The sequence below is a fragment of the Rhizobium oryziradicis genome (assembly GCF_001939045.1).
GTDB lineage: Bacteria > Pseudomonadota > Alphaproteobacteria > Rhizobiales > Rhizobiaceae > Allorhizobium > Allorhizobium oryziradicis.
Window position 1 is genome coordinate 516,233 of the sequence record NZ_MKIM01000028.1, and the last position, 115,343, is coordinate 631,575.

Below are 115,343 nucleotides of genomic sequence, written 5' to 3' on the forward strand. Positions count from 1 at the left end.
CGAATCCTTGTGCTCGAACGCACGGGCTTTCAGAGCGGCCAGCACGCGGTCCATATCGGCCAGCAGCAGGTCGGCGGCGCGAACCAGCTGAATGTTCAGTGTGGTGTCCAGCACGTCGGAAGAGGTCATGCCCTGATGCACGAAGCGGCTGTCTGGGCCAATGAACTCGGCGAGGTGCGTCAGGAAGGCAATCACGTCATGCTTGGTGACCGCTTCAATCTCGTCAATCCGGGCCACGTTAAATTCCGCAGCGCCGCCCTTTTCCCAGATGGTTTTTGCGGCTTCTTTTGGAATCACGCCCAGCTCGGCCAGCGCGTCGCAAGCATGGGCTTCGATCTCAAACCAGATACGGAATTTGGTTTCGGGAGACCAGATAGCGACCATCTCTGGCCGGGAATAGCGCGGGATCATGAATTTGCCTTCTTATCTTGCGGTGAATGCCGTGGAACTAGCAAAGGTCGTCGGCATTCTCAACGGTTTGGAAGCAGGTGCGACCTGCCATGCGAATGTCATTCAGGGCTTGATGGGCACGGCCAGCCAGCGCCCATCCGAGCCTTGGGTTGATGGGTTCAGCACCAGCACCAGCGCAATCTGCACCACAGCACCGCCGGGAATTTGGTAGGTCACAACACCACCAAGCCGGTAGCCGGTGGGACAGCGGCGGCTGGCAGGCACATGGCCGTCTTCATAGACAACCTTATCCTGCTTGGCTCCGTTAATTTCGGTCATACGCAGGCGAAAACCCTTGATGGTCGGCACCTGATCTTTGCAGGCTGCGGGCGCGCCTTCATCCAGCTCTTCAAGCTTCAACGTATATGGCTGGCCAACCGCGGGCTGCACCTTATGCAGCCGATAGCTGAGGGTGTGGCCATCAACACCAACCTGGCTGATTGGGTTAAACGCTACGATCTCACCAGGATGATTGAGCAGGTCGCGCTGCTGGATGATTTTGGTCACCTGATTGAGGCTTTTTTGCCGCGTGCTTGCAAGACCAGCCTTGTCGTCGTCAGCGCGAATACGCACCGGCGTATCCGGCAGGAAGGTGTTATTGGTCAGATCAATGGCATAAATATTGGAATAGGCTATGTTCGACCCATCCTGAATGCCATATTCCTCAAATGCAAACACACTGCCGTCGCTTGAAAAACCTATAGGGTTTACACTGGCGATATCGCCAGCAAATGCGGGCAGGGCAGCAAATGAGACAATGGCAACGAGCGTGCCGCGAAGCCAAGAGATATTCAAGCCCGGCCTCCTTCAGCGGCAACCCGCAATGCTGATACTGTCTTTTTATAATCGTCCACACCGTCACCTTTGTAAATCGCCGATCCAGCGACAAGCACATTTGCACCGGCTTTTGTCACAATCGGGGCAGTCTCGACAGTTATGCCGCCATCAACCTCAAGTGCGATAGGGCGCGGACCAATCAAAGCATTGGCCTGGCGGATTTTATCGGCGGCAAAGGGAATGAAACTCTGGCCACCAAAACCGGGGTTCACACTCATGATCAGGATCAGATCAACGTCGTCAATCAGATTTTCCAACATGGATACCGGCGTTGCCGGATTGAGCGAAACACCGGCCTTCTTGCCAAGCGCGCGGATGGATTGCAGTGAGCGGTGCAGATGCGGACCTGCTTCGGCATGCACAGTAATGTAGTCGCAGCCCGCATCGGCAAAGGCGGGCAGAAAGGGATCGGCGGGTGCAATCATCAGATGGCAATCAAACACCGCCTTGGTGTGCGGGCGAAGTGCTTTGATGACGGCGGGGCCAAACGAGATATTGGGCACAAAATGCCCATCCATCACATCGAGATGAATCCAGTCTGCGCCAGCCTCGACAACATCACTCACTTCTTGTCCAAGTTTGGCAAAATTGGCCGCAAGGATTGAAGGGGCGATGAGCAGCGGGCGGGTCATATGTGCAATACTCCGAAACGGCAGAACCTGTTGCCGCTGCATAGCATTCCCGTATCCGTGCGACAACTGATTGCGCAGAAGTTTGATCGCTTTGTGTTGCGCTTTCGCAGCTATAATTGCTTGGTTGGACAGGCCGCTTTGAGCACGCTAAAACCGGCATCTGGAGCAGGACAGGGGAGAAGACATGAAAAGACTTGTTGTGATCACCGGCGGTAGCACCGGCATAGGGCGGCAATTGGTGAAAGCCTTTGCAAAGAGCGGTGATCGAGTGGCCTTCAGCTATGTTGGAGACAATGGGTTTGCGCAAAGCCTGATAACTGAACTGGAGGTTTCAGGACATGAAGCACTTGGTCTTTTGGCCGATGTTGGCGATAGCGCGGCTGTTGAGGCGTTTTTTGATGCCGCTTGTATTTGGGCGGGCCGCGCACCGGATGTGCTGATCAATAACGCTGCCGTGCAAACATGGTCGAGTTTGCTGGAGCTGAAAGAAGAGGATTGGAACCGCGTTATCCGCACCAATCTGAGCGGCACCTTTTTCAATACCAAAGCCGCCGCCAAGCGCATGGTTGCCGCAGGTCAAGGTGGCTCGGTGATCAATATCGGGTCTGGCTGCAACAAGACGGCGTTTCCAAACCTGGTGGATTACACGGCATCAAAAGGCGGCGTGGAGCAATTTACCAAGGTTGCGGCGGTCGAGCTTGGCCCCAATGGCATCAGGGTCAATTGCGTAGCACCCGGTGCCATTGCCACAGAGCGCACATTCGATGAGGCACCCGATTATGCCGAGACGTGGGGCAAAGTCACGCCGCTTCGGCGCGTGGGTACGCCCAATGATATTGTGGGGCCGGTGATGTTTTTGGCAAGCGAAGCGGCAAGCTTTGTCACCGGGCAAACGTTGTGGGTTGACGGCGGGGTCTTTACCCGGCCCGTCTGGCCCTATGAGGGTTGAGATTATTGGGTGAGGGGCGTTTGAAATGCCCCGTCCCGCCATTCCAGCAACTGGTAGGGGTTTTCGCTTAACTCGTGATGTGCATCAAAGCTGATGGGGCCAATAACGGTTTGCACCATTGTTTTCGCAATAGCGTCACCCAGTGGTTGGTTGTCTGCTTGCTGGCTAGCCGCATTTAAAAACTGCACGGCAGCATAGGCGGGCAGGGTATAGCCATCCGGTTCAATATTGTTTTTGCGGAATTTGGCTGTTACGGCTTGCGCGCTGGGCAAGGTGGCATAATTGGGCGTGGTCACCGCTAAAACGCTATCTGCCAGCGGCACGGGCCTGTCCGCCGCCCGCATCCCATCTCCGCCCATCACAGTCAGTGCAATGCTTTCTGCCTTGGCGTCGCGGGCGATGATGCTGATGTCTGCGCGGTCACCGCCGATAAAAACATGGGTCGCGCCTGCTTTTTTAAGACGTCGCACCAGTGAAATCTGCTGTTCTTGCCCGGGGCGATAGGTGTCGTTGAAGACTGCTTTCATACCGCGCTGCTCAAGAGGCGCGCGGAGACTGTCCACCAACTCACGACCCCTTATCGTGCCATCATCAATCAGCGCGACGGCAAAGCCCGGCCATTGGCTCACAAGCACATCGACAATTTTGCTCGTCTCCGCTTTGTTGCTCGGAGCCATCCGGTAAAATGGCCAGTGCTTTTTCAATGCATCTTCCATAATGGTCGGCCAGCGCACAGACAGTGTGAGCGCTGGAATATGGGCATCCGCCAATTTCGGCAGGCTTGTTTCAAGGCTCTCACTGCACAGAAACCCAATGGCCGCATCCACTTTTGCTGCAATAAGCTCATCCGCGATGGCTGTTCCACTGCCTGCCTCACAGCTTTCATCAATCATCACAAGCTTGTCGTCACTTGCCTGCGATGCCGCCCGCGCACCGGCCTCCATTTGCTCCCCCAACAGTGCGTAAGGGCCATGCTGCGGAGCAACCAATCCAATTGTCATGGAAAAAGCGGGGGCTGCACACAGCAAAGTGCTTGTGAAAATAACGGATAGAGCAGGGCGAAAGGTCATTATGGTCCGGATCATGATGAATATCTTTTGATCCTACTGCATAATGTATGAAATCGGAATCGATTTAATCGGCAAACGACACATCGGATATAGAGAACCAAAGCGAAGCTTTGTGCGTAATATCAATTGTAGGGCGCAGTGGCGCGCAGGAAACGGAAATTTGCGGCACAGCAATTTTCGCTATGGTTTAATCCTGGCCCATCATGCTCTATAGCCAGTTAGAAATTGATTCCGACGAAGGGTAAGTGAAACATAATGGCCATCGATGCTTTGGATTATCGTGAAGCGATGAGCCGCTACGCCGGACACGTTCAGCTTGTAACCACCCGTTTTGGCGATATCATTCGCGGCACAACCATCACAGCCGCCTGCTCCGTTTCCGACCAGCCGCCGATGCTGCTGGCCTGCATCAACAATCAGAATGAAAACAACCAGCCGTTTTTTGAAAGCGATTGCTTTGTGCTCAACACACTGGGCGCGCAACACGAGGCGCTGGCCGGTGCTTTTGCAGGCTTTGGAAAATTAAGCACCGAGGAGCGGTTTGCCTTTGGCACATGGACGTCAGGAACCACGGGCGCACCTGTGTTGGCAGATGCCATTGCCGCTTATGAATGCCGGGTGGTGGACCGCAAAGTGACGCCCAGCCATACCGTGCTTTTTGGCGAGGTTGTCGGGTTGACGATGGGCAATACGTCAGCCTCTCTGCTCTATCTTAATCGAGGCTTCCATACTGTTGCATGATGGGTGAGGTGGTGCCATGGACAATGCAGATATTGAAGAGATGTTCTGCGCCCTTGGGCCTGTTTCCATACGCCGCATGTTTGGTGGCAAAGGCATTTACCACCACGGTGTCATCATTGCGCTCGATCTGTTCGACGAGATTTTGTTGAAAGCAGACGCCGAAACCGCACCCCTGTTTGAGCAGGCTGGCGCGCGCCAATGGACATATCAACGAGAGGACAAAAAGCCCGTTGCCATGCCTTATTGGTCGATTCCCGAGAATGCTTTTGATGATCCGGATGAGATGGCAAAATGGGTGACGCTGGCCTATGAGGCCGGATTTCGCACCCATAAGCCGAGTGCGAAAAAGGCTCTAGCGAAGAAACGGTAGAATCGCTTTCGTGAAAGCCGAAAGTGGCTCGGGCAAATCATCCAGCGCAAACCAGCCGAAATCCGAGAGCTTGTCTGGCTCGGTCAACTGCGCTTCGCCGGTTATATCATCTGTCTTATAAAGCAGAGAGACCCAATGCTGGCGATCAGCCTCGACAATTTGTTCTGTCACGGAGACGAATTCAATATTGCCGATGGAGAGGCCGGTTTCCTCTTCAGCCTCGCGCTTGGCAGCAATGTCTGAACGCTCCAGCACATCCACTTTGCCGCCAACAATGTTCCAGTAGCCAACTTCGGGTGGGCGCATGCGTTTATAGAGCAAAAGCTTGCCATCCTTTAAGATGGCAAGTCCCACGCCGACACCCGGAAAATCAATACCCGGCTTCATTTATGCTTTTGCGTTGGCAACAATCAGCATGAAAGCTGGAATGTCATCGCCAAAACCAATCGGTGTCGGGCCATCGTCGTGGTCGCGATAGTGATTGCGGCGGCGCTCGCGATGATCATCATTGGCCGGGTTTGGCGACTGATTGTGCCGCTGGTCCCGATTGCCCTGATTCGATCGCTTGTCTGCCTTGCGCTCTTGCTTCACGCTATCCACCTTGGTTACCACGACCTCTTCAGCCGATTCGACGCTATTCTGCACAGTTGCAGTGTCAGCTTTATGACTTGGCTCTGCGGCTTTTGCCGCCGGGCGACGATCACGGTCGCGCTCACGACCTTTGCCCCGTCCGCGACGCTCTTCTTTTTCGCCCTCAACGGCGGCAGGAAGAGAGGCGATATCGCCATCATGCCATTCGATTTTCTTAGTGATCAGTTTTTCAATCGCGTCAAGATATTTGGTATCCGACTTCGTCACCAGCGTGAAAGCGGCGCCGGAGCGGCCTGCACGACCCGTGCGGCCAATGCGGTGGACATAATCTTCCGCATGGATTGGCACATCAAAGTTGAACACATGGCTGACATCTGGAATGTCGAGGCCACGGGCTGCAACGTCTGAGGCAACCAGAAGGGTAATCTGATTGTCCTTGAAGCCAGCCAGCATATTGGTGCGCGAACGCTGATCCATATCGCCGTGCAGAGCGCCAACCGAAAAACCATGGCGTTCCAGCGAGCGGAACAGATCGGCCACATCCTTCTTGCGATTGCAGAAGATGATGGCATTCTTCAAATCATCCTGCGCCCGGATAATGTCGCGCAAGATCGCGCGCTTTTCATAATCCTTGTTGGGGCAGGCGATTAGGCGCTGTGTTACCGTCAAAGCCGTTGAGGATGGCTTGGCCACTTCAATGCGCTCAGGATTTTGCAAGAACCGATCCGCCAGTTTCTGAATTTCCGGCGGCATGGTTGCCGAGAAAAACAGCGTCTGGCGGGTAAAGGGAATCAATTTGGCGATGCGCTCGATATCGGGAATGAAGCCCATGTCCAGCATGCGGTCGGCTTCGTCGATCACCAGGATTTCCACGCCGGTCATTAGCAATTTGCCACGTTCGCAATGGTCCAGAAGACGGCCGGGGGTGCAGATCAAAACGTCTGCGCCGCGCTCCAGCTTTCTGTCTTGCTCATCAAAGGACACGCCACCAATCAGCAGTGCAATGTTGAGCTTGTGGTTTTTGCCGTATTTTTCGAAATTCTCAGCAACCTGAGCTGCGAGTTCACGTGTTGGCTCGAGAATCAGCGTGCGCGGCATACGCGCGCGCGCGCGGCCCTTTTCCAACAATGTCAGCATCGGCAGCACGAAAGAGGCGGTCTTGCCGGTGCCCGTCTGGGCAATGCCGCAAATGTCGCGGCGCATCAGGGCTGGCGGAATTGCGCCTGCCTGAATGGGCGTCGGCACTGTGTAGCCGGCGNCATCGGCAGCACGAAAGAGGCGGTCTTGCCGGTGCCCGTCTGGGCAATGCCGCAAATGTCGCGGCGCATCAGGGCTGGCGGAATTGCGCCTGCCTGAATGGGCGTCGGCACTGTGTAGCCGGCGTCGGTGACAGCAGAAAGAACTTTTTGGCTCAGGCCAAGGTCAGCGAATGTGGTCAAAGGGAAATGATATCCGTTCCGTTCTTACGAACTTTATTTGAAGCGCCATAGAAACAGGCGTTAACGCCAGCGCGGAATAGGCCCAAAACGGGCTAAAGTCAAGGAATAGGGCAAATCGCTGGCAGAAAACCTTAATGAAACTTCAATTTTTATGGGCGGTCGCGAGAATAGCGACCCCTGAAGCTCCCAGAAATCCTCCGGTGAGCCTATTGGCGATCGTGATAGCCTTTGGGGTTTTTAGCACGTTGCGCGCGCGACCGGCCAGCCAGACGTGACCACCGATCACCACAGTTTCAACAATCAGGATGATGGCGACGATGTCGATAAAGACGGTGCTGTTGAAGGATGAGGGCACAAAATTTGGCAGCAGCGCCAAATAGAAGAGTGGCATTTTGGGGTTGCCGAGGTTCAATGCAAAGCCTGTGAAATACACTGGTATAATTGATTGTCTGGCGTGCACAGGTTGACGCTCGGGTAAAACCGGGATTGCTGTCCACAACCGGATGCCCATCCAAATGAGATAAGCAGCACCTGCGAAACGGAGCACTGTCATGACGCCTCCCATTTCGCTGGCGAGGACAGACAACCCCATAAAGGCAAGGGTGAGGTAAATAAGAATGCCCGTGACTGTCCCCAGTCCATAGGCAATGCCAGAATATGGCCCGTGTGACAGGGTTCTGGCTATAACCGTCATGTTGTCGGGGCCTGGACTTGCCGCAAACAGAAAGAAGGCTAGTGTAAAGGCGATAGCGGAATGCAGGTCCATAGAAAAGCCCTCGAAACCAAATGGTTTTACGAGGCTAACATAGATTGTTGCGGTTGCAATATGAATAGGGCCGCGGGGAGGTGTTCCGAGCGGCCCTAAGTGTCATTAACGCAGACGCTTGGCGGCGGGTTCTGGAACCAGCTCGCCCTCAAGGCGGCGATCCAGATAGTCTTCGCACTCAGCCATCAATGTATCGACCTGACCGGAGAAAAAGTGGTTGGCACCCGGCATGGTCTTTTGGGTGATCAGAATACCCTTCTGGGTCTTCAGTTTATCCACAAGACCCTGAACGTCTTTTTCTGGTGCCACTTTATCCTGATCGCCATGGATAATGAGACCAGAGGAAGGGCAGGGTGCGAGGAAGGCGAAATCATAGGTGTTTGGCTGCGGTGCCACAGAAATAAAGCCTTCAATTTCTGGGCGGCGCATCAAAAGCTGCATGCCGATCCAAGAGCCAAAGGAATAACCCGCCACCCAGCAGCTTTTCGAATCAGGGTGCAGGCTCTGCACCCAATCCAGAGCTGACGCCGCATCGGACAATTCGCCAGCGCCGTGGTCAAACTCTCCCTGGCTGCGACCGATGCCACGGAAGTTGAAACGGAGCGTCGTAAAACCGCGCTTTTGGAACATGTAGAACAACTGATAGACAATCTGGTTGTTCATCGTGCCGCCAAACTGCGGATGCGGATGCAGAATGATCGCAATCGGCGCGCTCTTTTCCTTAGAGGGCTGATAGCGACCTTCGAGGCGACCTGCTGGTCCGTTAAAGATGACTTCGGGCATAGATACTCCGGTCTTGCTTGTCTTTTTTCGCGTATAGGCCCACGTGCATCCGAGAGATGACTTGACGGGGACAGTCAGCTTTTCTAAAACGCAGTTTAGAACCATTCGAAATTTTATGACTCAACCACGTTGTTGGATTGTGTCATAGGACAAGCTTGGTAAGAAATTCAAGGAAAATGCACTTTTCGTGACTGAAGTCGGCATTGAGCCTTTAAAAAACTTGGAAACCGGGAAAAAGATGGCAATTGAGCGCATCTATATGGATTGGAATGCCACGGCTCCGCTGCTTGATGAAGCGCGTGCAGCGATGATGGCAGCTCTGATGCTTTCCGGCAACCCGTCTTCTGTGCATAGCGAAGGCCGAAGCGCCCGCTCGTTGGTGGAAAAATCGCGCCGTCAGGTGGCGGCTCTTGTGGGTGCGAGTGCCCAGAATGTGGTGTTTACCTCCTGCGCCACTGAGGCTGCCAATACGGTTTTGTCGCCGCGCTACAAGATGGGGCGCTCCGTTCTGTCTTTTGGTACGCTGTATGTTTCGGCCATTGAGCACCCTGCCGTGCGCATGGGAGGGCGGTTTGAGCGCGTGGTTGAAATTCCGGTTTTGAAAACTGGTATTCTCGATCTTGCTGCTCTGGAGATGCTGCTGGCAGATCATCCGGCCGAGCATGGCTTGCCAATGGTGGCTGTGATGCTGGCCAACAATGAGACGGGCGTTATTCAGCCGGTGGCGGATGTTGCAGCGCTTGTTCATGCCAAGGGTGGTGTGTTGGTGGTGGATGCCGTGCAGGCCGCGGGTCGCATGCCGGTGGATATCGAGGCACTTGATGCGGATTTTCTGATAATTTCCGCTCACAAGCTTGGCGGTCCGAAGGGTGTCGGTGCGCTGATTGCCCGTGGTGAAATGCTGATGCCGGAGCCGCTGATCCGCGGCGGTGGGCAGGAAAAGGGACATCGCGGTGGAACAGAAAATCTATGCGCGATCGCAGGCTTTGGCGCAGCATCCGAATATGCGATAAATGACTTGATAAATCGCAATTTGCGTATCAGAACCTTGCGCGATCAGATGGAAGCGGGCATGCGCAATGCGGCAGAAGATCTGGTTATCCATGGCGAGGTCGCAGAGCGCATTGGCAATACGACGTTTTTCACCCTGCCGGGTTTGAAGGCGGAGACGGGGCAAATTGCCTTTGATCTTGAAGGTGTGGCGCTCTCGGCGGGAGCTGCCTGCTCTTCTGGGAAGGTTGGGCAAAGCCATGTGTTAACAGCCATGGGGCTTGACGCGGGTGTGGGTGGTTTGCGGATCTCTATTGGACCCGCCACCACGCAAGCGGATGTGGATGCTGTGGTCAGGGTGTTTGCAAAAATTGCAGCGCGTCGCCAGCATTCTGGTCAGGCTGCATAAGAATTCGAGAATACTTGCGCGATGTTAAGATTGCGCAAGAGAAATTCGGAAATAACAAGGGGTGAAAAACTCGCCCTCAATACCTACATTGAAGCGGAACCCCGCTTTCAACGTTGACAAGCTGCCGGACCTTGGACCCGGCGAGATTGGAGAACGCGAATGGCTGCCGTACAGGAAACGATCGATCAGGTCCGCCAGATCGACGTCGATCAGTACAAATATGGTTTTGAAACCATGATCGAAGTCGACAAGGCCCCCAAAGGCCTGTCGGAAGATATTGTCCGCTTTATTTCTGCCAAGAAAGAAGAGCCGGAATGGATGCTGCAATGGCGCCTCGACGCCTATCAGCGCTGGTTGACGATGGAAGAGCCGGAATGGGCGCGCGTCAATTATCCGAAGATCGATTTCAACGATATTTACTACTACGCCGCGCCGAAAAGCACAGCGGGGCCAAAATCGCTGGATGAGGTCGATCCCGAGCTTCTCAAGGTCTATGCCAAGCTGGGCATTCCGCTGAGCGAGCAGGAAATTCTGGCGGGCGTGGAACGTCCGAAGATTGCTGTGGATGCAGTGTTTGACTCGGTTTCCGTTGTCACCACCTTCAAGGCTGAGTTGATGAAGGCTGGTGTGATCTTCATGTCGATCTCGGAAGCCGTGCGCGAATATCCGGATCTGGTGAAGAAATACCTCGGCACGGTCGTGCCAGTCACCGACAATTATTATGCAACGCTGAATTCGGCTGTGTTTACCGATGGCTCGTTCGTGTTCATTCCCAAGGGCGTGCGTTGCCCGATGGAATTGTCCACCTACTTCCGGATCAACGAGAAAAACACCGGCCAGTTTGAACGCACGCTGATCATTGCCGAAGAGGGTGCATACGTCTCTTATCTGGAAGGTTGCACAGCCCCGCAGCGCGATGAAAACCAGCTGCACGCTGCCGTGGTTGAACTCGTGGCGCTGGACGATGCCGAAATCAAGTATTCTACCGTCCAGAACTGGTATCCGGGCGACAAGGATGGCAAGGGCGGCATCTACAACTTCGTTACCAAGCGTGGCGATTGCCGTGGCAAAAACTCGAAGATTTCCTGGACTCAAGTGGAGACCGGATCGGCGATTACCTGGAAATATCCATCCTGCATCCTGCGTGGTGATGGTTCGCGTGGTGAGTTCTATTCGATTGCGGTGTCCAATGGGCATCAGCAGGTCGATAGTGGCACCAAGATGATCCATCTCGGCAAGAACACATCGAGCCGCATCATCTCCAAGGGCATTTCGGCGGGCTTTTCCAACAACACCTATCGCGGTCAGGTTTCGGCCCACCGCAAGGCGGACAATGCCCGTAACTTCACCCAGTGCGACAGCTTGCTGATTGGCGACAAATGCGGTGCCCATACCGTGCCATACATCGAGGCGAAAAACTCGTCGGCACAGTTCGAGCATGAGGCCACCACCTCGAAAATCTCGGAAGATCAGCTGTTTTACTGCTTGCAGCGCGGCATTCCGCAAGAGGCGGCTATTGCCCTGATCGTCAACGGCTTTGTGCGCGACGTGATCCAGGAATTGCCAATGGAATTTGCGGTGGAAGCGCAAAAGCTGATTGGCATCAGCCTTGAAGGCTCGGTCGGCTAAGGTCCGACCGCGCATCCCAGCTCCCATTTCTGCGCAAAAGCGCATCACACTATTCGTCCGAAAGGATAGAGAAAATGCTTGAGATTAAAAACCTGCACGCCCGTATTGCCGAAGACGGCACAGAAATCATCCGTGGCCTGAACCTGACCGTCAAGGCTGGCGAAGTGGCGGCTATCATGGGGCCAAACGGCTCTGGTAAGTCCACGCTGTCCTACATTCTGTCGGGCCGCTCGGACTATGAAGTCACCGAGGGAGAAATCCTCTACAATGGCGAGAGCATTCTGGAACTGGACCCGGCGGAACGCGCCGCCAAGGGCATTTTCCTCGCTTTCCAATATCCGGTCGAGATTCCGGGCGTGGCCACCATGCAATTTCTGAAAGTGGCCATGAATGAGCAGCGTAAAGCGCGCGGCGAAGCTGAACTGACGACCCCGGACTTTATCCGCAAGGTCAAGGAAGCCGCTGCCGAATTGAAGATCAATCCTGACATGCTGAAGCGTCCGCTCAATGTTGGCTTCTCCGGTGGTGAAAAGAAGCGTGCAGAAATTCTGCAAATGGCGCTGTTGGCACCGCAGCTTTGCATTCTCGATGAAACCGATTCTGGTCTCGACATCGATGCACTGAAGATCGTGGCGGATGGCGTCAATGCGCTGAAATCGCCGGATCGGGCCACCATTGTGATCACCCACTATCAGCGCTTGCTGGACTACATTGTGCCCGACACGGTTCATGTTCTCTACAAGGGCCAGATCATCAAGACCGGCGACAAGAGCCTGGCGCTGGATCTGGAAGCAAATGGCTATGCCGATATCATTGGCGAAGCGGCCTGATTGGTCGGGAGAGGGAGTGTTATTATGAACATTCAAGCTGCCAACCGGTCTACACCGGCCGAGGAGGCGCTCAACGCGTTCTATTCCGCACATATCGGCGATCTGCCGGGTGATGGCGCAGTTTTGGGCAAGCGCGACATTCTGTTTGACGATCTGAAAAAGGCTGGCCTGCCAACGCGCCGTATCGAAGCCTGGCACTACACCGATCTGAAAACATTGCTACGTACACTGCCAGATGCCGAGGTCTCGGCTATATCAAAAGCAGTGGCACCATTGGTGGAAGCCGCGCGCGTGTTTGAATTGCGTCAAGGTGTGAGCCATGACGTGTCGGGTTTGGAAGGTGTGGGCATTTCGTCTTACGCTGAAACCCTGCGTGATGGCACAGCAGCACCAGAGCTGGTCGCTTTGTCCAATGATGATGCGATTGGCCGGATCAATGGTAGCTTTGTTGGCGACGGCTATGTTGTGACGGTCGAAGACAACGCCGAGCTTGAAAAGGCAATCGAGATTCAGGCGGGCCATGGTGGCGGGCATGTCCACACCCGCATTCCTGCGCGGTTTGGTGCAAATTCCAAAGCCACGGTTATTGAGCGTCATCGCAATGCCGGAGACAGTGCTGCCTTCATCACCAATGTCAGCGATTTGACACTGGGCGATGGCGCTGAAGTGACGTGGGTGATTGTACAGCAGCAAGGCTTGTCTGATACGCATCTGGGTCAGATCAAGGTGTCGCTGGGCGAAAATGCCAAGTTGAAGCTGTTTTTCATAAACGCTGGTGGCAAGCTGGTGCGGCAGGAAATTCATGTGAAAACAGCGGGCGAAGGCTCGGATTTCATGCTGCGCGGCGTCAACCTTCTCGGTGGTGAAAGCCATACCGATGTGACCATGACACTTGGCCATGATGTGCCCAACACCACATCGACGGAAGTGATCCGCAGCGTGGTGTTTGATCGCGCCCGTGGTGTGTTTCAAGGCCAGATCCGGGTTGCTCCGGATGCGCAAAAAACCGATGCCCGGATGGCTTGCAACACGCTGTTGATGTCGGACGATGCCGAGTTTTCAGTCAAGCCCGAGCTGGAAATCTTTGCCGATGACGTGCAATGCGCCCATGGTGCAACGGTTGCCGATATTGACCAAAACCATCTCTACTATCTGATGGCGCGTGGCATTCCGCAAAAGCCTGCCCGCGGTCTGCTGGTAAAAGCCTTTGTGGCCGAACTTGCAGAAGAACTCGAAGATGAGGCGCTGACGGAAGCCCTTGAAGGGGTGATTTCCGATTGGCTGGAAACCCATGGCTGATCAGCACAAGACCAATGGCGGTTCTGACGTTGCACCTTATGATGTGGCAAAAGTGCGGCAGGATTTTCCCATCCTGTCGCGCATGGTGCATGGTAACAAGTCATTGGTCTATCTGGACAATGGTGCCTCGGCACAAAAGCCGCAAAGCGTGATTGATGCCATCAGCCACGCCTATTCGCATGAATATGCCAATGTGCATCGCGGCCTGCATTTTCTCTCCAATGCAGCCACCGACGCCTATGAAGCGGCCCGCGAAAAAGTGCGCCGGTTTTTAAATGCTGGCTCTGTGGATGAAGTGGTGTTCACCAAATCCTCCACAGAGGCGATCAATACGGTTGCCTATGGCTATGGCATGAAAGAGATCGGCGAGGGCGATGAAATTGTCCTCAGCATCATGGAGCATCATTCCAACATTGTGCCATGGCATTTCTTGCGTGAGCGTAAAGGTGCCAAGCTGGTGTGGGTGCCGGTGGATGATGATGGCGCGTTTCATATCGAGGCGTTTGAAAAAAGCCTCACAGAGCGCACCAAGCTGATTGCCATCACCCATATGTCCAATGCCTTGGGCACGGTGGTTCCGGTGAAAGAAGTTTGCCGCATTGCCAAAGAGCGCGGCATTCCGGTGCTGGTCGATGGCAGTCAGGGTGCCGTGCACATGCCTGTGGATGTGCGCGATATTGACTGTGACTGGTACGTGATGACCGGCCACAAGCTCTATGGTCCATCGGGCATTGGCGTGCTCTATGGCAAGATGGATCGTTTGCGCCAGATGCAGCCCTTTATGGGGGGCGGCGAAATGATTGTCGATGTCAGCCAAGATAATGTGACTTATAATGAGCCGCCGCATCGGTTTGAGGCTGGCACACCGCCAATTGTGCAGGCCATTGGTCTTGGCTATGCGCTGGATTATATGGAAAGCCTTGGCCGTGAAGCCATTGCCGCCCATGAAGCGGATCTGACAGCCTATGCCCATCAGCGGCTGTCGGCCATTAATTCCTTGCGGATTATTGGCAATGCGCCCGGCAAGGGAGCGATTTTCTCCTTTGAACTTCAGGGCATACACGCGCATGATGTGTCAACGATCATTGATCGGCGGGGCGTTGCTGTGCGGGCTGGCACCCATTGTGCCCAACCGCTTCTGACACGTTTTGGTGTGACTTCGACCTGCCGTGCATCCTTTGCGCTTTACAATACCCGCGAAGAAGTTGATGCCTTGGCGGATGCGCTGGACTATGCAAAGGGCTTCTTTGCTTGAGGATAAGATGATGACGGTAAGCGAAAACCAGGAAAAGCCAGATGTTCGTGAGGGCATCGTTCATACCTCTCTTGCGCCCGAAGAAGTGGCGCGCTTGTCGGATGATATCATCTCGGCGTTGAAGACGGTGTATGACCCTGAAATTCCGGCGGATATTTTCGAGCTTGGCCTGATCTACAAGGTTGATATCGAAGATGACCGCATGGTGAAAATCATGATGACGTTGACAGCGCCCGGCTGCCCGGTGGCGGGTGAAATGCCGGGTTGGGTTGAAAATGCGGTTGGTTCTGTCGAGGGTGTTTCCGGCGTGACGGTCGAAATGACCTTTGATCCACCATGGACCCCCGATCGCATGTCCGAAGAAGCGCAAGTGGCTGTCGGCTGGTATTAAGCCGACCGCCTTTTGGCCGCCTCCTTGTGTACGGGCGGATCAAACATTACATCTTGACGATCGAAGCACCGGACCTTGACCCCGGTTGTGAGAAGGAGACGAGACAATGGGCTTTGCGGTGATGACCATGACCGATGCGGCAGCCAACCGCGTGAAGGAAATCGTGGAAAATTCGGGTCCCGATGCCAAGGGCATTCGCGTTGGCATCAAAAAAGGCGGCTGTGCCGGGATGGAATATACCATCGATCTGGTGCGCGAACCCAATGCCAAGGATGACCTGATCGAGCATGATGGCGCGAAAGTGTGGCTGGAGCCAGCCGCTGTGCTCTATCTTTTGGGCACGCAGATTGATTTTGAGACCACAACACTGCGCTCAGGCTTCACCTTCCACAATCCCAACCAGACTTCGGCCTGTGGCTGTGGTGAATCTGTGGAATTGAAGGCCGCTGATTTGGCAGAGCTTGCCAAGCAGCGCGAGCAGGCAACGGTCTGAGCTTACGCCCACATTTGTTTTGCGGCGAGCGCCAGAGACACCAACCCGAAGCCAATGAGCAGAATTGCCGAACCCTTGGAAATCCAGGCGGTGAAATGGTCCGGCAATTTGTGATGCATCCAGCGGACGGCACCGCAGAGCATGAAACACCATGATAGTGAGCCGATAAACACACCAGCAACCAGAAAAAATGGGCTGGTGCCACCGGTATCGGCCAGTCCAGCGCCTGCAAATAGCGCCACAAATCCAAAGAGCGTGGCCGGATTGGTGATGGTCAGCAGGAAGGTTGATAGGGTCACCCGTGCAATGTCGCTGGCAACATCACCTGTTTTTGCCACGCGAGCAGGTCTTGGTTTCAGCGTTTGAATGCCAATAATCAGAATCAGCAAGCCACCAATCAATTTTAACGGCAGCGAGATTTCGCGCAAAAAATCCTGCATGGCGGCAAAGCCCGCAGCGGCGGCAATGGCAAACAGCGTGTCTCCAAGTGCTCCGCCGATTCCAGTGGCCACACCTTGCCAAAAGCCGCGCTCAATCGTGCGGTTGATGCACAGAGTGCCAATTGGCCCAACAGGTGCCGCAACCGCGATACCCAATAAAAAGCCCTTGGCCAGCAAAATAAACAGCATTCCAGTCTCCGTCACGCGGGAACCTCCCCGGTGACTGTGAATGCAAATCAGCAATCCTGCGGGCCTTGTTATGGCGTGTTGCCATCGTCATCATGGGTCGATAGCAGACAAGAACAGGAATCGCAATTTCTACCGGGCCTGTTGGCAAAAGATCAAACCAGCGTCTGTCGTTGTTGCCATCATGTCGGCGTGATTTCTGCGTCTTCTAGAGTCTGTCAGGTTCAAGTTGAACCAAACAGACTCTCGATTCCCTTGTTTGAGTTTGTCTATTCGGGAAAACCGGATTCCACTTTTCCCTGACAAACTCTAGCCTGCGTTGGCGGTGGTCTATGAAGGCATGCTTCATGCTGCGAATTTGAGTGAGGTAAGTTGAAAAACACGGCATCTGTATTGGCCATGCTTTGGGCGGTTTCAGCAGGGGCTGCGTATTCTGCACCACCCGCTGGAGGTTGCACCGACGAAACCTTTTCCGGCACGAGCTATCGTGTCTGCCGATTTGATCCGTCAAAACAAACCATCCGTATCTATGATAGAGCGCCCGGTGGTGAACCCTTTGGCGGCTTCTATCCGCTGGTTACCCAGCTTTGGGCAGAGCGGCATACGCTTTTGTTTGCCACAAATGGTGGCATGTATGAATCCGATCTGAGTCCGGTCGGCCTGTTTGTCAGCAATGGCATGATCCGCACGCCAGCGCGCACAGAGGATGGTTGGGGCAATTTTTTCTTGAAGCCCAATGGCGTTTTCTACCTCAAAGACGGCAAGGCTGGCGTGCTGGAAACGCAAAACTACCTGACAAAATCAATCGAGCCAGACTATGCTACCCAATCCGGCCCGATGCTGGTGATTGATGGGGCGATCCATCCCAAATTTTTGGCAGAGAGCGATAGCCTCAAAATTCGCAATGGTGTGGGCGTGGATCGCAATCAGAAGGTTGTCTTTGTCATGAGCAATCAGCCGGTTCGGTTCTATGATATGGCGGTATTTTTCCGCGATTCACTGGACACACCGAACGCGCTGTTTTTGGATGGCACCATCTCCAGCCTCGCAGAACCAGCACAGGGGCGTATCGATCACGCCCATCCTTTGGGGCCAATCATTGCAGTGATTGGCACTGTGCCCAATTAAGCGTTACTGAAAAGGAGCGTGCCTTGGTGGCAGTGGTGCGACATCCATATGATCTGGCTCCAGGCCCGCTTTTTCGCGCTCCACCATCAGCTCAAATGCGCCTTCCAGATGGCGGGTAAAGCGCTCGGTGTCAAACAATGGCGCGGTTAAGCGACGATCCGAAATTTTCTGCCGAATGGTTGCGAGGCTGGCACGGTCTTTGGCAAGCGAGGCGGCAAGATCAACCAGATGATCAGGATCATTTGCCACGAGCTCAGGCACACCAAGTGCTGTCAGCAGGCTTTCAGACACCCGTGAGGCAAAATTGCTGCCTTTGAAGGTGATCACCGGCAATCCGGCCCAGAGCTTGTCCGACGTCGTGGTGTGTCCATTGTAGGGGTAAGTATCAAGCCCGAGGTCTGCCGCCTGCAGTCTGGCAATGTGATTGCTATAGGTGGCGGTATCGGCAAAAAAGATCCGGTCTGCAGAAATACCGTGTTTGCCCATAAACTCGATAAGATTTGCCTGTCGTGACGGGCCTTCGCACAAAATCCACAGCACCGAATCGGCAATGGCTGCCATCACCCGCGCCCACAATTGGGCGGTAAAGGGTGAAATCTTGCGCACGGCGTTGAAGGATGCCAGCACAAACGCATCTTCTGGCAAGCCAAGAGAGCTGCGCGATGCAGCAGGCACCAGCAGGCGGTGGCGGTTATCGTTGGCCTGATAGCATTCCGGCAGGCGGCACAATTTTTCATGATAATAGGGGCGGGAACTATCCGGCGTCACGATCGGATCAGAGATCACGTAATCGCAATCAATGCCATAGGCCGATCCTGGAAAGCCGATATAGGCCACCTGCAAAACGGCCAGCCCGCGATTGATCAGATCAACCCGGACATCCTTCGTGTGGCCTTTTAAATCCACCAGAATATCGAGGTCGAAACTGCGGATGTAGGCACAGGCCGCCTCGTCGTCCATATCGGTGATGACATGGAGATTGGGGTAGGTTTGGCGCATACCGTGATCGGTGGCAACGATCCGATTTTCGGTGTGACAAAAGAGGTGAATGTCAAACCGGGCCGGATCGTGAGACAGCAGAACCGATTGAAGCAGCCGCATTGTCGGATGCTGATCAGAATAATCCGCGGAGAGATAACCGACCCGGATCTTGTTGCCAAATTGGTGGGGCAGGGCGCGTCTTTGCTGCTTTGAGGCAGGTGTGAAGGGTGTTCCGGCCGCCATTTTGGTTTGTTGGCTGTTGATGGCCTCATCGCCGCACCACAGCAGATGCTCATAGGGATCATCCACGGCGAAAAACACAGGATCGCCGGATGTCATGCCATTCACTACAGTGGCGTCGCTTGCCGGAATCTCATCAAAAACAAGCATATCGCGCAAGAGACGCCTCAGCGTGTTCTGGATCTCAACGGAAAAGGGACCGCTGGCGGCGGCACGCTTCGCTGTTTCCAGTGCGCGGTCATTGTCTTTGGCCTGATGGAACAATCTTGCTGCCATCAACAAAAACATGGACTTATTGTCCGGCAAAGCCTCTGCCGCGCGCATGTAAAGTTCTGCAGCCTGTATTTTCTGATCCAGTTTTGCATGGCACTGCGCCGCAACCAGCAGAATATTGCCGTCAATCACGCGATTTTTCAAAACCGGTGCCAGAAGGCGGAGGCATTTGGTGAGGTTGCCCGCTTTATAGGCCTGAAGCGCCTGCATAAAACTGTTGGAGGGGGCCATGTTTCAAAGGGCCGCTTTGGGATAAGCGCGCTCCAGACCGCCGGAGCGGACCAGCCCGTCGCGAAAGGCCTGATAGGCAGCATGTTGACTGGAGCGAGATATTTCCATCAGGCGAATTTGCAAACGCGCAGGCGCGTTGTTTCCAAGCCATTCACCGCAACGTCCCAGTTTGAGGGAGTTGAGAAAGCGTGATTGTGCGGCATTTTCCAGATAAACAAAAAGACCTTCCGTCAAGCACTCGTCCTGAGTGGGATTTTCCAACAGCAGCCGCAGAAACGCAACGTCTTCGTCGCCAAGTGTCGAGAGTTTCGCAGCAACGGTTTCGCGGTCTGGAAAATTGGCTGTGGGCATGACAGTCTCCTGCTATTGTGTTCAAGGCTTACAGCGCTTTGCGCCATAGGTGGTGCACAAACTTGGCTGTAACGCTTTATATCCAGTGCATCTATATTACTTCATGCGTTTATACAGATCACGCTTGAGCCGAGCTTGTCATTTCGCCCGGAATGAATGGTTCCGTTCTTGGCGGTCGCGCAGTGACACGCAAATGATCTGGCGGCAAGCCCTGTGCTGCGCGCTCCATCATCATGCGAAAGGCGTCCTCCACATGGCGCGCACTTCTTTCGCTATCAAACAAGGGTGCCATCAAACGATTGGCGTGGATTTTCTGCCTTATCGCCAAAAGCTCATTGCGATTTTGACTCAAACGCACGGCGAGATTAATAAAATCCGCGTCGTCCCTGGCAACCAGTTCAGGAATGCCAAGGGCGTTGAGAAGGCTTTCTGAAACACGCGAGGCGAAATTGGTGCCTTTCCTGGTCAGAACCGGCAGGCCCGCCCACAGCGCATCCGACGTGGTGGTGTGGCCATTGTAGGGGAACGTGTCGAGGCCAAGATCGGCTGCAGGCATGCGGGCGATGTGGTCATTATAAATGGCTTTGGGGGCAAGGATGATTCGGGCTGGGTCCACACCCGCGTGGGCAACACTTTCAAGAAAATTGCGGTTGCTCTCTGCGCGCTCCCCGAGCATCCATAGCAAGCTGTCTTCGGTGCGCTTCAGGATTTCCATCCACAAATCGAATGTTTCCGGGGTGATTTTGCGGATTGTGTTGCTGGAGTTGAAAATGAATTTGTCTTCGGGCAAACCGAGGAGCGCGCGCGGCGTTGGTGGCAACAGTGACCGATTGATATTGTCGTTCGGCTGATAGCTTTCCGGCAGCAGGCAGAATTTTTCGTGATAGAATGGCGCACTCGACGGCGGCGTCACAATCGGATCGGACAGGATATAATCGCAATCAATACCGTTGCCGGAGCCGGGAAAGCCAATATAGGCCACCTGAATGGGAGCAGGGCCGCTGTTGACCAGATCAATCCAGGCACCCAGAGTATGCCCCTTCAGATCAACAAGAATATCAATATTGTGCGCCCGGATAAGATCATGCGCCTCTTGTGTGGAGAGATGGCCGATTTGCACAATCCTTGAGGCGTGTCTTTGCCGAAACCCGCCATCAGCAGCAATCAAAGCATCAGACGTAAAGCAAAAAAAGGTGAATTCCACTGCCGCGCTGTCGTGATAATCAAACATGCCCTGCATCAGGATGGTTGTGGCATGGCAGTCGGAAAGGTCGTTCGAGAGATAGCCGATGCGCGGCTTTTTGCCAAAAGCATGGGCTCTCGTTCGGCGTCTTGCTCTGCTATCCTCACTGAAGGGCGTTGCATTTTGCATCTGCGTCACGGCCTGGTTCAAGGCTTCATCGCCGCACCAGGCGATGTGATTGAGCAGGGTTTCCGCGCCAATTGCAATTGCGTCGCGCTTTTGAAGCGCCTCACGTTGTTTGGCATTGGATTGACGCAACTCTTCAATGTTCAGCCAATGGTGGATAAAATGACGATACACATGCGCCGCCTCTTTGTCGTGAGGATTGATGCCGTGAAGGTCTCGGGCGACCAAAAAAGCCTGCCAGTTGTCGCCGGTTTTACGCAGCAAGGCGAGTGCGAGCGATAACAGCAACGCAGGCTGCGCGCCGGGTTCGCGTGCGGCTGCCATAAAGCATTGGGCAGCGTCGGCATGTCGTTCCAGCTTGGTGTAGCTTTGCCCCAGCATGAGCAGCCCTTGCAGCGGTAGTGGACTCGCGTGTTGGCAGCGTTCGAGAATGGCGGCAGCGGCCTCGAAATCCTTTGCTGTATAGCGGGCAATTGCTGCTTTGAGAGAATTCGTCATATCGGTACCAAACCCGGGCTTTCTTATCAGCTGATAACTGGCGGCTGGAGCTAGCGCGAGGCTTGTCTCGGCAGTCGCGCACGAGTTGACATCCCCAATGCCTGGGTTGACGATATCATGCGTTATAAAACAGATTCGATTGTTGAACGAGTGAGCTAAATCACCCGCTTATTTGTTCGTTGGAGTTTTGAAATGTCAGAATTGACCATTTGCATGCCGAGCCGGCGGAATTTGAAAGACTCCTTTGCTGCAATCGAGAGCGCGCTTGCCTTTTGCGAAAAGCGTGGCGCTCTTCTGAACCTTTCGGATAATTCCGGCGACGATGAGAAGAGAGCGTTCTGGGAAGGTAAATCTGCCTGTCTCACCTATATTAAAAGCGAAGCGCAAACGGCAAATGACAATATGGTCCTTGCGGTGCAGGCGGCTGACACACCTTTTATTATGCTTATGGGCGATGACGATCTGATTGTCGCAAAAGAGGGTATCGATCCTCTCGATCTTTCGGATATCCCGTTCGATTATGTTGGTGTTTTCCCTGAGATCGAGACTTTCTTGGCCCCAGAACAGCCAGGCCCGATGACAATCCTGTCACTGGAGCAAGACGATGCTTCAGATCGCATGCTCGCTTATTTCAATTCCGGCGCGACGCACAACGGCGGTTTTTATTCGATTTTCCGTCGAGACGTCTGGCTGTCGACTTTTGATTTGTTCTTGCGCTTCCATCCAACGCTGGCAGGATTCAGCGATTGGGCTCTCGCAATTTCGCTGTTCACGGCTGGTAAAATGGCCAGCGATCCCAGCATTCATTATCGCTACAATATGGCAAGGTGGGCCACAACAGAAGAAATTCTCTCCCATCGAGAGCAGTTATTTACCCAGGCAGGCTTGCCACAAAGCGCTATGAAATATGAGCGGCTTTTCATGTTCCTTGACTTTTTCGTGCTGATCAACCGTGTCGGCTCGCCTTTGTCGATTGATGAGCGCCAACGTCTCGGCAAAGCTGCCGTCTATGTTATGCTTGGCCGTTTTATTAACGACGTGGCAAATGCGCCAGAGCGATACGAAGAAGGTATCGGCGCGCTGGCCGAAATGGTGCTGGATGAAACGGACAGCTTCACGCAGTTTCAGCTCGGCTTGCTGATGATTGAGCGTGCCCAGCCAGGCCTGAAGGATAAATATATCGCTTTTATTCAGGCTGCCCTTGAAGGTGCGTAAGCCGTAGCCCATCGTTCTTTGGAAAATATGTGGTGAGAGATTGAAAGACAGGCGACGGAAAAACTCCGCCGCCTGTTGTTGTTCAGGCCGCTTCAACAGACATTTCGGTGCTCTTGGCAGGAGAAACCATGGCCGAGATGATCAATGATAAATTGACAGAGCCAACAACTTTGCCCGAGCGGTCGCTCACCTGAGCGCTGGTCACGGATTGCTCCACCATGGTTCGTGCGGCTTCCTCCAGCGTTGTGCGCGACGTCAGCTTCAGATTGCTCGTGCTTTGGTTCATTTGCTCCATCACGGTGCCAATTTTGATCACGCGCCCGCGGTTTACCTCTTTCACAAAGGAGGCGATGTAGTCATCGGCAGGTCTCAGAACAATGTCCTGCCCGCTGCCTTGTTGCACCACCTCGCCATCGCGCAAAATAGCGATCTTGTCGCCCAGCCGTAAGGCCTCATCCAGATCGTGGGTAATGAACACCACAGTCTTGTTGAGCTCCTGCTGCAAGTCCAGCAGCACGCTTTGCATATCCACGCGAATGAGCGGATCAAGGGCCGAATAGGCCTCATCCATCAAGAGAATATCGGCATCATTGGCAAGCGCGCGCGCCAGACCCACCCGTTGCTGCATTCCGCCGGAGAGCTGGTTGGGATAATTGGTCTCAAATCCGGCAAGTCCTACCCGCTCAATCCAATGCTGACCTTTTACCATGCTTTCGCTGCGCGGCATGCCTTGAATATCTAGGCCATAGACGACGTTTTCCATCACCGTGCGGTGTGGCAGAAGGCCGAACTTCTGAAACACCATCGCAGTTTTGTGGCGGCGAAAGCTTCGCAACTCTGCTGCGTTCATTGTGCAGACATCCACGCCATCATAGAGCACTTCGCCCGCGGTCGGATCAATCAGCCGGTTGATGTGGCGGATCAGCGTGGACTTGCCGGAGCCAGACAGCCCCATGACCACGGTGATCTCACCGGCCGGCATGTCGATATTGATGTCACGCAAACCAAGAACATGGTTATGGCGATCATTGAGCTCGACCTTGGTGATGCCATCTCGAACAGCGTCAATGTGCTTTTTCTCGTCTGGCCCAAAGATTTTGTAGAGATTGCGGATTTGAATGCCGTGACTAGCCATGAACCACCTCCGTATGTTTTTGCAGGCGACGGCCATAGGCCTGACTTGTGCGATCAAAGATGATGGCAATGGCAACCAGCGCAAAGCCGTTGAGAAAACCAATGGTGAAAAACTGATTGGTAATCGCCTGCAACACGTTTTTGCCAAGACCACCGACACCGATCATGGAGGCGATGACAACCATGGCCAGCGACATCATGATGGTTTGGTTGATACCGGCCATGATGTTGGGCAAAGCCAGCGGAATCTGCACATTGAACAGCTTTTGCCGCTCTGAAGAGCCAAAGGCATCGGCCGCTTCAATAGCTTCCCGGCTCACAAGACGGATACCAAGATTGGTCAGGCGAATGATGGGGGCAACAGCATAAATCACCACCGCGATCAGGCCTGGCACTTTGCCGATACCAAAAATCATCACCACGGGGATGAGGTAGACGAAGCTCGGCATGGTCTGCATGACATCCAGCACCGGATTGAAGATTGATTGGACCCGATCGGAGCGGGCCATCCAGATGCCCACGGGGATGCCGATGACAATCGAGCAGATTGTGCATACCGTTACCATGGACAGGGTCACCATCGTGTCCTTCCAAAGCCCGGTCAGGCCAATCACCATCATGGCGATGGCTGTGCCAAGGGTGGTTTTCCAATCACGGCTCACAAAATAGACAATGGCGCAAAGCGCGAGGATCATGATGATCCATGGCGTATTTACAAACAGGCTTTGCAGCCAATTGAGAAACAGCTGTAACGGGTGCAGAAGATTGTCCAAGAAATCGCCGTAAGCGCGAACGAACGATTTAAATCCCGTATCGACTGTTTTTTTGAAAATGCGCATGCTGTCGCTGTCGATAGACGGAAACTGGCAGAATACGGCGGGGAGGGAGCTGCAAATAGCGAATGCCATATGCTTTCCTTTTCAGTAAAGACCCGGCGTGCATCAACATATTGGGCACGCGGAGCCGCGTCTAATTGAATTCACGGTTTGCTTGAGAGGCATGCAATGACGGCAACGTCTGGAAAATCGATGTTCTTTCACCGGACCAGAGAAGGCAAAGCGCCTGTCAAGACCGGGCTTTTTGCGAAATCATCACCTTTTCAAACCTGTCGTCACACCGCGTTCGAATGAAAAGAGCGGGCAAAATAGTCGCCCACTCCCTATTGATCGACGAAGGCCTAACCTTAAAGTTCAGCCTTAACCTTTTCCGCGACCTCTGGTGAAACCCATTTGGCCCACACGTCTGGATAGGTCTCCAGGAAATATTTTGCGGTATCGGCGTTGTCGGCCTGATTGTCGCTCATCCAGGCAAGAACTTTGCCAACAGTGGCATTATCCCAGCGGCGTGCCTTGATGTAATCCATTGCCACGCCAGCGCGATCGGCAAACTTCTTGGTCACAACCGTATCAACTTCGGCAACAGGATAAGAATTCAGCTTTGGATCGGGGCAATCCGCCACCGTGATGCACTTGTCCCAGGCGGCCTTGTCAAATTTTGTGTCAAAGCTCAGCTTCACCATGTCATATTTGCCAAGAATGGCCGTGGGTGCCCAATAGTAGCCAAGCCAGCCGATTTTCTTTTCAAACGCATGGGCAATCGAGCCATCCAGACCGGCCGCCGAGCCGCTGCCGATCAATTGAAAGCCCTTGGTGTCCGCTTTGATGGCCTTGTAGAGATTGGCCGTGGTGATCTGGCAACCCCAGCCAGCCGGGCAATTGGTAACAGCGCCCTTGGATGCATCTTCAGGTGCCGGAAAAAGCTCTGGATGCTTCAAAGCATCTTCAACGGTCTTGATGTCTGGATGGGCATCCGCGATGAATTTTGGAATCCACCAGCCTTCAACACCGCCGTCTGTCAAAATTTGCGTCACCTTGACGATTTTATCGTCTGCAAGTGCCTTGGCAAGCGGCTCCTGAACGGCATTGACCCACAACTCGGGTGCCATGTCAGGCTCGGCTTTTTCAGTCATGGAGGTAAATGTTGGAATCGTATCGCCGGTGACCAGTTCCACCTCGCAACCATAACCGCTTTCCAAAATGATTTTATCAATGTTTGCTGCAACCCCAGCCGAGGCCCAGTTCATCTCCGCAATGGAAACTTTGCCACAGTCGGCGGCCTGCGCAGAGCCGGTCAAACCAATGAATCCTGCGGCGAGTATTGTGGAAACGAGAAGTGTCCTCATGTCGTGGATATATCCTTTTTCAGTGTCTCATAACAAACGGACCGCGAGGCGATAGAACAGCCTCAGATCGCAGAGTGTGTTTGATGGTTAAGGCCAATCAATAGCCTCAACATGAATGGCGCGGGCGGTGATTTACACAGCCTGATCTATTTGCGACCTTCTTAAGGGTAGGGCTTTTGTCAGATAAATCAACCGCTCTGAGTTATTTTCTTCGAAATAATGTCGCAGAAAAGCCATCGTTTTGCCAATTTCGCCTTGGCCTGCAAGGGGATGTGCTGATTTGCAAAGGCGCATTGCATTGGCTGTTTGGCTGCGTCATAACAGTCTGAAAATACCTTGCGGAGTGCGCGTCCCCTCATGATTTTGCCAAAAACAAAATGCTCGTTTGAGCGAAGTCCGACGAGTGAAGCATGACGCGCACCGTGATGTTGCAAGGCACTGGCTCAGATGTGGGCAAAACCGTTCTGGTGGCCGGATTGTGCCGATTGGCGCGCTTAAAGGGCATGATGGTGCGACCCTTCAAGCCACAAAACATGTCCAACAATGCCGCTGTTTCTGAAGATGGCGGTGAGATTGGCCGGGCGCAATGGTTGCAAGCGCTGGCCTGCGGCGTCCCGTCTTCCGTGCATATGAATCCCGTGCTGTTAAAGCCGCAAAGTGAAGTGGGCAGTCAGATTATCGTGCAGGGAAAAGTCTTTGGTCAGGCCAAGGGGCGCGATTACCAAAGGTTGAAACCGCAGTTGCTGAGGTCGGTTCTGGAGAGCTTTGAGGAGGTCAAGGCTGGTGCTGATCTGGTGATTGTGGAAGGTGCCGGCTCGCCCGCCGAGATCAATTTGCGCGCGGGCGATATTGCCAATATGGGCTTTGCCACAAAGGCCAACGTGCCGGTGGTGCTGGTGGGAGATATTGATCGCGGCGGCGTTATTGCGTCGCTGGTTGGCACCCATGCTATTTTGCCAGCCGAAGATCTCGCCATGATTTCGGGCTATATTATCAATAAGTTCCGGGGTGACCAGAGCCTTTTTCGCGATGGAATTTCTGCGATCGATGGTTTTACCGGCTGGACCTGCTTTGGCGTTGTGCCGTGGCTGAAATCCGCAAGTCGGCTACCGTCTGAAGATTCTGTGGCGCTTGAGCGGCTGACCCGCAAGGCTGATGGTGCGTTAAAAATTGCCGTGCCTGTGCTGTCACGAATCGCCAATTTCGATGATTTTGACCCGCTCATATCGGAGCCATCGGTAGAGTTGTGTTATGTGCGTCCCGGCGAACGCTTGCCGACAGACGCATCCCTGGTCATTTTGCCGGGATCGAAATCCACCATTGGAGATCTGGAGGATTTGCGCAATAACGGCTGGGATCAGGATTTGCAGCTCCATCGCCGCCGTGGTGGACGCATCATGGGCATTTGCGGTGGCTATCAAATGTTGGGAAATTCCGTCTCCGATCCGCTTGGTCTTGAGGGGGAGCCGCGTCAGGTGCCAGGTCTGGGCCTGTTGGATGTTGAGACTGAAATGGCACCGGAGAAAACAGTGCGCAACAGCCGCGCCCATGCGCTGGATTATGATGTGGAGCTGAGTGGTTATGAAATTCATCTGGGCCGCACAACGGGACCAGATTGCCAACGCCCCGTCTTGAGAATTCAAGGCCGCAACGACGGTGCCACATCCGTTGACGGTCGAGTGATGGGCACTTACCTGCACGGGCTCTTTGCCAATGATGCTTACCGAGCCGCGTTATTGCGCAGCTTTGGGCTGCAAGATACCACGGAAAATTATCGCGACAGTGTCGAGCGGGCGCTGGATGATGTCGCGATGGAGCTTGAAACGGTTCTTGATCGTGACTGGATCGATCAGTTGATGGGTTGATGTTGGTCGCGTTTGCGGCCCGCCAAAGCATCGGCGATCATCCATGTGGCGAGCGCCCAGGCACCACCGATTGTCCATCCGGCCAGAATATCGGTGGGCCAGTGAACACCCAGAAACACCCGACTTAGGCCAATCGCTACGGTCAGGAAGACCCCAACTGAGACAATGAAGATGCGCAAACGCCGGTTGGGTTGCGCACGCGCCAGCATCGCGCCCAGGGTCAGATAGGTAATCGCCGACATCATCGCGTGGCCGCTGGGAAAGCTCATGGTTTGTACTTCCACCAGATGCGGTACCACATCGGGTCTTGCCCGCGAAAACAGGAGCTTCAAGCTACCCTCGGCAATTGCACCCAGCGAGATAGCAAGGGCCAAAACCAAGGCATTGCGGGTTTTGCCAGCCACCAGCAGATAAAGCACGCTGAGCGATGTCAGCATCGTAATGACAGTGAAACCGCCAAGGCTGGTGATGTCGCGAAAGGCCAGAGCCAGCCAGGGCGGACCAATCATCTGCGACGGATCACCAGTAACGCGAAGCGCCAGCAAAACTGCCTTATCAAACGCATGGGTATCTTGCTCAAACACCTCATCCGCTATCGTTATAAACAGCAAAACGAGGCCAACCAGCACTGTCAGGCTGGCAAGAAGGCGCGGCTCAATTCTATCGCGGACAATGGCTGGCAGAAATTTCAAATTCTATCTCCTTGTTCTTTCAGGAGATAGGAATTGCTGGCACGGCAACAAGAGCAAGCCATTATTATTTCGACATCAAACCCGCAGCAGCAAAGCTGGGCATTCTTGCCCAACAGTCAACTCCGGCGCAAATGGCGGGCGAACAATCAGTGCATCGGCATTGGCCAACACATTCATCATTGATGAATCCTGCTTGCCAAACGGTGTCGCAACGAGGAAGCCATCCGGCTGGCTCTCTAGGCGTGCGCGAAGATAGTCCTGCCGTTGATCATTGGCGGCAAGCGGGGCGTTGGTTTTCACGCTCACGCGCCGCTTGGGAAGAGGCTGGCGGGCCAGATGGCAGAGCAAGGGTTCCAGAAACAACAGACTGCAAACCATGCTGGAAACAGGATTGCCGGGAAGGCCCAACACATGCATGCCACCAAGCCGCCCAACCATTAATGGCTTTCCGGGCCGCATGGCAATTTTCCAGAAATCCAGCACCATGCCAGCGGCGGTGAGGGCGGATTGCACCAGATCATGATCGCCAACCGATGCGCCGCCCGTGGTGACAAGCACGTCCGCACCCGCCATTTCAGCGCGCCGAACTGCAGCAACAATTGCGTCATGCTGGTCTGGCACCAGCCCAAGATCCAGCACGTCTGCGCCCAAATCATCGCAAAGTGCATGCAATGCAAAGCTGTTGGAGGCAATGATCTGGTTAGGGCCGGGCGTGGTGCCGGGCAAAACCAGCTCATCTCCGGTCGCCAACAGTGCCACAAGTGGCTTTTTATAGACGTTGACGGTTGCGTTATTGGTTGCCGCTGCGAGCATCAGTCGGGTGTAATCCAGCCGTGTTCCTGCTGGCAGCAGTGCATCACCTAAGTAAAAATCCTGCCCTTTTGGCCGAATATGTCGCCCTTTCGAGACTGAAAATGCGGTGCGGATACGGGTACCATCAGCAAGCTTTTCAGCGTCTTCCTGTAGCAAAATGCAATCAGCACCGGCGGGCACGGGTGCTCCGGTGAAAATCCGCACACATTCACCCGCTTTGAGTGTCCCATCGAAGCCATGGCCTGCGGCTGAGACACCGATCACAGTGAGTTCTGTGCCAACGCTTAACGCATCCTCTGCCCGCAGCGCATAACCATCCATGGCCGATGCATCAAACGGCGGCTGGGTGAGGTGAGCATGAAGGGTGTCACTCAAAATACGGCTTTTTGCCAGAGCCAGCCGCAGCGTTTCCACGCGCGCAATGGGGGTTGCTGTGTTCAACAGCCGCGCTTGCGCCTCTTCCACCGGCAGCAATGCCATCAAAACGTCTCCGGAAAATGAAAATCGCCGGATTTTCCGCCGGTCTTTTTCGCAACATGAATGCCGCCAATTTCCATGGTCTTGTCCGCAGCCTTGGCCATGTCGTAAATGGTCAAACATGCGACCGACACCGCCGTCAATGCTTCCATTTCCACGCCGGTTTTGCCTGTCAGCTTCACCGTTGCTGTTACCCGCAAGCCGGGGAGTGTTTCGTCTTCGACAATGTCGACGCTGACCTTGCTCAGCATCAGAGGGTGGCACAGCGGAATGAGATCCGCTGTGCGTTTGGCAGCCATAATGCCAGCCAAACGCGCTGTACCGATAACGTCGCCCTTTTTGGCATTGCCCTCGCGGATCAAAACCAACGTGCTTTGGGCCATTTTAACATGGCCCTCGGCAATAGCGGTGCGCACCGTTTCGGCTTTGTCGCCGACATCGACCATATGTGCCTCGCCAGAGGCACCGATATGGGTCAGGCCGCTCATTCTGCGGCTATGCTGTTGCTGGAGCCAGTCAAAAGCGCGCGGGTGGCTGATGCCACATCATCCTTGCGCATCAGACTTTCACCCACGAGGAAGGTGGAGATGTTGACAGCCTGCAAGCGTTGGCAATCGGCATGGGTGAAAATTCCGCTTTCGCCAACCAAAAGCCGGTCTGCTGGAACCATGGAAGAAAGCCTCTCGCTCACAGCAAGATCAACCTCAAATGTGCGCAGATTGCGATTGTTGATACCAACCAGCGGGGAGGTGAGCTTCAATGCGCGCTCCAGCTCCGCTTCGTCATGCACTTCAATCAGCACATCCATGCCAAGGGCCAGCGCCTGACCTTCCAAATCCGCAGCTTCCGCATCATTGAGGGATGCCATGATCAGCAAGATGCAATCGGCACCCCAGGCGCGCGCTTCGAAAACCTGATAGGCATCAAACATGAAGTCCTTGCGCAAAGCCGGAAGCGCGCAAGCATCTCTGGCCGCCACAAGAAACTCCGGTGCGCCTTGAAAACTCGGAGCATCCGTGAGCACGGACAGGCACGCAGCACCACCTGTCTCATAGGCCTTCGCCAGGGCTGGCGGGTCAAAATCGGGGCGGATCAACCCTTTCGATGGACTGGCCTTTTTAATCTCTGCAATCAAGCCAAACTGGCCATTGGCTTGCCGGGTTTTGAGAGCGTTATAAAAACCGCGTGCAGGCGGCTGATCTGCCGCTTTGGCCTTGATGTCGGCGATGGAAATAGCGGCCTTGGCCGCCGCGATTTCTTCGCGCTTGTAGGCTTCGATCTTGGTGAGAATGTCGCTCATACCTCAGAACCTCCGTTGGAAACGGAAATCAGCTTATCAAGTGTCCGAAGGGCAGAACCACTGTCCAGAGATTGCGAGCCGATCTCCATGCCTTCATGAAGCGTTTTAGCCCGGCCTGAAATCACCAGAGCAGCGGCCGCATTGCAAAGAGAAACATCACGATAGGGGTTTTTCGCGCCATTCAAAACTGCGCGCAAAGCGGCGGCGTTATATTCTCCATCGCCGCCCTTGAGCTTGTCCAGATCCACCTGTTCGACGCCAAAGTCAGCAGGCGTGAGATCAAATGTCCTGATTGCGCCATTTTCGAGCGCGGCCACCTTTGTCACGCCGGTGGTGGTAATTTCATCCAGGCCATTGCCATGAACCACCCAGACACTTTCCGAACCGAGGTCTTTCAAGGTTTCGGCCAGCGGCTCCACCCATTCCGGTGCGTAGACGCCAAGCAATTGTTTCTTGACGCCCGCCGGATTGGCCAGTGGCCCCAGCAGATTGAAAATTGTGCGCGTGCCAAGCTCGACACGCGCAGCGCCCACATGGCGCATGGCAGCATGATGCATCTGTGCAAACATGAAGCCTATTCCGGCTTGCTCGATGCAGCGGCCAATCGTTTCGGGATCGATATCGAGCTTGACCCCAAGCGCTGTCAAACTGTCAGCAGCACCCGATTTTGAGCTGAGTGCCTTGTTGCCATGCTTGGCAACCGGCACGCCTGTGCCTGCAACAATGATGGCGGCAAGCGTCGAAATATTATACGTGCCAGTGCCATCGCCGCCGGTGCCAACAATATCGATGGCATTGGCAGGGGCCACCACCGGCAGCATTTTTTGGCGCATAACAGAAACGGCCCCGGCAATTTCGGGCACTGTTTCACCGCGCATGCGAAGAGCAATCAGAAAACCGCCAATTTGTGCAGGCGTCGCCTCACCAGACATCAAGATTTCGAAGGCCGCAGACGCTTCGTCACGGCTGAGCGACTGCTCGTTGGCAACTTTGGCTATGAATGGTTTCAGCCCGTTCATAATGGATCGCTCTCCAAAGGCATGGGATCAGGCTTTACATGCAAGGGTGCGCGCAAAGCCCGCCTAATTTCTCATGTATCAATCCGGTTTTGCGTGAAAACCGGATTGATGGTCATCTTGTTCGAACTTAACGAACCATGGCCTGTTGAGCCAGCGCCTGATTGATGGTGACGCCATATTTCGTCTGGAGTTCCCCAACCATCTGATCCAGAATGTCGTCGCCAGCGGCATTGGCAAGTGCAGTGATCTGCTTGTCCTGCTGGTCCGGCACATCGCCAGTGGGCTGGGTTTCAATATCCGTGACTTTCAAAAGGATCTGGGTCAGCGGATCTGCACCAACAGCCGAGCCAACTGTGCCAACTGGTCCGCGGAATGCAGCTTGAACGGCGGCTGGGCCAAGCACAGGATCATCCGCCTGGCGACGCAAACCGGTCTTGGTTTCAACCGCAATTCCCGTTTCTGAGGCAATATCCGACAGCTTTTCGCCATTTTCAATTTTTGTTTTCAGGGCTTCGGCCTTCGCACCCAACGCCTGCTTTTGCTGCTCAACGGTCCAATCCGCAATGGCTTTCGCTTTCACTTCATCCAGTGTTCTGTCACGCGGCGCATCAACCGATGAGACATCAAACCAAACGTAGCCGCTGCGACCCAAATTGAGCGGCAGAGGATCGGCTCCGACTTCCGTTTCAAATACGGTTTTCAGAAGCTGAGCCTTTTCGGGGAGACCATCGACTGCCTTGCCGGCTTTATCATCACCCTGGGCATCAATGCCCGCAATCTTGACAGCATGCAGACCAACCTTGGTGGCGGCTTCTTCCAGGCTCGAACCCGAGGCGCGAAGATCTTCGAAACGGTCATGCACATCATTGATCTGTGCGGCGGCCGCAGTTGATGCGAGGTCTTCACGAATCTGCGTCTTTACCTCATCCAGTGACTTGGTGTGGCTTGGCTTGATATTGGTGACGCGCAAAATGACCGGACCAAATGAGCCATCAACAACGGGCGTGGTTTCCCCATCCTTTTCGATGGCAAACACGGCTTTGGCGATAACCGGATCAGGCAGGTCTGCCTGAGAAAAATCACCGAGCAACACGTCTGTTGCGGTTTTTCCCTGATCTGCCACCAATTGGTCAAATGTCTTGCCCGACTTCAATGCCTGTTCCGCTGCCTGCGCCAACTCCTTGGTCTGGAAGGTCAGCTGTTCAATGGTGCGCGTCCCCGCAACCTCGTAGCGCTTCAAGTTGGCTTCATATTCCTTTTTTACCTGTTCGTCGGTGATGGCCTTGGTGTCGGCAATGTCGGCAGGCTCCAGCTTGACATAGGAGAAGCTGCGATATTCCGGTGCACGGTAGCGGGACTTGACCGTATCAAACCAGGTTTTCAGGGTTGCATCATCCGGGGCCTTGATGGGTTCAATTGTCGCGGTCGTCAGCAGCAAATATTCGATCGAGCGGCTTTCCTGACGATAGAGCTTCAGCGCATCAACGAGAACTTTGGGGGCCACAAAACCTTCTGCCGTTGCATCGACAATCTGGCTGCGGACGGCAACTTTTGACCGCTCGGTGATGTAATCTTCCTCACGAATGCCGGAATTGCGCAGGCGCGATGAGAACAATTGCTTGTCGAACTGGCCATTGCTGTTCTTGAAGGCTGGGTCATCGCCAATCAATTGCGCAAGGCGATCTTTCGAAAGGCCAAGATCCATATTTGCCGCCAGTTGATCGAGGGCGGCACCGGCTGCCAACTGCGAATAGACCTGCTGCTCAATGCCAAGCGAGCGAGCCTGCTCTGTGGTGAGCTGCGTGCCAAAGCGACGGCTGAGGTCTGACATCTGGCGTCTGTAAGCCAGCTGGAAATCATTCACATTGACGCTCTGCTGGCCAACAGTGATGACTTTGTTAGATGTTGAGCCCACGAGCGAGCTTGAAATGCCCCAGACGCCGAAGGATGCGACAAGCAGAAGGAGAAGCCCTTTTACAAACCATGTACCGGCGGTTTTTCTCAGGAAAACGAGCATCAGAACGAGAACCTCATCATATTTCCTTCGCTGGATGCGAAGCAGTTGCCGTTCCTTAAAGCAAACTTATGGGAAATTGAAGCTCTCAGGTCATGAAAAAAGCCCGGCGCAAAACGCCGGGCTTTGAAAGCGCCATAGACAAGTGATTTTAACGATTGTCGACGGGAGCGTAATCGCGCTTTGGCGCGCCTGTGTAGAGCTGGCGAGGACGGCCAATGCGCTGCTGTGGATCTTCGATCATTTCATTCCACTGAGCAATCCAGCCGACGGTGCGGGCCAGAGCAAACAGCACGGTGAACATTTCGGTTGGGAAGCCGAGTGCGCTCAATGTGATGCCGGAGTAAAAATCGACGTTTGGATACAGCTTCTTTTCGATGAAGTAAGGATCGTTCAGAGCAATCTTTTCCAGCTCCAGCGCAACCTGCATCAACGGATTATCGCTATTGCCTGTAGCTTCCAGCACTTCATACATGGTTTTCTGCATGATTTTGGCGCGTGGATCGTAGTTTTTGTAAACACGATGACCGAAGCCCATCAGGCGGAACGGATCGTTCTTATCCTTGGCCTTGGCAATATATTCGGGGATGCGATCAACGGTGCCAATTTCTTTCAGCATGTTGAGGGCCGCTTCATTGGCACCGCCGTGAGCAGGGCCCCAGAGGCAGGCAATACCGGCAGCAATACATGCAAACGGATTGGCACCGGAAGAACCAGCGAGACGCACAGTCGATGTCGATGCATTCTGCTCATGATCGGCATGCAGAATGAAAATACGATCCATGGCGCGGGCCAGAACCGGATTGACCTTATACTCCTCGCAAGGCACGGCAAAGCACATGTGCAGGAAGTTGGAGGCGTAATCCAGATTGTTCTTCGGATAAACGAAAGGCTGACCGATGTGGTACTTGTGGGCCATAGCAGCGATGGTTGGCATTTTTGCAATCATGCGCAGGCTGGCCACCATCCGCTGATGCGGATCGGTAATGTCGGTTGAGTCGTGATAGAATGCAGACAGAGCACCAACGGTACCAACCATGACAGCCATTGGATGGGCGTCGCGGCGATAGCCGGTAAAGAAGCGCGACATCTGCTCATGAACCATGGTGTGATGGGTCACGCGATGGTCAAAATCAGCTTTTTGTGCAGCTGTTGGCAGTTCCCCGTAGAGGAGAAGGTAGCAAACTTCGAGGAAGTCGCCTTTTTCAGCCAATTGCTCGATAGGATAGCCGCGGTGCAGCAAAACGCCTTCATCACCATCGATATAGGTGATTTTGGATTCGCATGACGCCGTGGACGTAAATCCCGGGTCGTAAGTGAACTTGCCTGTGTGCTTGTAGAGAGCGGCGATGTCGATGACGTCCGGGCCAATCGTGCCGCTCTTGACGGTCAGTTCAACCGACTTGTCATCAATCTTCAAGTTTGCGCTTTGTTCCGTCATGCTGATCCTCCGGATAATAGGCGGGGAGGCGCGGCTTTCGCTTTGCCTCAGGTTAAGCGTTCTGGATTAGCTATATGATCCGAAGGTTAATGCCAAGCTATTGATGTGATAAAGTGTGCGCCGCAATATGCCGCAAACGCAAATCTCTCTTGCAATATGGTAAAGGCTTTTTTCGCCACTACCCACCACAGCTTTTGATTGATATTGTCTCGCATGTCTTGCAAATATCGTGTGTTTCAAGGTGTTCGGCTGTTTTATGGCCAATAGGGATGATGGTTTCGCTTTGCCAATTGAGGGGCTGATTACACCTCTGGTTGGCCTGAAAACGGGGTAGCGGCAGATTTGGCGCTGGACACGGACGAGTGGCAACAGATTAGCGAAACGCAAGCGCCAAGACCACGAGCGCGCCTAGCGCCATGGCCATTGCCAGCCAGATCGCCAACCCCATCACCGGTGCATGATCACCCGAGTTTTAACGACGCAAACGACTCAGATGTCTATCCAACATCGTCGCTGATTGTATCTCCCTGGCGGCGGTTCATCGCGATGGTGCGCACCTGCGCTGAGCAGGAATTGATCTATGGGCGCGCATTTCTGTTTTTGCCGGTTTTTCTGGGGCTTGGGGCGATATGGTGGTTTAGCCGCCCCTACGATTTGGCTGTCTCGCCGCTTGTTTTGATCTGCGGCGTTTGCACAATTCTTTGGACAAGAACGCGCTTTCGCCAGCCGGTGCTGGCCCGTACTTTGGGCATTGCTGCTTTGGCTGTGGCAGGCATGGTTTTGGCCGCTATCGAGACCAGCAGACTCGACACCATCATTCTGGATGGACCCGTCACCACGCTTGTGCGGGGCAGGGTGATTTCAGCAGAGATTAATGCCAGCGGTCATCAAAGATATGTGATCGCCCTTCTGGAAACGGCCAAACCTCAACTGAAGCGCATGCCCCAACAGGTCGCGTTGCTGGCCCGTGGCAAGCACACGGCATTCAAACCCGGTGATCTGATTGAAGGGCGGGCACGTTTGAGCCCGCCATCTGGTCCGGCTCTTCCGGGATTGAACGACTTTGCGCAAAGCTCCTACTTCACCGGCACAGGGGCGATTGGATATTTCTATCGCCCGCCAACGGCTTGGCACACGCAATCCTACCAGCAGACGGATCTTTGGAGTAAAAGTCTTCAGGCGTTCAGCGATACGACTCAGGAGGTGCGCAATGCGATCTCAGCGCGCATCCGGTTTTGGGTGCCCGGCGATGCCGGTGCCTTTGGTGTTGCCATTGTCACAGGTGAGCGTCGCGGTCTTTCCGATCAAGCCAATAATGATCTGCGTGTCTCGGGGCTTGCCCATATTATCTCTATCTCCGGTCTGCATATGGCGCTCGCGGGGGGACTTTTCTTTGTCGGAATCAGACGAACACTCAGCCTGGTGCCGGGACTTGCTGAAATATTGTCGGTCAAGAAAATCGCAGCCGCAGGCGCGATTGCGACAACCACCGGATATTTTCTCATCTCCGGTTATGAAATAGCGGCGCAACGGGCCTATTTGATGATGGTGATCATGCTGTCGGCCGCGTTTTTTGACCGGCCGGTTCTGAGTTTGCGCAATACCGCGCTCGCCGCAATTTTGGTGGTGGTGATTTCTCCATCGCAAGTGATGGGGCCAAGCCTGCAAATGTCATTTGCTGCGACTTTCGCGCTCATTGCTGGCTTTGATCTTTGGCGACAACGGCCGAGATTGCCCGCCATTTTGCCCCGTATTGCCATCTTAAAGCCGTTCATACCTCTGACCAAGCTGATTGGTGGCATCTTGATGACCTCGGCTTTGGGAGGATTTTCCACGGCAATGTTCTCGGCGGCGCACTTCCACCGGGTTGGTCTGCATGGCCTGGAGGCCAACCTTCTGGCCTCTCCCATTATCTCGATGATCGTCATGCCCTTTGCCATGATTGGCGTACTGCTTATGCCGCTTGGGCTGGAGGAATGGCCGTTGCGGCTCATGGGCTTCGGCCTCGACGGTGTGTTGGCCGTTGCAAGCCGCGTTGCGAGTTGGGGTGCCGGCTTTACGTTTGGACGATTCGAGTGGTGGTTTTTGCCAGTATCCTCCATCGGTTTGCTGGTTTTGACCCTACTGAAAACACGCCTGCGAACAATGGGCGCCTTGATCATTGCGTTTGCATGCGGCTATGAAGCCTTCAAACCACAACCGCCATTGCCGACGCTGACTGTTACCGAGGACGGGCAATTGGTGGGCATTTTGCGTGCCTCAAGCGCTCACTCCGTGACCATTGCCACCAATAAAAAACGCCCGCCGAGCTTCATCTATAACCAATGGGCCACAGCACTTGATATTTCAGAAACGATTGCGGCCGAAAATTTGCCCAAACTTGAAACTAAAAATCCTGAAACTGAAAACAAAACCCGCCCTGAAAAGCAGCAGGACAAAAAAGACAAAAAGCAGCGAATCGACCCTGCCGAGGCATTGAGCGCCATAGCTGCCGCACTTGATAAGGCCAAAGCCAGACGCGATGTTTTTTATTGTCGCACAGGTGGCTTCTGCGTGGCCGCACTCAGCAACGATTGGATTGTCACGCTTGTTCAGGACCGGGATTACAGCGCGGCTGCCTGCACGCTGGCTGATCTCATTGTCTCAACCCAGTCGCGCTTTTACGCCAAGTGCCCAGATCCATCGGCAATTCCATCGACAGTTCAAATGGCATCCACAAATCCAATGAAGTCCGCAAGCGAAAACGAGATCAATACAAGCGCCCCCGTGCTCATTGACCGAGATATGTTACGTCAAACGGGCGCCCTTGAACTCACGCTCGAAGAGCGATCAACCCGATCTTTAAAAATGGCAACAACGTTTCATGGTGAACAAAGACCTTGGACGCGCCACCGTTATTACGATTGGCGCACCAACGCTTATCTTTCTCCTCAAAGTCACGCACTTCAACCAGTCGTGCGTGATGATGAAGAGCAATCTGACGATTCTAGTGATAGCGACGAATGAGACCGACGAGTTTTCCCTGGATCTTCACCCGGTCAGGTCCAAAAATGCGCGTTTCATAGGCGGGATTGGCTGCTTCCAGTGCGATAGACGCACCGCGACGGCGAAAACGCTTCAATGTCGCTTCCTCATCATCCACCAGCGCAACAACAATGTCTCCGGCATTGGCCGTGGTGACATTGCGAATAATCACGGTGTCACCATCCAGAATGCCGGCCTCGATCATTGAATCACCTTTGACCTCCAGAGCATAATGCTCACCCGTTCCCAGCATTTCGGCCGGAACGGAGATGTCATGGGTGTTGTTTTGAATAGCCGAAATGGGCACACCTGCAGCAATGCGGCCCATAACAGGAATGGAGGCGGCGTTTTTCTGGTCATCAACCGATTTGGAAGAGGGCGACGGCACCGGCTGCGGCTTGCCAAGGCTGCCCTGAATGACGGAGGGTGAAAACCCGCTTTTGCGCGGCGGAATGCTGGTCATCATCGCTTCGGGGAGCTTGATCACCTCAAGTGCCCTTGCCCTGTTTGGCAGGCGCCGGATAAATCCGCGCTCTTCAAGGGCAGTGATCAGGCGGTGAATGCCTGACTTCGATGCAAGATCAAGCGCATCCTTCATTTCATCAAACGAGGGTGGCACGCCAGATTCCTTCATGCGTTCATGGATGAACAGCAAAAGCTCCTGTTGCTTACGAGTCAGCATCGTTTAAAACCCTCGAGAATGAGAAACAAATCCAGAACATACGCTATCTGTTCCAGTTGTGTTCTGCAAGCCCCTAATTTTCAAGGTTTTTGATTTACAGCATGTTGCGGTCACGCGGCTGAGTTGAACAAAACGCGCCGCGTTTTAGACGCCGAACCACATCCTGATCGGGTTGGCCGGATCCAGCAGCAATTTGCCCGCCATTGCAATGCAGGTAACAATCAACAACGGCTTGATGATTTTCGCACCGTTTTTCATAGCGAGTCTTGATCCTGTTTGGGCACCCAGAAATTGCCCAGCTCCCATGATGAGGCCCACCTTCCACAAGATGACACCGTTGAAGACGAACACCAGAAACGCGCCTACATTGGAGCCGAAGTTGAGCAATTTGGTGTGGGCAGTGGCTTTCAGCATGCCAAAGCCTGCCAGCGACACAAAGCCGAGCATGAGAAAAGAACCTGTGCCGGGGCCGAACAATCCATCATAGAAGCCAATCAAGGGCGCGAAAACCAGCCCGAAGAGAAATGGCGTGATGCGGCGGTGGCTGTCGACATCGGAAATATTCGGCTTTAGCGCGAAATAAAGGGCAATGGCCACCAGCAGAAACGGCATGATCACTTTCAACACATCGCCCGGCACATAGGTGGCCGCTGTTGCGCCAATTACACCGCCAATCAGCGACATGGTTGCCATGGGCAATTGCGTTTTAAGCTGTACGTGGCCTTTGCGCGCATAGGCAATGGTGGCAGATGCCGAGCCAAACTGGCCTTGGAGCTTGTTGGTGCCCAAGGCTTCGAGCGGAGGAATGCCAGCAATCAACAGCGCTGGAATGGTGATGAGACCGCCGCCGCCGGCAATCGAATCGACAAAGCCACCAATGAATGCAGCGAGAAACAGAAAAAGGAGGATTTGAAGCGTAATGTCTGCCACGGGACTATCCGTTGAAGGAGGGAAACTCTCTTTGCAACACGATGGGCGCAACTGCAACCGGCCTGATGGCGCTTGGGCAAAATTCTGGTTTGACCCGGGATGCTGCCTTCGCTATTCCTGTCGCCAATATGTGCGACGGCGCCTGTTCGACAGGCTGGAAATAGTCCGGTGCGGCTGACCCAAACAGGGGGCCAATTCCGGAGCTGTCCCAAAGGCCATTGGAGCTGCCCCAAAAGGGCGCTTCGGCGCTTCGTACATGCACTGAAACGAAGCATGGAGGCCTTATCTCATGGCAGAAAAACTCGGAATCATGGTCTGCGGTCACGGCAGCCGCAACCAGAATGCAGCGCGCGAATTTGCGGTGATTGCAGAGGGCTTGCGCGCTCGGAACCCCGATATGCCGGTGGAATACGGCTATCTCGAGTTTTGCAATCCGGTGATCTCGGCAGGGCTTGATAGCTTGCGCGAACAGGGCGTCACCCGTGTTTTGGCCGTGCCCGGCATGTTGTTTGCAGCAGGCCATGCGAAAAACGATATTCCATCGGTTCTCAACACCTATCAGGCGCAAAATCCGGGCATGGTGATCAATTACGGGCGCGAGCTTGGGATTGACCTGAAAATGATCCGTGCGGCGGGTGATCGCATTCAAGCAGCCGTGGATGAAGCCAACGCCACAATGGGCGTGGTGGATAAGCATGACACGCTGCTAATGGTGGTGGGTCGCGGATCGTCTGACCCAGATGCCAATTCCAATGCCACGAAAGTGATGCGGATGCTGTGGGAGGGCATGGGTTTTGGCTGGGGCGAGACCTGCTATTCCGGCGTGACATTTCCGCTGGTCGAGCCGGGTCTAACCCATGCTGCCAAGCTGGGTTACAAGCGCATTATTGTGTTTCCTTACTTCCTCTTCACCGGCGTTTTGGTGAAACGCATTTACAGCTACACCGATGAGGTGGCCGCCCGACATCCAGAGATCCAATTCGTCAAGGCAAGCTATCTCAATGATCATCCATTGGTGCTGGACGCCTTTCAGGATCGGGTTAAGGAAATCCTCGACGGTGCGGCGGTGATGAACTGTCAGATGTGCAAATATCGTGAGCAGGTTCTGGGCTTTGAAGCCGATATCGGCCAACCGCAGGAAAGCCATCACCATCACGTCGAAGGCATTGGCGGCGGTTTGGAAAACTGTCCGTGCAAAGGTGATTGTGATGCCTCCTGCCGCAATGAGGAGTTCTGCAAGACGCATGGCCTGCCATTTACACCGCTCCATTCCCACGCTGAGCCTGCATCGCTAGAGCCGGTTTTTGACTACGGTGCCTCCACGACACTCGGCGGCAAATATGGTCATCTGTTGAATGCCAGCCCGGATGCAGAGCTGGATGCCGTGATGAACGCTCCTTCGAGCGGCAAGGTTCATGCCCATGAGCATGGACCAAACTGCGGCTGTGGCCATGATCACAGTCACGATCACCGGCACGACCACGGACATGATCATAGCCATCAACATGGGCATGACCATAGCCACGATCATGGACACAGCCACACCCATGCCCCTTATCCCCATGCTGATCATCCGCTGGGGCCAAAATCGATGAAGAAGTCTTAAATCAAGTGCTGTTTGACCGCATCCTGATTGTCGATTGGTCTGGGGCCAGCAAACCGGTGAAGGGTAAAAACTCCATCTGGGCCTGCTTGATTGAGCAGGAACAGGCGGGGGCCAAAATTCTGTGGCTGGAAAACTTCCCAACCCGTGCGGCCTTCATGATGCGGTTTGAGCAGGTGGTGAATGATGCGCTGAAAGCAGATCACCGCTTGCTGGCAGGGTTTGATTTCGCTTTTGGCTATCCGGCAGGAACGGCAAAACGTGTGACGGGGCAGGCGGATTGGCAAGCTCTTTGGCGGGTGATTGCGGTTGATGTCCACGACACCGACTCCAATGCCAACAACCGGTTTGAAGTGGCTGCACGCTGGAACCAGCACTATTTCAGCGATAGCCCGCGCTTTTGGGGCAGGCCGCAGGCTCTTGTGCTGAATGGGTTGACCGACACGAAACCACCTGCACCTGTTGGCCCGCCCTTGGCTTTTCGTATGTCAGAACAACATGCCAAGGGAGCGAAATCGGTTTGGCAATTGGCTTATGCGGGCTCGGTTGGCAGCCAGAGCCTGTTAGGTATTGCCCGCCTCAGCGCCTTTCTCGATCAGCACCCCAGCCGGGAGAAAATTGCGGTTTGGCCCTTTGAAACAGGGTTTCGCAACCAGTTTTCCCAAGCAGTGGTGTTGGCCGAGATTTATCCCTCGCTGTTTGAGGTGGCATTGAACGACGGTGATGTTAAAGACGCGGCCCAGGTGCGGCGAGTCGCGCAAGAGTTTGCGCGCTTTGACGCTGCCGGGATGTTGGGCGACTTGTTTGCACGGCCATCGGTGTTGAGTGATGCACAGGTGGGTATTGCTGTGCAGGAGGAGGGTTGGGTTTTGGGGATCGGACATGAAAATTTGACTGTGATGGCAGACGAAGAACCGACGCAGGAGACGCCGCTATCACGCCTGGATTATATCCGCGATCCGGCCGAGATTTACCGTCAATCCTTTGAAACCATCCGTCGCGAGGCTGATCTGGCGCGGTTCCCAGAGGTCATGCAGCCCTTGGTCATTCGCCTGATCCATGCCTGCGGCATGGTGGATGTGGCGGAGGATATTGTCTTTTCTGAAGGCGCATTTGAAGCGGGCGCAAGGGCGCTGGCCAGTGGTGCGAAGATTTTCTGCGACGCTGAGATGGTGCGTCATGGCATTATCAGCCGTTTGCTGCCCGCTGGCAACGAGGTGGTTTGCCTGCTGAATGATGTGCGGGTGCGCCCGCTTGCGGCATGGAACCGCACCACGCGTTCTGCCGCTCAGGTCGATCTCTGGGCAAACCAGATGGAAGGAGCGGTGATTGCCATTGGCAATGCGCCCACGGCCCTGTTTCGCCTGCTGGAATTGCTCGACCAAGGGGCGGTGAAGCCTGCCCTGATTCTTGGGTTTCCCGTCGGGTTTGTGGGCGCTGCTGAAAGCAAGGCGGAGCTTGCTGCCAACAGCCGTGGCGTGCCTTTTATTGCGGTGCAAGGACGTCGCGGCGGCTCGGCCATGGCATCGGCGGCGGTAAATGCACTGGCGGGAGGGCTTGGCACCAATGGCTGAAGCATGGCTCACCATCATTGGCATCGGCGACAATGGCTTGCAAAGCCTCACGCCGGTTCAGCTTGCGCATTTGCAGGAAGCGCGAGTGCTGGTGGTGGGAGAGCGGCTTCAGGACAGCGTTCAAGGGGCAATTCCCGATGTGACGCGGATTTTAACCTGGGGCGCAGGTTTTCGTCCCACGTTGGACGAGGTTTTGAAACTGCGCGGCACGCCCGTCACGGTCATCGCCACCGGCGATCCGATGCATTTTGGCATTGGCGCAACCTTGCGACGCTATGTTGAGGCGCATGAAATGCGGGTGCTGCCATCGCCCTCGGCTTTTTCGCAGGCCGCAGCACGGCTTGGCTGGCCCTTGCAGTCTGTCGCGCAGATTTCGCTGCATGGAAGACCACTTGCCCATCTCAATCGCCATGTTTTGCCGGGTGCCCGGCTGTTGGCGCTGACCTCTGATGCTGGCACGGTGCTTGATACGGCAGCGCTTTTGGTCAAGCGCAGTTTTGGTGCATCCATGCTGCATGTGCTGGAGCATATGGGCGGAGTGCGTGAGCGCACCGTGCGCCACACCGCCGAGGAGATGGTGGCGCTTGCACCCGATTTGAGCGATTTCAACACGTTGGCGATTGATTGTGCAGCCTCTGGCCCTGTGTTGTCGCCGCTTGCCGGCCTGCCGGATGATGCCTTTCGCCACGATGGCCAATTGACCAAGCGTGAGGTGCGGGCCGCAACTCTAGCTCAGCTAGCACCCTATCCCAATGCGCTGTTGTGGGACGTTGGCGCTGGCTGTGGCTCGATTGCCATTGAATGGATGCGCGCAGGCATGGGCACCCGCGCCATTGCCATTGAGCCGAAGTGTGAGCGCGTGGCGATGATGCGTGAAAACGCGGATGGGCTTGGCGTGCCGGATTTGGAGATTATCGAGGCGGAGGCACCGGCTTGCCTCTCAAAGCTTGAGCAGCCGGATGTGATTTTTATTGGCGGCGGCATTACCACCGATGGGTTGTTCGAGGCCTGCTGGCAGGCACTGAAACCCGGCGGTAAACTGGTGGCCAATGCGGTAACGCTGGAAGGCGAGGCGGCGCTGGTATCGCTTCGTGGCCAGCATGGTGGTGAGATGAGCCGCATTTCCGTTTCGCGGGCGGCAGCCGTTGGCCGCTTTTGTGGTTGGAAATCACTCATGCCGGTGACGATGTGGAGTGTGGTGAAGTGAGCGGTAAACTCTACGGCCTCGGCCTTGGCCCCGGTGATCCGGAATTGATTACGCTCAAGGCGCATCGCATTCTGACCTCCGCTCCGGTGATTGCCTATCCGGCTCCTGAGACTGGCCCAAGCTTTGCCCGCCAGATTGCCGCCCCTTATTTGCGGGCCGATCAGCTGGAAGTGCCGATGATTGTGCCCATGCGGGTCGAGCGGTTTCCGGCACAAGAGATTTATGATGCCGCAGCCATAACCTTGTCGCATCATCTCGACGCTGGCTCGGATGTGGCGGTGCTGTGTGAAGGAGATCCCTTCTTCTATGGCTCCTTCATGTATCTGTTTGAGCGCTTGGCGGGTCGTTATCCCACCGAGGTTGTTCCGGGCGTATCCTCGATGATGGCGGCGGCTGCCGCCTATGGCCGCCCGCTTGCCGCGCGTAATGATGTGTTGAGCGTGTTGCCGGGGCCGATGGATGATGCTGATCTAAGCTTGCGGATCGAAAGCGCCTCTGCGGTGGCCATTATCAAGCTCGGTCGGCATTTCGCCCGCATTCGTGCTTTGATTGCCTCCATGGGGCTGACGGAACAGGCTGGCTATGTTGAGCGTGTGTCGCTGGCCAATCAAAAGATCATGCCGCTTGCTGACGTGAGCGAAGATGTCGCGCCTTATTTTTCAATGATCCTGATCTACAAGGGGGCCGAGGGCTGGGCGCACACCCCGGCAAAGCCGCCGGAAAGACCGCTATGATGCTGACGACAAAACCCGCCGTTGTTGTGCTGATGCCAACCGCCCTTCCGCTTGCCCGCAAAATTGCCGCTGTGATGGATGGCGAAGTGCACGGAGCGCGCGCGCGCGTCGAAGGCGCGGATGTTGCCTTTGATGATGTGAAAAGCCATGTGGGCGCGTTGTTTTCCCAAGGTCGGCCAATCATCGCTATTATGGCCTCTGGCGCTTTGATCCGCCTTTTGGCTCCGGTGCTGAGTGATAAGCATTCCGAGCCGCCAGTGCTGTGTATTTCTGAAGATGGCACATCCGTTGTGCCGCTTTTGGGCGGACATCATGGTGCCAATGATCTGGCGCGCACCATTGCCGATGCGTTGCAGGCCCACGCGGCTGTGACCACGGCAGGCGATTTGCGCTTTGGCGTCGCGCTGGATGCGCCGCCGCAAGGCTACACACTGGCCAATCCGGCACAGGCAAAGGTCGTGATGGCCGAGCTGGTGGCAGGCGCTTCGGTGAAGCTGAACGGTCATGCCGATTGGCTTACGCAGTCGCGTTTGCCTTTTGCCGATGATGGCCGGGTGACGTTGACCGTCACGGATCTGGCCCATGCGCCGGGGCCATTGGAGCTGGTCTACCATCCCAAAACGCTGGTGCTTGGCATGGGCTGTGAGCGTCATGCATCGGTGGATGAAGCCATCGCTCTGGCGACAAAAGCCTTGGGCGAGAGCGGGCTTGCCGCCCAAAGCCTTGCCGCCATTGCTTCCATTGATGTGAAAGCGGATGAAACTGCCATTCACGCCGTAGCCAACCATTTTGGTGTGCCAGCCCGCTTTTTTACGGCTGAACGGTTGGAGCAAGAGGCAGGGCGGCTTCAAAATCCGTCAGATGTGGTCTTTGCCGAAGTTGGCTGCCACGGCGTTGCCGAAGGTGCGGCTTTGGCGAGTGTCGGGGCTAATGGAAGCCTCGCTCTGCCCAAAATCAAATCCAAAGGTGTGACGGCGGCCATTGGCAAAGCACCGCACATCATGGATGCCAACACCCTTGGCCGCGCGCGCGGCAAGCTGTTTGTGGTCGGCATAGGGCCGGGGTCGGATGGATGGCGCTCTCCCGAGGTCTCAGCCATGGTCTCAGCATCGAGCGATCTTGTCGGCTATTCGCTCTATCTCGATTTACTGGGGCCTTTGGCAGCAAATAAGGCGCGGCACGATTTTGATCTGGGCAAGGAAGAGGCCCGCGTGGTCCATGCCATGGAGCTAGCAGGGCAGGGAAAAACCGTGGCGCTGGTCTGCTCCGGTGATGCTGGCATTTACGCCATGGCAACTCTGGTGTTTGAGCTGTTTGACAAGGGTGGTATTAGCGATGCAGCCCACCGCATCGAGGTGCAGGTCTCACCCGGCATTTCCGCCTTGCAAGGGGCGGCAGCGCGCATTGGTGCGCCGCTGGGGCATGATTTTTGCACCATCTCGCTCTCCGATCTTTTGACCCCGTGGGAGCATATTCAGCGCCGGGTGAAGGCGGCAGGCGAGGGCGATTTTGTCATTGCCTTCTACAATCCCGTATCGATGAAGCGCCGGACGCAGCTGGCCTATGCCCGTGACGAGCTGTTGAAGTACCGCCCCGGCGATACGCCCGTCATTCTCGCCACCAATCTTGGCCGCCCCGGAGAACTAGTGCGTACTGTGCCGCTGGCAAAGCTGAATGTCGATGATGTGGATATGCTCACCGTTGTCGTAGTTGGCTCTTCCGAGAGCCGAACCGTCACGACCGGCGATGGCATAACATGGGTCTATACGCCGCGCGGATATTCCGGCAAGGCGGATACCGCAATGCAGAAGGAAGCACAGCAATGACCGTTTATTTCATCGGCGCGGGCCCCGGGGCACCTGATCTGATTACCGTGCGCGGCTTGCGGTTGATTGAGCGCTGCCCGGTCTGCCTCTTTGCGGGCTCGCTGGTGCCGGAAGAGATTGTGAAGGCAGCACCAGAGGATGCGCTGGTTAAAGACACAGCTCCCATGCATCTGGATGAAATCATTGCCGAGATGGCCGCAGCCCATGAGAAGGGGCAGGATGTGGCGCGTGTGCATTCCGGCGATCCGGCCATTTATGGGGCGGTTGCCGAGCAGATGCGCAGGCTGGATGCACTCGACATTCCCTATGATGTGGTGCCGGGCGTGCCTGCCTTTGCCGCCACGGCGGCCCGGCTGAAAACCGAGCTGACATTGCCGGAAATCGCCCAGACGGTGATTATCACCCGCACGGAAATGAAAGCATCGTCGATGCCTGAATTTGAGACGCTGGAGATTCTTGGCAAATCGCGCGCCACCTTGGCCATTCACCTGTCCATCCGCAACCTTGCCCATATCCGCGATACGCTGACACCTTACTACGGTGAGGATTGCCCGGTGGTGATTGCCTATCGCGCCACATGGCCTGATGAGCTGTTCATTCGCACCACGCTGAAGGATATGGCAGACGAGGTGCGCAAAGCCAAGATTACCCGCACGGCGCTGGTGATGGTGGGCAAGGTGTTTGGCAATGTCGCATTTCGCGATAGCGATCTGTATAATTCTGATTTTTCCCATGTGCTGCGCAACGTGGGCAAGAAAAAGAAGGTGGGTTGAGGGCTGCACTGGTTGCAGCATCGCGTAAGCGCGGTAATGTCTGCGAGAAGATTAGGTTGAAGGATTGAGCAATGCATAAGGTGATTTTTGACACAGACCCCGGCGTTGATGATGCCATGGCCCTGCTTTTCCTGCATCACCATGCAGAGATTGACCTTTTGGGCATTACCACCGTGTTTGGCAACGCCACCATTGAGACCACCACACGGAACGCCCTCTATCTCAAACGCGAGTGGAATATTGATGCGCCCGTCGCGCGTGGTGCCGGAGAAACATTTATTCCCCATCGCGTTAGCCACGAGCCGCCTAAATTCATCCATGGCGATGATGGTCTCGGCAATATTGGTGTGCCGGATGTGGTGGATGTGCCGCTCGATCCGCGTCCCGCGCATCGGTTTATTGTCGATATTATTCGCGAAAATCCCGGCGAGGTGACGCTGGTTGCGGTTGGCCGAATGACCAATCTTGCCAATGCCCTCAAGGAAGACCCGGAGATTGTCTCACTGGTCAAAGAGATTGTGATCATGGGCGGTGCCTTTGATGTGAACGGCAATGTCACCCCGGCTGCCGAAGCCAATATCCATGGCGATCCGGAAGCCGCAGACATTGTGTTGACCGCCACATGGCCGGTTGTGGTGGTGGGTCTGGATGTCACAACCCGCACAGTCATGACCCGCCAGCAATTGGCCGATATTCGCGATGCGGCTGGCAAGCGGGCTGAATTGCTGTTTGATCTCTCACAATTCTATATCAAGTTCTATGAGAGCCGGGTGCCAGATGGCATGGTGGTGCATGACGCTTGCGCCTGTGCTTATGTCGTGGCACCAGAGCTGTTTAAAACCCGCAGCGGCGCAATGCGCGTTATCTGCGGTGGCCTTGCTGATGGACAAACCATTCAAAAGCCCGATCATATGGGCTTCGGCCCCAGCGATTGGGACAATCTGCCCAGTCAGAATGCCTGCGTGGAAATTGATGCAAACGCCGTGTTGAAATTGATCCACGACACGATTGTCTCGGTAAAAGAGAGCTGATCAAGCCTATGGCATCGTGCAGAAAAGCAAACTAGAGCATCGGCCGAAAAGTGGGAACCGGTTTTCGGATCAATCCGATGCTCTCAGCGCGATGCCATTCTGATTTTTTTAACTTTGCCTTGTTGTGAAGCGCAGAGAGCGCCTCGCAGACAGCTGGAATTGTCCAGATGCGTTATATTTCCCTTTTTATTGCGAGAATACGTCGATCAGTTGCTTCAATCTGGCATCGTTAGACGAAGTGCGCTAAATTTAGTTTGTTTAATTTAACGTGCGTTAAGTTTTTCTTAATGAGGTTTCTGGCTTTTTCTCTGCAAACGAGCGGTTTATTGTTTATTTTTGTTGTTCTGCAAGAGGTATATTGCTAGCCAGCCTTTCAATTTTGATGGTGTGCCTTGCATTCGATATTGCAGATTTCTGATTTATTTGTTATTTAAGAAATTAATAATTTAAACTCTGGCGATTGGTGTCATTAAATTGCGTAAAAATTCAGCGTTGGATCTGGGTATGCCAAGTGATGCAAGACCGAGAGGTGTACTGCGTCGCATATCCATATCTCAAGGCGAATATGTTGTGCTTGATGACCCGAATGCCGTGATCACTACAGTTCTTGGATCCTGTGTTTCAACCTGTATTCGTGATCCAAAGCTCGGTGTTGGCGGAATGAACCACTTTGTTCTTCCAGAACCCAAAGCCTTGGGCGGAGCACCTTTGGGCGGCGATCTGTCTCGCTACGGTTTGCACCTTATGAAGCAGCTGATCGATGATTTGCTGATGCGTGGTGCAGATATGCGGCGGTTGGAGGCCAAGATTTATGGCGGCGCAAGCCCCTGCAATTCCTACTATAACGTTGGCGAGCGAAACGCGAGCTTTGCTTTCGGCTTCCTTGCGGAGAGACGTATTACCGTTGTTGAGGCCCGTTTGGGTGGAAGCTCCGGCTGCAAGCTTGATTATTGGCCAGTATCCGGCAAGGCCATTTACATGCCTTTGCGGCCCGAAAAAATGATGATACCGCCAAAAGCCATTCAGATGAAAAGAGTGCTGCCATTTTAAACGTATCCTTCGCGCAGGACGGCGCTGGAGCCAGCTTCGATTTAAGATATTCCGCAACGAGCTGTTTGATTTTCCGGGGCTTCATCATCACGTCTTGCGATCATCACAACGGGGATGTGCAATCTGCGTGCGGCGCTAATTTTGCCATAGCTCGCATCGCCGCCTGAGTTTCGCGCCACCACATGCGTGATTTTGTGGCTCTCAAGCACTTGTTTTTCCTTTTCCCAATCGGCATCTGCTTTGCCCAAAATAATATGAGCATTTGGAAAGCCAAGATCAGATGTTGGTGCATCGATCATGCGCACAACAAAGTGGCAGTCTTTGCGATGCGCGAATGCGCGAATATATTGGCTGCCGAGTGCAAGGAAAACGCGCGCACCAGACGGCAAAGCCCGCGCCGCTTGCTCTAGTGTTTCGACCTTGATCCACACATCGTCTGGATGGGGCTGCCAAGCCGGTCGCCTCATGACATGCAGCGGAATGCCGGTTTGGCGACAGGCGGCGGCGGCATTGGTTGATATTGTCCTGGCAAAGGGGTGGGTGGCATCGTAAACCCGAGTAATGCCCTCAGCTCTCAAATAGCAAACCAGGCCGTCCACACCGCCAAAGCCGCCGATACGCACAAGGCCGGGCAGGGATGCGGGAGAGGCTGTGCGCCCGGCAAGCGAGGTGATGACCTCTGCTTCACCCGTTTGCATCAATGTGGTGGCGAGCGTTACCGCTTCCGCTGTTCCACCCAGAATAAGATATCTCTCAACGCGCGCGGGCAAGGATTTCGCCCTTTCTGTCGGTTATGATAATATCGACTGAAACATCTGCGTCGCGCAGCGTCGCCTGTGCTGTTTTAAGCGCCAGTTCTGCAATGGGTGTAGCGATATCGAATCTTATTTCCTTTGATATTTCAAGTATTTCCAATGCAGTGTTTGCATTTTGAATTCGATCGATCATATTTGAAGTTAATATGTCATCATAAAATATTGATTTCATGAATGAATTGTCAATTTTACTGCGAGACGAATGCAGATCCAGTGCCCCTTGCGCAAGCTTGCTCATTTTCGCAAATCCCCCCGCAATTGTCAGACGCTCCACGGGATGTTGGCGCATATATTTCAGCAGGCCGCCTGCAAAATCTCCCATATCCAGCAGGGCTTGATCGGGCAGATTATAAAGCTGTTGGGCAGCCTTTTCCGATGTCGAGCCGGTAGCACCCAGCACATGCTTTATGCCCATGGCACGGGCCACATCAATGCCGCGATGGATGGAGTGAATCCATGCCGCACAAGAAAAAGGATGGACAATGCCGGTGGTGCCCAGAACCGAGAGACCACCTATTATCCCAAGACGCGGGTTCCAGGTTTTCTGCGCCATCTCCTGCCCACCGGGTATGGAGATGGTAATTTCGACATCAGCCTCCAAGCCATGGGTGGTCATGAGAGCTTCGACCTCGCCCACCATCATCGTGCGCGGCACCGGGTTGATGGCGGGTTCGCCGATCGCCAAAGGCAAGCCCGGCTTGGTCACCGTGCCAACGCCATCGCCCGCTTTGAATTGAATGCCATGGCCATTCGGCAGCAGGCGCACCTGCGAAATAACGGTTGCGCCATGGGTCACATCCGGGTCGTCGCCTGCATCCTTGATAATGCCTGCCTTGGCCCAGCCATCACCGAGCGCTTCCAGCGCCAGCGCAAAGGCGGGTTCCTGCCCACCCGGCAGGCGGATGCTGACGGGGTCCGGAAAGGTGCCGGTGATCAAAGCCGTCAACGCTGCCTTGGTGGATGCAGTGGCACAGGCACCTGTGGTCCAGCCAGTACGAAGCGGCCCCTGCGGCTTTCGCAGGGCTTTGGAATCAGGGCTGTCTTGGGGCTGTGCCGGATCAATCATAGCCCTTTATAATCAATGAGCCGTTCCGGGGGAAGGTGGTTAGCTAAAGCAAGGTGGTGGCCACGATTGCATTTTTGACCATGGCATCATAGAGCTTGAGGCATGACAGACCATATATTTGAGCAATTGCCGGAGCTTGAACACGGGCATGTGTGGCTGGTGGGCGCAGGCCCCGGCGATCCGGGCCTTTTGACGCTGCTTGCGGCGCACGCGCTCAAACAGGCTGATGTTGTCGTGTATGATGCTCTGGTGGATCGCGCCTGCCTCGCCCTTGCAAAACCAGACGTCGTGCTGGAGCTTGCGGGCAAGCGCGGCGGCAAGCCTTCTGCCAAACAGCAGGATATTTCGATGCGTTTGGTGGAGCTGGCGCGCGAAGGCAAAAGGGTTCTGCGGCTCAAAGGCGGTGATCCCTTTGTTTTTGGCCGCGGCGGCGAAGAGGCGCTGACACTGGTTGAGCACGGCATTCCATTTCGCATTGTGCCGGGCGTCACGGCGGGCATTGGCGGTTTGGCCTATGCCGGTATTCCCGTGACACACCGCGATGCCAATTATGCCGTGACGTTTTTGACCGGCCATGACGCAACGGGCAGTATGCCAGAAGAGATCGATTGGCAAGCGATTGCCAAGGGCGCGCCGGTGATTGTGATGTATATGGCCATGAAGCATATTGGCGCGATCAGCCAGCAGTTGATGGCCGCAGGCCGAAGCAAAGATGAGCCGCTGGCCTTCGTCTGTGACGCATCCACCACAAAACAGCGGGTGGTGGAAACCACCTTGGGCGAGGCTGAGACAGCGATGCGCGATCAGTCTATTCAGCCACCGGCCATTGTTGTGGTTGGCGAAGTGGTCCGGCTCAGGGCTTCGCTCGATTGGCTGGGCGCATTATCTGGCCGTGTTTTGCAAACCGATCCCTTTGCCAGTCATCAGCAAGGAGCGTGCCCATGAGTGGTCTTTTGATAGCAGCACCCTCGTCCGGCTCTGGTAAAACCACCATCACGCTTGGGCTTTTGCGGGCATTAAAACAGGTAGGTCGCGCGCTTGCCCCCGGCAAGGCGGGGCCGGATTATATCGACCCCGCATTTCATGCAGCTGCAAGCGGTGAAACCTGCCTCAACTTCGACCCGTGGGCCATGCGCGAGGAATTGATTGTCGCCAACGCTGCCTTGCACCGCAGTGGCGGGCGCAAGCTGGTGATTGAAGCGATGATGGGTCTGTTTGATGGTGCCGCAGATGGCACCGGCTCTGCCGCAGATCTTGCCGCCATGCTTGGTCTGTCGGTGGTGCTGGTGGTCGATTGTGCCAAAACCTCCCATTCTGTGGCGGCTCTGGTTAAGGGTTTTGCCGATTTTCGCCCCGGCGTGCTGGTGGTTGGCACTATTCTCAATCGGGTTGGCAGTGATCGGCATGAAGCGATGCTGCGGCAAGCACTGGATGATATTCGCATGCCGGTGCTTGGTGTTATTCGCGCAGATGCTACGCTTGCCTTGCCAGAGCGCCATCTGGGGCTGGTGCAAGCGGCTGAGAATGCCGATCTCGATGGCTTTATTGATCGCGCCGCTCACGTGGTTGCCAAGGGCTGTGATCTGGATGCCATTATTCGTGCCGCAACCCGCAGTCCTGATCGGCAATCAAATGCCAATATTGACCGATTGCCGCCTCTGGGGACAAAAATCTCGGTCGCGCGCGATCGGGCATTTGCCTTTTGTTACGATCACATGTTGCTCGGCTGGCGGCGGCGCGGCGCAGAGATTTCGTTTTTCTCACCGCTCAATGACGAGGCACCGGCAAAGGACGCAGATGCAATTTATCTGCCGGGTGGCTATCCCGAACTGCACGCTGGCGCGCTCGCGCAGGCATCGCAATTTCGAAAAGGCATGCTGGATGCCGCCGCGCGCGGTGTGAAAATCTTTGGCGAATGCGGTGGCTATATGGTGCTAGGCGAAGCCTTGACCGATGCACACGGTGTGGACCACGCCATGCTTGGCCTTTTGCCGCTTAAAACCAGCTTTGCCGAGCGCAAACGTCATCTCGGCTATCGCAGACTAAAACCGCTTGCTGCGGATTTTTTCGCACAAACCATGACCGGACACGAGTTTCACTATTCGACTGCCACAGTCGAAGGAAATGCCGAGCGGCTGTTTGAAGCGCAGGATGCCTTGGGCAACAGCCTGGGCAGCGTTGGTCTTCGTCGTGGCATGGTCGCTGGCTCTTATATGCATATCATCGATATTGCGGGTGATGGCGCGTGATGGCGGGTGCTATTCAACATGGCGGCGGCTTGGCGGCGGCCTCTGCCCGCTATGGCGGAAGAATAAACGACTGGCTGGACCTTTCCACCGGCATCAATCCATGTCCACCCGCTTTGCCCGCACTCGATCCACGGGTCTGGCACCGCTTGCCGGATCGCGAACTCGAGGAGGAAGCCCGGTTCGCTGCGCGCGATTTCTATGGCAGTGGCAACATCCTGCCTTTGACTGTGCCGGGTACGCAATCCGCCATTCAGCTTTTGCCAAGGCTATTAAAGCCCGGCAAGCGCGCTGCGATTCTATCACCCACCTATGGCGAATATGGCCGCAGTTTTGCGCTGAATGCCATGCCCGTCGATACCATCAGCACCTTGGCTGACATCAGCCAAGACCACGGCTTGGTGGTGGTGGTGAACCCCAACAATCCAACGGGGCGGATGTTTGAGCCGGGTGTTTTGATTGATCTGGCGATGGCCATGCGAAACTGGGGCGGTGTGCTGGTGGTGGATGAAGCCTTTGGCGATTGCCAGCCGCAGCTTTCCTTAGTGCCCGAGGTTGAGCAGCACGATAATCTTGTGATTTTCCGCTCCTTTGGCAAGTTTTTTGGCATGGCGGGTGTGCGCCTCGGGTTTGTGATTGCAGGTGATGCAATTTCGCAAGTGTTCACTGAGGGGCTCGGCCCCTGGGCGGTGTCTGGACCGGCACTGGCGCTCGCCTCAAATCTGTTGCAGGGAGATACTGATACCATCCGCCAGCAGATTGCGCGTCGAAGCGCTGGTCTTGCGCGGGTTTTAGCAGGTGCCGGTTTGCAGCTTGCTGGCAGCACGCCGCTGTTTTCTCTGGTCGAGCATGCGCAGGCGGCAGTGCTGCACGACCACCTTTGCCGAGATCATATCTTGACCCGGATTTTTGATTACGCTCCCCATTGGCTTCGCGTTGGCCTGACACCTAACGAGGATTGCGATCAGCGTTTGGCGGCATCTCTCAAAACATGGATGGCCAAAGTCGGAGCACAGTCTTGATAGAGGGGCACTTCCTGATTTTGGCGGTGGCACTGGTGCTCGATCGTCTGGTAGGCGATCCGCCTTGGCTTTGGTCGCGTCTGCCGCATCCGGTTGTTGTGTTCGGAGCGGCAATTTCATTCTTTGACCATCTGCTGAACCGCCCGTCGTGGCGCGATGCTTCCCGGCGCATTTTGGGAGCGTTGTCGATTGCTGCGCTTTTGCTGATCAGTCTGGCGGTTGGCGCGCTTTTGCATCGCATTTTTATGTTGCTTGGGCCTTTGGGCGCAGCTCTCGAAGTGGTGGTGACGGCGGTGTTTCTGGCACAGAAAAGCTTGCTGGACCATGTACGGGCCGTGGCCGATGGTTTGCGATCCACGGGGCTGCAAGGCGGGCGAAAAGCTGTGTCGATGATTGTGGGTCGCGACCCCTCCACCTTGGATGAAGCAGGGGTAAGCCGTGCTGCCCTTGAAAGTCTATCGGAAAACTTTGCCGATGGCGTGGTGGCCCCGGCCTTTTGGTATGCTGTGCTGGGACTGCCGGGCCTGGCGGCTTATAAAATGCTGAATACGGCCGATTCAATGATTGGCCATAAATCAGAAAAATACCTGCATTTCGGCTGGGCTGCGGCCCGGCTGGATGATGTAGCCAATTGGCCTGCGGCAAGACTGTCCGGCTTTTTGATTGCAGGCGGTGCTTGGTTGGTGGCGGGGTGCCACGCCGCAAGGCGCAGCATCAGCGTCATGATGCGCGATCATGGTTTGCATCGTTCACCGAATTCGGGCTGGTCTGAGGCGGCGGCGGCTGGCGCGCTTGACGTGGCCTTGGCAGGGCCAAGGGTTTATGGCGGCGAAAGAGTGAGTGAGCCGATGATGAATGCAGCCGGACGGCGCAAGATTTCGGCACCGGAAATTCTGACAGGCATTGCGCTGATGGACCGCGCCTGGCTGCTTGGTGTGGGCGTGGTTGGGCTATGCTGTGTCGTTAGCCTTACGTAAGCGGCATGGTTACTTTTTTCTTCCTATGGGTGTATTTGTATCCTTCTAGTCAAGATGCGTGAGAGGGGCTAACCAAAGAGCCACATGACGCGAAGGCTGACGAGGTTTTTCCTTTTCCGGCCAGACGGCGTTGTGATGTCCATTTGGTAAAAGGAATGTCTTGTGAGCAAAGTTGTCGTTGTTTTTCACTCTGGTTATGGTCACACCAAGCGTGTTGCCGAAAATGTTGCCAAGGGTGCTGCTGCTGAACTGATTGAAATTGATAGCGAAGGCAATATCGCTGATGCCGCATGGGATGTGCTTGCTGGTGCCGATGCAATCATTCTGGGTTCGCCCACCTATATGGGCAATGTAAGCTGGCAGTTTAAGAAATTTGCGGACGCGAGCTCCAAGGTCTGGTTTGTTCGCGGCTGGCAGGACAAGGTTTTTGGCGGCTTCGTTAACAGCGCCAGCCTCAATGGCGATAAGCAGGTTGCGCTGATTTCGCTGCAAACGCTTGCATCTCAGCACGGCGGTATTTGGGTCAGCCTCGGCCTTTTGCCATCCAATAAAAAAGATGCACAGCGCACCGATGTGAACAATCTTGGCGGCTCTGTTGGTCTGCTGGTTCAATCGCCTTCAGACGCCAGTGCCGATGAAATTCCACAGGGCGATTTGGATACCGCTGTTTCTTACGGCAAGCGCGTTGCCGATATTGCAGCTCGGCTGAAGTAAGCGCCGAAGACGCACTTTTCTTTCGATGAATTGATATCAAAGGCCTGTATCTTCACGGATGCAGGCCTATTTATTGATAGACACACCGATTTTGCAATAACCCTGCGCCGCAGGCGTGTTTTTTCCGGTTATGCCATTTTCTATCAATGAGTTTTGGATATGGCTGTCATGATCGAACATCCTCCGATTCTCATAGACCGGGAGCCAAGCCATGACCAATATTGATGAGCAGGTAAGGCCCGGACATCTGCGAAGTGCGGAACCAGACGATATTTATGATGAGGATGGCTCCATTCGCAGCGATTTTCTGGCGCTTGTGGGCGCCGCCATTGCTGACCGCGATGTGCTTTTTTTGCGCGAAAATGTTGCCTCGTTGCATGAGTCAGAACTTGGTCATCTGATCGAGGCAATTCACCCCGACCAGCGCTTGCCGATGATTACCCTGTTGGGTGTCGATTTCGACATGACGGCGCTGACCGAGGTGGACGAATCCATCCGTATGCAGATCGTCGATCAAATGCCCAATGAGCAGATTGCGGCGGCGATTGGCGAGATTGATTCAGACGATGCTGTCTACATTCTTGAAGACCTCGATCAGGAAGACCGCGACGAGATTCTCGCTCAGCTGCCGTTTACCGAGCGGGTGCGATTGCGCCGGGCGCTGGACTATCCGGAAAGCTCGGCTGGTCGTCGTATGCAGACCGAGTTTGTCGCCGTGCCGCCGTTTTGGACGGTGGGACAGACGATTGATTACATGCGCGACGAAGAGGAATTGCCGGAAAGCTTCACCCAGATTTTTGTCATTGATCCCACATTCAAGCTGCTTGGCGTGGTCAATCTCGACCGTATCTTGCGCACCAAGCGTATGGAGAAGATCGAAGGCATCATGCGCGACACCAACCACCCGATTCCTGCCGAGATGGACCAGGAAGAGGCGGCGCAAGTGTTTGAGCAATACGACCTTCTCTCCGCCGCTGTTGTGGATGAAAGCGGGCGTTTGGTCGGCGTGTTGACCATCGATGACGTGGTTGACGTGATTCAGGAAGAAGCCGAGGAAGACTTGATGCGCCTCGGCGGTGTGGGCGATGAAGAACTGTCGGATAGCATTCCCGAAATTTCGCGCTCTCGGGTGTCCTGGCTGCTGGTAAACCTGCTAACAGCGATTTTGGCGGCCTCCGTGATTTCGCTGTTTGAGGCAACCATTGAACAGATCGTGGCACTGGCCGTGCTGATGCCGATCGTGGCCGGCATGGGGGGCAATGCCGGCTCGCAGACCATGACAGTCACCGTGCGCGCCCTTGCCACCCGCAATCTCGACATTCACAATGCCTGGCGCGTTGTGCGTCGTGAAGCGGGCGTGGGCCTCATCAACGGCATTGTTTTTGGCCTGTTGATTGGCCTGTTTGCCGGTTTATGGTTCCATGATGTCAATATTGGCGGTATTATCGCAACGGCAATGCTGATCAACATGATGGCCGCAGCCATCGCTGGAATTCTTATTCCGCTTTTGCTGGATAAGATTGGAGCAGACCCTGCGGTGTCATCTGCGGTGTTTGTGACGACGGTGACGGATATTACCGGCTTTTTCGCATTTCTTGGCCTCGCCAGCTGGTGGTTTTCGATATAGCACCGCCAGATTATCGGGTTGAAACGCCACCGCAGGCCTCATCTTTGATGGATGAGATGAAAAATTGACTTTTACGTCAAAGTTAATATGATTGCCGTCTGACGGATACGGAATCTTATGGCCTTGAAGAAATATTACAGCATCACCGAGTTAACGCGAGAGTTTGGCGTTTCCACGCGAACCCTTCGCTTTTACGAAGACGAGGGCTTGCTTCAACCTGAACGCAAGGGCCGTACCCGTGTTTATCGTGGCGCTGACCGCCACATGCTGAAAGAGATTTTGCGCGCCCGCCGCATTGGCTTTACCGTGGCAGAGATCCGCGAAATCATTCATGTGTACAAGCAGCCACCCGGCGAGATTGGTCAGCTGAAACTGATGATGGCGCGTATTGATGAAAAGCGCGACGAACTGCGCCAAAAGCGCAAGGATATTGACGAGACCCTTGCTGAACTGGATCAGGCTGAAGAAGCCTGCCTGACCCGGCTCGTGGAAATTGGTGTCGGCTCTTAAACCGACCCGACACCTTTTTTAGGTTAAATCCAGCGCCGCGTGCGTTGGCAATAGCGCTCAAAATCCACACCAAAGCGCACCAACTGGTGCAGTTCTTCATAGCGAATGGCAATGAGCGTGGTCAGAAGAGCGGCAATGGGTGCCGCAATCATCAACCAGCCATTGCCCAGCATCAGGCCGCCTGCCACCATCAGAAGCGTATAACCCAGATAGATGGGATTGCGGCTGTATCGATAAGGCCCATCGGTGATCAGCGGGCGCTTGGATTGATGCAGACTCAGTGATGAGTAATGCAACATCAGTGTATGGATTGCCCAAACATTGAAGGCAATCGCGCCAGTGGCAATCATTGCACCAGCTATCAGGGCAATTGTCCCCTTTGGATCAATCAGAGGGGCACTTGCAACGTAATCATCAAGCAACACGGCAATAACACAGGCACCGAGATAAAGAAGCGGCGGCCATGGATATTTTAGCGGCTTCATACGGTAGTTCATGTGAGGACCCATTATTGGCTGGCGATCGTACATTCCCGTGCCAGCTTCAGGACCCTTTCATCTTGCGTTGCTATGATTGCGCCAGACTGGAGTGGTTGCAATAGCTTTTCATCTTGCAATTTACCCAATGTGCAGCCGCAAAACTGTGTGCAGAAATTGACAGCACTGCCGCCTGCAACACAAGATTGCTGGCAGCTGCGGCCATATTCCGCCGCCCGATCTGGCGGCGGAGGCGGGGCCAGAAGCGATGCCAGATAAACCAGCCCAATCAGCACCGGCTGATGGATGAGGTAAAACGCCATGCTGTGACGCCCCGCCAGAGACAGGATGCGCGGCCCGGCAGGCACTGTTGCCAAGCGCTGCAGCAAACCGAAACTGGCGGCAATTTTGCCCGTGGCGACCCCTGCAAGGACGGCTGCAAACCAGGGAAACAGAGGCACATAATCGTTTGAGCGCGGCAGGTTTTCAGACAGGCCAAGCCACCAGAAAACAGCGTGGTCAAACAGAGGGGCGCGTGCATAAAAGGGAAGGGCAAAAGAGACGACTGCCGCAATAAGCGTCAACGCGACAGGCAGCCGCAAAAACGGCAGTGCAAACACGCTCATCAGCGCGATGCCGTGCAAAATGCCAAAAAAGATCCAGCCATCGCCCATGACGAAATAGGTGGCAACAGAGATTAAAAGTGCCGCCGCTGCAATTTGCCCTAAGCGTTCGCCAAACGAGCGCCAGCGAATACCTTGGCCATGGGCAAGAAACAGGCTGAAGCCGACGAGAAACAGGAATGTGGAGGCTATGCAGCGGGCGTAGATTTTCCATGGCCCGGTGACGGCGGTGCCCTGTTCGATATAGCCGAAAAATTCCAGATCCCAGGTGAAGTGATAGGATGCCATGGCCAGCAGGGCGAGGCCGCGCAAACTATCCAGCGCGCCAATACGGGGTATCGCTTTGTCCGGTTGGGTCGAAGAGGTTTGAACGCCCACGGCTTTTCCTTCATGCTGGCTCAATTATTGACAGCGTCTCTCGTGCGCCCAACGGCGGCTGTCGTATCCATCGTTGCGGCAGACGCTTTGATCCGAATCCGGTTTCAGGAATTGTCTGTTAGCGTGGATGTTTGCTTGGCAGACCTTTGAAAATCGTCTTTTTCATGGCTTTGGTCGTTAATTTCTACACCATCCAGCTCGGTTTGCATCATTACCGCCAGGCGGGCATTGGAAAAGAACTGCCGGTGCACCAGCACGGTGAAAATAAAGACTGTCATGACCATAAACATAGTGGCATTCAGAAACCAGCCGAGATAGCCGATGGACATGAAGATCGCCCGCAATCCGGCATTGAAATTCATGCCTGCAATGATGTTGATGGCGATGACGGCTTCCGCATCGCGCTTGGTGCGCTCCGGGTTGCGGCGGGCTTCTTCGGCCATCGGCAGGCAACCGAAGAGAATGGTGCAATAATTGAACAGGCGATAGGACCAGCCAAACTTGAAAAACGAATAGCCCAAAATGGCAATAAGGCCGCAAACCTTGAGTTCGAATGCCACCCTTCCACCAGCGCCCACGAAGGGAAGATCGCGCAATACGGCATCGACTTCGTCTGTCGCGCCCAGCATGGCAAAGCAACCGCCCATGGCAATAATAGAGGTGGATGCAAAAAACGCCGTTCCATTTTGCAGCCCGGCCATAATTTGCGTATCGATCATGCGAAGATCGCGTTTGATCGCATTGTAAATCCACATGCGCCGGCGCAGGGACATCACCTTGGTCAGGCTTGGCCGCGGCAGAGCTATGCGACCGCTGGTGAGCAAACCAAACAGCAGCCAACTCGCACCAAACAGCACCAGAGCGCAATAATCCAGATCAGTCATGGCCAGTTAACGCCTCTCGTCAAAAATTAACTTTTTTGGGTCATCATCCCGCGCTATGCGGCTTTTGCGAAAAACAATAGCGGTTAACTGTTGAGAAAGCGTGTTTGATATTCTATACCTTTGGTTGAGCCTTTCGGGGGAAGGTGCTCAATCATGACGCTTATGGGCGAATGGATCTATTTCTCGGCGGGGGACGACAGCGCGGCTTGATAAAAGCCGCGCTGTTTTTTTTTATATCGATGTCGTATCGGATTGCGCATATGTCGATCCTTCATCATGAAAAAGGCTGACTGTGCTCTACACTTGCCGGGAAAGCCGGGTTCCAGGTTTTCCTGAAAAACTCGAACAAGCACGAACCACAGGCCCGCACCGGGCTGCTTCAAAAAGGCCATCCATGTTTCTCTCCGTGTTTGACGTCTTCAAGATTGGCATTGGACCTTCCAGTTCTCACACCATGGGGCCGATGTCTGCGGCATTGCGCTTTCTGGATTTGATCCTCTCCAATGAATGGCCGCGCCCGGCAGGTGCTGACGTGACTGCCTTGAAAGTCAGTCTGCACGGCTCTCTCGCCTATACGGGCATTGGCCATGGCACAGACCGCGCCGTCATCATTGGCTTGACCGGCGAAGCCCCCCATACGGTCGATCCTGATCGCATGGAGACGCTTGTTTCAGACGTTCAGCGCAGCGGTAAAATCTGTCCGCCCGGCCATCCGGTCTATGATTTCCAGCCAGGCACCGATCTGGTGATGGACAAAAAAACACCCCTGCCGGGTCATGCCAACGGCATGCGATTTTCAGCCTTTGACAAGCAGGGACGTCTGCTGCTGACCACCGTTTATTATTCGATCGGCGGTGGATTTGTGGTGACGGATACCGAGCTGGAGGGCATGCAGAATGCCAAGAAAGCGGCACCAACCGGCGTGAAAGTGCCTTACCCCTTCTCCAGTGCGCGGCAAATGCTGGCCATGGCGCAGTCCTCGGGTCTGACGATCGCCCAGATGAAGCGCGCCAATGAAGAAGTGACCATGAGCCGCGAGGAGCTTGATGCCGGCCTTGATCGCCTTTGGGATGCGATGAGCGGTTGTATTGATCGTGGTTTGCGGGTGGAAGGCATTTTGCCCGGCGGGCTTAAAGTCAAGCGCCGGGCGAAGGCTATTCACGATAAGCTCCAGGACGAGTGGCGCTCCAATCGCCTTAACCCGCTTTTGGCCAATGATTGGCTATCGGTCTATGCCATGGCCGTGAACGAAGAAAATGCAGCCGGGGGCAGGGTGGTGACAGCCCCCACCAATGGGGCCGCGGGCGTTATGCCAGCCACCATCCGTTATTACATGCACTTTCACCCTGATGCGGATCAGGATGGCGTGCGTGACTATCTGCTGACCGCCGCCGCTATCGGCGGCATTATCAAGCATAATGCCTCCATCTCAGGTGCAGAAGTTGGCTGTCAAGGCGAAGTTGGCTCGGCAGCGGCAATGGCTGCGGCCGGTTTGGCGGCCGTTATGGGCGGCAGCCCGGAACAGATTGAAAATGCGGCTGAAATCGCCCTGGAACATCATCTTGGCATGACCTGCGATCCCGTCGCTGGTCTCGTTCAGGTACCCTGTATTGAGCGCAATGCCTTGGGAGCCGTGAAGGCGGTGACAGCGGCATCCTTGGCGATCAAAGGCGACGGCAGCCATTTTGTGCCTCTGGATGCCTGCATTGAAACCATGCGACAGACCGGCAATGATATGAGCGAGAAATACAAGGAAACCTCGCTCGGCGGCTTGGCCGTGAATGTGGTGGAATGCTGATATAAAAAAGGGCCGGGGTGATGTTGATCACCCCGGCCCTTGATTGTTTTACTGTATTTATTGTGGTGCGTGCGAGGCAGCGTCTGCGGCAGCCGCCATCCGGCGCTTGGCGCGACGTGACAGGAACACGGGCACAAGTGCCACGCCAATGGCCATCACCCACAACACGTTGCAAATTGTGCTGGAGAACAGGATGGCGACATCGCCGCCGCTGATCGCCAGCGCATTGCGCAGGTTCACTTCCATAACCCGTCCCAGAACGAAGCCGAGGATGATGGGTGCCATATCAAATCCGGCTTTTCGGAGCAGCCACCCGGCCATGCCGATTCCGAGCATGAGGAAGATCGAGAACACCGAAGCGTGGGTTGAGTAAACACCGACGATTGACAGCACCAGAATACCGGGTACCAGCAACCAATTGGGCACAGTCAGCACGCGCGCAAAGATGTTGACCAGTGGCAGATTCAGCGCCAGCAAAATGAAATTGCCAACGAACAGCGAGGCAACAAGGCCGCCGACGATTTCCGGACGCTCCGTGAGAAGCATCGGGCCGGGTTGAATGTTATAGAGCATCAACGCGCCCAGCATGACCGCTGTGGTGCCTGAGCCGGGAACACCCAGTGTCAACATCGGCACAAATGCGCCGCAGGCTGTGGCATTGTTTGCTGATTCCGGCGCGGCAAGGCCACGCACATCGCCCTTGCCGAATGTGCCTTCGGTATCGGAAAGACGCTTTTCGGTGGTGTAGGAAATTGCACTGGACACGGATGCACCTGTGCCCGGCAAAACGCCAACCACAAAGCCAATGACCGAAGAGCGCAAAACTGTGCCACGGACCTTCATGATGTCGCTCATCCGAGCTGTCATGCGGCCCAGTTCGCGAATAACCGTAAAGCCTCGGCCTTGATGCTCAAGAATAATCAGCGCTTCGGAGATGGAGAAAAGGCCGATAACCAGAACAACGAACTCAATACCGTCACCCAACTCTGCTTCACCAAAGGTAAAGCGATAGGCACCGGATGTTGCATCAAGGCCAACGGTTGCCAGCATAAGGCCAAGGGTGCAGCCGATGAGCGTTTTGACCGGCTGGCTGCCGACCATGGAGCCAAGCGTCGCAAAGGCAAAGACCATCAACACGAAATATTCGGCTGGACCAAATCCGATGGCGAGGCCCGCCATCATTGGCGCAAACAGTGCCAGACCAATCGAGCCGAGAATACCGCCAACAAAAGACGACAGGCCGGAAAGCGCCAGCGCTTCGCCTGCACGACCCTGTTTGGCCATGGGGTAGCCATCCAGTGCCGTCATGACAGCACCGGCATCGCCGGGCACATTGAGAAGAATCGAGGAAATACGACCGCCGTACTCGGCCCCGCAATAAATGGAGGCCAGCAAGATCATGGTGCTTTCAGCGGGCAGGCCCATGGAATAGGCAATGGGCAACAACAGCGCGATACCGTTGATGGGGCCAATTGCCGGCAGGGCACCCACCAATGTGCCAATAAAGCAACCAATAAAGCCAATCAGCAGATTCTGACCGGTGAGGGCCACGGCAAAACCGTGCCATAGATAATCTAAACTCATGGAAACGTCCTTTTCGGGTCAGATCTTTGCTCAGCCAAGCCACGCGCCGAGGGGCAGATAGACTTCCAGAAGATAGGAGAAAATAATCCACCAGAGGGCGGCGTGGCCAAGGCCACCAACAAGCGCCATTTTCAGAGGTGCTCCGAAAATCAGCGCTGTGCCAAAGGTGAGAATGAAGATGGAAGCGGCAAAGCCAGCGGGTTCAAACAGCAGCGCCGTGATAACCATCAGCACCGGAATCGCCAGCACGCGCACAAGCAGCTTTCCTTCGGGAAAGCCTTCGGCGCTGCCGGGTGATCTGAAGTGCAGCAGAGCCAGCAGCCCAAGAATGACACCAAGAGCAACCGGAAAAACGCGCGGTCCCAGCGGGTCGGATGAGAACGAATATTCGACCACAGAGCCGCCAATGCCATAGGCGACAGCCAGGGCCAGCAGGCATAGACCGGAGGCGCGGCCGATCAGCTTGATAGCGCGGGAAGATGGAGTATGGGTATCTGACATAGTGTCGGCCCCTTGGATGATTGAAATGCGTTGATTGAGACACTCAATGCCCGGTTGACCCGATCAGGGTCTTTCTCGGAATTGATCGTGGGCTTGTTTTTAGAATGGGCTTTGCGTCACTTTTCTCAAAACAAGGAAGCTCCCGCCGCCCTGAAACACGATGGCGGGAGCGCTCCCCTCAGATCTTCGGAGGATCATTGAGAGAAGAGTGCGCGCCAAAATCAGGCACGCACAAAGGGTATTCGCTTGGATTACATGCCCGATTCTTTGGCCAGAACCTTGAACTTTGTGACGTCTGACTTGACGCGCTCTTCAAAATCCTTGCCCAGCAGGGTGAATTCAAACAGGCCGCGCGTTTCACGCTCTTTTGCGAATTCCGGTGTCTTGCTCATCTTTTCGAAGGCGTTGACCCACCAGTTATAATCCTCATCGGAAACGTCCTTGCCAACGTAATAACCACGCCAGACCGGCCAATCGATATCAAAGCCCTGTTCTTTGGCCGTGGGCACATTGGCGAGCTCGCCGGGCAGACGGTCTGGAGCCATAACGGCCAGAATGCGGATCTTGCCGGCAACATGGTGCTTAACCATTTCTGCCGCATCGCCAGAGCCAACCTTGACGTGGCCACCTTCAAGCGCTGTCAAAACGGCACCGCCGCCTTCAAGCGCAACGTAGCGCATTTTCTTCGGGTCTTGACCGGCGGCTTTGGCCAGCAGCGAGCCCTTCATCCAGTCTTGCGAGCCAACAGCACCGCCGCCTGCAATGGCAAAGCTGGCTGGATCTGCTTTGTATGCTGTCACCAGATCTCCCAATGTCTTATAGGGAGAATCGGCTGCAACAACGAGAACGCCATAGTCGGCACCAAGTGCACCAAGCCAGCGCACGGCATTTTCGTCATATTTGCCGAATTTGCCCTGAGCAAGCAAAAGTGCAGAGCCAGACGATGCAGCGGTGATCAGATTGCCATCTTTGGCGCGCTTGGAAATGACGTGGTTATAGGCCACAGCCCCAACGCCGCCTTCCATGTAGGTCACAGCCATTGGCTGCTTAATCTCTTTTGTTTCCAAAAGGCCGTTGGCAGCAAGACGGCATGTCAGGTCGAAACCACCGCCGGGCTTTGCACCTGCAAGGCACTCCGGCTTTGTGGGTTCTGCGAATGCGAATGTGCCAGAAAACGCGGCAGCAAAAATTGCGCCGGTCAGCATTGTTTTGGAAATACGGATCATCAAGTGTCCTCCCGTTATCGTTTGTCGCCCGGTTTGGCACTCTGCCCTCACGCAAAGTGTGCATCGAAAAACACGCTCTCTCCGCCGCAACAGTGATGGCGGCATCAATACAAACATTGTTTTCCCGGATTTCCTCCCCGGAGCTGTCCAGACTCGCTCGCCTGAAACTGCTCGCCCAACTTACGCCCCAATTCTGTCACCATCCTGTCACGCTTTTTAAGCGGTGATCTTGCTTGATTAGCGTGCCTTGACGTGTAATCTGCCATCCATGCGTATTTTATTGGTTGAAGACACCGTGGATGTTGGCGAGGCAATCTGCCGCCGGTTTCAAACCACCGGTCATACGGTGGATTGGCAAACCAATGGTGCAGATGCGTCAGACATATTGTCGTTCACAGACTATGATCTGGTTATTTTAGATGTCATGCTGCCGGGGCTGGACGGGTTCTCGGTTTTGCGCAATCTGCGTCAGGCAAAAAACGCAGTGCCTGTTCTGGTGCTCACAGCACGATCAGAAATTGATGACAGGGTCAGTGCGCTTGACCTCGGCGCAGACGACTATCTGGTAAAACCATTTGATTTCAGAGAGTTGGAGGCGCGCGCCCGTGTGCTGTTGCGGCGTCGTAGCGGCGGCGAAGCCACCAATATTATTGCCTGTGGTGATGTCAGTCTTGACCGCGCCAATCGCAGCGTCAAAGTGGGCAAGCGCGAGGTGCAGTTGAAGCGTCGCGAAATGACATTGCTGGAGATTTTGGCATCGCGCCCCGGCAAGGTGTTCAGCAAAGACGAATTGCTGGACCAATTGTTTGGCTTTGAGGAAGCGGCCGGTGCCAATGCAGTCGAGCTTTATGTGGGGCGGTTGCGCAAGAAACTTGAAGGGGCCGCCGCGCGCATCGTGACCATCCGGGGCGTTGGCTATCAACTGGTGTCTGATGACAGCAATCAATAACGCATCGCTTTTTGCACGGCTGATGGTGCGCGCAGGCTTTATTGTCCTGCTGGGAGCCGCATCGCTTGTCAGCGCGGCCTGGCTCTATGCCCACACGGCCGCGGATGATGCCTATGATCGCATTCTGGTGGGTGCCGCCCTGCAGATGGTGGAAAGCCTTGTGATCACAGATGGCGATATGAAAATCGCCCTTCCGTCGTCTGCCTTTGAATTGCTTGGGTTGGCGGGGCGGGATCGGATATTTTACCGCGTCATAGGTCCGAATGGTGCGACTTTAACCGGCTACGGTGATTTGCAAAATGACGTTAGCGCTCAGGAAAGTCACGCAGCCCCGATTTTGCGCGATGGCACGTTTCACGGTGCAGATGTTCGCATTGTCACGGTGGCGCGGGCCATTGCCGATGCAGGCAAATCGGGCTGGACCTACATTGTTTTGGCGCAAACCACAGAAGCCCGCCAAGACCTCGTTTCAGAATTAACCACGCGTGCAATCTTGCTGGTGGCGGTGATGAGCGGTTTGGCGCTGGCCGCAACGGCACTGGCGGCGCGCTACTCCCTCAAGCCTCTGGCTGATCTCGGAGCAGCGCTTTCAAGCCGTGATCCGCAGGATCTCACCCCGTTGACAGTGGATGTTCCGCGCGAGATTTCGCCCTTTGTCTCTTCCATCAATCACTTCATTGTCCGTCTGGATCAGCGGGTGAAACTGTTGCAGCGCTATGTGGCCGATAGCGCCCACCAAATTCGAACGCCGCTAACCGCGCTATCGGCGCAGGTGAGCCTGATCAACGAAGACAATTTGCAGCCCGAAGACCGCCGGCATCTGGAGCGCGTACGAGACCGCGCGGCGGAACTGGGGCGGTTTACCAATCAATTGCTGAACCACGCCATGGTCATTCATCGCTTTGATTCGGCGCAACTGACACCCATGTCGCTGAATGATGTTGCCCGCAAAGCCTTTCGCGCGTCTGTGCCGATTACCATCGATCCTGATGCCGTCGTGTCATTTGAAGCGCCAGATGAGGATTTGACGGTGATGGCCGATATGCTGAGCTTGCGTGAAGCCATTACCAATCTCATTGATAACGCATTAAAACATGGCATGCAGAGCCATCTGGATGTGCGCGTTGCAAGGGTAGGGGATTTGGCATTGGTGGAAGTGGAAGATGACGGTCCCGGCATTCCGCCAGAGCTGTGGCCGCAGGTGATGCAGCGTTTCGTTTCCAACAGTTCTGACGGCAAAACATCCGGTCTTGGCTTTGCCATTGCGTCTGATGTTGCCTCAGCGCTGGGCGGCCGGATTGGCTTTCGGGAAAAAACCGAAACGACTGGCTTCACCACCTATCTTGAACTGCCTTTATACAATGCGAGCGCACAATGAGCCGAAGATTCTCATTCTTGTGTATGGCGCTGATGCTTGGCACCGCTCCCGCTTTTGCCGTTGAAGGCGAGAGAATTGTGTTTGCCGCGCCTGAGCGTGAGCAGGAGCGGCTTATCATTCACGCTGCGACGGATTTGGAGGCAATGCGGCCTTTGGTGTTGGATTTTCAACAGACGCAGCCCAATATCACTGTCGAAATCACGGATTATGTCACCAATGACCTTTTTCGAGAAGCGATGGCGGCCTGTACCTATGGGTCGCAAACCGCAGACATCCTGCTGTCGTCGTCGGTTGACCAATTGGTGAAGCTGGCCAATGACGGCTGCGCACGCGTCCATCAATCGTTTGAAACTGGATCAGTCCCCGATTGGGCCAATTGGCGAAGCGAGGTCTTTGGCTTCACGTTTGAACCTGCGGTGTTTGTGTATGATGCAACGCGCGTTCCCAAAGAAGACGTGCCGAAAAGCCATGAAGCACTGGCGGATCTGTTGCGGCGCAAGCCAAGCCAATATCAGGGCCGTATCGGAACCTATGATATCAATGCATCCGGTGTGGGCTATCTGCTGGCCTTTAATGACGCGCGCCTTGCTCCCACTGTTTATGGTCGCTTGCTGGAAAGCCTGAGCCGAACGACAGCGGTTATCCGCTGCTGTAATAACGAGGTGCTGGGCGAGATTGCCAACGGCAACATTCGCATTGCCTATAATGTGCTTGGTTCATACGCCTATGCGGCGTATCTGAAAAACCCCGATCTGAAAATCGTTGTTCCGCGCGATTATACCTTGATTTTGTCGCGCGGTGCGATGATCCCTGTGCGGGCCGCCAATCCTGATCTGGGAGCGCGTTTTCTGGACTATTTGCTGTCCGTGCGTGGGCGCAAAACCGCGAGAGACAAATCATTTTTCTTTGCCAATGGCTTTGATCTTCCGGCCGGTGTGGATGGCCCTTTGTCATTGATCGAATCCGGCATTGGCAGGCCGATTCGTATCGGCCCTGCGCTTCTCGCAGCACAAGACGAAGCCCAGCGCCGCCGTTTTATCCGCGATTGGCAGGACCTTATTTTAAGACGCTAGACCACTTTGATAACGGAAAAAGCCATTTTGATATAAACGCTTACAACAATCCAAGCTCGGCCAGTTCTCGCTTCATATCATCCGGCATATCGTCTATCTGAGCACCGCCAGCGGAGAGATCGCGCGGTGCATCTGCCTCCGCAAGGTAGCGCCATCCCTGGAACGGTCTGCGTGGCGCAGGTGTTGTTTCAATCACCTCCGGCCCCAAAACCAGCTCGCAGCGGTTTATCCCGTCGCTATCCGTGAAGCTGACGACATCCAGCAATTTTTGCCGAGCCGAAACCTGGCCCTTGATGATCCAGTACAGGGAGCCGCCATCCAGCAATTCATCAACCCGCTTGGGAACCATGCGGGTCACATGCGAACTTTGCGGCGATAGGCCAGCCGACATCGCCACAAGGGCGCGTTCAGCCACCCAATGTTTCAGATCGTCGATACTCTCAGCACCGACACATAGTTTAATCAAATGAAGCGCCATAGCAGACGAAATATAGTTTTGCGCGCTGCCGTCAAGCCTGCTCGGCTGCGAAAGCGCCAGCATCACCCACGATATTAATCCGGCATCAGATCAGAAATCTCGCCATGCGACACCAACAATCGCGGGTTTGCCATGCTACCACTCTCTTCATCCACAGTGACGGCATAAGCGGCAACGCCAATGCAGCGGGATGCCATGGAACTCGCCATTTTCTCTGCCGACGCCACACTGGACGCCTGCCGCATATCTCCGGGAACAATTCCGGCGCGATTTTTCTTGAACTGAACGATAATGATTTTTTCGGCGTCTGACATGATATTTCTCTCGCGTTTGTTCTTTTTATGTTCTGGTTTTGCCAACGTGTCAAGCAGTGTCTGCGCGCCTTGTGAAGGATTGTCTGGCTCGCATCGGCGATTCTCACCCTCATCAACGACTGGTTCGAGATGGGCTGGCAAGCCTGTGCATGGGTGGGGCACTTCACGTTCTGAAATGTACGTTTACTTAATATGACTTTCCATTTGACGATAATGCAGTCATGTCACTATCAAAGCTCCCGTTGGCTGTCGCTGGACATTGAAGAGATAAAGAGTGCAAAGCATGGAAAACCCGGTCGCGTTGAATCGCCTCTCCGAAAATACCGTGTTCCGCAAGGGCGACGTTTTCGTTCTTTTTGGAGAATTGTTCGGTCGTGGATATGCGACCGGATTGCTGGATGAAGCCCGGCGCGCAGGTATGGACATTGTTGGAATCACCGTTGGACGGCGCGACGAAAACAATGTCTTGCGTCCCCTCAATGATGAAGAACTGGCTGCGGCAGAGGCCCGGCTGGGTGGCAAGATCATAAATGTGCCGCTGATGGCCGGTTTTGACCTTGATGCGCCTGCTGGTGGCCCAACGCCAACCGATCTTCTGGCCAACATGACGCTGGAAGGGTGGGAGCAAGAGAAGCTGGATTGGGACCATCTCGCGCAGTGTCGCGACATTGGCACCGAGCGGTTCACCACAGCGCTCAAGCAGGTCATGAGCGTTCTCGACGGCATGATTGCTGATGGTCGCAACGTGTTTTTTGCTCACACCATGGCCGGCGGCATTCCGAAGGCAAAGGTGTTTCTGGTTCTGGCGAATCGCATCTACAAGGGACGCGGGTCCCGTCACATGTCGTCGCAAGCCTTGCTGGACAGCGACATGGGCAAGCTGATTTTGCAGAATTTCGACGAGGTTTCTGCCAACACCTTCAAGCATCTGATTGATTTCAGCGCAGCTATTCGTGAGCGTGTGGAAGCTTCTGGTGGCCAAGTGCGATACACGGCTTATGGTTATCACGGAACAGCCGTTCTGATCGATGGACATTATCGTTGGCAGACCTACACCAATTACACGCAGGGCTATGCCAAGATGCGCTTGGAAAACATTGCCAAGCAAGCTTGGACGGACGGCGTAAAGGCAACGGTCTACAATTGCCCGGAAATCCGCACCAATTCCTCGGATGTGTTTACGGGTATTGAACTGCCTTTGATTCCGTTGTTGCTTGCTTTGAAAAAAGAAAACGGTGGCGAATGGGCAGCCGAGCAATGGCAGGCATGCGAGCAGCTTCTTGCAGACGGTCACACCTTGGAGGACGTTTTCCTCAAGATCGGCAATATGCAGGCAAGCGCTGTCATGAGTCCGTTCTATGACTTTTCGGCCTGGCCGATGGCCAATAGCCAGGAACAAGCCGATCTCACCATCGGGACCTCCAATGAGATCACGCAGATGCACCGCGACAGCAAGGCGATGATCAGTGATCTGTTGAGTGCTCTGGTGGTCGAGGCAACAGGGCAGTTGATTTTTGCAGAATCATCCAATCCTTCTGCACCTGTGCAGTGGCTCAACCACGATATCGTTGCGCGCAGGCTGAATACGTCACACCAAAAGTCTGCGACAACGGTGACGGGGACAAAATTCTCGAACCTTGAGGTTGCTTGATAGCATAGCAGCCCTGCCGGGATCTGTTTGGTAATCTCTTCGTTTCGCTCTATACGGACCTGAGCAACAGAACCTGAGAACGATCTTTGCGCTTTCGTCGCTCACCATTGATCATAGTCTATGGTGAGCGACATTCTTTGCGCAAAAATGAGAGAAAACGCGACATGACCTCCACGGCCGAAAAGCCCGGAAATTCGGGATTTTCACACTATTCCAATGGCAAGGTGTTTGCCGTTGCGCCTATGATCGATTGGACCGATACATTTTGTCGCCGGTTCCATAGGCTCCTGACGCGCAACGCGCTGCTCTATACCGAAATGATTGTTGCGGACGCTATTCTTCATGGCAAGCGTGATCGACTGCTGGATTTTGATGCCAGCGAACATCCGCTGGCCTTGCAATTGGGTGGCTCGGATCCGCATAAGCTGGCGGAAGCGGTGCGGATTGCGAGTGATTGGGGCTATGATGAGATCAATCTCAATGTCGGCTGTCCATCTGATCGCGTACAGGCAGGCACCTTTGGCGCATGTCTGATGCGCGAACCGGAGACAGTTGAAGCCTGTATACGCGCCATGAAGACCGCATCTTCGGTTCCCGTGACGGTAAAATGCCGAATCGGTGTTGATGATCAGCAGCCAGAAGATGTCCTGCCCGATTTTCTAAAGCGGATGATTGGGGCAGGGGCGGATGCGATTTGGGTCCATGCGCGCAAAGCCTGGCTGAAAGGCCTGAGCCCCAAAGAAAACCGCGAGGTCCCTCCGCTCGACTACGCCTTGGTCTATCGCATGCGCGAAGAGAACCCGGATGTCTTCATTGGCATCAATGGTGGAATTACCACGCTGGAGGACGCGTCAGAGCACCTCAAGCATGTTGATGGCGTCATGCTGGGCCGCGCGGCCTATAATAATGCGACCATTTTAACCGGGGTCGATTCTCAAATTTACGGCTGCCCGGAAATGCCAACCGATTGGGATGCAATACGCGATTCCATGATGGAACAGGCGGCACGGCATATTGCGCAAGGCGGCAGGTTGGTGCATCTGACCCGCCATATGGTGGGTCTGTTTCAAGGGTTTGCGGGTGCCAGACGGTTTCGCCAGATCTTGTCAGCTGATGGACCAAAGCCCAATGCGGGGCCTGAGGTTATTGCGCAGGCTTTTGCAGCCGTTGATATCGAGGCCGGGCTCGTCAGGTCTGCCTAATTGTTTGCAAACAAAAACGGCGCTCCGTGAGGAACGCCGTTCGAAATAACCTCGCCAAAATGGCGAAGGCGAAACAATCAAGCAGCGCTGATGTTTACAGCCTTAGGGCCTTTGCCCATGCGGTCAGCTTCTGTGTCGAAAGTCACTTCCTGACCGTCGCGCAGAGTCTGAATGCCAGCAGCCTGAAGAGCGGAAATGTGAACGAATACGTCCTTCGCACCGCCTTCTGGAGTGATGAAGCCGAAGCCCTTGTCCTGATTGAAGAATTTTACAACGCCTTTAATGGCCATGGGATAAGTCCTTTTCCCTTGAGTTTTTAGTAGTGCTTCGCCCGGCACCCGGATGAAGCATTGATCGCCCCTTCACAAAGAGGCAGGTCGGTAGTCGAGATAACGGGGAAAAGACGTCTACCATCGGAGGTTAAGCCTCCAGCGCCGCAAAGCCATCAAGGGCCAGTCGCGGTGATACAATCAGTCCAGTCTCCGGGATCATAAATACCCGAACAGGCGATTATTTATAGGAAATCTGCCCGACCGGCAAGCATATATGACGGTTTGAACTCAAAATACGCGTGCCCACGGCTGGCAAGAAACCCGATTTTTCTAATGCTCTTAAAAAACCACTGAATATGAAGGGGTCGGTTTTTCCCGTGGCAATGATAGCCACCACTCTCAGGATCATGATGGCAGCCATTTGAGTCGAGACCGCCACCATGCGCAAAAGCGGCCTGTTTTAACGCACTGCTGCCCGTGTGGAAAACTGTGGGAGGGTCTTACGGAACATTGACGACATCCACATAGAAACTGGCCTGAATGTCATCTCGAAATTTTAGAGAAGTGGTGAGAGCGATGGGATTCGAACCCATGACCTACTGATTAAAAGTCAGTTGCTCTACCGGCTGAGCTACGCTCTCCCAAGCGAGGCAAATCAGCGCCTCAGGAAGTGGCCGGAACATAGTCACGCGGATGTTTTGGGTCAACCTAAAAAAGTGAGATTTTGCAGCTTTTTAACAGGCCATTGTTATGAAACAGCAAAAAAAGATGATTGGCATGTGATGGCAAACAGCGCTACCACATGCAAAAATCTGTTGCATCTGGTAATATCTCGGGGGAAATCGTGTCTATTGCTGAAATACCGTTTTTAACGGCGCTCATCGCGGGCACCCTATCATTCCTCTCACCCTGCGTATTGCCATTGGTGCCACCTTACCTGTGCTACATGGCGGGCGTGAGTGTTGAGCAGTTTCGAGGCGGCTCAACCGTAGCTGTTGATACACGCATGCGCAGCGGTGTTATCTTTTTTGCGCTGTGCTTTACGCTCGGATTTGCCACCGTGTTTGTGGCGCTCGGGGCAGGAGCCTCCACCATCGGCATGATGTTGCGCCAGCATCTTGATATTCTCTCCAAGATTGGTGGCGTGATCATCATCATCATGGGTTTGAATTTTCTTGGCCTTTTTCGCATTGGTTTGCTGGCGCGTGAAGCGCGCTTTTCAAGCGGCGGCAAACCTGCAACCCTCACTGGCGCGTATGTGATGGGTCTTGCCTTTGCCTTCGGCTGGACGCCGTGTATCGGTCCGGTTCTCGGGGCAATTCTTGCCGTTGCCGCTGCCCGTGACACTGTGGGGCAGGGTGCTGTGCTGCTGGCCGTCTATTCGCTGGGCTTGGCCATTCCATTTTGGATCGCAGCGGGCTTTTCCGGGGCGTTCATGCGGTTTCTCACGCGCTTTCGCCGCCATCTTGGTCTGGTGGAAAAGCTGATGGGCCTGCTGCTGGTGCTCACAGGCCTCGCTTTTATCTTCGGATTTGTCACCGATCTGGCGATCTGGTTTCAGCAGAGCTTTCCGGTTCTCTCAAGAATCGGATAAATCCCTGCATGCATCCGCTTTAATCGGTCTTTTCGAACCAAAGCTTTAAAACCGCGACGTGATCTTGCTTCGCAGCATTTCGGGAAAAGCGCCCAGTCCTTTGCCGGGAGATACCCCCTCGCGCATGACAAACTGGCGCAGCGGCGATAAACTCGACAGCAGATGAATACCCGCCGCCCGTACCATCTGAACCGGCAGAAATGGTGACAGCAGTGAACGGTTCAACAAATCGACACTTGCGGTTCTGCTCAAAACATCCACCTTGCGGCGGTGGTCAAAACGGTTGCCAATCGAAGCGCTGATCGGTTTACTCAGATCTTCGCCTACCAATTCGTCGAGCACCATCACATCGCGCAGGCTCAAGTTCAGACCTTGTGCACCAATTGGCGGAAATGCATGGGCGGCTTCCCCCACAAAGACAGCGCGTCCCTTGCCATAGCGCAATGCTGTCATGCCCGACAAAGGCCATGCCTGCACGCCATTCTCAATGGTCACCTGACCAAGCAAGGATTGCATGCGCTGTTCCACGATTTTGCCAAGCTCTTCCATTGGCAGTGCCATCAAGCGTTCGGCTTCTTTCGGCTGCACCACCCACACAAGGCTGGAGCGGTTGCCGTGCAAAGGTACCTGCGTGAAGGGGCCGGATTCTGTGTGAAACTCTGTTGATGTGTTGTTGTGTGGCAAAGCGTGGGCAAAATTCAGCACCACAGCCGTTTGCGGATAAGACCAGGTGCGCACAGACACGTTAGCTGCTTCGCGCGTCAGGGATTTGCGTCCGTCAGCACCAATAACCAGATCAGCTCCAAGCTCGGTTCCATCATCAAGCGTCACCACGGCATCATCATTGCCAAAGTGAACAGAGGATGCGTTGTTGCGATAGAGCGTGATGTTGGGTTCACGCGCAATCGCTGCTTCAAACGTGGCCAACAACTCCGTGTTGCTAAAATTATAGCCAAAGGCGGGCAGGTCGATTTCCGAGCTCAAAAAGCTCGCTGGCGGGGCTCGCAACAAACGCTGTGTGCCATCAATGATTCGCATTGTTGAGAGCGCTTCGGCTTTTGGCTGCAAATCCTCCCACAGGCCAAGGCGATCCAAAAACCGAATCGATTGATCCATCAATGCGGTTGTGCGCTGGTCCTGAGGATGGGCCTTGCCGCAGACGAGAGCCACTTTGCGCCCGCGCCGGGATAGCGCAATCGCGGCCACCGAACCGGCAAGACCTGCTCCAACGATAACGACCTCTTTTTTATCCACCGGCCTGCTCCTTGATGGTATTCCCAACTGCATCATTCGATATAAAGTGCGACAGCGAACCTTTATACGCCTTATAGGGCGCAACGTCTTTTAGATGTAATGCTGTACTCGAATAAAATCCATGGGCCGAATTGGCGCAGTATGAGAAGAAATGCCCAAAGAGCAGCAATAAAAATTGCCGAAAAACATGGGGTTTACGCGCTGAACCCTATGAAGCGCCGTTTGAAAGGTTGCATTTGAAAGGGATTCGGAGAATATCGCGCCCACCGATCATAGGGACAAAACCGGCGAACCATGAAGATTTTCAACTACAAGCGTGTACCCTATGCGGAAATCCGCGCCTTTTCCGTGCATATTCTCACGGCGTCGGGATCGTTTCTCGCATTTTTGGGTGTTGTGGCTGCCGCCGACAAAAATTTCACCAGCATGTTCTGGTGGCTGGGGCTCGCGTTGCTGGTCGATGGCATCGACGGTCCAATTGCCCGAAAAGTGAGGGTCAAGGAAGTTCTGCCCAATTGGTCGGGTGATACGCTTGATAACATCATTGATTACGTAACCTATGTGCTGCTGCCGGCTTTTGCACTCTATCAAAGCGGCATGATCGGGCAGCCCTGGTCATTTGTTGCGGCCGGAATGATTGTTGTATCGAGTGCCATTTACTACGCCGATACAGGTATGAAAACCGAGGAGTATTTCTTCTCCGGCTTCCCTGTGGTTTGGAATATGGTGATCTTCAGCCTGTTTGTGATCGATGCCTCGGCAACAACGGCCATGACGGTCGTGGTCATCTCGGTTCTTTTGACCTTCCTGCCCATCAACTTCCTCCACCCTGTGCGTGTCAAGCGGTTGCGAATCCTCAATCTGGGCGTCTTTTTCGTGTGGAGCGCTCTGGGCATTTATGCGCTGTTGATGGATTTTTCCACACCGTATTTCGTGCAGATACCCTTCATCGCAACTGGCGTCTATCTCTATGTTATTGGTGGTGTTTTGCAGATTTTCCCTGCCTTGGGCCGAGATTAATCTTGCATTTCTGCCTGATTTTACGGCAGCATCTAAAAAATAGTCGATGTGACGGTTGTGTGATACGCTAAAGTCAGTATCAATGCAGTGTAAGAGGTCCGTTCACGGTGTTGCGTGCTTGTTTAAATCGGAATTGGTTTAAACAAATGTGCGAAAACATCGAAATCTACAGTGAAGCTTTGATGCGCCCAATGTAGCGTGCAGTGCTGTAGTAAAGACGGTGCCTGGTTTTGGGATTTGTACGTTTTTACATTTCGTTCCAGCGGTGTCATGCCGGATGAGACAAAGGGGGTAAGGTGTCGCACAGTCAGGAATCGATGAATGCTTCGCTGCTTTCTGTGCGGAAGTTGACGAAACGGTTCGGTTCTTTCACGGCTTGCGACGGGATTGATCTCGAGATTCGCCCCGGCGAAATTCATGCCTTGCTGGGTGAAAATGGTGCTGGAAAATCCACTCTGGTCAAAATGCTCTTCGGTGTTCTTGCCCCCAACAGCGGCGATATTGTCTGGAACGGCGACCATGTGAACATTGCCACGCCTGCGCAAGCGCGCAAACTTGGTATTGGCATGGTGTTTCAGCATTTTTCATTGTTCGAAGCTTTGACGGTTGCCGAAAATATCGCGCTTTCGCTGGATCGTTCCGTCTCTATCGCCGATATTTCGGAAAAAGCACGCGCCCTTTCAATCTCCTACGGGTTGCCGCTTGATCCCAATTCCCACGTGGCTGATTTATCGGTGGGCGAACGTCAGCGCATCGAAATTGTTCGGGCGCTTTTGCAAAACCCAAAACTGATCATTCTGGATGAGCCAACCTCTGTTCTCACTCCGCAAGAAGCCGATAAGCTGTTTGAAACGCTCGATAAGCTGAAGGCCGAAGGTCGATCGGTTCTCTATATCAGTCACCGCCTGGATGAGGTGCAGCGGATATGTGATCGCGCCACTGTCTTGCGCCATGGCAAGGTGGTTGGAGCCTGTGAGCCACGCAAGGAAACAGCAGCATCACTGGCAAGCCTGATGGTCGGCGGTGACGTGGCCGGCGTAACCCAGGAAGCTGCCCCTGAATTCGGTGATGAGCTTTTGTGCGTCACAGATCTAAATGTGCCACCACGCACACCTTTTGCCATGGCGCTGAAATCGGTTTCGCTGAGTGTGCGCGCAGGCGAGATCCTTGGCATTGCAGGTGTGGCCGGCAACGGCCAAAGCGAGTTGTTTGACGCGATTTCGGGCGAATACCCGGTGAAAATTCACGACGCCATCAAAATTTGCGGGCACTCCGTGGGCCAATCAGGCATTAATGAACGGCGTTTGCTGGGGGCGGGCTTTGTGCCGGAAGAGCGCCACGGCCATGCGGCCATCACCACGCTGACGCTTTCAGAAAACCTGCTGCTCGCCAGACATCGCTCCGATCAGTCGCGGTTTGTGAGAGGAATGCTCGGTTTGATCAGCAGGAGCGCTCTTGCCGACGTGAGCAATCAGATTTGCTCGGAAATGGATGTGCGCAAAAGTGGAGACGATCCGTTGGCGGGATCACTCTCCGGTGGGAATCTGCAGAAATTCATTGTTGGACGCGAACTGGACCGCCAGCCCGATGTGCTGGTTGTCAACCAACCAACCTGGGGTGTCGATGCGGGCGCCGCCCGCAGAATCAGACAAGCGCTGGTCAATCTGGCCAATCATGGTTCTGCGGTTGTGATTATAAGTCAGGATCTGGATGAAATTTTCGAAGTGGCAAACACCATTGCAGCCATATCCGATGGCAAGCTTTCCAAAATCTATCCGGCCCGCACGATGACACGGGAAAAAATAGGCTTGCTCATGGGCGGAATACATGGCTTGGAGAGCGCAGATGCGCATTGAGCTTGAAAAGCGCGCACGCGCATCTCGTTTTTTCACCTTCGCATCGCCGCTTCTGGCTTTAGTGCTGACCTTGCTGTTTGGTGGCATCATGTTTCAGCTGATGGGCAAAGACCCCTATTTTGCGCTTTACAGCTTCTTTATCGATCCGTTGACGCAAGTGTGGTCGCTGCACGAACTGGCCATCAAGGCAGCTCCCCTTATCCTGATTGGTGTTGGCCTTTCCATCTGTTATCGCTCCAACAATTGGAATATCGGAGCTGAGGGCCAGTTTATTGTCGGTGCCCTGGTGGGTAGCTACATCCCCGTGATTTTCTATGAATGGCATTCGCCCTTGCTTTTGCCCCTGATGCTGGTGCTTGGTGCGGTGGGTGGCGCCCTTTACGCCGCAATTCCCGCATTGTTGAAAACCCGGTTCAATACCAATGAGATTCTCAGCAGCTTGATGCTGGTCTATATCGCGCAATTGCTTCTGGATTATCTGACGCGTGGACCGTGGCGTGACCCCAAGGGGTTCAATTTCCCCCAGACCCGCGAATTCGTCGAGGAAGCGGTTCTTCCAGCAATCTGGCCAGATTCTGGCCGCGCCCACTGGGGCTTTGTGATTGCCATTGTTGTGGCGCTGATCGTCTGGTTCATGGTGCGCTTCACCATGAAGGGCTTTGAGATTTCTGTGCTGGGGCAATCGGCGCGGGCAGGGCGGTTTGCAGGCTTTTCATCCAAGGGCATGGTGTGGTTTTCCATGATGTTCTCAGGTGGGTTGGCCGGACTGGCTGGCATTTCCGAAGTGTCTGGCTCGATTGGTCACTTGCAGCCGTCTATTTCGCCGGGCTACGGGTTCACGGCCATTATCGTTGCCTTTCTTGGGCGCTTGAGCCCGCTGGGCATTATCGCATCCGGGCTGGTGCTGGCCCTGACCTATCTGGGGGGCGAGGGCGCACAATTGTCGATTGGCGTGTCCGATAAGGTCACACGGGTGTTTCAGGGCTTGCTGCTGTTTTTCGTTCTTTCCTGCGACACGCTGATTTATTATAAAATCAGGATTGTCTGGACAAAGGCCCGCTCCGCGCTGGGTGGAGGCAACTCATGATTCTGGAAGCAATTCTGCTCACGATTATCACCGCCTCGACACCACTGGTCATCGCGGCCATGGGTGAACTGGTCACAGAGCGGGCAGGGGTTTTGAACCTCGGTGTCGAAGGCATGATGATCATGGGGGCGGTGGCTGCCTTCGCGGCCTCTTATTCCTCTGGCTCGCCACTGCTCGGCATTGTCGCGGGCATTGCCGCAGGCGCAGTTTTCTCGCTTCTATTTGCTTTCCTCACTTTGACACTGGTCGCCAATCAGGTGGCAACAGGGCTGGCTTTGACCATTTTGGGCCTCGGCGTTTCCGGGCAATTGGGCGAGAGTTTTGTTGGCAAGCCCGGCGTGCGCATGCCGGATATCACCATTCCGTTTTTGTCCGATATTCCCTTTGTTGGCCCCGTGCTTTTCCATCAAGATCTGTTCTTCTATCTTTCGATTGTGCTGGTGATTGGTGTTCACTGGTTCCTGTTTAAAAGCCGCACCGGGCTGATGCTGCGCGCAATTGGCGACAGTCACACATCAGCCCATACGCTTGGGCTCAAGGTTATTCATGTTCGCTATCTCGCGGTGATGTTTGGTGGGGCTTGTGCCGGTTTGGCGGGCGCGCAATTATCACTTGTCTACACGCCGCAATGGGTGGAAAATATGTCTGCCGGACGCGGATGGATTGCATTGGCGCTTGTGGTCTTTGCGTCCTGGCGGCCATGGCGCGTTCTGGCGGGGGGCTACCTTTTTGGGGCGGTAACAATCGGCCAGCTGCATGCGCAGGCCTTTGGTATTGGCCTGCCTTCGCAGTTTTTATCCGCTTTGCCCTATGCCGCCACGATTGTTGTTTTGGTGGTTATATCGCAAAATCGACGTACGACTCTTATCAACACGCCTGCTTCGCTCGGAAAGCCCTTTGTCCCAGATCGCTGAACGAGCACATTTTTTCTGCAAACCAATAGGGGAAATTATGAAGAAACTAACACTGGCTTTTGCAGCCACCGTTGCCACAGTGCTGTCCATGTCTACTGCGGCATCTGCCGCCGACAAAACGAAGATTTGCTTCGTTTACGTTGGCAGCAAGACCGACGGCGGCTGGACACAGGCGCAGGATCGTGGCCGTCAGGAGCTTCAGGCTCATTTTGGTGACAAGATCGAAACACCTTATCTGGAAAACGTTCCAGAAGGCCCGGATGCCGAGCGCGCAATTGAGCGTTTGGCGCGCGATAACTGCCAGATGATATACACGACATCGTTTGGCTTCATGGACGCCACCATCAAGGTCGCCAAGAAATTTCCGAAGGTAAAGTTTGAGCACGCAACCGGCTTCAAGGCTGCTGAGAATGTTGCGACCTACAACTCGCGCTTCTATGAAGGCCGCTATATCCTCGGCGTTATTGCTGGTAAAATGTCCAAGAAGGGCGAGGCTGGCTACATCGCATCCTTCCCGATTCCAGAAGTGGTCATGGGCATCAACGCCTTTGAGCAGGGCGCAAAATCTGTAAACCCGGACTTCAAAATGAAGGTCATCTGGGTCAACTCCTGGGCTGATCCAGGCAAGGAAGCCGATGCGGCCAAGGCGTTGCTCGATCAGGGCGTTGATATTCTGACCCAGCACACCGACACAACAGCGCCGATGCAGGTGGCTGAAGAGCGCGGCATCAAGGCTTTCGGTCAGGCATCGGACATGATCAAGGCCGGTCCAAAGTCGCAGCTGACCGCCATTGTTGACACGTGGGGCGCTTATTACATCAAGCGCACGCAGGAACTGTTGGATGGCAAATGGAAGTCGCAGCAGAGCTGGGATGGCCTGAAGGATGGCATTTTGACCATGGCCCCCTACACCAACATGCCTGATGACGTGAAGAAACTGGCTGAAGAGACGGAAGCCAAGATCAAGTCTGGCGAGTTGCACCCCTTCACAGGCCCGATCACCAAGCAGGACGGCACAGCTTGGCTCAAGGCTGGCGAAAAGGCGGATGATGGCACGCTGCTCGGTATGAACTTCTACGTTCAAGGCGTAGACGACAAGCTGCCGAAATAAGCTTGCCAAACCGCATGCATTGATAAAAGTTGAGGCCGCGCAGCAGATATGCTGTGCGGTCTTTTTATCGAATGAGGTGATTGAAATGAAACTTCATCGTGTGACTGAGCAATTGGACGTGAATGATTCCAATCTGTCTGGTTCTCAATATAATGATGCCAATCTGTCTGGCAGTGAGTTTAACCAAATCAATTTTTCTGGCACGCGCGTCAACGACAGCAATCTCACGGGATGGAAAATCAACGACACCAATATGTCGGGCTGGAAATTAAATGACGTCAATCTCTCGGGAGCACGGATTCAAAATGCAAACCTGTCCGGCCTTGAAATCGAGAATTGCCGCCTGACTGGTGTTACCGTTGATGGCATTTCGTTGGAAAAAATGATTTTGGTCTATAAAGCAAGCCAAGGCGAGTCGCATGCCGAAGGCGACGCTTGAACACGGTACCTGAACACGGTGTTTGAAAAGCCAACGTTTACCCCGGATGGCTTTTCAAAAAAACATCACGCAGCGATTTTGAGTTTGCCGCTTCCGCCTGACAATTTGCGCTCGGCGCGCTCTTGCTGCGGCGAGCGATTGTAGAATTCGCGATAACATTTTGAAAAATGCGACGCGGAAACGAAGCCGCAGGCCACCGCAACCTCCACCACCGGCATGGAGGATTGCACCAGCAAATGACGCGCCCGATCGAGCCGGATTTCCAGATAATAACGGGCAGGGGAACGCCCCATTTCCTGCTGAAACAGCCGCTCGATCTGACGGCGTGAGAGATCGACCTTATCGGCGATATCCAGCAACGATATGGGCTCGGAAAGGCTTGCTTCCATCAATTCTATGATCTGCAAGACCTTGTTGTTTTGCACACCAAGGCGGGCGCGAAGCGGCAGGCGCTGGCGGTCGCTGGCCGCGCGGACACGGTCCGTCAGGTGCTGCTCACACACCCTGTTCACCAGCGCTTCGCCAAAGTCCTGCCCGACAAGATTGAGCATCATGTCCAAGGAGGCTGTGCCGCCGGCGCAGGTGTAGAGATTGCCATCGACCTCATAGAGATCGGCATAGACTTCGGCTTGCGGGAAGGCTTCGGCAAAGCCGGGCAAGTTCTCCCAATGGATAGCGCAGCGCTTGCCATTCAGCAGGCCAGCCTGGGCGAGAATATGAGACCCCGTACAGAGGCTGCCAATCGCCACATTGCGGCCATAGGCCTCGCGAAGCCACGCGTTGACCGACTTGTTGTGAAACTCTTCGACATAGACGCCCGAACAGACAATCGCCATATTAGGGCGGTTTTCGCCGGAAAGGTTGCGACGCTCGTCGGCAAGGGCCGTATCCACATCGATGCAGATACCCGACGATGATGACACCTTGGTGCCATCCACGGAACAGATCCGCCATTCGTATGCGTTGTAACCCAACATCCGGTTGGCGATACGCAGCGTTTCGACGGCACCTGCAAATGGCAAAAGCGTAAAATTCGGAATCAGAAAAAAGACTATGCTGCGTTTTTTGATCGGCGTTTTGCTCATATCGTCACCGTGCTGTGGAGATCGGCAAAATTGACATTTTTTAAGTAAGTCAATTGCCTGAATACGACAGTATCACGACATATCACGACAGCAATATTTTATATTTTTCAGCCATAAGATGAAAGTGGCGACCTATAAACGTCTGGTCGCCACCTAAATGTGATGGGGCGGAAAGCCATCCCCTTGGTAAATATTGATTTTCATCATAAAAATCACATTTTTCCCTTTGCCTCACCGTGGTTCGGGATGGTCACTGTGTGTTTGCTGGCAGGCGTTCTGTGTCGATTGCAGGCCAGCCCAGATCCTTGCGCATAGCTACGGGCATAGATGCAAGAGCATGAAGCAGCTTTCGCTGCTCGTTCCAGATTTTAAAGCTCGCATTCCAGCCCAAGAGTGTGTGCTGCCATGTGGTGAACAGGGTTGGCACCTGAGGGCGGGACGTCTGTGTTGGGCACTGCGCGATATAAGTCATCTCCACTTTCCTTTCTTACGATCAAATGCCAATGAGGCGTGATCGACCTGTTTAAAATGACACCGTTATTGCCATCAATAAATCGAATGTTTTTGATATTATTGATCACGTTTTGTGGTGTATCCACGCATCACCGATAAGGCCGATATCGGCACGTATTTCCGGTGAAAGTCTTGCCACGATCGCGATGGTTTGCGCGCGCTCCGCCTTTAGCCTGCGTCGCTTCAGATAATCGCGCACCTGATTTTTAACCGATGTCATCAGCGTGCTGTGCAGCGCCTCGTACGGGTTCAAGCGCGCTTTTTCGGCAATTGCCATGTCATCGCTCCTTGTTTGATTGTCTGCACAGCATGAAACCGAATTGACATTCAATCAAACGAAACGATATGATCCTTAAGATGAAAAAATCTGAAGGATAGATCATGAAGCTGATCCAGTCTGCCAACTTGCCTTTGCTGGAAAACGATGTTCTCAGAACATTTGTCGCGATTTCAGAAACAGGCAGTTTTACAGCTGCAGCGGAGCAGGTGTTTCGCACGCCATCGGCTGTGTCCATGCAGATCAAAAAGCTTGAGGAACAGCTTTCCGTTTCACTGTTTCGCCGTGACGCACGTTCAGTTTCGCTGACGCCACACGGCGAAATGTTGCTAAGTTATGCAAAACGCATGCTTGCCCTGAGCAATGAGGCAGTATCGCGGTTTCTGATGCCGGAGATGAACGGTGTGGTGCGATTGGGCGCGCCTGACGATATTGGCGAACTGATCCTGCCCGGCATTTTGATGCATCTCTCCCAGACATGGCCGCATCTTGCCATTGAGGTGACGATTGACAGTTCCATTGCGCTCAAAAAGGCAATTGATGAAAAGCGGCTGGATGTGACGTTGTTCAACTTTCTCGATGGAGTAGCGGCCAATCCATCCATGCGCGTGATGACTGAGGATCTGGTGTGGGCCGGTAAAAAGCACGGACAGGCCCATTTGAAATCACCTTTGCCGGTCTCTGTTTGGAATGAGGGATGCATCTGGCGCCAACGCGCGTTGGATGAGTTGACTAAACAAGGCACCACATTTCGGATCGCCTATTTCTGTGGTCACCATATGGGGCAGATGGCCGCCATTCGCGCCGATATTGCTGTCGCACCGCTGGCACGCTTTCTGCTGCAAGACGACATGGTCGAACTGACAGAACATGACGGACTTCCAAAGCTCGGAACCTATGATATCGGCATAGCACTGCGCGATGATGCAAGTGCGCCTGTGAACGCAGTTGCCGATTACGTGCGCTGCGTTTTGGGTGATCGAAGCTTTGTCTCCCATTGCATGGCGGCCTAAGAGGGCGTGTAACGTCTACCAGACGCCTTTTTTCACGCCATTCCACAGCCAAAGCCAGAGGGTTGGCGGAAAATGCAGCGCTGAGGGGCCCGTGGCTGCAACGGGTTTCAATTGGCCCTGCAAAGCCTCATCGACGGCTTGGCGGGTTATATCCAGAGCGGCAGCCGTGAGCAGCATCGGGTACGTGGAAAGGAAGTCGGATTTTTCAGGCTTTGGCCGCACCTGATAGAGCGTGGCACCCGTATCCGTTCCGGCATCAACCATATGGATCGTTGCGCCAAAATTATCGGCATCGTCACTGGCAAGCGCCCAATAGCCTCCCATCTGGCCGCGATAGGCGGGGTTGATCCCAGCGTGAAGATTAAGCACCGACACGTTGAGCGCCTCCAGCATGTCGCGTTTCATCAAGCGTGTGCTGACCAGCAAAATAGCACCGGGATTGCAGTGGCGCACCAACTCCAGCGTTTCCGGACTGTTGATGCTGCGCACGGTTGTCACAGGAACATCTGGATTGAAATGCGGATTGGCATTGTAACGCTTACAAATTTCCGTCGTTCTACGCTGCGCGGCTTTCCTGAGCAGCTTGGCAAAGGCCATTGTCGCCAATTGGCCAAATGCCGGAACGGCACCGAGACGTCTTTTCCGGCGTTGGAAGATCTCTTGTTTGCTTTCTGGCTCTTCGAGCAGAACATGCACAGAGACATGCGAATTGAGGAAATGCGAATAGAGAGCGTTGATAACCATCCAGGGATTCGGGCCTCCTGCTGTCATTACCAAAACTGTCTGCGCATCTCTTTGAACCACCATCACTCCCATTCCCTCCAACCTTGTTGCTGACGATGGACGCCCGCAACCAAAGCTAGCATTAAGTTCTGGCCTTTTTAATCAGAAACATTGGAAAGATTGCGGAACTTTCTTCTGCCTGCCGCATTATATGGATGCAAAGCGCGTTACGCGCCACATGTCGCCACAGGGGTTTTCAAAATGCACTCGAAAAAAATCTTCACAATTGCATCCATCGTCCTGATGACAGCAGCCCTGTCTTCATGCGGCAACACAATTCGCGGGATGGGTAAAGACGCCGCCAGCACCGTAAATGCCACCCAATCGGCTGGCCATTCGGTTGCGAAGGCCGCGCGCTAAACAGCCGCAACGCGGTTGAGCATGCCATCATTGGATCGCATGCTTGACCGAGATTATCCGCCCTTTCGGTGGTAATCGCTTGCTTCGCCGGGACCATGGCGCGAAACGCACCCGGCGACGACATTCAAATTATCAATTTTCAGGCTTCAACCAACACGCTGCCTTTTCGGTATTTTTTTTCAAAAATATTACCGCTACCCTCTTGAAGCTCTAGTCCCTAGAGATCCTATCTTGCATCCATGTGATGAAAAGGATGGATTATGGACAAGAGGATGGAACAAACCCGTTTTCGGGTGGAGGGCATGGATTGCGCCTCCTGCGCCGCAAAAATCGACAAAGCTGTTCGCCGCGTCAGTGGCGTGGAGGATGTGTCGGTTTCCGTTGCTGCCAGCACAATGACGGTGCGCCACAACCCTTCCCATGATTTACCGCTGTCTGTGCAACAACAGGTCAAACAACTTGGCTACAGTGCATCTGTGTTGTCTGCCACCGAGCAACCGCATACGCATACGCATGTAGAGGCATCTTCTTGCTGCACTGGTGATCATGATCATCATGATCACGCGGAGCACCGACATGAGCACGCCGCTGACCATGCGCATGGTGCTCAAATCGATCTTCACAGCCACAATCATGCGGCCACGACTGGGCCATGGTGGGCAAGCAGCAAAGCAAAATTGACATTCTATAGTCTTGCCGCACTGGCGCTGGCCTATGGCATTGGCCATATTTTGCCAGCTTATCAGGGTTGGATTTTCACGGCTGCATTGCTTGTTGGCCTCATCCCCATTGCAAGGCGCGCTTTTATGGCGGCGCGTTTCGGCACGATATTTTCCATTGAAATGCTGATGACCATTGCGGCCGTGGGCGCGGTGGTGATTGGCGCGCAAGAGGAGGCCGCAACCGTTGTTGTGCTGTTTCTGATTGGCGAATTGCTCGAAGGCATGGCCGCGACCAAGGCACGCGCCAGCATCCAATCTCTGGCATCGCTGGTGCCCAAGATCGCCTTGCTTGAAGACGGTGCATCAACGCGTGAAATACCGGCAGATGCGCTTGCTGTCGGCAATGTTATCATGGTGCGCCCCGGTGATCGCATTCCCGCCGATGGCATCATTCTTTCCGGCGAAAGCGCCATTGATGAAGCGCCGGTGACCGGCGAGAGCACACCGGTTCGCAAAGGGCCTGATGCCACGGTGTTTGCAGGCACGGTCAATGCCGACAGCGTGTTGCGCATCAGAGTCACTGCGGCAGCAACAGACAATACCATCGCCCGCATCATTCGGCTGGTGGAAGAGGCACAGGAAAGCAAGGCACCGACAGAACGGTTTATTGATCGCTTTTCAACCTACTACACCCCAGGTGTGGTGTTGATTGCTGCGCTGGTTGCGGTCGCGCCACCACTTTTGGCCGGTGGTGACTGGGCAGAGTGGATATACAAGGGCCTTGCGATTTTGCTGATTGGCTGCCCTTGCGCCTTGGTCATTTCCACGCCAGCCGCCATTGCAGCATCACTTTCCGCGGGCGCGCGGCGCGGTCTGTTGCTCAAGGGCGGTGCTGTTCTGGAGCGCCTTGGTAAGATCAATACCGTTTGCTTTGATAAGACCGGAACGTTGACAGAAGGTAAGCCGGTGGTCACCGACGTTGTGGCTTTTTCGACGGATACAGCAAAGGTCTTGCGCCTTTCCGCAGCGCTGGAAGCAGGCTCAAATCATCCGCTGGCGAAGGCCATTCTTGACAAAGCAGCGCGTGAAGGCCTTTCGGTGTCGCAAGCCTCTGAGGCAAAAGCTGTGGGTGGCAAGGGCGTGCTTGGTACATTTGAGGGCATGAGCCTGTTTTTGGGCTCCCCCAATGCCGCAGAAGAGCAGGCCGGTCTGGATGACGGTCAAAGAAGTACGATTTCCAGATTGCATGCAGATGGCAAAACCGTCTCTGTGCTGGTGATTGATGGCGTGGTGGCGGGCGCGCTTGCCATGCGCGATGAACCGAGAGAAGATGCGATTGCGGCGCTCAGGACGCTCCAGAACATGGGTGTGGAAACCCTCATGCTGACGGGGGATAACAACCAAACGGCAAAAGCAATTGGTGCAGATCTTGGCATTGATGTACGGGCTGAATTGCTGCCGCAAGACAAGCAGCACATTGTTGCGCAATTGCAGGGCAGGGGCCGGATTGTTGCCAAGGTTGGCGATGGCATCAACGATGCCCCGGCCTTAGCCGCCGCTGATATTGGCATCGCCATGGGCGGCGGTACTGATGTGGCGCTGGAAACTGCTGACGCCGCCATTCTCCACGGACGCGTGTCGGATGTGCCAGAGATGATCCTGCTGTCCAAACGCACCATGCGTAACATTGGCCAGAACATCACGGTTGCACTTGGTTTGAAAGCCGTCTTTCTAGTCACAACGCTGCTCGGCATAACCGGTCTGTGGCCAGCCATTATGGCCGATACGGGCGCCACCGTGCTTGTGACGCTCAATGCGCTGAGATTGCTTCGTGCATAAAAAAAGCCGCCCGATGAGGCGGCTTTTCTTTGCATCTCAGATCAAGCTTTTGGCTTGGAGCCGAGAACGCCATAATAGGCGATGTAGAGATAGCAAATAATTGGCATCAGGAAGGCCATGTGGATGCCGATCGTATCTGCAAGACCACCCTGCACCAGTGGCAAGAGCGCGCCGCCGACGATGGCGAGGCACAAAATGCCAGAACCTTGGCTGGTGTGGCGTCCAAGCCCTTTCAGCGCCAGGCTGAAAATGGTTGGGAACATGATGGAGTTGAAGAAGCCGATGGCAAGCACGCTCCACATCGCCACATGGCCGGTGGTCAGCACGGTAACCAGCAGCAAAATGGCGGCCACGGTCGCATTGGCTGTCAGTGTTTTGCCCGCATCCACATAACGCATCACCACAGAGCCGATGAAGCGGCCGACCATGGCACCACCCCAGAAGTAAGAAACGTAATGCGCCGCTGTTTGCTCTGGCATGCCCGCAATGGTCGGATCAGCCATGAAGTTGACAAGGAAGCTGCCAATGCTGACCTCGGCACCAACATACACAAAAATGCCTACGGCACCGAGCACAAGATGGCGATAGCTCCAGGCCGAGCCAGCAGCCTCACCGGTGTGGGCAACCTCTTCTTCTTCATCATCAACCACGGGCAGTTTCAGCGCTGCAAAAATGGCGGCGAGAACAAGAAAAGCGCCTGCCAGCAGCAGGTAAGGGAATTTGACAGCGCTAGCTTCCGCGATATGCAGCGCATCCAACTGCTCTGGTGTTGGGTTTGAAATCGCAGCCGTTGCCGATGACAAGATCAAAAACGCGCCAAAAATTGGCGCAACCGTTGTGCCAAGCGAGTTGAAAGCCTGCGTCAACGTCAAACGGCTGGAGGCGGTTTCAGGCTTGCCAAGCACCGTTACATAGGGGTTTGCGGCGACCTGAAGAATGGTAACGCCAGACGCCAGCACAAAAAGCGCGCCCAGAAACAGAGCGTAAACCCGGTAGCTTGCCGCCGGAATAAACAAGGCGCAGCCGATGGCCGAAATCAAAAGGCCAGTGACAATGCCCCATTTATAGCTGATGCGCTTGACCAAGGCACCAGCCGGCAAGGACACGATGAAGTAAGCCCCAAAGAAGCAAAGCTGAATCAGCATGGTCTGGGTATAATTGAGCTGAAACACATTCTTCAAATGCGGGATGAGAATGTCATTGAGGCAGGTGATAAAGCCCCAGAGGAAAAAGAGAGAGGTGAGGGCAACCAGCGGACCTGTATAGGAACGATCATGTCCGGCGGTGTCTAGATGCGCGCTGCTGCGCGCAGCGGTTTGAATTCCTGCCATTTTCGTATCTTTTTTCTTTATGCTGCGCCACAGCCAGGCTGCAACAGCGTGATGAATGTGCTGGCGTGCGCTCGAGCCATGCTTGGTATCAAAGGTTCACAAGCTCAGAGCGCAGTGCCAAAACGGTATAACGTGGCTTATCGAAACCAGTTCCACGCAGGATGTCGATTTCGGCCACAGGTGTTGTTCGCCGCCAAGCCACTTGGGAGGAAAGCCTTGGCGCGCCTATTGGCCCTAGCTCTTTATCATCCGCTGCTCAAGCATTTGGTGAGCAGAAGGTTGTTTATGAGCGCTTGTGCCATGGTTTTGACGGATCTTTCGCTTCAAATATTGTTGATTGTGAAACAAAACACCCGACGTATGCATCATGCATGCGTCGGGTGGGGCGTTATGGAAAAAATCATGATGAAAAACGCAACACTCGTCGCAATAGGTTTGGCTACCCTCACAGCATCTGCATCAATGGCGCAGGCGAAAAATCTCTGCACATTGATCATGGATAGCGCAACATCAACGCAACTATTTATGCAAGGCGATTGCAACAGCCGCGTGACACCGGCCTCAACTTTTAAAATTGCCTTGGCAGCCATTGGCTATGATGCTGGTATTTTGAAGGATGCCCACACCCCCACACTCGCTTTTCAGCCCGGCTATGCGGATTGGGGAGGCCAAAACTGGAAACAGCCAACGGATCCGACACGCTGGCTGAAATATTCCGTCGTGTGGTATTCACAACAGATCACGCACCAACTTGGTGCCGCAAAGTTTGCCAGCGAGGTAAAGCGGATCGATTATGGCAATGCTGATGTGTCTGGTGATCCTGGCAAAGACAACGGGCTTGAACGCGCCTGGATAGCCTCGTCACTTAAAATTTCGCCACGTGAGCAGGCTAATTTTTTGATCAGACTGCTGAATTCCAAATTGCCACTATCGAAATCGGCAATGGAAAAAACCATCGCCATTGTGGAGACACAGGATAAAAAGCCAGACGGCTGGACTATTCAGGGAAAGACCGGCATGGCTTACCCAAGAGGTGCAGACGGCTCGTTTGATTATGCCAGACCTTGGGGCTGGTATGTTGGCTGGGGCGAAAAAGACGGTCGTCGGATTGTGTTGGTTCGACTGATCAAAGACGAAAAACGTGAAAAAATATCCGCAGGAATTCGTGCACGCGATTCCCTCCTCCAGGACCTGCCAGCACTTTTAAAACAGCAATCGAATTAAGGGCCGGTTTGGCTCAAACAGCCGTGCTGCCGAGCCTTTCATCCAGCTCGGCGGCAAGGGTCTTTGCATTGCGCCCGACAATCATGCTTTGATGGTTGCCAGCGCAGCAAACCCACTCGGCATGGGGAAGATAAGGTGTCCAGATGGTGCGGGCGTCACAATCAATGGGTGAGCCGCCTTTGGAATAAAAAAACACAACATCATCATCGAAGGGCATTGGTCGATAAAGCCCTTTCATCTGAATAATCTGCCGGGCGGAGTTGACGTAAACAGGCGTGTGCCCGCCCGCCCATTGCGGTGCAAATGTGGGATAATCAGCATGTCTGGGATTTCGAAAGCGAAACATCAGCTGATGCCCGCGCCGTGGCGGGCTTTGCCCCGCCACGTGATCTGAAGCAGAAGAGGATGGCGCGGGCTTTGGTCGATGCTTTGGGCGCAATCTGCTCTTTAGCTGGCGAAAGACGATGCGCCGCATCAAGCCTGCCCAATCGCGCCACCGCCAGCTGTGATCATTTTGCGGCGAATCAAGCATTGCCAAAAAGGCAACATCGCGCCCCTCCGCTTTCAAGCGGCGCGCAAGCTCCAGCGCCTGGACGCCGCCAAAAGAATAACCCAGCAGGCGGTACGGTCCGCGTGGATCAATCGTGGTGATGGCCGCAAGTGACACCTCGACTTCCTGCGCGATTGTCGGCGGATTATCGCGCTCAACATCAAAATCTTTGTGTCTTATCCCATAGATGGTGCCATCATAACGAATGGCATTGATCAACTCCTGCATTTCAAGAAAAAAACTCACGCCGCCCGCATAGATAAAAAGGGGTCTGCTTGCGTCGCCTTCACGCAAGGTGATGATTTTGCGATCATCAATCACATCGCCTCTGCTGATAGCATTGACAATGGCGCGCACGCTGCGGCAGCGATAGAAAATATTCACGTCGAGTTCAATGCCGGCGCCAATCCAGAATGCCTTGATGATTTTCAAGGCGCGATTCGCATTCAATCCCTTCTGAATCAGATCGTCATCGGACGAAATCGGGCGACGCATCGCTTGCTGGCAAATCGCATTCAACGTCTCGATCATGGTCGGTTTGAACTCACCCTCTTGTGCCATTTCACTGCGACACGCATTACAGCGTCGTGCGCCATATATGGCGCACAAAGGCTCAAAGTAACACTTTACATCTACTGCGTAATTTTCATCTTCAATCGATTCCGATTTTAGGAATTATGCAGTAGTTTATGGACCAATAATTGACAAATCCATACCAGCCGCCAAGGCGCGCGCTCGTAAGGCTGCCTCAAGCCAACAACCATTTTGCAAGAGAAAGAGGTGTTTGGTGCGGACGACGGGGGTCGAACCCGTACAGCCTAAGGCCGAGGGATTTTAAGTCCCTTGCGTCTACCAGTTTCGCCACGTCCGCATATTTGCGTTTTCAACGACTTGGGTTGGAAATGCAAGAGGTTGTTTTGCACAAATTCCGCAGTGCTGAGCGAAATCCAGAACTTCTGCCACAGATTGGTAGGAGGAATATATCTGGGCAAGGCGCGATTGTGTGATGAAACCCGCCTTGAATTGCCGTCCGCAACGCTACACATTGACAGTATATTTATTCAGGTCAGAAAGCCATATCCCATGCCTCAATCCACCCACGTTTCCGCCGCCATGCTTGCCATTGGTGATGAACTGCTTTCTGGCCGCACCAAAGACAAAAATATTGGCCATCTGGCCGATGTGCTGACGCTGGCGGGTATTGATCTCAAAGAAGTGCGCATTGTTGCCGATGAGGAAGACGCCATTGTGGAGGCGCTGAATGCACTGCGCAGCCGTTACACCTATGTGTTTACCTCAGGCGGGATTGGCCCAACGCACGACGACATCACCGCAGATGCCGTGTCCAAGGCTTTCGGTCTGCCGTGTGAGCATGATGAAAAGGCCATGCAGATCATGGCGGAGATGTATGCAAGGCGTGGTCTTGAGTTTACCACGGCCCGTCAGCGCATGGCCCGCATGCCGCAAGGGGCGGAGCATATTCCCAACGCCGTTTCTACCGCGCCTGGCTTCAAAGTGGAGAATGTTTACGTGATGGCCGGTGTGCCGCAGGTGTTTCAAGCCATGCTGGAGGAGGTCACGAAAACGCTGAAAGGCGGCATCAAAGTGCTGTCACGGGCCATTGCATGCCCTTATGGCGAAGGAGAGATTGGCACCGATCTCGCTGCCGTTCAAAAGGCTCATCCGGAAACCAGCATCGGCTCTTATCCGCGCTATGATGGCTCCAAAGGGTTTCACACAGAGCTTGTGGTGCGCGGCCGCTCGGAAGAGGTGTTGAATGCTGCCGTTTTGGCTGTCGAGGAGATGATTGCTTCCATCAAAGCGTCCAAAACAGTCACGCTCGAAGCGTGAACGCTGCTGGAGGTTGACCGAAATCAAGGAACAGCATGGGTTTCGGCGCATTGTTGTTTCGATTGATAAATACCGTCAGGGAGATGAACATGGGCTACAAGACAATTCTCAGCATTCTGGATACCCAGAAGACGGCACAACAAGTGACCGATTTTTCGATTGCTCTTGCCGAACAGTATGGCTCGCACGTTATCGGTCTCCATTGCGAAGCGGTCGCGGGTATACCGATGATGGCCCCCATGGAAATGCCCGATCCGGTTGCGGTTCAAGCCATGCAGGATCTTGCGGAAAAGGAAACGGCAAAAATTGCCGAGATATTCTCCCATGCCAGCCAGCGTGAAGGTATTTCATCTGAATGGCGCAGCATTGCAACCTCGGTTGGTTCAACCGATTTTCTGATTGATAGTGGCCGTTGCGCCGATTTGCTGGTGGTGGCCCAAGGCGATAGTGGCGCTCTTTCGGAAGGGCGCAGCGAAATGGAAGCTGCGCTGTTTGAAAGCGGACGCCCGGTTCTGCTGGTGCCCTATATTTTGAAGACACCAAAGCCGATCAAGCGTGTTTTGATTGCATGGAATGGCTCGCGAGAAGCCTCGCGGGCAACGTTTGATGCCTTGCCATTTTTGAAACAGGCCGAAGCTGTCGAAGTCTTTTCGGTGGTGGAAGACCACAACGAAAAAACCTCGAAGATCATCACGGCTGCCGAAATTGCCACCACGCTTGCACGCCATGGTGTGAACATCACCGTCACGCAGGAAGAAAAGGGCGAGCTTGCCGCCGCCGCGCACATCGAAAACCGGCTGTCGGATGCAGGAATCGATCTTCTCGTGATGGGCGCTTACTCACACAAACGGTGGTGGGAAGTGTTGTTTGGCGGCGTGACCCGGACCGTGCTGGATTCGATGACGGCGTTGACGCTTCTTTCGCGTTAAGCACTCAAGGCTTTGCTCTTGCACTGCTGCGCAAAAAAACGCTAATAGCAACGGCCAAAGACTGGGTTGCCCTTGCGGGTATCAGATCACGTGGTCGTTGCTACGGGATCGCTTTTTGGCTTTCCCCTGAGCTGCGTGGATTTCAATTGACCCACACCGGCATAAGGGTTTGTTCTCGAGGCTTCGCAAGGACGCTTTGTCGTCATCGTTTTTTGCTGTTTGCGGAGCCAAAGCATGTCTCTTCCCGATAAAGCCTTTCCTGTTTCATGGGATCAATTTCACCGCGATGCGCGCGCGCTGGCATGGCGTCTGGCCGGTCTTGGCCAGGATTTTCGCGCCATTGTCTGCATCACCCGCGGTGGTCTGGTTCCGGCGGCCATCATCTCGCGTGAGCTGAACATTCGGCTGATTGAAACCGTCTGCGTTGCCTCTTATCACGACTATGTCAATCAAGGCGATTTCCAACTGCTGAAAGGCATTACGCCTGAGCTGATGGTAGACGGCGGGCAGGGGGTTCTGGTTCTCGACGATTTGACCGATACGGGCAAAACCGCATTGGAAGTGCGCAGCCTGATGCCAAAAGCCCATTTTGCCTGTGTCTATGCCAAGCCCAAAGGTGTTCCCACCGTGGATACATTTGTGACGGAAGTGAGCCAGGACACCTGGATTTATTTCCCATGGGATATGGGCTTTACCTATCAAGAGCCAATCGCCAAGGGCTCCAAGGGCTAAAACGCTTCACACAATTAAAAAAGCGCCGGACCATGCCGGCGCTTTTTTTATATCTTTCAAATTCTCACGCTGCGGCGCGCTGACCATACCGCGTCGAAGGAGCACCTTCCAACCGGAACTGATCCAGCTGCATTTGAAGCTGCCTTGCTTCATGGGCCAGCACCTGGCTGGCTGCGGTGGTTTCTTCCACCATTGCCGCATTTTGCTGGGTCATCTGGTCCATGTGGTTCACCGACGTGTTGATTTCGCCAAGCGCCATGGATTGCTCCTGAGCGGCACGGGCAATGCTGGCAACGTGACCATTGACGCGATTGACCAGCTCGACAATTTCATCCAGTGACTGGCCGGTCGAAAGCACCAGCGAAACACCACCCTTCACTTCGTCTGCCGATGTCGTGATCAGGCCCTTGATTTCGCGGGCTGCATTGGCCGAACGCTGAGCAAGTTCACGCACCTCTTGCGCAACGACCGCAAAGCCACGTCCTGCCTCACCGGCGCGTGCGGCTTCAACGCCAGCGTTAAGAGCCAGAAGGTTGGTCTGAAAGGCAATCTCATCGATCACCGAAATGATCTGGCCAATTTTCTGCGAGGATTGCTCAATTCGTCCCATGGCATCAATGGCACTGCGCACAATGGTGCCCGATTTATCAGCACTTTCGCGGGTTTGCTCCACCATTTTGCTTGCCTCATTGGCGCGCTCTGTGGATGTCCGCACGGTGGTGGTGATTTCTTCAAGGGCGGCTGCCGTTTCCTCAAGGGCTGCGGCCTGCTGCTCTGTGCGGCGTGCCAATTGATTGGCGGAAGAACTGAGTTCGCTCGAATTATCGCTGATCGTGGTGCCGGCGCCGCGAATGCTTTGCATGGTGCTCTGCAGGGTCGACATAGCCTGGTTGACGTTGGTTTGCAGCTCGGCAAATGCGCCCTGAAATTGACCCTGCATCGACTGCGTCAGATCGGATGTGGAAAGGGCCGCAACCACACGCCGCACTTCGGTGATGCCAAGATCAACATTCTCAACCAATTGATTGACGCTGTTGGCAAAATTCATCAAATCCTTGTCGTCATAGGTCTTGCTGATACGCTTCGAGAAATCCCCAGCGGCCGCAGAAGCCACGATGACGCTAATGCTGGATTGCAAATCACGGCTTTGACCATGCAATGCCGCATCTTGCCGCTCCATTTGCTGCATTTGCAGCCGGTTGGCGCGGAAGATCTCGAGGGTGCGTGCCATTTCCCCAATTTCGTCACCGCGCTCTGTGCCAGGGGCCTTGTCGTTCAACTCACCCTTGGCAATTTGTGCCATGGTTGCGGTGAGGGTGGCGATAGGGTTCACAATGCCACGGCGCGCAATGATAACGCTGATAACCACGCCTAACAAAATGCTCACCACCGCCGTTGTGATCAACACAATCATCGTGCGTTGGGAGCCCGCAATGGCGCTGCTGCGAGCAGTCTCAAGCGATTTGGCGGAGTAATTGCTGTATACCTTGACGGCTGCCGTCACCGTTTTTTGACCGTCGAGCGCCTTATTCAGTTCACCCATCATGACGCCCGGCTGTTTTGCAGCTTCGGTGCCTGCAACCTTCACCATGTTGCGGATAGTGTCAAAATAGCTGTTGAGCGTCGTGCGGATATTCTCCAGCTCTTTTTTCTCGTTAGCATCGGCTGTGGAGGCAATTTTTGGCAAACGCTCCAGCATTTCCTTGGAGCGTTTTTCTGTTTCCGCAGCAAAATCGGCGGCCTTCTCAGGCGCGAATGCCAATTGATAGGTCATTCGGCTGATGGCAATAATATCAACGCGCAAATCCATAGCTTCGCGCGCAACTTCTTCTCGCGCACCCGTATCGCGTAAAGAGTTGCCTAAGGAAAGAAGCCCAAATGCACCCGCCGCCGCAATGGTGCCCGCCGCTATTCCCATGAGAACCACAAGAAGGCTGACCTTCTTTAAAATAGACAGATTGGTGATGTTCATAATGACCCCTTTTGGATGCATCCCGCCCTCGTAGCGTTTTGCATGCCCCAAGCGCGCGTGACGTTATATCACACGTATAGAAGGCATTATTTCACATGAATCTTAATATAAATTGATGGGCAAAATCGAAGGCTCTTGCGCCTCGATCATCAGAAATCTCTCTTTGGTTTTTTAATTTATTAATAAATAACATGCCTATATTCGAAAACACGAAATATGACGCGCAAAATTGGTGCGCAAAGCAGTGTGTTTCCCAGGCCATCTTTTTTAGGAAATCCGATACATGTTTCGAAAATTCAGAGATTGGTCACTGACCCTGAAATTGGCCGCAATCATTGTGCTCGTCAACTTATGCGGTCTTGCGGCACTTGCGCTCTACACATCCAGCGTCGAGCGCACATCTATGTTGCAAATGGCGTCAGCCAATTGGCTGAAAGATACCGGTCAGCTCGCCTCCGTGGCCGCAGGCGGCATAAAATGGGGCAAAGCTGCCGCTGTCAGAGAGACATATGTGCTTTATCGTGATGATGAAAATTTACATCTCGCCCAATTTACCGCATTAAATGCCAATCTTGATGTCGTCGATACGTGGTTGCGCGCGGGACAGACAAACGGGCTCTCCGTGGATGAAATCCGCAAGCTTGCGTCGACCGCCAATCTCTCCATCGATCATAGCCGCGTCAGCGATGGCTTGATGACCGTGGTCGTGCCTTTACCGGCCGATAAGTCTGGTAAAGCGAGTGGTTATCTTGTCACCTCCTGGACAGTCGAAGCGCTGATTGCCGCAGCAACAAACAAGGCCCTTCTGGCGCTTGCGATGGAAGCGCTGGTCATTGCGGTGGTGGTTGGTGTGTTTCTTTTTGCAATGAGCAAAATGGTGGGCAGGCCAATGGCGGTTATTTCTTCGCGCATTTTGGATCTGCAACGTGGAGATCTCAACACGCCTGTGCTGTTTCTCGATAAGAGCGACGAGATCGGCGTGCTGGCGCGTGCGGTGGAAACCTTCAGAACGGAATCGATCAATAAGGTTGAGAATGATGCCAAAGCTGCGGCGCAGCGTTTGCAACTGGACGCCGAGCGCCAGGGCTTTGCCGATCAATCCACAGCCGCCGCCGCCATTCAAAAGCACGCTACAGAAACCTTGGCTGTCGCCCTCGAAACCCTGTCTCGCGGTGACTTCAGCCATCATTTGCGCGGCCTGGATCCACAATTTTCGGATTTGGAGCGAAATTTCAACGCAATGGTCGAGGCTGTGTCTGAGGCAATCGCTGACGCCAAATCTTCGGCTTTGTCGGTCGAGAATGGCGCAACCCAGTTGACGGTCTCTGCAGACCAGCTGGCCAAGCGGACGGAGCATCAGGCGGCAACACTGGAGCAAACTGCAGCAGCCCTCAGCGAGGTCACCAATACCATTCGTGAATCCTCGCAATTTGCGGAATCCACAGTGCAATTGGTGGACGAGGCAAAGGCGGGTGCCAGAAACTCCGCATCAGTTGTGCGCAATGCCATTGGTGCCATGGATCGGATTCAGGATTCATCTGCCAAGATTGGTCAGATTATCGGCTCGATTGACGAAATTGCGTTTCAGACCAATCTCCTTGCCCTCAATGCAGGCGTGGAGGCGGCCAGGGCCGGCGAGGCTGGCAAAGGCTTTGCTGTTGTCGCGCAGGAAGTGCGTGAGCTGGCACAGCGTTCTGCCAATGCCGCCAAGGAGATCAAACATTTGGTTCAGGTTTCCAGTGAAGAGGTTGCTGGCGGGGTTACCCTTGTCAACGAAACAGGCGACGCGCTGTTGGGCATTGAAGAGCATATCAACAATATCAACGATGGTATTACCCGCCTTGTCAGCTCTTACCGGGCGCAATCCACCGGTATTGGCGAAATCAACAGTTCCATCAACCACATGGACCAGATGACCCAGCAAAACGCTGCCATGGTGGAAGAAACCAACGCCGCATGCCACGATTTGTTGCAACTGAGCCGCAGCATGCAAGACAGCATGGGACAGTTCAAAACCGCATCAAAGCGCGGGGCTGGGCAAAATTTCGATGCGGTGCCGCAATTGCGGCATGCATGATCAGGTCGGGCCGAAACCACAGAGTTTGGGCTCAGAGCGGAAATAAACGTGCATCCCTTTCAATTTCAATATGAGCGCTGAGGAGACAATCTCATGAGACACCTGCTGACGACTGCCATGGTTATTGCTGCAACCTATGCCTTTATTCCAGTGACAGCAAACGCTGAAGAGGCGCATGTGGCACCGGTCACGGCCTTTATGAAGGAAAAGGTTGTGAGCTGGGCGCAAGACCCCATGATTATCAAGGCTATCAAAGCGCAGAATGCTGAACACGCCAATCTCAACGATGCCGATATTGATGCACTGGACAAAAAATGGCGTGCTGAAGTGCAGGCCAATGATCAGCCAATGATCAAGGGCGTTTTGGCGAATGATGTCTCTACGTTTTTGAAGGCAAAACAGGCTGAATCAAACGGTGCAATTGCCGAAGTTTTCGTGGTGGACAATAAGGGCCTCAACGTTGGCCAAAGCGATATCACCTCCGATTACTGGCAGGGCGACGAAGCAAAATTTAAAAAGACATTCAACGTTGGCCCCAACACACTGTTTGTGGATGAGGTCGAAAAAGATGAATCTACCCAGGCCCTGCAATCGCAAGCCAGCATGACCATTGTGGATGAAACAGGAAAAGCCATTGGTGCCGTCACAGTGGGCGTCAACCTCGACGCACTTTGATATAGAGCTGACACCAAGATCTTGTATTGAAAGTTTGCTGTGGATACAGGCCGGAGGCGCATACGCCTCCGGCTTTATTTATGAGTGATTCGCAGCTTCGCGTTCACTGGCCGCCATTTTGGCCCAACCCATCGGGGGGCAGTGATTTCTTCAAAAAAATCACAACGGTGGAAAACAATGGGCCTCACCAAACGTTAACCATCAAGCTTTTCGCCCAAGCCCATGAATTTTCTAGGCTAGCCCCTTTCCCCGTTTTCCACAGGTACAGACCACAACATCTTGCGTATATATTTTCGTCACATCCAAGCCCTTGACGGGAAGGGGGCATCCAAGGTTAATGAATTCCATGTTGCGGCGGCGGCTGGACCGAAGTGTTATCGAGGTCGGTTCCATTCATTGAACATTGCATGCGCAAGAAACAGACCAAGGTATGAGGCCTTGGTCTGCATGGATTTTTGCGCGCTTTTTTGTGTTCTCCGCAATCAAGAAGGTCTGGCGGAAAAGCTGTGTTGATACTATATTTAGTGTTTACAGCCACCCTCACCACAAGATAGAGAGCGTCCATCATAATGATCGGCTCCGCTCCTGGTAACGGGCGAAACAACGGCTGACGCTTTCCAGCGTGGCCGATCAACGAATTTTGCGCCCTCAAGGGCGTTGCTATTGACGAGGACAAGGCAAGATGCGCATCGAACGTCGTTTCACCAAGGCAGGCCAGTCGCGCTATGCGGAAATCGAATTCCGCAAGGCAGTGAGTGAAATCAAGAACCCGGATGGCTCTGTTGTCTTCCGGCTGGCAGATATTGATGTGCCAGTTCAGTTCAGCCAGGTTGCGGCCGATATTCTGGCCCAGAAATATTTCCGCAAAGCCGGTGTGCCGAAGATTTTGAAAAAGGTCGAGGAAAACGACGTTCCTTCCTTCCTGTGGCGCTCGGTTGCCGATGAAAAGGCGATGAAAGACCTGCCAGCAGAAGAACGCTACGGATCGGAAACCGATGCCCGTCAGGTGTTTGACCGTTTGGCTGGCACCTGGGCCTACTGGGGCTGGAAGGGCAAGTATTTCACCACCGAAGAAGATGCGCTCGCATTCCGCGACGAGCTGGCCTATATGCTGGCCACCCAGCGCGTGGCCCCCAACAGCCCACAATGGTTCAACACCGGCCTGCATTGGGCCTATGGCATTGACGGACCGGGGCAGGGCCATTTCTACGTGGATCCCTTCACCGGCAAGCTGACCAAATCCAAGTCGGCCTATGAGCATCCGCAGCCACACGCCTGCTTTATTCAGTCGGTTGAAGACGATCTCGTCAACGAAGGCGGCATTATGGACCTGTGGGTGCGTGAAGCCCGCCTGTTCAAATACGGCTCCGGCACGGGCTCCAACTTCTCGCACCTGCGCGGCGAAGGCGAAAAGCTCTCCGGCGGCGGCAAGTCGTCTGGCCTGATGAGCTTCCTCAAGATTGGTGACCGCGCAGCCGGTGCCATCAAGTCTGGCGGCACCACACGCCGTGCGGCCAAGATGGTGGTTGTCGACATTGACCATCCAGATATTGAAAACTACATCGACTGGAAGGTGAAGGAAGAGCAGAAGGTTGCGGCTCTCGTCACCGGTTCCAAGCTTGTCTCCAAGCACTTGAAGGCCATCATGAAGGCCTGCGTCAATTGCTCGGCTGACAACGACGCCTGCTTTGATCCGAATGAAAACCCGGCCCTGAAGCGCGAAATCCGCGCTGCCAAGAAGGATATGGTGCCGGAAAACTACATCAAGCGCGTTATCCAGTTTGCCCAGCAGGGTTACAAGGATCTTGAATTCAAGACCTATGACACCGATTGGGATTCGGAAGCCTACCTGACGGTCTCCGGCCAGAACTCCAACAACTCGGTCTCGCTGCGCGACGACTTCCTGCGTGCCGTTGAAAACGACAGCACATGGGATCTCACCGCACGCCGCGACGGCAAGGTAATGAAGACGCTGAAGGCACGCGATCTGTGGGAAAAGATTTCCTACGCCGCATGGGCTTCTGCCGATCCGGGCCTGCATTACAACACCACCATGAACGACTGGCACACCTGCCCAGCCGCTGGCCCTATCCGTGCATCCAATCCTTGCTCGGAATATATGTTCCTTGACGACACGGCCTGCAACCTTGCATCGCTGAACCTGTTGCAGTTCAAGGATGCAGCCACCAAGAAGATCAACATCACCGATTACGAACACGCTGTTCGTCTGTGGACCGTTGTTCTTGAAGTGTCGGTGATGATGGCGCAGTTCCCATCGCGCCAGATTGCCGAACTGTCTTACGAATACCGCACGCTCGGCCTCGGCTATGCCAACATCGGCGGCTTGCTGATGTCCTCCGGCATTCCTTATGACTCGGCAGAAGGCCGCGCTATCTGCGGTGCGTTGACCGCCATCATGACCGGCGTATCTTACGCCACATCGGCGGAAATGGCCTCTGAGCTTGGCCCATTCCCCGGCTTTGCGCCAAACCGCGACAACATGCTGCGGGTTATCCGCAACCATCGCCGTGCGGCCCATGGCATTGCACAGGGCTATGAGCGCCTCTCGGTTGATCCAGTTCCGCTGGTGCATGCCGATTGCTCTGATCCGGCCCTGATTGCTCACGCAACAGCCGCTTGGGACAAGGCGCTGGAACTGGGCGAACAGCACGGCTACCGCAATGCGCAGGTCTCTGTTGTGGCACCAACCGGCACCATTGGTTTGGTGATGGATTGCGACACCACCGGCATCGAGCCTGATTTCGCGCTGGTGAAGTTCAAGAAGCTGGCCGGTGGCGGCTACTTCAAGATCATCAACAACGCTGTGCCAGAAGCGCTGCGGGCGCTGGGCTACAGCGAAAGCCAGCTGGCCGAGATTGAAGCCTATGCCGTTGGCCATGGCAATCTCAATCAGGCTCCGGGCATTAACCCCGGTGCGTTGAAGGCCAAGGGCTTTACCGATGAGAAGATCGAAGCCGTCAACGGCGCGTTAAAGGCTGCCTTCGATATCAAGTTCGTGTTCAACCAGTGGACACTGGGCGCTGACTTCCTCAAAGACACCTTGAAGGTGTCCGATGAGCAGCTCACAGACATGAACTTCAACCTGCTGGAGCACCTCGGTTTCTCCAAGAAGGACATTGAAGCCGCCAACATTCACGTCTGCGGTGCCATGACGCTGGAAGGCGCGCCGTTCTTGAAAGACGAGCACCTGCCTGTGTTCGATTGCGCCAACGCTTGCGGCAAGATTGGTAAGCGTTACCTGTCGGTTGAAAGCCACATCCGCATGATGGCAGCGGCCCAGCCGTTCATCTCAGGCGCGATTTCCAAGACCATCAACATGCCAAACGAGGCCACTGTTGAAGATTGCGGCGCTGCTTACATGCTGTCATGGAAGCTGGCTTTGAAGGCCAATGCGCTCTATCGCGATGGCTCCAAGCTCAGCCAGCCGCTGAACTCGTCACTGATCGAAGACGAGAACGATGATGACGCCATGGAAACCCTGCTGGCCCAGCCACAGGCAGCCCAAGCCGTCACCATCACCGAGCGGATTGTTGAGCGCATCGTTGAGCGCGTGGTGCGTGAGCAGGAAAAGCTGCCAACTCGCCGCAAGGGCTACACCCAGAAGGCCAAGATTGGTGGTCACACCATCTTCCTGCGTACGGGTGAATATGACGATGGCCGCCTTGGCGAAATCTTCCTGGATATGAACAAGGAAGGCTCTGCTCTTCGTGCCTTCATCAACAATTTTGCCATCTCGGTCTCGCTCGGCCTGCAATATGGCGTGCCTTTGGAAGAATATGTTGACGCCTTCACCTTCACCAAGTTCGAGCCAGCTGGCATGGTGACAGGCAATGACGCCATCAAGAACGCCACCTCGATCCTCGATTACGTGTTCCGCGAACTGGCGATCTCCTACCTCGGCCGCAACGATCTGGCCCATGTTGACACCTCTGATTTCGCCAACACAGCCCTTGGCCGTGGCGTGACCGAAGGCAAGGCAGACGTGGTCTCCAAGGGCCTGACCCGTGGCTACAAGCCAACGCTGGTGCCAAAGTCCGCCACCACGGGCGAGCCACGCGGAGCAGCAACGAGCGCCCCCGCCAAGGCATCGGCTGCCACGGGAGCAGGCAATGTCACCGCCTTTTCGGGCAACGCCGCCCGCAAGCTGGAAGTGACAACAGCCATCGCAACCTCCGAAGTCGTGTCCTTCAAGCGCGATTACGAGGAGAGGGCGGCTGAACTGGTGGAAGACATGGCGTCCGAAGCCTTGTTCTCGGATGCTGCCGCCGAAGACGCGGAAGCCGCCAAGGCTGAAGCCAAAAAAGTAGAAGCCGCCCGCCGCATGCGCTCCATTGCGCAAGGATATACGGGCAACATGTGTTCCGAGTGCCAGAACTTTACCATGGTACGTAATGGCACATGCGAAAAGTGCGACACTTGTGGTTCGACGAGTGGGTGCAGCTGATTAATGCATGGATAAGTAGAAATTACGATTTTTACTTATGAGATTTTGAGTAAAATGGACCCCGTTCCGATTAATTTCGGGGCGGGGTTTTATTTTGTGAGGGAGTTCGATGTCGTATCCGTTCAGCATTAAAATAAATAAATTCAGGTCAATTACGGGAGGCGTGCGAATACCGCTTTCTAATAGAATCACTTTTGCCATCGGACAAAACAATTCAGGGAAAACTAATTTGTTGCGTGCCATGGCAGCAATCTTTAATACTAGATATGACTTAGGAGATGAAAAATATAGCTTTACAATATCCTTTCCTGCGTCCGAAGTAGAAAAGTGTTTTAATTCACTTCATGAAAGGGTTATCCTTCCAATTTTAAAAGATAGAAATTTTGAAATTCTTTTAGAGAATGGCGTGTCCCTTCGAGAAAACGGAAATGGGGTGAAAAATTTTTCTATAGAATTAGGTGCGGGACCTCAAAAGGTTTTTGGATATGACGACTACAACCAAGACGTACTATTGTCGGACCTGCATGAAATACTAGAGAAAAACTTACTAGGCACTGTATATGTTCCTGCTATTAGGTTTATTACCCACCCCGGAAGGGAGCCTGATGCTTTTTCGAAATTCGAAATGCCCGGAAAAGTTATTGCATATGGCAATATAGTAGATGAATTGCACAAGCTTGATAGGCCTAATATTGCTAATCATAGCCGCGATAAAGAAAAATTTGAAAAAATAACGGATTTTCTTAATTATTGCTTGGAAAAAAGCAATATAGAAATACAAATTTCTCATGATAAAAAGGACATAATTATAACAATTGATGGCGTCTCTCGCCCTATGCAAGACCTCGGAGCAGGAATAGAGCAGCTTTTGGTGTTAGGGCACGCTTCCTTGAGCTTTGAGGATAAAGTCATTCTTATTGAAGAACCGGAGCTATATCTTCATCCACGCGTTCAGAAAAGAATGGTGCAATATCTAAAGGAAAATACTGATAGCTATTTTGTTTTTGCAACTCACTCGGCGGCGATTCTTGATGCTGTAGATGCGGATGTGCTTCAGGTTTCCCACGATGGACAAAAATCAATAATTCGAACATTGGATAACAATAGCGCAAAATATGACGCTGTTCGCGATCTGGGGCATTCACCCAGCGATCTTCTGCTCACACGTTTCGCAATATGGGTTGAAGGCCCCTCTGACAGAATCTATCTAAATCATTGGATTGAAAAGATAGATTCATCTCTGAGAGAAGGGATCGACTATACGATATTGTTTTATGGTGGAAAGGTACTGAGCCATCACGGCTTTGACGAGGAAGGCGAAGACCTCGTGAAGGCGGTTTCACTTTCTCGCGCACTTGCCGTTGTGATGGACAGCGATATAAAGACGAGTGGAGACAAGATTAACGCGACGAAGGAACGTGTGCGTCAAGAGGTCGAAAAGCAGAACGGCATATGCTGGATCACAGACGGGCGGGAAGTGGAGAACTACCTACCTATCGACGTGATTAAAGCTTTGCAGCCCAAGTTCAGCGGCGCAACTATTCCAGCAAGCAACTTTGATCAGGTTCTCAATCCAGATAAGGTTAAAAAAACTGAGTTTGCAAAAGCCGCTGTCGAGATTGAAACAGAAGAATGGCCACTGGACCTAAAAAAGCGCGTCACCCAACTGGTTGATGCTATCAACAAGGCACGATGATGACACCTGCCTCAGAACTAGTCGGATCATAGACATTCCGAAAGATAAGACCCGAAGGGCAGGGCGCACTTTGAAAGCGCGCTCCGCTCTTTTTAAAGCCAGATTTTAAAGTCCGGCGCTGAGGTAGCGATTACGCTCCTGCTCGATCTGATCAGGGGCGTAAGGCTCCAGCTTTTCATCAAAGCTCGTCCAACCCTGCTGATTGTAGGCGGCACGACGTTCCGCTGGATCGACCCAGTTCGAGCGCTTCAGAATGTCTTCGGCTTCAGGGGCGAGGTAGTCTTCAACCTTAGCCGTCACCAGCGTGCCACCCCGGCGGATACCTTCTGCATAGACATGCGCGTCTTCTTCAGAAACACCGTTGCTGGTCATGGCACCGATAATGCCGCCCGTGGCACCACCTGCGACAGCACCCGCAATGGCACCGGCTGCTGTTGCAGCAAGCCAACCGGCTGCCACAACCGGGCCAACACCCGGAATGGCCATAATGCCAAGGCCTGTCAGCAAGCCGCCAGCGCCGCCAACAACGGCACCTATTCCGGCACCTGCACCGGCACCTTCAGCGGCGTTCGTGCCTTCGGTGTGGCGGTTGTCGGCATTGTTGGAAACAATGCTGATGTCATTAGACTTCACGCCGGCTGCCTCAAGAGAAGTAACCGCATTGCGTGCATCCGAATAATCGTCGAAAAGTCCCGTGATGGTTTTCATGTTCGCAATTCCCACTGATATTTATATTGATACGTTCAGCTGACAGGTCATTTGGTGGTGACGTTGCCCTGATAATCGAGAGCAACCGAAACCGGCATGCCGCCCTTCGTCGCCGAGGCCATCCAGATACCGTTTTCAGATTTTTTCAAATCCATTACGTTGGAATATCCAGCCTTTTCAATGCGTTCCTTGGCTTGATCTTCCGTGAAGCTGTTTGCACCCTCGACTGGAGCCGTGGTGTTTTTCGACTCAGAAGTCGCCATCGCTGGCTTGGAACCATCAGGGTTGGCGGCGGGTTTGGTTTGCGCAAAAGCTGACACTGCGCTTGCACCAACAAGCGCGACCACAAGAATAATATTTTTCACCGGGATATCCCCTTAGGTTGATTTCGTATTTTCGAACTTACGAACACCTAACCTTGCGGTGTGATAATTGTTCCGATAATTCTCGTTTTTGAACATGTCCCATGGTGTGGACGCAAATGCAGGCCATGGTCACGCTGCCAATGTCCTGAGCAACACTGGAGATATCGGGTGTTGAATTTTGGTGCTGAAAAGCCCTTTATGTCTGAAGGTGAGGGCTCATCTGATTACGTTCCTGCTTTCACCGTTTCGGTGCGAAACATCCGTGCAAAGAACGCCTGATCCGATAGGTGCCGAAGCAAAACCGCGATTAAAGCCGTCGCCACCACGGCGAAAATAAGCCGTCCCAGAAGCACACCATACACATCAGCCCCCAGCGCCATCACCACAAGCGTGTCTTCAATCACGCTATGGGCAAAGCCCATAAACACGCACGATAGAAAGATCTGGCGGGGTGGAATGGTGCCGGATTGCGCCTCGCGGATCAAAAGACCGCCACCATAGGAAATGCCCAGAAACAGGCCGACAGCGGTGAGGTGGCCTGCTTCGCCGCGAATGCCAGCGAGACGCAAAACCGGAGAGATAATTTTCATCAACCACGCCAGCACGCCGCTGATTTTCAGCAGTTCAAGCCCCCAGAACAGCACAAACAGGATGACAAACATCCACACCATGGTTTCAAACAAACCAAGGAAGTAGGCGGGCCAATCAGGCGTGGCGTTGAGCGGAATCCAGGCGGGATTGACCGGAGCCGACAGCCAGCCCGTGACGGTTAGAATATTGTGCAGAATAAATGCATAGACCGCGCCGCCCAGAATGCGCAACAGGGTTGTCACTACCATGCTGGGTCCGGCCTTTTCAATGATCTTCTGCTCAATCGGCAGGCCATGCGCAAACAGGATCAGCGCCGAGAAAATCGTGATATCCGCCACACTCAGCGCAGATTGTGGAACCAACGTGAAAATAAGCGGCACGGCACCCCAGACGCCCACGAGCATTCCCGTCAGCCAGGCTAATCCAAGCTCAGGTGGCAAACCAAACAGGTTCATCACCGGCGCAAAGGCCGGTGCTAAAGCTTTGATCACGCCCATCCGCGCCAAAATCTCCGTCAGAATGGTGATCGGAATGGTGATTTTGATCAAAACCCAATAGATTTCAGCGATATCACGGGTTTTCCGTAGGGCAGGCGTTAAAAAAAGCATCTCAGGCTCCGACATGGTTGCCTCTTTTTGCTAACCCTATCGCGCTCAAATTTTCGGTCAAATATTGCGTATTTTTGCAATTTTATTGCAAATTGCCCAACGTGGGATAGGCTGTCCCCATGGACAAAATAGATCGAAAAATCCTCAACCTCATGCAGCGCGACGCGTCCCGCACCAATGCCGATATGGCCAATGAGGTGGGCCTGTCGCCATCCAGTTGCTTGCGGCGTGTTCAGCGCCTGCACAAATCCGGCGTCATCGACAAAATTGTGGCCATTCTTAATCCAGCCAAGGCCGGGCGAGGGATCAAGGCCCTCGTCACTGTGCAACTTAAACTGCATGGCGAACAGCATATGCGCCGGTTTTTGAGCATTGCATCAGCCGAAGAAGCCGTCACACAAGCTTATGCTGTCACAGGTGAATCGGACGTGGTGTTAATGCTGCGGCTGCGCGATATGGAAGAATTCGAACATCTCTGCGACAGGCTATTTCGGGATGAAACCAATGTGGCGCGTTTCTTCACAATGATGGTCATACGAACCGCCAAAGAGGAAACCGCAATTCGGCTGTGAGTGTGTTGAAACCATTGGCAAGTCGCACTTCATCCTTGAACCCACCCGGCCACACCCGAAGATCAGATAATACAGGTTATGGAACAGCCCGGTCATTTTCCCGCTGTTGCTTTCAAGCGTCAAATGACGCGTTATCCTGTTGCGATTATTTCCACTTAACTGCCGTTATGGCTGTTGCTTTTTCTGTTCCACCCTGGAATGTTCTGTTCGCTGTTCCACGGTGGTGATTCATGCCGGTCAACGTCAATTCGTCAAGCCTCCCGCCATCTCTGAATGCGCTCATCAGCGTTGGGCCGACCAACGTGCCACGGTTCTGGGCAACGGTCTGGAGCGATATCCTCAAGCGTGATATCGAAGCTTCGACCCGGCGGAAGCACCTCGCATCTCTTGATCGCTTCTATGTCGCCGTCGCGCGCCAGCGGCGAACGGACTGTTTGGACAGCTTGATCGCCAACGCCGACGCTGATGCACTCGAAGACTGTCTGATGGGCTTTCTGGCACAACTCCAGAACGAAGCCGCCATCAACGGTGTGGATCGGTCTTCGATATGGCAAACGTCGGTCGCCTTCGTCGTCGATATGCTTAGGCGGGCCGGAAACGCCGCCGGAGCACGGGCGGCACAGATCGAAGCGAAGCTTCTCAGGATTGAGACCCTCTATAACCAGCTTGCGCCCAACCCCGAAAAGCCACCACCACCGATCCGAGCGTTGCCCGCTCTCGTGGTCGAAGACTTGTATGAAATCTTCATGCCAGGCTCGCCGCGAAACCCGTTCAAGACGGAGACGCTCCGCTGGCGAAACCTGCTGATCTTCATGCTTCTTCTGCGCCTTGGACTGAGGCGCGGCGAAGCCGCGCTTCTCATCGACAATTCATTCAAGCGCGACTTCGATCCGGTTTCCGGCAAGACGATCCACTGGGTCGACATCGAAGATACGAACGATGGCGATCCGCGATACGAGCTTCCCAGCCTGAAAACGCCCATGTCACGGAGGCAGTTGCCCGTTCAGCAAGAGGTCGTCGATCTGGTCGACTACTTCAGGAAAAACCACCGCGGCCGAGCCGACTTTCCTCATCTACTGATGTCCCAGAAAGCCAAACCGCTTGCATTGCGGTCGATCAACAAGGTGTTCGACATCGCGACGGAAGCGTTGTCTGTCGAGGCGAAAGCGTCCCTGAAGAAGCAGGGCCTGGACGGCGTGTCGCCCCACGACTGCCGCCATACCTCGGCGGTCGTCCGGATGACCCTCTATAAGGAGGCCGGATTCGATATCCAGCAATCGATCGAGAAGCTGCGCGTGTACTTCGGCTGGTCGAAGAAGTCGGACATGCCGAGGCATTATGCCAAGGCCTACTTCGAGACCAGCCTGGCCGAGGTCTGGAGCGAGAAATTCGATACCTACGTCGATGCCTTGAGGAGCATCAATCCGGAGATGTCCGCATGAAAGCTCCATTGAAACGGCGCAGCCTCCAACTACTGGACGAGATCGCGGCAATCACCAGATCGCTACCGCCATTGCCGTCCGTTGTGCGTTACCACGACGATTTTGCCGATGAAACGCGATCGATCCGGTGGGACGATGAAGAAACAGCCGTGTTGTTGTTGGATGGCACACTATACCGTCTAGCCACAAATAGATTCACTTTTGCAGAAGCGATCATGCGGCACGTTATTGCCGACTGGCTCGCGAGGCTCGATCCTCATACGGTGAAAATCTACATTGAGGCGGCGTTCAAAGCGGTTCGTGACGAGTGTCCCGACGCGTTCTTCGAATTGTTCATCTGCTCCCCGCAGAGCTGTCGGACCATCTGGACATTGACGATACAACCTGTTGTCAGCGCCAAAGTATCTTTTGCACTCAGAGCAATCCTTCACTCGCTTTGCCGCCTGAATATCGGCCAGTGGACCCAGCCAGGCACCTCTATCGTCAGGTCGCTGACCAGTCCGAAGGTCGACCGCTACCGCGTCGTGCGCGCCGGCGACTGCTTCATGCCGCTCGACCAGCAGGCCATCATCGTCGCCCACATTGACGACATGTGTCAGATGCTCGCCGCCGATCCCGAGATGCTCGACAACGATATCCTGCTCGACGTCTGCCTGCTGGTCCTGTCATTCCAGTACGCCTTGAGACCGGGCCAGCTCGCGAGAATCGAGCTGGCCGACCTCAGAGTCTATTCCTTCGCTGTGCACTTCGCGTTCACGATCATCAAGCAGCAGGACCAGTCCAAGCGCATCCGGGAAACCAGAAAGATCAAACGGGAATGGGGACCGCTCTTCGTGGAGCTGGCGAAGCGCAGGCAAAGCGGCGCTCTCCTGCCGGAGGAGGGGGTCTCCCCTCGCCTGCTCTTCGGCCTAACGCCTCCCGGCGTGAGAACGGCGATAAAGGAACTGACCGAACACCTGACTGGCGAGCCCTGGACCCCGACCGATATCAGGCACACGGCGGCCCAGCGTATGGCAGACGCTGGTGTGTCCCGAGCGGTGTTGACCCAGTTCCTCGGTCAGACGAGCGACCGGATCGCCGACGTCTACTACGACCAGTCACCGTCTCAAGCCGAGCAGATCAACAAGGCTCTGGCACTCTCACCGATCTTCAGCGCCGTGGCAAAGGTCGGTACGACCAAGACGATCGACATAGACATGCTCCGTGGTCTTCCGGAAGAGAAGCAGATCGGCGGAGTGCCTCACGGGGTCCCCATCGGCGGGATCGGCGGCTGTCAGCTCGGGCAGAACCTCTGCATGAGAAATCCAGTGATTGGCTGCTATACCTGTCCAGACTTCATGGCCCTGAACGATCCGGAAATCCACGAGGAGGTCCTCGACGGACTACGCCCGGTTGTGAACGAGTTCGCCGCCGCCTCGCGAAACAACCAGATGTCGCCCGCATACGGTCAGCTCAGGGCGACCCTGACAGCAGTGCAACGCCTGGTCGACGAACTTCGCAACGAGGGTGAGCCGTGAACCGCTTCTACGCCGAATTTATCGGGACAGCCCGAGAGTTAGCCGAAAGCCGTGGGCTCGTCTGGAACCTCGAGTTCGATGAGAGCGGGAAGGTCAGCAAGGAAACACGCTGGAACCTGACCGCCCTGGTCGGACTGATGCCGCCACCAACACTGTGGCTCGGACAGGTCGGCGTCGACGCGAACTCTTTCGAAAAATTGAACGAAATCAGACAAAGGATGGGGCAAGGGCCCCTTACCGCCTCCCCGATGTCAGCGGAATGGCAGAACCTATACAAGGCCATCTTCATCCACCAGCTTCTCGTCCGGAAAAACAAGCCGATGAGCGCCATAAAGATGACAGGACCGATCCGTCAACTCGCGCCTGTCGCTGGCGATACGCCGCCTTGGTTGGTCACGCCGGATCAAATCCAGCAGGCATACAATGCGACCCTCGAAGGCCAGGCGTCGGGAAAGGTGGCTCTCGACTTCAAAACGATGGTCAAAACCATTCTTGATGGTCTGCACCTTGCCGACTCCCCTTCCCTCGATCGCTTCTGCGTCCCCTATGCGACCAAAGAGGCATCGGAGGCGCAGGAACGAGCCAATGCGACCAAGACCCGGCAGAACGCGCACGGCGGACGCGACGGTCTGCGGAAGAGGCTCGCCGAGCGCAAGTCGGCCTCCAAGCTCCCCGACGAGCGCGCCTTCTGGGAACTAATACGGATCGTTTTTACCGAAACGCCACGATCGTTCAACGACGCGATCCGCTTTGCCGCGTTCAAGGTCCATATCATCATGGGCTTCCGGATCGGAGAGACCGCATCCATCCCGTATGATTGGAAGCGTTGGCGCGACTATGTCGACTCGAAGGGAAAGCCCGCCGGCGAACGCGGCGGCATCTCGCGCTCGCTGATGATCCGCCACTTCGCCGAAAAGCAGGCGGAAAGCGCGACAAGCGAGGGCATGTCGCTCTATGAGAACACGGCACATGTACCGACGATATTCCAGGATATACTGGTGGAAACGCTGGACTTCGTCGAGAGGATTACCGCACCCTTGAGGGAGCGTCTCAAGCGACAGACGGAGACGGGCCGCATCTTCCCCGAGTACGCCGAGGAGACGTTGATTCCGGCGTGGGAAGTGTTCATTCGCCTGACCGGACACGCCCGGTTCTCGCATGCCGAAATCCCTCCTGAGCTATTCGAGCGATATCGGCAAACATATGATCCAGACTTGCTTCGCGACATCAGGGAATTACAGAGCGGTTTTGCAAAGCGGGGGCTAGCTCAGTTTTGGGAGGCGAACCCCCATCTTACAGTAAGAGACATTGCAGGTGTCCCGTTCGAGAGAAGGGTATCTTGGAACAACGCATTCATCCGGACGGGAGACGTCGAGGAACACGTGCGTGCGAACAGCTTAACCAAGCTCTCGGACACGACTCCAACGACTCTGACAGACGGGACGCTGGTCTATCCCCACGAGCTCATGTTCCTGGTCCCTATCAGGAATCTCATTGAGGGCCGAAACAACGGCATTCTCGACACGACGCTTTACTCCGCGGTCGGACGGACAGACGCAAACGACCTTGTAAATTTTTTGAGCGATGGCGGCACCACGCCGAGCCTGTTCGCCCGCTACGGGTTGACGGAAGAGGATCGGGCGCTTTCGCTGGTGTCACATTCGATCCGGCACCTGCAGAACACGGAGCTGTTCCGACTAGGCGTCGCGGACACGCTCATCAGCAAGAAGTTCAATCGCCGGAGTGTCGCTCAGAGTTACGAGTACGACCACCGGAGTCTGGAAGAGGATATCGCCTTCGTGGATGTACCGCCGGAAGCCGAGGACCGTCTTGGCCACAATGCCCGGCAGGTCTACAAACTGATCGCCGCCAACAAGGCGCATGGCCCGATAGTCGACGAATTCCGGAGCATCCAGCGCGAGTATGGCGACGAAGCCGCCTTCGACTTCCTCGAGGCCGAGGCTGACGGCCTTCACGTAACCCCTTACGGCCTGTGCGTGAACAGCTTCACGAGCGACCCGTGTCCCAAGCACCTCGAATGCTTCAACGGCTGCGTCCACCTCGCGAGGACGAAGGTCTCCAGCGAGCAGACCCATTTGGAGACCCTGCGCGACAGGTTCGCGAAGATCATCATCAAACTGGAGCAGACGCCTGAGAAGCGTCGCAACATCGGGTGGGCCAACCAGCTTAGGCACGCCCGCGTCCGCTATGACAACATTCTCAAGGCTATCGACACGGTCCCTGGCCAACAGGTCTTTCC

105 protein-coding genes, 2 tRNA genes and 1 pseudogene (2 of these 108 running past the window's edge) are annotated in these 115,343 nt (G+C 54.4%); 57 read left to right on the top strand and 51 right to left on the bottom strand.

The features are described from left to right. From purB to rpe, 3 genes are all read right to left on the bottom strand, one after another. A protein-coding gene (gene purB, locus BJF95_RS17935) for an adenylosuccinate lyase (RefSeq protein WP_075640790.1) crosses the window boundary here: on the bottom strand, positions 1–411 show its start. 891 nt of this gene lie to the left of the window's left edge; 411 of the gene's 1,302 nt are visible here — the first part of the coding sequence; it begins with the start codon at positions 409–411; its stop codon lies beyond the left edge, outside the window. Between the two features lie 102 nt (positions 412–513). After that, positions 514–1,245 carry a DUF2259 domain-containing protein gene (locus BJF95_RS17940; RefSeq protein WP_083638898.1) on the bottom strand — a complete coding sequence of 244 codons (732 nt, stop codon included), beginning with the start codon at positions 1,243–1,245 and terminating at the stop codon, positions 514–516. Further along, positions 1,242–1,919 (bottom strand): ribulose-phosphate 3-epimerase, encoded by a 678-nt coding sequence (gene rpe / locus BJF95_RS17945; protein WP_075640791.1) that lies wholly within the window; start codon positions 1,917–1,919, stop codon positions 1,242–1,244. Before rpe ends, BJF95_RS17940 begins: the two co-directional genes overlap by 4 nt. Before the next feature lie 184 nt (positions 1,920–2,103). On the opposite strand from rpe, the gene BJF95_RS17950 reads away from it, so the two are divergent. Then, complete coding sequence (locus BJF95_RS17950) at positions 2,104–2,868, top strand: SDR family NAD(P)-dependent oxidoreductase (RefSeq protein ID WP_075640792.1); 765 nt, start codon at positions 2,104–2,106, stop codon at positions 2,866–2,868. A gap of 2 nt (positions 2,869–2,870) precedes the next feature. On the opposite strand, the gene BJF95_RS17955 is transcribed toward BJF95_RS17950, so the two are convergent. Next, complete coding sequence (locus BJF95_RS17955; RefSeq protein ID WP_083638899.1) at positions 2,871–3,953, bottom strand: branched-chain amino acid ABC transporter substrate-binding protein; 1,083 nt, start codon at positions 3,951–3,953, stop codon at positions 2,871–2,873. Positions 3,954–4,193: 240 nt separating this feature from the next. Between BJF95_RS17955 and BJF95_RS17960 the strand changes: the two genes are divergently transcribed. Next, the gene (locus BJF95_RS17960; RefSeq protein ID WP_075640794.1) at positions 4,194–4,679 is read left to right on the top strand and encodes a flavin reductase family protein; all 486 of its coding nucleotides are present in this window, start codon (positions 4,194–4,196) and stop codon (positions 4,677–4,679) included. A gap of 16 nt (positions 4,680–4,695) precedes the next feature. Then, positions 4,696–5,049, top strand: coding sequence for a TfoX/Sxy family protein (locus BJF95_RS17965; RefSeq protein ID WP_075640795.1), 354 nt, complete (start codon positions 4,696–4,698; stop codon positions 5,047–5,049). Here the strand turns inward: BJF95_RS17965 and BJF95_RS17970 are convergent. The 5 genes from BJF95_RS17970 to BJF95_RS17990 all read right to left on the bottom strand — a co-directional run bounded on the left by BJF95_RS17970 (position 5,032) and on the right by BJF95_RS17990 (position 8,628). Next, entirely contained in the window at positions 5,032–5,436 is a 405-nt protein-coding gene (locus tag BJF95_RS17970) for an NUDIX domain-containing protein (protein ID WP_075640796.1), read from the bottom strand. The two genes, BJF95_RS17965 and BJF95_RS17970, sit on opposite strands and share 18 nt — an antisense overlap. Further along, positions 5,437–6,885 (bottom strand): DEAD/DEAH box helicase, encoded by a 1,449-nt coding sequence (locus BJF95_RS17975; RefSeq protein ID WP_425348704.1) that lies wholly within the window; start codon positions 6,883–6,885, stop codon positions 5,437–5,439. Continuing rightward, a complete protein-coding gene (locus BJF95_RS24685; protein ID WP_425348711.1) occupies positions 6,843–6,968 on the bottom strand; it encodes a hypothetical protein in 126 nt (41 codons plus the stop codon). Before BJF95_RS24685 ends, BJF95_RS17975 begins: the two co-directional genes overlap by 43 nt. Before the next feature lie 253 nt (positions 6,969–7,221). Then, positions 7,222–7,845, bottom strand: coding sequence for a LysE family translocator (locus BJF95_RS17985; RefSeq protein ID WP_075640799.1), 624 nt, complete (start codon positions 7,843–7,845; stop codon positions 7,222–7,224). Between the two features lie 105 nt (positions 7,846–7,950). Further along, positions 7,951–8,628, bottom strand: coding sequence for an alpha/beta hydrolase (locus BJF95_RS17990; protein ID WP_075640800.1), 678 nt, complete (start codon positions 8,626–8,628; stop codon positions 7,951–7,953). Between the two features lie 238 nt (positions 8,629–8,866). Between BJF95_RS17990 and BJF95_RS17995 the strand changes: the two genes are divergently transcribed. From BJF95_RS17995 to sufA, 7 genes are all read left to right on the top strand, one after another. Beyond that, entirely contained in the window at positions 8,867–10,027 is a 1,161-nt protein-coding gene (locus BJF95_RS17995) for a cysteine desulfurase family protein (RefSeq protein WP_075641129.1), read from the top strand. A gap of 159 nt (positions 10,028–10,186) precedes the next feature. Further along, a complete protein-coding gene (gene sufB / locus BJF95_RS18000) occupies positions 10,187–11,656 on the top strand; it encodes a Fe-S cluster assembly protein SufB (protein WP_075640801.1) in 1,470 nt (489 codons plus the stop codon). A gap of 74 nt (positions 11,657–11,730) precedes the next feature. Further along, entirely contained in the window at positions 11,731–12,486 is a 756-nt protein-coding gene (gene sufC, locus BJF95_RS18005; protein WP_075640802.1) for a Fe-S cluster assembly ATPase SufC, read from the top strand. A gap of 24 nt (positions 12,487–12,510) precedes the next feature. Then, positions 12,511–13,785 (top strand): Fe-S cluster assembly protein SufD, encoded by a 1,275-nt coding sequence (gene sufD, locus BJF95_RS18010; protein WP_075640803.1) that lies wholly within the window; start codon positions 12,511–12,513, stop codon positions 13,783–13,785. Next, entirely contained in the window at positions 13,778–15,040 is a 1,263-nt protein-coding gene (locus BJF95_RS18015) for a cysteine desulfurase (protein ID WP_075640804.1), read from the top strand. The genes sufD and BJF95_RS18015 overlap by 8 nt, the downstream gene beginning before the upstream one ends. Positions 15,041–15,050: 10 nt before the next feature. Beyond that, positions 15,051–15,431, top strand: a complete 381-nt coding sequence (locus BJF95_RS18020; RefSeq protein WP_075641130.1) for an SUF system Fe-S cluster assembly protein — start codon at positions 15,051–15,053, stop codon at positions 15,429–15,431. A gap of 106 nt (positions 15,432–15,537) precedes the next feature. Further along, the gene (sufA, locus tag BJF95_RS18025) at positions 15,538–15,924 is read left to right on the top strand and encodes a Fe-S cluster assembly scaffold SufA (protein WP_075640805.1); all 387 of its coding nucleotides are present in this window, start codon (positions 15,538–15,540) and stop codon (positions 15,922–15,924) included. 2 nt (positions 15,925–15,926) lie between these two features. On the opposite strand, the gene BJF95_RS18030 is transcribed toward sufA, so the two are convergent. Further along, positions 15,927–16,568 carry a LysE family translocator gene (locus BJF95_RS18030; protein ID WP_342587952.1) on the bottom strand — a complete coding sequence of 214 codons (642 nt, stop codon included), beginning with the start codon at positions 16,566–16,568 and terminating at the stop codon, positions 15,927–15,929. A gap of 381 nt (positions 16,569–16,949) precedes the next feature. On the opposite strand from BJF95_RS18030, the gene BJF95_RS18035 reads away from it, so the two are divergent. After that, on the top strand, positions 16,950–17,678 hold the full coding sequence (locus BJF95_RS18035; protein WP_075640807.1) for a phosphodiester glycosidase family protein: 729 nt from the start codon (positions 16,950–16,952) through the stop codon (positions 17,676–17,678). Positions 17,679–17,681: 3 nt separating this feature from the next. On the opposite strand, the gene BJF95_RS18040 is transcribed toward BJF95_RS18035, so the two are convergent. The 3 genes from BJF95_RS18040 to BJF95_RS18050 form a co-directional block, all read right to left on the bottom strand. Next, complete coding sequence (locus BJF95_RS18040; RefSeq protein ID WP_083638900.1) at positions 17,682–19,403, bottom strand: O-linked N-acetylglucosamine transferase, SPINDLY family protein; 1,722 nt, start codon at positions 19,401–19,403, stop codon at positions 17,682–17,684. 3 nt (positions 19,404–19,406) lie between these two features. Next, complete coding sequence (locus BJF95_RS18045; protein ID WP_075640809.1) at positions 19,407–19,754, bottom strand: hypothetical protein; 348 nt, start codon at positions 19,752–19,754, stop codon at positions 19,407–19,409. Positions 19,755–19,872: 118 nt separating this feature from the next. Continuing rightward, positions 19,873–21,621, bottom strand: a complete 1,749-nt coding sequence (locus tag BJF95_RS18050) for an O-linked N-acetylglucosamine transferase, SPINDLY family protein (RefSeq protein WP_075640810.1) — start codon at positions 21,619–21,621, stop codon at positions 19,873–19,875. Between the two features lie 414 nt (positions 21,622–22,035). Here BJF95_RS18050 and BJF95_RS18055 point away from each other — a divergent pair, with 414 nt between their 5' ends. After that, the gene (locus BJF95_RS18055; protein ID WP_139317556.1) at positions 22,036–22,836 is read left to right on the top strand and encodes a hypothetical protein; all 801 of its coding nucleotides are present in this window, start codon (positions 22,036–22,038) and stop codon (positions 22,834–22,836) included. Positions 22,837–22,918: 82 nt separating this feature from the next. On the opposite strand, the gene BJF95_RS18060 is transcribed toward BJF95_RS18055, so the two are convergent. The 3 genes from BJF95_RS18060 to BJF95_RS18070 form a co-directional block, all read right to left on the bottom strand. Beyond that, positions 22,919–23,971, bottom strand: a complete 1,053-nt coding sequence (locus BJF95_RS18060) for a quaternary amine ABC transporter ATP-binding protein (RefSeq protein ID WP_075640812.1) — start codon at positions 23,969–23,971, stop codon at positions 22,919–22,921. Next, the gene (locus BJF95_RS18065; RefSeq protein WP_075640813.1) at positions 23,964–24,878 is read right to left on the bottom strand and encodes an ABC transporter permease; all 915 of its coding nucleotides are present in this window, start codon (positions 24,876–24,878) and stop codon (positions 23,964–23,966) included. The genes BJF95_RS18060 and BJF95_RS18065 overlap by 8 nt, the downstream gene beginning before the upstream one ends. 275 nt (positions 24,879–25,153) lie before the next feature. Beyond that, positions 25,154–26,152: an ABC transporter substrate-binding protein gene (locus tag BJF95_RS18070; RefSeq protein ID WP_075640814.1), complete on the bottom strand. Its 999-nt coding sequence runs from the start codon at positions 26,150–26,152 to the stop codon at positions 25,154–25,156. 410 nt (positions 26,153–26,562) lie between these two features. On the opposite strand from BJF95_RS18070, the gene BJF95_RS18075 reads away from it, so the two are divergent. After that, positions 26,563–28,017: a cobyric acid synthase gene (locus BJF95_RS18075; protein WP_075640815.1), complete on the top strand. Its 1,455-nt coding sequence runs from the start codon at positions 26,563–26,565 to the stop codon at positions 28,015–28,017. Here BJF95_RS18075 and BJF95_RS18080 read toward each other — a convergent pair. The 7 genes from BJF95_RS18080 to gltA form a co-directional block, all read right to left on the bottom strand. Continuing rightward, a complete protein-coding gene (locus BJF95_RS18080) occupies positions 28,002–28,709 on the bottom strand; it encodes a phosphatase PAP2 family protein (RefSeq protein WP_075640816.1) in 708 nt (235 codons plus the stop codon). The two genes, BJF95_RS18075 and BJF95_RS18080, sit on opposite strands and share 16 nt — an antisense overlap. A 75-nt stretch (positions 28,710–28,784) precedes the next feature. Continuing rightward, positions 28,785–30,002 (bottom strand): molybdopterin molybdotransferase MoeA, encoded by a 1,218-nt coding sequence (locus BJF95_RS18085; RefSeq protein WP_075640817.1) that lies wholly within the window; start codon positions 30,000–30,002, stop codon positions 28,785–28,787. Then, complete coding sequence (gene moaC / locus BJF95_RS18090) at positions 30,002–30,487, bottom strand: cyclic pyranopterin monophosphate synthase MoaC (protein WP_075640818.1); 486 nt, start codon at positions 30,485–30,487, stop codon at positions 30,002–30,004. The genes BJF95_RS18085 and moaC overlap by 1 nt, the downstream gene beginning before the upstream one ends. Further along, on the bottom strand, positions 30,484–31,299 hold the full coding sequence (gene trpC, locus BJF95_RS18095; RefSeq protein WP_075640819.1) for an indole-3-glycerol phosphate synthase TrpC: 816 nt from the start codon (positions 31,297–31,299) through the stop codon (positions 30,484–30,486). The genes moaC and trpC overlap by 4 nt, the downstream gene beginning before the upstream one ends. Further along, the gene (gene trpD / locus BJF95_RS18100) at positions 31,296–32,318 is read right to left on the bottom strand and encodes an anthranilate phosphoribosyltransferase (protein ID WP_075640820.1); all 1,023 of its coding nucleotides are present in this window, start codon (positions 32,316–32,318) and stop codon (positions 31,296–31,298) included. Before trpD ends, trpC begins: the two co-directional genes overlap by 4 nt. 127 nt (positions 32,319–32,445) lie before the next feature. Beyond that, positions 32,446–34,335, bottom strand: coding sequence for a peptidylprolyl isomerase (locus tag BJF95_RS18105; RefSeq protein ID WP_075640821.1), 1,890 nt, complete (start codon positions 34,333–34,335; stop codon positions 32,446–32,448). Positions 34,336–34,483: 148 nt separating this feature from the next. Next, the gene (gltA, locus tag BJF95_RS18110) at positions 34,484–35,773 is read right to left on the bottom strand and encodes a citrate synthase (protein WP_075640822.1); all 1,290 of its coding nucleotides are present in this window, start codon (positions 35,771–35,773) and stop codon (positions 34,484–34,486) included. 546 nt (positions 35,774–36,319) lie between these two features. Between gltA and BJF95_RS18115 the strand changes: the two genes are divergently transcribed. Beyond that, positions 36,320–38,779 (top strand): ComEC/Rec2 family competence protein, encoded by a 2,460-nt coding sequence (locus BJF95_RS18115; protein ID WP_075640823.1) that lies wholly within the window; start codon positions 36,320–36,322, stop codon positions 38,777–38,779. Here BJF95_RS18115 and lexA read toward each other — a convergent pair. Beyond that, positions 38,760–39,479, bottom strand: a complete 720-nt coding sequence (lexA, locus tag BJF95_RS18120; RefSeq protein ID WP_075640824.1) for a transcriptional repressor LexA — start codon at positions 39,477–39,479, stop codon at positions 38,760–38,762. The two genes, BJF95_RS18115 and lexA, sit on opposite strands and share 20 nt — an antisense overlap. A gap of 144 nt (positions 39,480–39,623) precedes the next feature. Then, the gene (locus BJF95_RS18125) at positions 39,624–40,409 is read right to left on the bottom strand and encodes a TSUP family transporter (protein WP_075640825.1); all 786 of its coding nucleotides are present in this window, start codon (positions 40,407–40,409) and stop codon (positions 39,624–39,626) included. 289 nt (positions 40,410–40,698) lie between these two features. Between BJF95_RS18125 and BJF95_RS18130 the strand changes: the two genes are divergently transcribed. From BJF95_RS18130 to BJF95_RS18165, 8 genes are all read left to right on the top strand, one after another. Next, the gene (locus BJF95_RS18130) at positions 40,699–42,015 is read left to right on the top strand and encodes a sirohydrochlorin chelatase (protein WP_075640826.1); all 1,317 of its coding nucleotides are present in this window, start codon (positions 40,699–40,701) and stop codon (positions 42,013–42,015) included. An 896-nt stretch (positions 42,016–42,911) separates the two neighbouring features. After that, positions 42,912–43,586 (top strand): precorrin-8X methylmutase, encoded by a 675-nt coding sequence (locus tag BJF95_RS24495; protein WP_075641131.1) that lies wholly within the window; start codon positions 42,912–42,914, stop codon positions 43,584–43,586. Then, positions 43,579–44,793, top strand: coding sequence for a precorrin-6y C5,15-methyltransferase (decarboxylating) subunit CbiE (gene cbiE / locus BJF95_RS18140; protein WP_075640827.1), 1,215 nt, complete (start codon positions 43,579–43,581; stop codon positions 44,791–44,793). The genes BJF95_RS24495 and cbiE overlap by 8 nt, the downstream gene beginning before the upstream one ends. After that, positions 44,790–45,527: a precorrin-2 C(20)-methyltransferase gene (gene cobI, locus BJF95_RS18145; protein WP_075640828.1), complete on the top strand. Its 738-nt coding sequence runs from the start codon at positions 44,790–44,792 to the stop codon at positions 45,525–45,527. The genes cbiE and cobI overlap by 4 nt, the downstream gene beginning before the upstream one ends. After that, positions 45,524–47,353 carry a precorrin-3B C(17)-methyltransferase gene (cobJ, locus tag BJF95_RS18150; protein ID WP_075640829.1) on the top strand — a complete coding sequence of 610 codons (1,830 nt, stop codon included), beginning with the start codon at positions 45,524–45,526 and terminating at the stop codon, positions 47,351–47,353. Before cobI ends, cobJ begins: the two co-directional genes overlap by 4 nt. Then, positions 47,350–48,126, top strand: a complete 777-nt coding sequence (gene cobM / locus BJF95_RS18155; RefSeq protein ID WP_075640830.1) for a precorrin-4 C(11)-methyltransferase — start codon at positions 47,350–47,352, stop codon at positions 48,124–48,126. The genes cobJ and cobM overlap by 4 nt, the downstream gene beginning before the upstream one ends. Before the next feature lie 71 nt (positions 48,127–48,197). After that, on the top strand, positions 48,198–49,157 hold the full coding sequence (locus BJF95_RS18160) for a nucleoside hydrolase (RefSeq protein ID WP_075640831.1): 960 nt from the start codon (positions 48,198–48,200) through the stop codon (positions 49,155–49,157). 660 nt (positions 49,158–49,817) lie between these two features. Continuing rightward, positions 49,818–50,207, top strand: a complete 390-nt coding sequence (locus BJF95_RS18165; protein WP_245297363.1) for a hypothetical protein — start codon at positions 49,818–49,820, stop codon at positions 50,205–50,207. Between the two features lie 41 nt (positions 50,208–50,248). Here the strand turns inward: BJF95_RS18165 and BJF95_RS18170 are convergent, their stop codons facing one another. Next, entirely contained in the window at positions 50,249–50,977 is a 729-nt protein-coding gene (locus BJF95_RS18170; protein WP_075640833.1) for a cobalt-precorrin-6A reductase, read from the bottom strand. Next, entirely contained in the window at positions 50,961–52,088 is a 1,128-nt protein-coding gene (locus tag BJF95_RS18175; protein ID WP_083638901.1) for a cobalt-precorrin-5B (C(1))-methyltransferase, read from the bottom strand. Before BJF95_RS18175 ends, BJF95_RS18170 begins: the two co-directional genes overlap by 17 nt. A 102-nt stretch (positions 52,089–52,190) precedes the next feature. Here BJF95_RS18175 and cobA point away from each other — a divergent pair, with 102 nt between their 5' ends. The 7 genes from cobA (at position 52,191) to BJF95_RS18210 (ending at position 59,184) form a co-directional block, all read left to right on the top strand. Beyond that, positions 52,191–53,033: a uroporphyrinogen-III C-methyltransferase gene (gene cobA / locus BJF95_RS18180; protein ID WP_075640834.1), complete on the top strand. Its 843-nt coding sequence runs from the start codon at positions 52,191–52,193 to the stop codon at positions 53,031–53,033. Continuing rightward, a complete protein-coding gene (locus BJF95_RS18185; RefSeq protein ID WP_075640835.1) occupies positions 53,030–54,337 on the top strand; it encodes a cobyrinic acid a,c-diamide synthase CobB in 1,308 nt (435 codons plus the stop codon). The genes cobA and BJF95_RS18185 overlap by 4 nt, the downstream gene beginning before the upstream one ends. Further along, entirely contained in the window at positions 54,337–55,356 is a 1,020-nt protein-coding gene (cobD, locus tag BJF95_RS18190) for a threonine-phosphate decarboxylase CobD (protein WP_075640836.1), read from the top strand. Before BJF95_RS18185 ends, cobD begins: the two co-directional genes overlap by 1 nt. Then, positions 55,326–56,333, top strand: coding sequence for an adenosylcobinamide-phosphate synthase CbiB (cbiB, locus tag BJF95_RS18195; protein WP_075640837.1), 1,008 nt, complete (start codon positions 55,326–55,328; stop codon positions 56,331–56,333). The genes cobD and cbiB overlap by 31 nt, the downstream gene beginning before the upstream one ends. Positions 56,334–56,495: 162 nt before the next feature. Next, positions 56,496–57,047, top strand: a complete 552-nt coding sequence (locus BJF95_RS18200; protein WP_075640838.1) for a flavodoxin family protein — start codon at positions 56,496–56,498, stop codon at positions 57,045–57,047. Between the two features lie 211 nt (positions 57,048–57,258). Next, positions 57,259–58,674: a magnesium transporter gene (gene mgtE / locus BJF95_RS18205; RefSeq protein ID WP_075640839.1), complete on the top strand. Its 1,416-nt coding sequence runs from the start codon at positions 57,259–57,261 to the stop codon at positions 58,672–58,674. 123 nt (positions 58,675–58,797) lie between these two features. Continuing rightward, positions 58,798–59,184 carry a MerR family transcriptional regulator gene (locus BJF95_RS18210; RefSeq protein ID WP_075641133.1) on the top strand — a complete coding sequence of 129 codons (387 nt, stop codon included), beginning with the start codon at positions 58,798–58,800 and terminating at the stop codon, positions 59,182–59,184. Between the two features lie 23 nt (positions 59,185–59,207). Here BJF95_RS18210 and BJF95_RS18215 read toward each other — a convergent pair whose 3' ends face one another. The 4 genes from BJF95_RS18215 to BJF95_RS18230 form a co-directional block, all read right to left on the bottom strand. Beyond that, complete coding sequence (locus BJF95_RS18215; protein ID WP_075641134.1) at positions 59,208–59,681, bottom strand: methyltransferase family protein; 474 nt, start codon at positions 59,679–59,681, stop codon at positions 59,208–59,210. Positions 59,682–59,692: 11 nt separating this feature from the next. Next, entirely contained in the window at positions 59,693–60,661 is a 969-nt protein-coding gene (locus BJF95_RS18220; RefSeq protein WP_075640840.1) for an acetyltransferase domain-containing protein, read from the bottom strand. Between the two features lie 104 nt (positions 60,662–60,765). Next, positions 60,766–61,545, bottom strand: coding sequence for a DUF599 domain-containing protein (locus BJF95_RS18225; RefSeq protein ID WP_083638903.1), 780 nt, complete (start codon positions 61,543–61,545; stop codon positions 60,766–60,768). 176 nt (positions 61,546–61,721) lie between these two features. Beyond that, entirely contained in the window at positions 61,722–61,937 is a 216-nt protein-coding gene (locus BJF95_RS18230) for a hypothetical protein (protein WP_075640841.1), read from the bottom strand. 2 nt (positions 61,938–61,939) lie between these two features. Between BJF95_RS18230 and BJF95_RS18235 the strand changes: the two genes are divergently transcribed. Continuing rightward, positions 61,940–63,343, top strand: coding sequence for an L-serine ammonia-lyase (locus tag BJF95_RS18235; RefSeq protein WP_075640842.1), 1,404 nt, complete (start codon positions 61,940–61,942; stop codon positions 63,341–63,343). A 57-nt stretch (positions 63,344–63,400) separates the two neighbouring features. On the opposite strand, the gene BJF95_RS18240 is transcribed toward BJF95_RS18235, so the two are convergent. The 3 genes from BJF95_RS18240 to BJF95_RS18250 form a co-directional block, all read right to left on the bottom strand. Further along, positions 63,401–64,927, bottom strand: a complete 1,527-nt coding sequence (locus BJF95_RS18240; RefSeq protein WP_075640843.1) for a tripartite tricarboxylate transporter permease — start codon at positions 64,925–64,927, stop codon at positions 63,401–63,403. Between the two features lie 30 nt (positions 64,928–64,957). Continuing rightward, on the bottom strand, positions 64,958–65,428 hold the full coding sequence (locus BJF95_RS18245; RefSeq protein ID WP_075640844.1) for a tripartite tricarboxylate transporter TctB family protein: 471 nt from the start codon (positions 65,426–65,428) through the stop codon (positions 64,958–64,960). A gap of 251 nt (positions 65,429–65,679) precedes the next feature. Next, a complete protein-coding gene (locus BJF95_RS18250) occupies positions 65,680–66,654 on the bottom strand; it encodes a Bug family tripartite tricarboxylate transporter substrate binding protein (RefSeq protein WP_075640845.1) in 975 nt (324 codons plus the stop codon). Positions 66,655–66,922: 268 nt separating this feature from the next. On the opposite strand from BJF95_RS18250, the gene BJF95_RS18255 reads away from it, so the two are divergent. Genes BJF95_RS18255 through BJF95_RS18265 form a run of 3 tightly spaced genes read left to right on the top strand, consistent with a single transcriptional unit; the run spans position 66,923 to position 70,054 of the window. Beyond that, positions 66,923–67,603: a response regulator transcription factor gene (locus BJF95_RS18255; RefSeq protein ID WP_075640846.1), complete on the top strand. Its 681-nt coding sequence runs from the start codon at positions 66,923–66,925 to the stop codon at positions 67,601–67,603. Continuing rightward, complete coding sequence (locus BJF95_RS18260) at positions 67,587–68,981, top strand: sensor histidine kinase (RefSeq protein WP_075640847.1); 1,395 nt, start codon at positions 67,587–67,589, stop codon at positions 68,979–68,981. The genes BJF95_RS18255 and BJF95_RS18260 overlap by 17 nt, the downstream gene beginning before the upstream one ends. Next, complete coding sequence (locus BJF95_RS18265; protein WP_075640848.1) at positions 68,978–70,054, top strand: ABC transporter substrate-binding protein; 1,077 nt, start codon at positions 68,978–68,980, stop codon at positions 70,052–70,054. The genes BJF95_RS18260 and BJF95_RS18265 overlap by 4 nt, the downstream gene beginning before the upstream one ends. A 40-nt stretch (positions 70,055–70,094) precedes the next feature. Here the strand turns inward: BJF95_RS18265 and BJF95_RS18270 are convergent, their stop codons facing one another. Together BJF95_RS18270 and BJF95_RS18275 are read right to left on the bottom strand one after the other, a co-directional pair. Further along, a complete protein-coding gene (locus BJF95_RS18270) occupies positions 70,095–70,532 on the bottom strand; it encodes a DUF1489 family protein (RefSeq protein ID WP_075641135.1) in 438 nt (145 codons plus the stop codon). Positions 70,533–70,606: 74 nt separating this feature from the next. After that, positions 70,607–70,846 carry a hypothetical protein gene (locus BJF95_RS18275; RefSeq protein WP_075641136.1) on the bottom strand — a complete coding sequence of 80 codons (240 nt, stop codon included), beginning with the start codon at positions 70,844–70,846 and terminating at the stop codon, positions 70,607–70,609. Positions 70,847–71,129: 283 nt separating this feature from the next. On the opposite strand from BJF95_RS18275, the gene BJF95_RS18280 reads away from it, so the two are divergent. Together BJF95_RS18280 and dusA are read left to right on the top strand one after the other, a co-directional pair. Then, positions 71,130–72,497, top strand: coding sequence for an enoyl ACP reductase FabMG family protein (locus BJF95_RS18280; protein ID WP_075640849.1), 1,368 nt, complete (start codon positions 71,130–71,132; stop codon positions 72,495–72,497). 164 nt (positions 72,498–72,661) lie between these two features. Then, positions 72,662–73,699: a tRNA dihydrouridine(20/20a) synthase DusA gene (gene dusA, locus BJF95_RS18285; protein WP_075640850.1), complete on the top strand. Its 1,038-nt coding sequence runs from the start codon at positions 72,662–72,664 to the stop codon at positions 73,697–73,699. 77 nt (positions 73,700–73,776) lie between these two features. On the opposite strand, the gene BJF95_RS18290 is transcribed toward dusA, so the two are convergent. The 3 genes and pseudogenes from BJF95_RS18290 to BJF95_RS18295 all read right to left on the bottom strand — a co-directional run bounded on the left by BJF95_RS18290 (position 73,777) and on the right by BJF95_RS18295 (position 74,612). Continuing rightward, complete coding sequence (locus tag BJF95_RS18290; RefSeq protein WP_075640851.1) at positions 73,777–73,989, bottom strand: cold-shock protein; 213 nt, start codon at positions 73,987–73,989, stop codon at positions 73,777–73,779. 224 nt (positions 73,990–74,213) lie between these two features. After that, positions 74,214–74,414: pseudogene (locus tag BJF95_RS24690) on the bottom strand (hypothetical protein); the annotation flags it as partial. 122 nt (positions 74,415–74,536) lie between these two features. After that, positions 74,537–74,612, bottom strand: a tRNA-Lys gene (locus BJF95_RS18295). Positions 74,613–74,815: 203 nt separating this feature from the next. Here BJF95_RS18295 and BJF95_RS18300 point away from each other — a divergent pair. Then, a complete protein-coding gene (locus BJF95_RS18300) occupies positions 74,816–75,565 on the top strand; it encodes a cytochrome c biogenesis CcdA family protein (RefSeq protein ID WP_075641137.1) in 750 nt (249 codons plus the stop codon). A 45-nt stretch (positions 75,566–75,610) separates the two neighbouring features. On the opposite strand, the gene BJF95_RS18305 is transcribed toward BJF95_RS18300, so the two are convergent. Then, positions 75,611–76,819: a UbiH/UbiF family hydroxylase gene (locus BJF95_RS18305; protein ID WP_139317557.1), complete on the bottom strand. Its 1,209-nt coding sequence runs from the start codon at positions 76,817–76,819 to the stop codon at positions 75,611–75,613. Between the two features lie 294 nt (positions 76,820–77,113). Here BJF95_RS18305 and pcsA point away from each other — a divergent pair, with 294 nt between their 5' ends. The 6 genes from pcsA to BJF95_RS18335 all read left to right on the top strand — a co-directional run bounded on the left by pcsA (position 77,114) and on the right by BJF95_RS18335 (position 83,246). After that, positions 77,114–77,839, top strand: a complete 726-nt coding sequence (gene pcsA / locus BJF95_RS18310) for a phosphatidylcholine synthase (protein ID WP_075640852.1) — start codon at positions 77,114–77,116, stop codon at positions 77,837–77,839. A gap of 317 nt (positions 77,840–78,156) precedes the next feature. Further along, positions 78,157–79,695 carry an ABC transporter ATP-binding protein gene (locus BJF95_RS18315; RefSeq protein WP_075640853.1) on the top strand — a complete coding sequence of 513 codons (1,539 nt, stop codon included), beginning with the start codon at positions 78,157–78,159 and terminating at the stop codon, positions 79,693–79,695. After that, a complete protein-coding gene (locus BJF95_RS18320; protein WP_075640854.1) occupies positions 79,685–80,782 on the top strand; it encodes an ABC transporter permease in 1,098 nt (365 codons plus the stop codon). Before BJF95_RS18315 ends, BJF95_RS18320 begins: the two co-directional genes overlap by 11 nt. Next, positions 80,779–81,696, top strand: coding sequence for an ABC transporter permease (locus tag BJF95_RS18325; RefSeq protein WP_075640855.1), 918 nt, complete (start codon positions 80,779–80,781; stop codon positions 81,694–81,696). The genes BJF95_RS18320 and BJF95_RS18325 overlap by 4 nt, the downstream gene beginning before the upstream one ends. A gap of 37 nt (positions 81,697–81,733) precedes the next feature. Further along, positions 81,734–82,807, top strand: a complete 1,074-nt coding sequence (locus BJF95_RS18330; protein ID WP_075640856.1) for a BMP family ABC transporter substrate-binding protein — start codon at positions 81,734–81,736, stop codon at positions 82,805–82,807. Positions 82,808–82,892: 85 nt separating this feature from the next. Beyond that, complete coding sequence (locus BJF95_RS18335; RefSeq protein WP_075640857.1) at positions 82,893–83,246, top strand: pentapeptide repeat-containing protein; 354 nt, start codon at positions 82,893–82,895, stop codon at positions 83,244–83,246. Positions 83,247–83,311: 65 nt separating this feature from the next. Here the strand turns inward: BJF95_RS18335 and BJF95_RS18340 are convergent, their stop codons facing one another. The 3 genes from BJF95_RS18340 to BJF95_RS18350 form a co-directional block, all read right to left on the bottom strand. After that, a complete protein-coding gene (locus BJF95_RS18340) occupies positions 83,312–84,331 on the bottom strand; it encodes a GlxA family transcriptional regulator (protein ID WP_075640858.1) in 1,020 nt (339 codons plus the stop codon). A gap of 250 nt (positions 84,332–84,581) precedes the next feature. Continuing rightward, positions 84,582–84,803 carry a hypothetical protein gene (locus BJF95_RS18345; RefSeq protein ID WP_075640859.1) on the bottom strand — a complete coding sequence of 74 codons (222 nt, stop codon included), beginning with the start codon at positions 84,801–84,803 and terminating at the stop codon, positions 84,582–84,584. Between the two features lie 105 nt (positions 84,804–84,908). Then, positions 84,909–85,121, bottom strand: a complete 213-nt coding sequence (locus tag BJF95_RS18350; RefSeq protein ID WP_075640860.1) for a hypothetical protein — start codon at positions 85,119–85,121, stop codon at positions 84,909–84,911. Positions 85,122–85,225: 104 nt separating this feature from the next. Here BJF95_RS18350 and BJF95_RS18355 point away from each other — a divergent pair, with 104 nt between their 5' ends. Next, entirely contained in the window at positions 85,226–86,134 is a 909-nt protein-coding gene (locus BJF95_RS18355; RefSeq protein WP_075640861.1) for a LysR family transcriptional regulator, read from the top strand. A 15-nt stretch (positions 86,135–86,149) separates the two neighbouring features. Here BJF95_RS18355 and BJF95_RS18360 read toward each other — a convergent pair whose 3' ends face one another. Continuing rightward, positions 86,150–86,878, bottom strand: a complete 729-nt coding sequence (locus BJF95_RS18360; protein ID WP_245297364.1) for a formyl transferase — start codon at positions 86,876–86,878, stop codon at positions 86,150–86,152. 282 nt (positions 86,879–87,160) lie between these two features. On the opposite strand from BJF95_RS18360, the gene BJF95_RS24500 reads away from it, so the two are divergent. Together BJF95_RS24500 and BJF95_RS18370 are read left to right on the top strand one after the other, a co-directional pair. Beyond that, on the top strand, positions 87,161–87,277 hold the full coding sequence (locus BJF95_RS24500; protein WP_425348712.1) for an entericidin domain-containing protein: 117 nt from the start codon (positions 87,161–87,163) through the stop codon (positions 87,275–87,277). A gap of 272 nt (positions 87,278–87,549) precedes the next feature. Next, positions 87,550–89,778 (top strand): heavy metal translocating P-type ATPase, encoded by a 2,229-nt coding sequence (locus BJF95_RS18370; RefSeq protein ID WP_245297365.1) that lies wholly within the window; start codon positions 87,550–87,552, stop codon positions 89,776–89,778. A gap of 41 nt (positions 89,779–89,819) precedes the next feature. On the opposite strand, the gene fucP is transcribed toward BJF95_RS18370, so the two are convergent. Further along, positions 89,820–91,109: an L-fucose:H+ symporter permease gene (fucP, locus tag BJF95_RS18375; protein WP_075640864.1), complete on the bottom strand. Its 1,290-nt coding sequence runs from the start codon at positions 91,107–91,109 to the stop codon at positions 89,820–89,822. Positions 91,110–91,514: 405 nt separating this feature from the next. Here fucP and blaOXA point away from each other — a divergent pair, with 405 nt between their 5' ends. Next, a complete protein-coding gene (gene blaOXA / locus BJF95_RS24695) occupies positions 91,515–92,333 on the top strand; it encodes a class D beta-lactamase (RefSeq protein WP_075641140.1) in 819 nt (272 codons plus the stop codon). A 13-nt stretch (positions 92,334–92,346) separates the two neighbouring features. Here the strand turns inward: blaOXA and BJF95_RS18385 are convergent, their stop codons facing one another. Together BJF95_RS18385 and BJF95_RS18390 are read right to left on the bottom strand one after the other, a co-directional pair. Further along, positions 92,347–93,414, bottom strand: a complete 1,068-nt coding sequence (locus BJF95_RS18385; protein ID WP_175577288.1) for a thioesterase domain-containing protein — start codon at positions 93,412–93,414, stop codon at positions 92,347–92,349. 254 nt (positions 93,415–93,668) lie between these two features. Further along, positions 93,669–93,754: transfer RNA gene (locus BJF95_RS18390), tRNA-Leu, on the bottom strand. Positions 93,755–93,966: 212 nt separating this feature from the next. Between BJF95_RS18390 and BJF95_RS18395 the strand changes: the two genes are divergently transcribed. From BJF95_RS18395 to gpt, 3 genes are all read left to right on the top strand, one after another. Continuing rightward, positions 93,967–94,734 (top strand): competence/damage-inducible protein A, encoded by a 768-nt coding sequence (locus BJF95_RS18395; protein WP_075640866.1) that lies wholly within the window; start codon positions 93,967–93,969, stop codon positions 94,732–94,734. A gap of 89 nt (positions 94,735–94,823) precedes the next feature. Next, positions 94,824–95,663 carry a universal stress protein gene (locus BJF95_RS18400; RefSeq protein ID WP_075640867.1) on the top strand — a complete coding sequence of 280 codons (840 nt, stop codon included), beginning with the start codon at positions 94,824–94,826 and terminating at the stop codon, positions 95,661–95,663. A 234-nt stretch (positions 95,664–95,897) separates the two neighbouring features. Further along, positions 95,898–96,395: a xanthine phosphoribosyltransferase gene (gpt, locus tag BJF95_RS18405; protein WP_075640868.1), complete on the top strand. Its 498-nt coding sequence runs from the start codon at positions 95,898–95,900 to the stop codon at positions 96,393–96,395. Positions 96,396–96,459: 64 nt separating this feature from the next. Here the strand turns inward: gpt and BJF95_RS18410 are convergent, their stop codons facing one another. After that, on the bottom strand, positions 96,460–98,367 hold the full coding sequence (locus BJF95_RS18410) for a methyl-accepting chemotaxis protein (protein WP_075641141.1): 1,908 nt from the start codon (positions 98,365–98,367) through the stop codon (positions 96,460–96,462). Positions 98,368–98,650: 283 nt separating this feature from the next. On the opposite strand from BJF95_RS18410, the gene BJF95_RS18415 reads away from it, so the two are divergent. The 4 genes from BJF95_RS18415 (at position 98,651) to BJF95_RS18430 (ending at position 107,280) form a co-directional block, all read left to right on the top strand. Next, complete coding sequence (locus BJF95_RS18415) at positions 98,651–100,444, top strand: methyl-accepting chemotaxis protein (protein WP_075640869.1); 1,794 nt, start codon at positions 98,651–98,653, stop codon at positions 100,442–100,444. 93 nt (positions 100,445–100,537) lie between these two features. Continuing rightward, positions 100,538–101,119, top strand: a complete 582-nt coding sequence (locus tag BJF95_RS18420; RefSeq protein WP_075640870.1) for a cache domain-containing protein — start codon at positions 100,538–100,540, stop codon at positions 101,117–101,119. Between the two features lie 682 nt (positions 101,120–101,801). Further along, on the top strand, positions 101,802–105,584 hold the full coding sequence (locus BJF95_RS18425) for a vitamin B12-dependent ribonucleotide reductase (RefSeq protein WP_075640871.1): 3,783 nt from the start codon (positions 101,802–101,804) through the stop codon (positions 105,582–105,584). A 109-nt stretch (positions 105,585–105,693) separates the two neighbouring features. Then, positions 105,694–107,280 (top strand): ATP-dependent nuclease, encoded by a 1,587-nt coding sequence (locus tag BJF95_RS18430; RefSeq protein WP_075640872.1) that lies wholly within the window; start codon positions 105,694–105,696, stop codon positions 107,278–107,280. A 105-nt stretch (positions 107,281–107,385) separates the two neighbouring features. On the opposite strand, the gene BJF95_RS18435 is transcribed toward BJF95_RS18430, so the two are convergent. From BJF95_RS18435 to BJF95_RS18445, 3 genes are all read right to left on the bottom strand, one after another. Then, complete coding sequence (locus tag BJF95_RS18435; protein WP_075640873.1) at positions 107,386–107,988, bottom strand: general stress protein; 603 nt, start codon at positions 107,986–107,988, stop codon at positions 107,386–107,388. A 47-nt stretch (positions 107,989–108,035) separates the two neighbouring features. Next, positions 108,036–108,353, bottom strand: a complete 318-nt coding sequence (locus BJF95_RS18440; protein WP_075640874.1) for a hypothetical protein — start codon at positions 108,351–108,353, stop codon at positions 108,036–108,038. 224 nt (positions 108,354–108,577) lie between these two features. Beyond that, entirely contained in the window at positions 108,578–109,552 is a 975-nt protein-coding gene (locus BJF95_RS18445) for a nucleoside recognition domain-containing protein (RefSeq protein ID WP_075641142.1), read from the bottom strand. Positions 109,553–109,671: 119 nt separating this feature from the next. Between BJF95_RS18445 and BJF95_RS18450 the strand changes: the two genes are divergently transcribed. The 4 genes from BJF95_RS18450 to BJF95_RS18465 form a co-directional block, all read left to right on the top strand. Then, complete coding sequence (locus BJF95_RS18450) at positions 109,672–110,124, top strand: Lrp/AsnC family transcriptional regulator (RefSeq protein ID WP_075640875.1); 453 nt, start codon at positions 109,672–109,674, stop codon at positions 110,122–110,124. A gap of 230 nt (positions 110,125–110,354) precedes the next feature. Then, the gene (locus tag BJF95_RS18455) at positions 110,355–111,566 is read left to right on the top strand and encodes a site-specific integrase (RefSeq protein ID WP_075640876.1); all 1,212 of its coding nucleotides are present in this window, start codon (positions 110,355–110,357) and stop codon (positions 111,564–111,566) included. Continuing rightward, entirely contained in the window at positions 111,563–113,083 is a 1,521-nt protein-coding gene (locus BJF95_RS18460) for a site-specific integrase (protein WP_075640877.1), read from the top strand. The genes BJF95_RS18455 and BJF95_RS18460 overlap by 4 nt, the downstream gene beginning before the upstream one ends. After that, positions 113,080–115,343, top strand: the 5' portion of a protein-coding gene (locus BJF95_RS18465; RefSeq protein WP_075640878.1) for a hypothetical protein. Its footprint extends 91 nt past the window's final position; the window shows 2,264 of its 2,355 coding nt (coding positions 1–2,264); it begins with the start codon at positions 113,080–113,082; its stop codon lies beyond the right edge, outside the window. The genes BJF95_RS18460 and BJF95_RS18465 overlap by 4 nt, the downstream gene beginning before the upstream one ends.

Bases quoted from the DNA above. Each gene is read 5' to 3' on its own strand.
- BJF95_RS18340 (WP_075640858.1), bottom strand. From the start codon at position 84,331: ATGAGCAAAACGCCGATCAAAAAACGCAGCATAGTCTTTTTTCTGATT.
- BJF95_RS17985 (WP_075640799.1), bottom strand. From the start codon at position 7,845: ATGGACCTGCATTCCGCTATCGCCTTTACACTAGCCTTCTTTCTGTTT.
- BJF95_RS18335 (WP_075640857.1), top strand. From the start codon at position 82,893: ATGAAACTTCATCGTGTGACTGAGCAATTGGACGTGAATGATTCCAAT.
- BJF95_RS18060 (WP_075640812.1), bottom strand. From the start codon at position 23,971: ATGGCTAGTCACGGCATTCAAATCCGCAATCTCTACAAAATCTTTGGG.
- BJF95_RS17990 (WP_075640800.1), bottom strand. From the start codon at position 8,628: ATGCCCGAAGTCATCTTTAACGGACCAGCAGGTCGCCTCGAAGGTCGC.
- BJF95_RS18050 (WP_075640810.1), bottom strand. From the start codon at position 21,621: ATGACGAATTCTCTCAAAGCAGCAATTGCCCGCTATACAGCAAAGGAT.
- BJF95_RS17960 (WP_075640794.1), top strand. From the start codon at position 4,194: ATGGCCATCGATGCTTTGGATTATCGTGAAGCGATGAGCCGCTACGCC.
- BJF95_RS18355 (WP_075640861.1), top strand. From the start codon at position 85,226: ATGAAGCTGATCCAGTCTGCCAACTTGCCTTTGCTGGAAAACGATGTT.
- BJF95_RS17965 (WP_075640795.1), top strand. From the start codon at position 4,696: ATGGACAATGCAGATATTGAAGAGATGTTCTGCGCCCTTGGGCCTGTT.
- BJF95_RS18160 (WP_075640831.1), top strand. From the start codon at position 48,198: ATGCATAAGGTGATTTTTGACACAGACCCCGGCGTTGATGATGCCATG.
- BJF95_RS18115 (WP_075640823.1), top strand. From the start codon at position 36,320: ATGGTGCGCACCTGCGCTGAGCAGGAATTGATCTATGGGCGCGCATTT.
- cobJ (WP_075640829.1), top strand. From the start codon at position 45,524: ATGATGCTGACGACAAAACCCGCCGTTGTTGTGCTGATGCCAACCGCC.
- trpC (WP_075640819.1), bottom strand. From the start codon at position 31,299: ATGAGCGACATTCTCACCAAGATCGAAGCCTACAAGCGCGAAGAAATC.
- BJF95_RS18445 (WP_075641142.1), bottom strand. From the start codon at position 109,552: ATGCTTTTTTTAACGCCTGCCCTACGGAAAACCCGTGATATCGCTGAA.
- BJF95_RS18395 (WP_075640866.1), top strand. From the start codon at position 93,967: ATGCCTCAATCCACCCACGTTTCCGCCGCCATGCTTGCCATTGGTGAT.
- BJF95_RS18065 (WP_075640813.1), bottom strand. From the start codon at position 24,878: ATGGCATTCGCTATTTGCAGCTCCCTCCCCGCCGTATTCTGCCAGTTT.
- BJF95_RS18400 (WP_075640867.1), top strand. From the start codon at position 94,824: ATGGGCTACAAGACAATTCTCAGCATTCTGGATACCCAGAAGACGGCA.
- BJF95_RS18035 (WP_075640807.1), top strand. From the start codon at position 16,950: ATGCTTTGGGCGGTTTCAGCAGGGGCTGCGTATTCTGCACCACCCGCT.
- mgtE (WP_075640839.1), top strand. From the start codon at position 57,259: ATGACCAATATTGATGAGCAGGTAAGGCCCGGACATCTGCGAAGTGCG.
- BJF95_RS18070 (WP_075640814.1), bottom strand. From the start codon at position 26,152: ATGAGGACACTTCTCGTTTCCACAATACTCGCCGCAGGATTCATTGGT.
- sufA (WP_075640805.1), top strand. From the start codon at position 15,538: ATGGGCTTTGCGGTGATGACCATGACCGATGCGGCAGCCAACCGCGTG.
- BJF95_RS18350 (WP_075640860.1), bottom strand. From the start codon at position 85,121: ATGGCAATTGCCGAAAAAGCGCGCTTGAACCCGTACGAGGCGCTGCAC.
- BJF95_RS18455 (WP_075640876.1), top strand. From the start codon at position 110,355: ATGCCGGTCAACGTCAATTCGTCAAGCCTCCCGCCATCTCTGAATGCG.
- BJF95_RS17955 (WP_083638899.1), bottom strand. From the start codon at position 3,953: ATGATCCGGACCATAATGACCTTTCGCCCTGCTCTATCCGTTATTTTC.
- gpt (WP_075640868.1), top strand. From the start codon at position 95,898: ATGTCTCTTCCCGATAAAGCCTTTCCTGTTTCATGGGATCAATTTCAC.
- BJF95_RS18185 (WP_075640835.1), top strand. From the start codon at position 53,030: ATGAGTGGTCTTTTGATAGCAGCACCCTCGTCCGGCTCTGGTAAAACC.
- BJF95_RS18265 (WP_075640848.1), top strand. From the start codon at position 68,978: ATGAGCCGAAGATTCTCATTCTTGTGTATGGCGCTGATGCTTGGCACC.
- BJF95_RS18260 (WP_075640847.1), top strand. From the start codon at position 67,587: ATGACAGCAATCAATAACGCATCGCTTTTTGCACGGCTGATGGTGCGC.
- cbiE (WP_075640827.1), top strand. From the start codon at position 43,579: ATGGCTGAAGCATGGCTCACCATCATTGGCATCGGCGACAATGGCTTG.
- sufC (WP_075640802.1), top strand. From the start codon at position 11,731: ATGCTTGAGATTAAAAACCTGCACGCCCGTATTGCCGAAGACGGCACA.
- BJF95_RS18460 (WP_075640877.1), top strand. From the start codon at position 111,563: ATGAAAGCTCCATTGAAACGGCGCAGCCTCCAACTACTGGACGAGATC.
- BJF95_RS18315 (WP_075640853.1), top strand. From the start codon at position 78,157: ATGAATGCTTCGCTGCTTTCTGTGCGGAAGTTGACGAAACGGTTCGGT.
- BJF95_RS18345 (WP_075640859.1), bottom strand. From the start codon at position 84,803: ATGACTTATATCGCGCAGTGCCCAACACAGACGTCCCGCCCTCAGGTG.
- BJF95_RS18410 (WP_075641141.1), bottom strand. From the start codon at position 98,367: ATGAACATCACCAATCTGTCTATTTTAAAGAAGGTCAGCCTTCTTGTG.
- BJF95_RS18280 (WP_075640849.1), top strand. From the start codon at position 71,130: ATGGAAAACCCGGTCGCGTTGAATCGCCTCTCCGAAAATACCGTGTTC.
- BJF95_RS18330 (WP_075640856.1), top strand. From the start codon at position 81,734: ATGAAGAAACTAACACTGGCTTTTGCAGCCACCGTTGCCACAGTGCTG.
- BJF95_RS18325 (WP_075640855.1), top strand. From the start codon at position 80,779: ATGATTCTGGAAGCAATTCTGCTCACGATTATCACCGCCTCGACACCA.
- BJF95_RS18240 (WP_075640843.1), bottom strand. From the start codon at position 64,927: ATGAGTTTAGATTATCTATGGCACGGTTTTGCCGTGGCCCTCACCGGT.
- BJF95_RS18045 (WP_075640809.1), bottom strand. From the start codon at position 19,754: ATGCCCACAGCCAATTTTCCAGACCGCGAAACCGTTGCTGCGAAACTC.
- BJF95_RS17950 (WP_075640792.1), top strand. From the start codon at position 2,104: ATGAAAAGACTTGTTGTGATCACCGGCGGTAGCACCGGCATAGGGCGG.
- BJF95_RS18165 (WP_245297363.1), top strand. From the start codon at position 49,818: ATGAACCACTTTGTTCTTCCAGAACCCAAAGCCTTGGGCGGAGCACCT.
- cobM (WP_075640830.1), top strand. From the start codon at position 47,350: ATGACCGTTTATTTCATCGGCGCGGGCCCCGGGGCACCTGATCTGATT.
- dusA (WP_075640850.1), top strand. From the start codon at position 72,662: ATGACCTCCACGGCCGAAAAGCCCGGAAATTCGGGATTTTCACACTAT.
- BJF95_RS18245 (WP_075640844.1), bottom strand. From the start codon at position 65,428: ATGTCAGATACCCATACTCCATCTTCCCGCGCTATCAAGCTGATCGGC.
- lexA (WP_075640824.1), bottom strand. From the start codon at position 39,479: ATGCTGACTCGTAAGCAACAGGAGCTTTTGCTGTTCATCCATGAACGC.
- BJF95_RS24500 (WP_425348712.1), top strand. From the start codon at position 87,161: ATGACAGCAGCCCTGTCTTCATGCGGCAACACAATTCGCGGGATGGGT.
- BJF95_RS17995 (WP_075641129.1), top strand. From the start codon at position 8,867: ATGGCAATTGAGCGCATCTATATGGATTGGAATGCCACGGCTCCGCTG.
- BJF95_RS18235 (WP_075640842.1), top strand. From the start codon at position 61,940: ATGTTTCTCTCCGTGTTTGACGTCTTCAAGATTGGCATTGGACCTTCC.
- fucP (WP_075640864.1), bottom strand. From the start codon at position 91,109: ATGGCAGGAATTCAAACCGCTGCGCGCAGCAGCGCGCATCTAGACACC.
- pcsA (WP_075640852.1), top strand. From the start codon at position 77,114: ATGAAGATTTTCAACTACAAGCGTGTACCCTATGCGGAAATCCGCGCC.
- BJF95_RS18450 (WP_075640875.1), top strand. From the start codon at position 109,672: ATGGACAAAATAGATCGAAAAATCCTCAACCTCATGCAGCGCGACGCG.
- BJF95_RS18020 (WP_075641130.1), top strand. From the start codon at position 15,051: ATGACGGTAAGCGAAAACCAGGAAAAGCCAGATGTTCGTGAGGGCATC.
- trpD (WP_075640820.1), bottom strand. From the start codon at position 32,318: ATGAACGGGCTGAAACCATTCATAGCCAAAGTTGCCAACGAGCAGTCG.
- cobA (WP_075640834.1), top strand. From the start codon at position 52,191: ATGACAGACCATATATTTGAGCAATTGCCGGAGCTTGAACACGGGCAT.
- blaOXA (WP_075641140.1), top strand. From the start codon at position 91,515: ATGAAAAACGCAACACTCGTCGCAATAGGTTTGGCTACCCTCACAGCA.
- sufB (WP_075640801.1), top strand. From the start codon at position 10,187: ATGGCTGCCGTACAGGAAACGATCGATCAGGTCCGCCAGATCGACGTC.
- sufD (WP_075640803.1), top strand. From the start codon at position 12,511: ATGAACATTCAAGCTGCCAACCGGTCTACACCGGCCGAGGAGGCGCTC.
- cbiB (WP_075640837.1), top strand. From the start codon at position 55,326: ATGGATGGCCAAAGTCGGAGCACAGTCTTGATAGAGGGGCACTTCCTG.
- BJF95_RS18040 (WP_083638900.1), bottom strand. From the start codon at position 19,403: ATGGCCCCCTCCAACAGTTTTATGCAGGCGCTTCAGGCCTATAAAGCG.
- BJF95_RS18230 (WP_075640841.1), bottom strand. From the start codon at position 61,937: ATGGCCTTTTTGAAGCAGCCCGGTGCGGGCCTGTGGTTCGTGCTTGTT.
- BJF95_RS18085 (WP_075640817.1), bottom strand. From the start codon at position 30,002: ATGGCATTGCTGCCGGTGGAAGAGGCGCAAGCGCGGCTGTTGAACACA.
- BJF95_RS18250 (WP_075640845.1), bottom strand. From the start codon at position 66,654: ATGATCCGTATTTCCAAAACAATGCTGACCGGCGCAATTTTTGCTGCC.
- BJF95_RS18255 (WP_075640846.1), top strand. From the start codon at position 66,923: ATGCGTATTTTATTGGTTGAAGACACCGTGGATGTTGGCGAGGCAATC.
- BJF95_RS18435 (WP_075640873.1), bottom strand. From the start codon at position 107,988: ATGAAAACCATCACGGGACTTTTCGACGATTATTCGGATGCACGCAAT.
- BJF95_RS17970 (WP_075640796.1), bottom strand. From the start codon at position 5,436: ATGAAGCCGGGTATTGATTTTCCGGGTGTCGGCGTGGGACTTGCCATC.
- BJF95_RS18370 (WP_245297365.1), top strand. From the start codon at position 87,550: ATGGAACAAACCCGTTTTCGGGTGGAGGGCATGGATTGCGCCTCCTGC.
- BJF95_RS18420 (WP_075640870.1), top strand. From the start codon at position 100,538: ATGAGACACCTGCTGACGACTGCCATGGTTATTGCTGCAACCTATGCC.
- BJF95_RS18130 (WP_075640826.1), top strand. From the start codon at position 40,699: ATGGCAGAAAAACTCGGAATCATGGTCTGCGGTCACGGCAGCCGCAAC.
- BJF95_RS18270 (WP_075641135.1), bottom strand. From the start codon at position 70,532: ATGGCGCTTCATTTGATTAAACTATGTGTCGGTGCTGAGAGTATCGAC.
- BJF95_RS18415 (WP_075640869.1), top strand. From the start codon at position 98,651: ATGTTTCGAAAATTCAGAGATTGGTCACTGACCCTGAAATTGGCCGCA.
- BJF95_RS18015 (WP_075640804.1), top strand. From the start codon at position 13,778: ATGGCTGATCAGCACAAGACCAATGGCGGTTCTGACGTTGCACCTTAT.
- BJF95_RS18225 (WP_083638903.1), bottom strand. From the start codon at position 61,545: ATGACTGATCTGGATTATTGCGCTCTGGTGCTGTTTGGTGCGAGTTGG.
- moaC (WP_075640818.1), bottom strand. From the start codon at position 30,487: ATGAGCGGCCTGACCCATATCGGTGCCTCTGGCGAGGCACATATGGTC.
- rpe (WP_075640791.1), bottom strand. From the start codon at position 1,919: ATGACCCGCCCGCTGCTCATCGCCCCTTCAATCCTTGCGGCCAATTTT.
- BJF95_RS18290 (WP_075640851.1), bottom strand. From the start codon at position 73,989: ATGGCCATTAAAGGCGTTGTAAAATTCTTCAATCAGGACAAGGGCTTC.
- BJF95_RS18105 (WP_075640821.1), bottom strand. From the start codon at position 34,335: ATGCTCGTTTTCCTGAGAAAAACCGCCGGTACATGGTTTGTAAAAGGG.
- gltA (WP_075640822.1), bottom strand. From the start codon at position 35,773: ATGACGGAACAAAGCGCAAACTTGAAGATTGATGACAAGTCGGTTGAA.
- BJF95_RS18320 (WP_075640854.1), top strand. From the start codon at position 79,685: ATGCGCATTGAGCTTGAAAAGCGCGCACGCGCATCTCGTTTTTTCACC.
- BJF95_RS18430 (WP_075640872.1), top strand. From the start codon at position 105,694: ATGTCGTATCCGTTCAGCATTAAAATAAATAAATTCAGGTCAATTACG.
- BJF95_RS18425 (WP_075640871.1), top strand. From the start codon at position 101,802: ATGCGCATCGAACGTCGTTTCACCAAGGCAGGCCAGTCGCGCTATGCG.
- BJF95_RS18385 (WP_175577288.1), bottom strand. From the start codon at position 93,414: ATGATCGAGACGTTGAATGCGATTTGCCAGCAAGCGATGCGTCGCCCG.
- BJF95_RS18175 (WP_083638901.1), bottom strand. From the start codon at position 52,088: ATGATTGATCCGGCACAGCCCCAAGACAGCCCTGATTCCAAAGCCCTG.
- BJF95_RS18075 (WP_075640815.1), top strand. From the start codon at position 26,563: ATGACGCGCACCGTGATGTTGCAAGGCACTGGCTCAGATGTGGGCAAA.
- BJF95_RS18360 (WP_245297364.1), bottom strand. From the start codon at position 86,878: ATGGTTATCAACGCTCTCTATTCGCATTTCCTCAATTCGCATGTCTCT.
- BJF95_RS24495 (WP_075641131.1), top strand. From the start codon at position 42,912: ATGGCAGACGAAGAACCGACGCAGGAGACGCCGCTATCACGCCTGGAT.
- cobD (WP_075640836.1), top strand. From the start codon at position 54,337: ATGGCGGGTGCTATTCAACATGGCGGCGGCTTGGCGGCGGCCTCTGCC.
- BJF95_RS18275 (WP_075641136.1), bottom strand. From the start codon at position 70,846: ATGTCAGACGCCGAAAAAATCATTATCGTTCAGTTCAAGAAAAATCGC.
- BJF95_RS18215 (WP_075641134.1), bottom strand. From the start codon at position 59,681: ATGAACTACCGTATGAAGCCGCTAAAATATCCATGGCCGCCGCTTCTT.